Source organism: Aquamicrobium terrae (assembly GCF_052978165.1).
Genome location: NZ_JBRKLZ010000001.1, coordinates 721794 through 836115, shown reverse-complemented (window position 1 = coordinate 836115; position 114322 = coordinate 721794). Strand labels below are relative to the sequence as shown.

Genomic DNA, 114322 nt, shown 5'->3' with positions numbered 1-114322 from the left:
GCGGTCATGGCTCGATGAATCCCGCCTCATCCAATGGGATTACAAAAACATCGTTAAACGAAAGGGAAAGCTGGAACGCCTCAAGTGAGGGCGGCGGCAAGCGGATGGCAGTCCTGGTTGCCCGCACCACAGCTGGTCCCTATGACCGAGTCGGGGCCGGCTACCGTTATTTTGCCGATCGACCACCCGGAATGACTTCTCGCATCCATGCCCTCCCAAAAAACGCCCCGCCGGCGTGGCCGGCGGGGCGCGGGTCCCGCAGGAGCGGGACAGGGCAGGGAACCCTAGCATGGAATCTGGGTAGTCGGCGCCGCAATTCAATGGTTTTGAGTTGCGGCGCCGTTCTTCGCGTCAGTTGGCGCTGGCCACCGGGGCGACAAGCGGGGTGATCCGACGGATCGTCACGCGCCGGTTCTCACGCTCCGGCTTTTCCGTGTTGACCTTCAGATATTGCTCGCCATAGCCCTGCGTGGTCAGGTTCTCCGGCGGGATGCCGAAGGCGCCGGAAAGCGCTTCCGCCACCGCCTCGGCGCGGCGGTCGGACAGGGCGAGGTTGGCCTGGTCGGAGCCCACCGCATCGGTGTGGCCTTCGATCAGGAAGGTCTCGGCGGGGTTCTTGTCCAGCATCTTCTCGATGGCGCTGGCGACGCCGCTCAGCTTCTCCACCTCGCTGTCGCCGATCGAGGCCGAACCGAACTCGAAGTTGAGCGTATCGAGGTCGATGCGGCGGGCGATGTCGCGCACGCGGGCCGAGCGCTTCACCTCGTCGACCGAATAGAGACGCTGGATGCGCTCCACCGGCGGCTGTTCGAGGAACTCGTAATACACGTCCGGGTCGCTGACCTGGCGCGATTCGAGGATATAGTCCTCGCGCGGGATGGTGAGGCGGATCGGCGGCAGGTCCTCGCCGGGATCGCGCCACTCGCGCACGTCTTCGTAATAGCGCTCGTCGACATAGTTGAGGACGTATTCGCGCCCGTCCGGCGTGATGCGCGAACGCTGGATGACGTCGCCATTGCGGTTGCGGATGGTGACGATCTGGCTGCCGTTCTCGCGCACGATGATCTCGCGGGTGCGGCCGCGCGGCAGGTCCTCGTAATAGACGTCGCGGGCGCCACGGGTCATGCGCGGCCGCTCGTTGCTCTCCACGATGGTCTGGCCGCCAAGCTGGAGGATGACGCGGTCGCCGATTTCGCGCAGCACGTCGACCCCGCTCGGGCGTTCGCGGCGGCGCTCATCGGGTGCCCGTTCGCGGCGGGTGCCCTTTTCCTCGGTCACCGGCAGGATCCTTTCGGGCACGATGGCCTGCTGCGCGGCGCGGTCGTCGGTCGGCGGAGGCCCGGCTTCGGCCGGAGCCGGCTGCTGGGCCGGTGCCTGACCCTCCTGCGCCGGGGCCGGCTGTCCGCCTTCGGCGGGCGCGGGCTGGCCTTCGGGGGCCGGCTGCTGCCCATCGGCGGGTGCAGGCTGCTGTCCTTCGGCAGGCGCAGTCTGGCCATCCTCGGCAGGGGCAGGCTGCGGGGCCTCCTTCTGGCTGTCGAGAATGGGCGCCTCGGTCGGGGCGGCCGGTGCGGTTTCGCCTTCAGCCGGCTGTTCAGCTTGAGGCTGTTCAGCTTGAGGCTGTTCGGGCGTAGCCGGCTGCTCCGGCTCGGCAGGCTGCTGCGGCTGCTCGCCGGCGGGAGCCTGATTCTCCTGCTGTCGCCGCTCGGGCTCCTGCTGTTCGGGAGCGGACTGTTCAGGAGCCGGTTGTTTCGGGGCGGGCTCCTCGGCTGCCGGCTCCTCGGGCGCGGGCTGCCGGGTTTCCGGTTCAGGGGCCGGCTCTGCCTCCGGGGCGGGCTGCTCGGCCTGGGGTTCCTCAGCCTGGGGCTCGGCCTCCTCGGCAGGCGCCGGCTCGGCTTCAGGCTCGGGAGCTGCCTCGGGCTGAGGCGCGGGTTCTTCCTGTTGCGGCTGCTCGGGCTCCGGCTCTGGTGCGGCTTCCGGCTCTGGCGCAGGCTGTTCCGCCTGCGGTTCCGGAGCAGGCTCGGGTTCAGGTTCGGGCTCCGGTGCCGGCTCCGGTTCGGCTTGCGGCTCGGGAGCAGGCTCGGCGGGCGCTGCCTCTGGCTCCGGCGCCGAACGCTCCTCGGCAGGGGCCCGCTGCTGGCGTGCCGCGCAATCCTCCGCCGATTCGCCTTCGGCGCATTCGGCCTGCGCGAGAATCAGCGGGCTGCCGGATGCGCGTGGCGCGAGATTGTCCTGTCCGGTGAGGGGAAACGCTGCCAGCGGGGCCGAGGCCATGAGCAGGCCAAGGGCGGTTCCCGCCAGAATTCGAGGGTGGAGTTTCATCCTGTCGCTCTCCTTGTAGAGTCCCATCCGTGTCGAAACTTGCCGTCCCGCATTTGGTTCCGACGCGAGAGGGTTAAGCGGGGCTCAAGGCCATTGCCGGTCGAAAGCGTGGCAGGAAGGTGTCCATTTTCCGGCCCGCTTGACCTTCCTTGCCGCACGGGCCACATGCGGCCCATGGACAAGCCTTTCTGGAAAACCAAGACGCTCGAGGACATGAGCGCGGCCGAGTGGGAATCGCTGTGCGACGGCTGCGGCAAATGCTGCCTGTCGAAGCTGGAGGACGAGGACACGGGCGATATCTACTGGACCAGCGTGGCCTGCCGCCTGTTCGATGCGGAAAGCTGCCGCTGCGCCGACTACGAGCACCGCCTCGCGCGCGTGCCGGATTGCGTCGGCCTCACGCCGCAGAACGTGCGCACCATTTCATGGCTGCCGAGCACCTGCGCCTACCGGCTGGTGGCCGAGGGCCACGACCTCTACTGGTGGCACCGGCTGGTTTCCGGCAGCCCGGAGACGGTGCATGAGGCCGGCATCTCCGTTCGCGGCCGGGTGCGGGCGAGCGAAAGCGACCTGCAGGAGCCGGAGGACTATTTCGACTATGTGCTCGAGGAAGAGCCCTGATGTGATGAAGGCCGCTGATGTAGTCAGGGATTGAACATCGACCACAGGAAGCGCGCCGACACGACAAGCATGAAGATGCCGAAGGCGACTTCCAGCTTGCGCCTGGGCAGGGCATGGGCAAGGCGCGCGCCCACCGGCGCGGTCAGCATGCTGGCCGGAAACAGCAGCACCAGGCCCAGAAGCGACACGAAGCCCAGCGCGTAAGGCATCTGGAGCAGGGTGACGTCGGGATAGAGGGAGGCCTTGCCCCAGCCGGCGAGGACATAGGAGATGACGCCGGGGATGGCGATGAGCGGCCCGAGCCCCGAGGAGGTGGCCACGGCCTGATGGATCGGCCTGCCATAGAAGGTCATGAACATGCTGGACAGCAGCCCGCCGCCGACGCCCATCAGAGCCGAGAGCAGCCCGATCACCAGGCCGTAGACGAGCATGGCGGCCCTGCCGGGCAGATCGTTGCCGAAGCGCCAGCTTTCGCGCGCCGTCAAAAGCTTCAGGGCGGAGATGCCGGAAACCACGACGAACACCGTCTTGAACAGGTTTTCCGAGGCGAAGCTGGCGATGAAGCCGCCGACGACGACGCCGGCCACCACCGGAACGGCCCATATCTTCAGGATCGTCAGGTCGACGACGCCCTTCTTGTGGTGGGCGCGGAAGGAGCGCACGGAGGTGGGGGCGATGATGGCCAGCGAGGTGCCGATGCACAACGGCATGCGCACCTCGTCCGGCACGCCGAGCAGGCGGAAGAACTCGTAGAGCACCGGCACCATGATGGAGCCGCCGCCGACGCCGAAAACGCCCGCCAGCAGGCCGGTCACCGCACCCGCGCCGAGCATCGCCGCGGCCATCATCACGATCTCATAGCTGGGAATGCCGAACATGATGCTCCGGTCGTCGCTGCTTTATGCCTTTGGGGGCTCTGTGCCTTGCGGGAAGGTGAGGAAGTTGCTTGCGGTGCCGCTCTTAGTCCTTTTCCTGCGCGGGCGCCAGCTTGCCGGCGGCCGATTGCCCCTGTGGCCTTACAGAAAGCCCAGCGTGATGGCGGCAAGCACCAGATAACGGCCCGCCTTGGCAAGGGTGACCAGCAGAAGGAAGCTCCACAGCGGCTCGCGCAGCACGCCGGCGGCGACGGTCAGCGCATCGCCGCCGATCGGCGCCCAGCTCAGCAGCAGCGACCAGCGGCCCCAGCGATGATACCAGCGCGTGGCCCGCTCCAGCGCCTGTTCGCCGACCGGGAACCAGCGTCGATGACGGAAGCGGGCGACACCGCGCCCCAGCGCCCAGTTGACCACAGCGCCCAGCACATTGCCGGCGCTCGCCACCGCGACCAGCAAGAGCGGCGACCATTTGCCGGCGATGAACAGCCCCACCAGCGCGGCCTCGGACTGGGCCGGCAAAATGGTGGCGGCGATGAAGGCGATGCCGAAAAGGCCGCCCAGAGCAGCGATATCCTGCATTGCGTATCCGGCTTCGATGCATGGAGGCATGGCAGCTAGCACGCATCGGGGCATGTGGACAAACGCCAACGGATTTGACATGCACCGGGCAAGCCGCGAAGCAGGTCAAGCAAGGGAAACGGCCGGAGCCCGACCATGACATTCGACAGCATCCCGCTCTATGCGAGACCAGCCGGGTGAGGGTGGTCGTCACCGGAGCGACCGGGTTCGTCGGCCGGCAACTGGTGCCGCTTCTGGCCGATGCCGGGGCGGAACTGCTTCTGGTCGGCCGCCAGCCGCAGCGGATTGCGCAGCTTTTCCCCGGTCTTGCGGTGTGCGGCTATGACGCGATCGAGCGACAGGGCGCGGGTTTCGACCTTCTGGTCCATCTGGCGGTGGTCAACAACGATGCCGACGAGCCGGCCGAGACCTTCTTCGAGGTCAATGTGCGGCAATTGCTGGAGGTGGCCGGCAGCGCGCGGCGCGCGGGCATCGGCCGCTTCGTCAATGTCTCGTCGGTGCATGCCCTCGATCCGGGCAATGCCGGGCCTTACGCGCAAAGCAAGCGCGAGGCGGCGCGGCTGCTGGCCGACATGGAGGGCATCGAGACGCAGACCGTCTACCTGCCGGCGGTCTATGGGGACCGGTGGAGCGGGGCGCTGTCGTTCCTGAACAGGCTGCCGCGATGGCTGGCGCGTCCGGCGTTCCGGCTGCTGGCGGCGCTGAAGCCGACCGTGCATGTTTCGCGCCTTGCCGCTTTCCTGATCGAACCGGCGGTGCAGCGGGAGGAGGAGACCGTCCTGTCGGACGGGCAGGGCCGGAACCTGACCTACCGCGTGTTGCGGCGGGCGGTCGATCTGGGATTCGTCGCTGCGGTGACGGTTCTGCTCGGCTGGGCGATGCTGCTGGTGTGGGTGCTGGTCCGCATCCAGTCGTCCGGCCCGGGCATCTTTGCCCAGAAGCGGGTCGGCCGGAACGGCGAGGTGTTCACCTGCTACAAGTTCCGCACCATGAAAACCGGTACGGTGCAGGCGGGAACCCACGAGGTTTCGGGCGAGGCGATCACCGATATCGGCCGTTTCCTGCGCCGCACGAAGCTCGACGAACTGCCGCAGGTGTGGAACATCCTGCGCAACGAGATGAGCCTTGTCGGCCCGAGGCCCTGCCTTCCGGTGCAGCGGCAACTGGTCGAGGCGCGCCGACGGTGCGGCGTGCTGAAGCTGAAGCCCGGGATCACCGGCCTTGCCCAGGTCAACGACATCGACATGAGCGATCCCGAAAGGCTGGCCCGCTGGGATGCGCGCTACGGCGCCCTGCAATCGCTGCTGCTGGATTTGCGCATCATACTGGCGACTGCCCGGGGGCGCGGTCGCGGCGACCGGACGGCGGGGTAGGCCGTTTCGGGTTCTGCCGGAAACGGACCCTTATCCTTGCCCTCTTCCCGCAGACGGGGAGGTTCCAGCAGGGAATGAGGAACGTTTTTCCGGACCTAAATTGCTCCGGCAAATACTCCATCGTCATCAACTCTGATGGTTTTGATTGTCTCTGAGCCTTGCGTTGAGGGTTATGATGATCTTTCGCATGGTCGCTGCGATTGCGAGGATCGGTGGTTTTCCGTTGGCGATGAGGGGCGCGTAGAAGGCGGCGAACTCGCCTTGTCCGGCAGCGGCGCGCAAGGCCGGCATGAAGAGTGCGGTCCTGACCTGCGGTCTGCCGCCGCGCTGGCGTCGCCGGCCCCTTGCTGTGCCGCTCTCGTTGGGGTGCGGGGCGGTGCCGGCCAGCGCTGCGGCCTGTCGGCGCTGGAGATGGCCGAGCTCGGGCATCAGGGCGAGGATCGTCACGGCGCTGACCGTGCCGATGCCGTTCATGCCGGTGCAGATGGCGACGCGGTGGCGCAGGCCCGCGTTTTGCGCCACCAGCGCGGCGATCGCCCGCTCGAGCGCCGCGATCTGCCGGGTGATTGTTGCGAGCATGGCCCGAAACGAGGCGGCCATCGCCCTGGCACCGGGTGCCCGTGACCGGTTCTGCTCGGCAACCTTGAATGCGACCAGGTCGGCCCTTCGGCGCACGAGGGCCTGCATCTGCGTCTCGTCGGCGTCGGGCGCCTGCCACAAGGGCAGCTTCGTCCAGCGCTCGCGTCCATAGGCGGCCATCTGCGCGGCGTCGATGGCGTCGCTTTTGCCCAGCGTTCCGAAGGAGCGGATGAAGGCCTTGAGCCTGAGCGTGTCGGCGCGGTGGCAGGCGATGCCGGCCCTCAGGCACTCTTCCAGGAGCAGCAACTCGTAGCCGCCCGTCGGTTCGCACACGACGAGATCGGGGCGGCTGGTCCTGAGCAGCGAGCGGATGGCTGCGCGGCTGTTGGCGACAGTCGCAGCCGTGATGCCGTCATCGACGGCCAGCCGGTCCCTGGCGACATCGACACCGAGGCAGCGGACGGGCGCATGGTGCAGGAAGGTCATGACGGTGCTATCCTTTGCAGGCTTCGGATTGTTTGCGGGCGTGGTGGTGTGCCAGAGGCCCGATCAACTCTCCAAGCGGGGGTGCAAAGGCGGCAGAGACCTTGATGACGTCGGGTGTCGGCCCGATCCCGGAACCGGTCGCCTGCCGCCGAGGCTGCGGGTTTGCAGGCCCGCAGCCTCGCTGCTCAACCTACCCCATATCGATCAAACAATCCCGGAAGTCTGCATGAGCGAAGCGAAGGCAGGCTGTCCGGGATCCATTCCGTGACTTTGCAAGGTTCCGGCATGAATCCCGGCTCGCGGTCGCTGACGTTCCCTTGGCCGGGATGACGCCTCTCCTGTAAGGCATCAGATAGTCTGCACTGTCAGGCGCCGTAGAATTCCCGATACCAGCCCACGAAGCGGCGCACGCCTTCCTGCACCGAAACCTGCGGCCGATAGCCGAGGTCGGTGGCGAGGTCGCCGACGTCGGCGAAAGTGTCGGCGACGTCTCCCGGTTGCAGCGGCAGCATTTCCTTGATCGCCTTCCTGCCCACGGCTTCCTCGATGGCCGCGATGTAGTCGCCGAGGCGCACCGGGCTGCTGTTGCCGATATTGTAGATGCGGAACGGGGCGTTGCTGGTGGCGGGGTCGGGCTTGGCGGCATCCCAGTCGGGATTGGGGGCGGCGGGCTTGTCGCTGGCGCGGATGACGCCTTCGACGATGTCGTCGACATAGGTGAAGTCGCGGGTGTGGTTGCCGTTGTTGAAAACCTGAATGGGGCGGCCTTCGATGATGTTGCGCGTGAACCTGGCCAGCGCCATGTCCGGCCGCACCCACGGCCCGTAGACGGTGAAGAAGCGCAGGCCCGTGGTCGGCAGCGAAAACAGATGCGAATAGCTGTGCGCCATCAGTTCGTTGGCGCGCTTGGTGGCGGCATAGAGCTGGAGCGGGTGGTCGACCGGATCGTGCTCGCTATAGGGCATCCTGGTATTGGCGCCGTAGACGCTGGAGGTCGAGGCATAGGTGAGGTGCCCGGCCTTCGCCTGCCGGCTGGCCTCCAGCACGTTGGCGAAGCCGACCAGATTGCTGGCCACGTAGGAATAGGGGTTTTCAAGGCTGTAGCGCACGCCAGGCTGGGCGGCCAGATGGATGACGCGGTCGAAGCCATGGGCGGAAAAACAGCCATCGACGGCGGCGCGGTCGGTCAAATCGGCGCGGATGAAGCGGTAACGACCGCCCTGTCGGCCGGACATGTCGTCGAGCCGCGCCAGCCGGGCTTCCTTGAGCGCGGGATCGTAATAGTCGTTGACGCAGTCGAAGCCGACGACATCGTCGCCCCGCTCGATCAGCCTTTGGGCGACGTGGAAGCCGATGAAGCCGGCATTGCCGGTGACGAGCACCTTCATCCCGGTTGCTCCACCGCCTGCGCTTGCGGAAAGGCCGTTGCCCGGCCGATGCTGAAATAGGTCCAGCCATCGTCGCGCAGCCGCTCGGGCGAGTAGAGGTTGCGGCCGTCGAAGATGACGCGGTTTGCGAGGCGCAGCGCCATTTCCCCGAAATCGGGGGCGCGGAACTGCTGCCATTCCGTGCAGATGGCCAGCGCGTCGGCGCCGTCGAGGGCGGAATATTTGTCCTGCACCAGCTCGAAACCGGGCCGCTCGCCGTAGAGGCGCAGCGTTTCGGCACCCGCGACGGGATCGAAGGCGCGCACGGCGGCGCCGGCGGCCCACAGCGCCTCCATCAGCACCCGGCTCGGCGCCTCGCGCATGTCGTCGGTATTGGGCTTGAAGGCGAGGCCCCAGATGGCGATGGTCTTGCCCTGCAATGCGGCCTCGCCGCCGAAATGCGCGGCGATCTTCTCGAACAGCTTCATCTTCTGGCGGCTGTTGACGGCTTCCACGGCCTCGATGAGGCTGGCGCCGTAGCCGGCTTCGCGCGCCGTGCGCGCCAGGGCCTTGACGTCCTTGGGAAAGCAGCTGCCGCCATAACCGACGCCCGGATAGATGAACTGGTAGCCGATGCGCGGGTCCGAGCCGATGCCGCGCCGCACCTGCTCGATGTCGGCGCCGAGGCGTTCGGCCAGGTTGGCGATCTCGTTGATGAAGGAGATGCGCGTCGCCAGCATGGCGTTGGCGGCGTATTTGGTCAGTTCGGAGGACCGCGGGGCCATGTAGACCATGCGGTCGTGGTTGCGGTTGAACGGTTCGTAGAGTTCGGCCATCACGGCGCGCGCATGTGCCGAATTGGTGCCGACGATGATGCGGTCGGGCCTCTGGAAGTCGCCGACGGCCGCGCCCTCCTTGAGGAATTCCGGGTTGGAGACGACCTCGAAGCCGATATCCGAACCGCGCCCGCCGAGCACGGCGGCCAGACGCCCGGCCACCTTGTCGCAGGTGCCGACCGGGACCGTGGACTTGACCACGACGATCTTGGGGGCGGTCATATGGGCGCCGATGGCTTCGGCCACGGCCTGCACATGCTGCAGGTCGGCGGCGCCGGTTTCGTCGGGTGGCGTGCCGACGGCGACGATCTGGAGTTCCGCATGCGCCACGGCGTCGCGATGGCTGGTGGTAAACTCGAGATAGCCCGATTTTACGTTGCGCTCGACGATGGTGTCGAGCCCGGGCTCATGGATCGGTATCTCGCCGGCCTTGAGCCGTGCGATCTTGCCCTCGTCTATATCCATGCACATGACGCGATGGCCGACATCGGCAAGGCACGCACCCGTTACCAAGCCGACATAGCCAGTCCCGAAGACAGTGACCCGCATGCGTGAAGACCTCGTCTAACTCGAAGGCTGATGTGTGAGCACTCCCGGACAGGGGGTGTCAAGTGAAGCGGCGGCCTCCGAATTCCGCGGCCTGCCCGCAACCCCGGATTCGCCGGACCATATTGATGACATGTTCAGCGAGTGGAACCGCTGCCTGCATGGGGTCAAATCCGGGCAGGGACGGGGCAGGAATGCGACCGAGGTGATAACGAAATGAACCAGGCTGTTAAAATGTGGGATGCAGGGCGGGGGTATGCGCTATGCTACACGCCCTTTGTCTCATGTGTGTAACAGGACCGATTCGATGCAGCGGTCGCTGAAGAAGGACCTCGTCGCCTCGATCGAAGGAGGGCTTCGCCGGGCCTACGATATGCTTCCCGCCGTGGCCCGGACCGCCGTGCCGCGGGCTGCGAAAGATTTTGTCAGGGAGCGGTTCACGTCCCGAACCCAGGTCGCGGAATATGACGGCAAGCTGTGGCGGGGCTTTTCCGACCAGGCACTGGCCGACCTCGCGGCGATGAAGGCGGATGAGCGCCGGCCGGTTCGCGACCGGTCGGAAGCCTGCTACAGCCTTGCGCGCTGGCATGCGGTGGAGGGCGACTTCGCCGCCGCCCTGAAGGAGATGCAGGACCGCCGGGCCATCAATCCGGGCGTTGGACGGGCCGCGCGGCAATATATGCTCGAAGCGCTGTTGCTGTGCAGGCTCGGCCGGGCGGAAGAGGCGCGGGCGCTTGTCGGGCAGGCCGTCAGCGGCCACACCTTCGACATTTCGGCCCGGCTGATGATGGCCAATGGCTGGAACCCTGCCATATCCGGCAAGCAGACTGTCGAGGCCGAGCGTAAGACGCTGGAGCATATCAACGCCGTCTATGCCCACTACAAGCTGCCGGGAATCGTAAAGCGCGACGCGGATACGCAGCTTTCCCTCGACAACATACGGGGCGAGGGGGGCCAGCCCCATGACGATCCCGACGCCAGGGTGACGGTGATCGTGCCGGCCTACAATGCGGCCGAAACCATCGGGACGGCGCTGACCAGCCTCGCGGAACAGAGCTGGCGCAATCTCGAGATCCTGGTGGCGGACGATTGCAGCACCGACGATACTGCCCGGATCGTGGAAGCGTTCTGCCGGAAGGATGAACGGTTCCGGCTCATCCGGCAAAGCGTCAATCGCGGCAGCTACGCCAGCCGGAACCGGGCGCTGGAAGAGGCCGCCGGCCGGTTCGTGACGATCCATGACGCCGACGACTGGGCTCACCCGTTGCGGATCGAGCAGCAGGCGCGCGCATTGCTGAAGTCGCCGGCCGTTCCCTACAATCTGTCACGGCTGGCGCGGGCAACCCCGCAACTCTGCTTTTTCGGCACATGGCGTCCCTCGGCCGAACTGACATCGCTCAACCTGTCATCGCTGATGGTCGCACGATCCGTGTTCGAGAAGGCGGGGAACTGGAACGAGGTGCGCGTTTCAGCCGACCAGGAGTTCGTGAAGCGCCTGGATGTGCTGTTCGGTGCCAATCACAGGAAACAGGTCGTGTCGGAATGCCCTCTGGCGTTCGGCCGCACGGTGTCGACCTCGCTCACCCGGCATGGCAAAACCCATGTAAGGACGTTCCACCACGGCATCCGCCGTACCTATCACGAGGTTACGGAACACTGGCACAGGTCGCTGGCGGATGGCCTCGCACAAGCGGGCCGGCCGGTGGTTCCGCCGGATCTGCCGGTTCCCTCCTCGATCCGGAGCGACAATTCGGTCGCCGGGAAGCTCGATGTCGTCTTCATCGGCGATTTCAACATGAGCGGCGGCACCTATCATTCGGCCATGGGTATGTTGCGCGCGGCAAGGGCAGCGGGGTTGAGCGCCGGTATCCTGCAATATTATCGCTATGATCTGGACGTGACCAAACCGCTCAAGGGCGAGGTCATCGACTATGCCCAAAAGAACGGTGTCCGAATCGTTTGCGCCGGCGAGGAGGTGGATGTCGGTACGGTGGTGGTTACGCATCCGCCGATATTGCAGTATCAACTCGACATGTTCCCGCGGCTGAACCACGAGCGTGTCGTTACCGTCGTCAACCAGATGGCCGAGCGCGACAGGAGCGGACGCGACGTCGCCTACGATCCTGCCGTGGTGCGGCGGCGTCTCATCGACTATTTCGGGCATGAAGGCGACTGGGTGCCGATTTCCGGGACGGTGCGCGCCCTCATGGAGGCGGATGAACGCTACCCCCCTCCACACCGGGATACGTGGATGCCGCTGGTGGATACGGACACGTGGCTTGCGCATCGCCCGCATTGGCGGGGTGGCGAGCGCGACCGCCCGGTGATCGGCCGTCACGGCCGCGATCATTTTCTCAAATGGCCTGGCGCGCGTGCGGCGCTGCTGGATGCCTATTGCGCCGAGCAAGCCTGCGAGGTGCGTTTTCTTGGTGGCGCGGCGCACGCCCGCAAGACGGCCGGGCGCTGGCCGAAAAACTGGGAAGTCCAGCCGTTCGGTTCTCGCGATGTGAAGGACTTCCTGGCGGGGCTGGATTTCTTCCTGCACTATCCGCATGACGACTATATCGAGGAGTTCGGGCGTGCACCTATGGAGGCGATGGCCATCGGTGTGCCCGTCATACTGCCGCCGGTGTTTCGCGCCACCTTCGCGGACGCGGCCCTCTATGCCGAGCCGCACGAAGTGTGGCCGACGATAGAGCGGTTGTGGAAAGACGAGGCTGCGTGGATAGGGCGCGTCGAGGCTGGACGCGCCTTTGTCCGGTCCAACTGTGCCTATGATCTTTTTCCCGCACGTCTGGAAATGCGGCAGAACCACCGGCAGGCGCGCTGATGAACCTGATTGTCGAAACCAGAAGCACGTTCCAATGGGTGCTTCAGATCCTGGGCCGGTTCCTGCGCGTGGTGCCGGGTACGACGCTGGCGCTGGTCGTCTATCTGACGGCCGCGCGCATCACGCGGCTGCTTGCCTTCCTGCTGCCGCTGAAGGTCATCCTGCTCGCCGGCTCGAACGGGGTGCCGCATTATTTCCGGCCGTTCCTTGCCAATGACCAGAAACAGTTGGGTATCGCCATCCTGTCGGCAGCGGCCATCGCCTTCTATGCCATCACCCTGTTTCTTGAGGGCCATACCAAGCGGCTGTCGGACAGAGCCGGTGCCGATCTCATGAGCGCCGCCGGCGTCATGTCCCTGGTCGACAACCAGCGGGCCGAGATGCAGGGCATCTATGCGCGCTTCATGCAGATCGTGTCCGGTACACTGTTCGTGATGGTGTCAATGGGAATGCTGGCGGTGCTCGATCCGCTGCTGGCCGCCTATCTGTCCGCCTTCGGCATGATTTTCTACCTGTTGACGGCCTGGGCGCTCAAAGGCGTCACACCTCTCAAGCGCAATTGGCTGGGCGATTTCATCGATAAGCAGTTGCCCAACTATCTGAGCATCCTGTCGTCGGTCGCGTTCCTTTCTGGCTTTCTTGTCGTTCTGCGCCCTTTTTTGCAAGAGGCAGGCGCCAATGTGCTGGTGGCCATCATCTGCTTCATGCTGCTGCGCCAGATGACGGCGACGGCGACCGGCGCCATCAGGGACATGGTGGCACTCGCGCAGAAGCGGCATCTGGCCGATACGCTGGTGATGCCCGACCGCCAGTTTCACCCGCTGGAGGGCGAGGACCAACGCGCCCTTCGCCAACTGTTCGGGCGGCAGGAACGGGACCAGTTGATAGCCGATGCGCTTGCCGAATTGCGGCAACCGGACCAGACCCTGAGCGTCGGCTGGCTCGACCCGCCGCTGCGCGGCATGGCGGAGTTTTCCATCGTCCTTCAGGGCAGCGGGGGGCAGGTACGTCATTTGCGGCAGCGGGTTTTCCCGCCCCGGCTGCGGCGCATGCTGGAGAATGAGGACCTTTTGTTCCGCCATGTCGCGCGCGAGGCGGTCCGCGCGGCGCCGGTCATGGCGCGCTTCATGCATGGCGAGCACGAATGCATCGTCTACGATGCGGGCACAGGGGTCGCGCCGAAGGGCGCGGCGCTGGCCGAAAGCCACCGCGACTTCATCACCGCGCTGTGGTGCGCGGAACTGCCGCCGGCCCTCCTGCGGATCTATTCGGCTTCCCACAAGCCGATGCATGAGCGCCTGAGCGAGGATCTGGTCGCCCGGATGGATATAGCCGTCGATACGGATGCCGATTCCGAGATGCTTCACCGATTCGGCGATGCCTTGCCATCGATCCGCAAGCTGATCGCGGACTTGCCGCTGCGCCTGAGCAATCCCGGCTTCACCCCGGCCGAAATCGTGCTGGATGCCGATGGCGCCGTGCGCGTTCTGGGGGGGTGGGGACAGTGGTCCCTTCTGCCGCTGGGCGCGGGGCTGCCTGCTTCCCTCACCAATGCTGACAAGCTCGCGGCCCTGCTGGCCGAGGTGCGCCGCCGTCGCCCGGGCATGCTGGCGGATGACATCGGCAGCGGCCATGTGATGCTGGTGGCGAACTGTGTCCATCTCGAACGGACAATCCTGAACGGCAAGATGAAGGCCGGGCTGGCGCTTGCCGCCCGCGTGCTGGAAGGTTTCGAATCCTTGCGGGACGCTTCAACTGCGGGCAAGGCCGTGCCGGAGGCTCGAAAGCAGGGGACCGCTGCGTGATCGATTTGGAACGGCAACTGCGCGATTGCCCGTACCACCTGCCTGGATCATTCTGCCCTCTGAAGTCGTGGAGAAATCCTCTGGGATTGTTCCCTACGGGGTAAAAAACCGTGATGCGGCCGACCGAAAGCCTTGCCTTGGGACAGGTCTGCCGGTTATTCCGCCTTGCGCGGGAGCAAACTAAGGAACCTTAGTATGTTGCAAAATCACTCGGAGCACGGTGTCGGCCCCGATAACGAAGTCTTTGAAAAGCTGCGTCAGGCGATAGAGGCGCGCACCGCGCGCGTCGGTATCATCGGTCTTGGCTATGTCGGCCTGCCGCTGGCGGTGACGGCTGCGAATGCCGGCTTCCCGGTCCTGGGTTTCGACATCGATGCCCGTCGCGTGGAACGGATCAACGCCGGCGAGACGATGATCAAGCATATCGACGGCGCGCTGATCAAAGGCGCCATCGACAAGGGCCTGTTCGAGGCGACCGCCGATTTTTCCCGGCTGAAAGAAGCCGACGCAATCCTGATCTGTGTGCCGACGCCGTTGACACGCCATCGCGAGCCGGACCTCTCCTTCGTGACGGCGACCGCCAAGGTGGTTGCGGAGAATCTGCGGCCGGGGCAACTCGTGGCCCTGGAATCCACCACCTATCCGGGCACCACCGACGAGGTGCTGAGACCTGTCCTGGAGCAGGGCGGCTTGAAGAGCGGCCGCGATTTCTTCCTGGCCTTCTCGCCCGAGCGGGAAGATCCGGGCAACCCCGATTTCGGCACTTCGACCATCCCGAAGGTGGTGGGCGGCGACGGCCCGCTGGCCATGGAACTGGCCGATGCACTCTACGGGGCGCTGGTAACGCGCACGGTGCCGGTTTCGTCCACTGCGACGGCGGAAGCGGTCAAGCTCACGGAAAACATCTTCCGCGCCGTCAACATCGCGCTCGTCAACGAGTTGAAGGTGGTCTACGAGGCGATGGGCATCGATGTCTGGGAGGTGATCGACGCCGCCAAGACCAAGCCCTTCGGCTTCATGCCGTTCTATCCCGGCCCCGGGCTTGGCGGGCACTGCATTCCCATCGACCCCTTCTACCTGACCTGGAAGGCGCGCGAATACGAGATTTCCACCCGCTTCGTCGAACTGGCGGGCGAGATCAACACCGCCATGCCGCGACGGGTGGTCGACAGGCTGGCCCGGGCCATGGACGAGCAGCTCAAGCGCGGGCTGAACGGGGCGCGGGTGCTGGTGCTCGGCATCGCCTACAAGAAGAATGTCGACGACATGCGCGAGAGCCCGTCATTGCGGCTGATCGAGATGATCGAGGAGCGGGGCGCCGAAACGGCCTACCACGATCCGCATATCGCCGAGATTTCGATGACCCGCGAGCACGCGGCGCTCGCCGGCCGCCGGTCGGTGGAGCTGAGCGCAGAGGCTCTGGCCGGATACGATGCCGTGCTGATCGCCACCGACCACGACGCGGTCGACTACAAGCTGGTGGTGGACAATGCGAAGCTGGTGATCGACACCCGCAATGCCTGCGTTCGCCACGCTCTGAAATCCGAAAGGATCGTGAAGGCTTAGGGTCGTCTATATTTCATAGGTACAAGCAAAAAACCGGGCTCCGTAAGGGGCCCGGCTTTTTTATACGGAGGCGGACCGTGCTGCCAGTGCCGGCCGGTGGCGGGAGCGTGTTTCGAGGCGGCCGAACTGCTCGGCCAAACCATGCAAAAGAAGAGCGAATCCGGTGGCGTGGGCCTCCCTTTGCGGATAGCTGCGCATAAAGTATTGATTTTATTTGAAACTGGTGGGCCCGGAGGGACTCGAACCCCCAACCAAGCGGTTATGAGCCGCCGGCTCTAACCATTGAGCTACAGGCCCCACGGGGGCTGATTAGTGTGTTTCGCTGCCGTGCACAAGAGGCACGCGGAAGCGGCAGGTCGGCGAGGCCGGTGCCCTTGTCCGGCAACCGGCAAACTTCAACCATTTGGCGAAGGTCTGGCGCCAATCGCCCAAATCAGTCCATATTCCCCACTTAGTCCATCTCGCGCTGGGACGCATTTCATGGAGCACATGATGAACGGATTCCTTCTTCCTCTGGCACTGGCTGCGGCGATGGCGCTGCCTGCCATCGCGCATGCCGGCGACACCAGGCCGGGGCCGCGCATCTTCGTTACCGGCGAGGGGGAGGCGACGGTTGCCCCCGACATGGCCATCCTGTCGCTGTCGGTGATGCGCGAGGCTAAGACGGCGCGCGCGGCGCTGGATGCCAACAACGACGCCATGGCGGCGGTCATCACCGCCATGAAGGCGGCCGGCATCGAGGATCGCGACCTGCAGACGGCCGGCATCCAGATCAGCCCCCGCTACAACTACACCAACAAGCCCGATGGCACCCAGAATGCCGAACTCATCGCCTATCAGGTGACGAACACGCTGTCGGTGCGCGTCCGCGACATCGACAAGACCGGCGAACTGCTCGACAAGGCGGTGACGCTCGGCGTCAACGAGGGCGGCGGCATCGTCTTCACCAATGCGGACCCGGCTGCCATCGTCACCGAGGCGCGCAAGAAGGCGGTCGCCGACGCCGCCGCCAAGGCCAAAACGCTGGCCGAGGCGGCCGGCACTTCGGTGGGCAGGGTGATCGAGATTTCCGAACAGTTTGCACCGCCGATGCCTATCCGCATGGCTGCGAAGTCCTTCGATGCCATGCCCCAGGCGGGCGGTGCACCTGTGCAGGCGGGCGAAAATGCCTATCGCGTGCAGGTCAACGTGACTTTCGAGATGAAATAGGGCGTTTGCGGCCGGGCTATCGTCCGCTGACCGGGCGACGTCATGCCCCACCCCTAACCCCTCCCCACAAGGGGGAGGAGAATTCTGCAACGGCGGCATCCGGCGCCAAATGTCGAAGATTGCGGCGGCGGCGGCGGGGTAACCTGTCGCTTGCGGGGAGAGGATGACGGTTGGTCCCGATGAGCCCGGTATTGCTCCGACATCATGAAAAGCCCCGGAGGCGATGGCCTCCGGGGCTTTTCATGATGGGGATGCCCTGTTCCGATTAGCGGTAAAGCAGCGGACAGCCGCGCTGGTTGGCGAAGGTGACCATGACGCGCTGGTTGAACTTGCGGCCGGCCACCTTGACCACGCGGCGGTTGGCATCGACGATGCGGGCGCGGCGGACGCCCATGCGCTCGGCCTTGTTCAACGCCCGGTTGGGGGAGCAGGCCTGACGGCGGTCCCAGCCGCGGCGCCAGTTGTTGTGGCGGCCGTGATCGCGATGGTTGACCTGTACGCCGTAGCCGGGGCCGTTGCCGCCGAAATTGAGGTAGAGGCCGTCCGCCTGGGCCGCGGCCGGCATGGCGGCGAGGCCACCGAGGCCGATGAGGGCGGAAAGAACTGCGGTCTTGATCATCTTGAGCATGGTATTCTCCAGGGTCCGTTCGGGGACGGGCTTGCTGCATCGCCCGTCCATGGAAGGCACATTAGGAGCCGGTGGCTGAACGGCGCGCGAACCGCGCATTCATGTGCGGTTCATCCGGCGGCGGTGCTTCCGTTTCAGCAGGAGGCGAAAATGCCGTGGTCGATATCGCTCAGGCGAGGCCGGCCGGTCAGCGCCATCGCCACCTCCAGTTCCGCGCACATGATATTGAGGATATGGGCCAAGCCCACGGCCCCGGCAACCGCAAGCCCGTGCAATATCGGTTGGCCGACCATTACCGCGTTGGCGCCAAGGGCCACGGCCTTGACGATGTCGGTGCCACGGCGCACGCCGCCGTCGAGCAGGATCGGCACCTTCCCGGCGACCTCGTCGGCTATGGCTGGAAGCGCCTCGATGGTGGCTGGCAGCGTGTCGAGCACGCGGCCGCCATGGTTGGACACGACGATGCCGTCGACACCGCTCTGGAGTGCAAGGCGCACGTCATGACAGCTCATGATGCCCTTGAGCAGCAGCGGCAGTTTCGTGCTTGCCCGCAGCCATTCGATGTCGCGCCATGTCGGGGCGGCATCCAGCAATCCCTTGAAGACCGGGCTTTCGCCGGGGCCGACCCGCAGGACGGGGCCGGGCATGTCTCTGAGGTTCACGGCCTCGAGACCGTCGGGCAGGCGAAAGCCTACGCGCTGCTCTTCGTTGCGCACGCCGTTGACGGGGGCGTCCGCCGTTACCAGCAGGGCGCGACAACCGGCTGCCTCGGCACGGCGCACAAGGGCAAGCGTGTCCTCGCGCCGCGCCTGCATGTAGAGCTGGAACCACAACGGCCCTTGCGCGGAGGCGGCGATCTCCTCGATGAGGACGCTCGACTGGGCGCTGATGGTCATCACCGTGCCGGTGGCGGCGGCAGCCAGAGCAGTTTCCAGTTCTCCCCGCGGGTGGGCAAGCTTGTGGAAAGCGACAGGAGCCAGGATGATTGGAGCGCGCAGCCTCTGGCCGAACAGGTCCAGACCCGTGTCGGCGCCGGTCATGTCGGCCAGCACCCGGCCTTCCAGCTTCAGGCGGTCGAAAGCCTCGCGATTCCAGCGCCGGGTGATGCCGTCAGCGCCGGCGCCGGCAATATAGGCCCAGACGGCAGCCGGCAGACGCTCACGCGCGTGGCGCTCATAGTCCGCCAGCGAGACGACATCGGCGGGGACGGGCGAGGCCGTCATGCCGCTACAGTTCCGACCAGTGGCGGATCAGGTTGTGATAATGGGCTGTCAGCCCGACCACGGCCGGATGATCGTCGGGCATGGTCTGGCGCACCTGGATAATCGACATGTCGAGATCGTAGAGCATGTGGCGGCGCCAGTCATCCTTGACCATGGACTGGGTCCAGAAGAAGGACGCCCAGCGGCTGCCGCGCGTGACGGGGGTGACGCTGTGCATCGACGTGGCCGGATAGACGACCATGTGACCGGCCGGCAGCTTTACGGAATGGGTGCCGTAGGTGTCATGCACCACCAATTCGCCGCCGTCATAATCTTCCGGCGGGGTGAGGAAGAGGGTGGACGAGACATCGGTGCGCAGGCGCATGCCCGCGCCCGGCACGACGCGGATCGAGCCGTCGACATGGGCGCCGAAGGTCATGCCCTCGTCGTAGCGGTTGAACATGGGCGGCAGCACATGCAGGGGCAGGGCGGCCGAGGAGAAGGTGGGGTTGCGGCCGAGCGCACGCATGACGATCTGGCTGAGTTCCTGCGCGGCGGGCGCGTCGACCGGCACCTGCAGGTTCTTCTTCACCAGCGCGGCCTGCTCGCCGGCCGTGGTTCGCCCATCCACCCATTGCGTGTTTTCCAGCACCTGCCGGATATAGGCCACCTCTTCCTTGGTGAGCACGTCGGGAATGGTGATGAGCATGATGGGTCTCCCATGGCGGATCGGGCAGGCCGAAGCGTGGCCGGCCCGATCCGGGACGCGGTTACTGGATCAGAACTTCGCGCCGACCGTGAACACGAAGCTCCTGCCCGGCGCCACCACGGCACGGTTGCTCCAACCCGTGGAGTAATTGAGATTATCCGTCAGATTGTAGCCGTTCAAAGCGAATTTCAGGTTCTTGTATTCGTACGCAATGAACGCATCGAGTGAGAAGGACTCCGGAATGCGGCCGGTGTTGCCCGAATTCGTGTAGTAGGCATCGGAATAGACGATGCCGCCGCCGACATCGAGCTTGCCTTCCATATCGAAGTGGCGAGACACCTCGTAGCTGGTCCACAGCGATACGGCATTGTGCGGCACGTAGGCAACTTCGTTGCCGACCGTCGACGGATTCGGTGGCGTGGCCGTCGAGGTAAGGATTTTGCTGTCCAGATAGCTGTAGGAAACACCGACAGTCCAGTTCTCGGTAGGCCGCCCGGAAACGCCGAGCTCGACGCCGCGCACGCGCTGCTTCTCGCCCGTGGCAACGGGATCACCGGTATTGGGATCGGTATAGAAGGCGTTGCTTTTTTCGACCTGGAACACGGCGCCGGTGACGCTCATCAGCCCACCGAGGAAATTGACCTTTCCACCAACCTCGTAAAGATCGCTCTTTTCCGGGTCGAGGTTCGGTTGAGTCGGGCTGATGGTGCTGGACCCGTTGGCGATAAACTGCCCCGCCGGTGTGAAGGAGCGTGCCCACGAAGCGTAGTAAGTCTGATCTGATGTCGGCTCCCAGATAAGCGATACTTTGGGGGAGAACACAGTGGTCTTTTCACGCCCGTCGAAGGGAGTCGGATCGCTATTCGATGTGGTCGCCTGATGGTACTTGGAGTCGAAATAGTCCAAGCGCCCGCCGGCCAGAACGGAAAACTGTTCCGTCAACCAGACCCGATCGCTTCCGAACAGGGCGATATTCGTGCCGGTGCTGTGGCGGTCCCCGTTGGGATTACGCGCGACCGTATAGGGCAGGTTGTAAGTCGCCCCCGGATTGCGGACATCGACGATGCTCGGATCCTTGCCGGTGACGGTGAAGGCGTCACGATCGTTTTCCTGATAGAAGGCATCAAGGCCCAAAACCAGTTCATGCCGTAGCGAGCCGGTCTCGAACCTGGCGACGCCTGTCGTCACGTTCTGGATGCCCCAGGAATTCTGCTCATAGGTTGGGTTGCCGCCGCCGTAACCGGACAGGAAAGCCGGATTGCCGGCGAAGAAGTCGGTAGCGCATGCGCCGCTGCACCCCGGCACGCTGGTGGAAAAGTCGCGGTCGTACACGGACAGCCGCGTATCGTTGTAGATCGTCAGCCAGTCCTCGGCCTGCCATTTCACCTTCGAGGTGACGGCATGGGTGTTGAAGACGTCGTGGTCCTGCTTCTTGCCGTAGAAGACATTACGGCTCACGCCGAACTCGGTGATGGGCAGCGAGGGATTATCCGGGCTTGCCGTTCCATTCACGACCATCGGCACGCCATAGTCGGGCGTACGGTCGCCATGCTGGTACATATAGCTGATGTCCCAGGTGAGGTCGGTGCCAATGCCGAACGAACCGGTGGCGAGGATGCCGGCGCGGTTGGACTCGACGTGGTCGCGGCCGGCAAGATCCTGCCAGTGGCCCATAGCGACGAAGCGCAGTGCGCTGGTTTCGTTCAACTGCTTGTTCACGTCCAGCGTGGCGCGGCCGAGTGGGCCGTTGCCCGCCTGTCCCTCGACATAAATTTCATCGCCGAGATGCGCTTTCTTCTGCTGGGTGTTGATGGCGCCGCCGGTGGTGCCCATGCCGAAGTTCTCGGAAGAGGGACCCTTGAAGACCTGCACGCCTTCATAGGCAAAGCTGTCGCGGACATAGACGCCGAAATCGCGCAGGCCGTCGCTGTAGATGTCGCCCTTGGCTTCGAAGCCGCGAATCTTGAACTGGTCGCCATTCAGGCCGCCACCGCCTTCGCCAATGGCCATGGTGACGCCCGGCACGTTGCGCAGCACCTGTTCGAGCGTCTGCGTCTTCTGTTGCTCCATCACCTCGGGTGTGATGACGTTGACGACCTGCGGAACGTCCTTGACCTTGCCCGGAATGCGGCCGAGGTCTGTTTCCTGCTCGACGGCGTTGGACGGTTCGCCCTTGCCCTGCACGTTGACTTGTTGCAGTCGGACATCACTATTGTTGCCGGCGCTGTTCTGCGCAGGCGCGACCGTCTGGGCGTAGGCCGGGCCGGTTAACGCTGCCGAAATGGCAATGACGGGCAGGAGCCCCAAAGTGTTGCGGATCTGTGCCGATCCTTCGGGTGCGGTCATGAGACCACCATTGCCAGTTTCCATGGATTTCATCCCCAACCTTTCTTGCTGGCCGCGATCCCTCCGGGGCCAGGAAAATGTCTCCAGATTGTTGCCGAGCCAAGAAAGCGGGGTCGCCGGGAAACACCGGCAACCTTCCGCTAGGGAAGCTGATAATAATTGTCAAGTATCATCCGATGAAGGGCCAGCCCGGTTGCGTTTCGGCAGAACGGTTTGCCGCAACCTGTTGCAAATGACGCACTGGGAGGCGCGGGTAGGGGGCGGTCCGTATCCGCACGCTGGCGTCAGGCCACCGGACAGGAGCCCTGGCGACGGAGCCGGGTCAACTCTGCGATACAGCGGGCTTCAGCGCGAATAGCGGATCGGCACCACCAGGCTCATGCGCGACTTGGCGATGTCCGGCGGCGGGGCCGGAACCGGGGAGGCGCGGCGCACCAGGTCGAGGGCGGCGCTGTCGAATGCCGGATCGCCCGAGGAGCCGGCGAGGGACACGCCGACCACGTCGCCGCCCGGATTGATGGTGAAGCGCACGGTGACGGTGCCGATGCCGCGGGCATCGCGCGGATAGCGCTTGTAGCGGTTGAGATGGGCGTTGACGCGCGACTGCCAGCGCGCCGGCGACATGCCGGAGCCGGCGGCCGCCTTGCTGACGCGCGGCGCGGCGGCCTTCGGCGCGTCGTCGGCCGACTTGGTTGCCGCCACCTGCGGCGCCGGCCGCTTCTTCTCGATCTTCTTTTCGACCTTCTTCTTCACCGGCTTTTCGACCGGCTTCGGCTTTTCCGGAACAGGGCGGCGCTGCGGCACCGCCATGGCGACCTCCGGCAGCGGCACTTCCTCCAGTTCCTCGACGACTTCCTCGACCTCTTCCAGAGGCTCGATCTCGGCGACCTCCTCGGTCTCGAGCGGCGTTTCCTCGGCCACCTCTTCCAGCACCGGTTCCTCGACCGGATCGAGTTCCTCGGTGACTTCCTCCACCTGCTCGACGGGGGCGCTGTCGACGACGTCGGCCATGTCGGTCAGCACCGCCTCGGGGGCGACGACCATGGGCGCCAGTTCCATCATGATGGCGGGGGCGGCGTCGAGGGAGGGGGCTTCCATGGCCGGCACGCGCTGCAGATACCAGGCGCCAGCCATATGCGCGGCGAGCACGAAGGCGGCGGCGCCCGACCAGAGCGCCATCTCGCCCTTGCCGAGATTGAGCGACAGGCTGTCTGCCGGATGGTAGGCCGTCTTGCGCATCGCGGGACTCATCACGGGGACCCGGTTCCGGTTTCCGTCGTCGCCGTCGGCACCATTTCAAGGCCGACCAGCGCAATCTTGAGATAGCCGGCCTTGCGCAGCAGGTTCATGACATTCATCAGCTCGCCATAGTCGACCGACTGGTCGGCCCGCAGGAAGACGCGCTGTTCCTTGTTGCCTTCGGTGAACGTGTCGAGCGCCCCGGCGAGGTTGTCGCGGGCCACCTCGTCATTGCCGAGCAGGACCGACAGGTCTTCCTTGACGGTGAGGTAGAGCGGCTTGTCCGGGCGCGGCGCCGGCGTGGCGGCCGCGGCCGGCAGGTCGACATTCACGTCCACGGTGGCGAGCGGCGCCGCCACCATGAAGATGATGAGCAGAACCAGCATGACGTCGATGAAGGGGGTGACGTTGATCTCGTGGGTTTCCTGGAGATCGTCGTCGTCGCCAGTAGTTTCCCTGATGCCTCCGGCCATGACGCCTGCTCCTATTCCGCCGCCAGCCTGTCCCGCGACGCGGCGGGCACCAGGCGGAAGTCGAGGTCGCGGCTGACGAGGCGATCGACGCCGGCGGCGGCATCGGCCAGCGCCTGCCGGTAGCCGGTGATCGAGCGCGAGAACACGTTGTAGATGACCACCGCGGGAATGGCCGCGACGAGGCCGATGGCGGTGGCCAGCAGCGCCTCGGCGATGCCCGGCGCGACGACGGCAAGGTTGGTGGTCTGCGATTCCGAAATGCCGATGAAGGAGTTCATGATGCCCCACACGGTGCCGAACAGGCCGACGAAGGGGGCGGTGGAACCGATGGTCGCCAGCACGCCGGTGCCGCGGCTGAGCCTGCGGCCGGTCTGGATCTGGATGCGTGACAGGCGCGAGAAGACGCGCTCCTTCAGGCCGGAGGGATCGGCATGGTCGAGCGCGCCGATCGACAGCCGGGTCTCTTCCATGGCGGCATTGACGAGCAGGGCGCCGGCGTCACGGCGCTTGTCGAGCTTCTGGGCGGCCTCCTGCAGAGAGGTCGAGCCGAGAATGGCGCGCAGGGCCGAGCGCAGCCGCGCCTTCGATCCGGCGAGCTCAAGCGACTTGGCCAGCCACACCGTCCAGGTGACGAGCGAGGCGAAGGCGAGGCCCAGCATGACGGCCTTGACCACCCAGTCGGCGGCCATGAACATGCCCCACGGCGACAGGTCGTGCGGCAGGGTCATGTCGCGTGCGCCGTCTTCCAGCGGCAGGGCCGCGGCCTCGGCGTCCTGCGCCGGTTCGGTCGCGGCGGGTGCGGGGGCCTGTGCCCCGTCCTGCGCGGTCGCGGGCGTATCGGAGGCGGCCGGCGCAGGGTTTTCAGGGGCCTGAGCGGCCGGTGCGGAAGGCGTGGTTTCGGCCGGCGCGACGGGTGCCGGCGCGGGTTCGGCCGGAACGGTGGCGGCAGGAGCTTCAGGGGCTGCCTGCTCCTGGGCGATGGCCGACTGGGCCAAGGCAAGGCAGATGCCGGCGGAGAGCGCGATGGCGGCCAGGCGTTTCATGGCCGATCCCTTTGCACAGAATTCATGCTTCATCAGATCGACCATACTGCAACCCATCTCAATTGTTTCGCGGCGCTCAAGCGCCATGCTGGTCCCGGCGCCAGTGGCGCACTTCATCGAAGGCCGTCCGGGGACGCCTTTCGATCAAACTGGATGGCGGTTACCATTGTTGACTAAATCATTCAAGATTATACGACAACTTTCGTCAGAAACTATGTCGAATTCCGGCGCCGGCAAGCCGGGCGGCGCCTTTTGCAGCCGCTCAGGCATGATCCTGCAGGTTCGCGAAGGCCAGCGCCGGCGCAAGCGAAGCCGGCAGCGTGGCGGCATGGCCGAGCTCGGGAAAGATGCGCAGTTCGACCGCCAGTCCCGCCCGCCGCTTCAGCCTGTCGACCATTTCCAGCGTGTGGGGAGCAGGGCCGTCCCAATGCGGGCCGGCCGGGTTCGAGCGTCGCTCGGCATCGCCCAGCATCACCAGCACGTCGGCTTCGCTGCCCGATAGCGGGGTCTGGGCTTCCAGGCCGAGCATCCACTGGTCGTTCCACCAGATCGACGGGCTGACCGGAGCGTAGCGCCGGAAGGCGCCGGGCCGGCTCAACAGCGAATAGAGGGTGCACAGGCCCGCCAGAGAATGGCCCCACAGGGCGCGGCGGGCCGGATCGACGGGAAGGCCGGCCTCGACCTCGTCGCGCAGTTGCCCGGCCAGAAGGTCGACAAAGGCGGCGGCGCCACCGGTCCTGCGGCCGTTGGGGGCAGGCAGGATCTCGACCGGCGTAAAGTCGAAGCTGCGTGCCACCACGTCGAAGCGCAGGTCCGTGTCGTAGCCGATTCCGGCGAGCGCCAGGGTGGGAACGGCCTTCAGATGCGCGGGCGTGAGCGCGTCGAAAGCGGCATTGCCGTCCAGCATGTAAAGCAGCGGATGGCCGGCGACGGGGGGCGCCGCATGCGGTATGGCGAGGAAGATCTGGAACGTCCGGCCGCCCTGCGTGGAAACCAGCCGGCGTTCCAGCCGGTGGGTGGAAACGCCGGTGTCGAAAATGGCAAGCGCCGCCGGTTGCGGCTGCTTGGGCTGGACGGGGGCAGGGGCGGCAGACTGCATCCTCAAGCTGTGGCAGGTCGGGTGAAACGCCGTCAAGAGCGGCCGGCGCTAACTTGACGATTTTTATCATGTACCCCATAAGCGGCCGGCCCTGAACTGACCGGGCCACTGCTTCAGGATGCATCTCTTGGCCGATAGCGTGCAGGCTTCTTCCGTGATCGAGGACTATGACCGGCTGGTGCGCAGGCGGCTGGCCATCCTCGCCGGCCTCTGCGTCGTCCTGCTGGCCGGCTTCGTTGCCGACCTGGTGACCGGCCCGTCGCAGCTTTCGGTGGCCGAGGCGGTGCGGGGCCTGATCTTCCCGGGCGAATTGTCGCCGCCGGTGCGCGTCATCATCTGGGATGTGCGGCTGCCGCAGGCGCTGCTGGCCGTCATGGTGGGCGCGGCGCTGTCGCTGGCCGGCGCGGAGATGCAGACCATCCTCAACAACCCGCTGGCCAGTCCGTTCACGCTCGGCGTGTCGTCGGCCGCCTCGCTGGGTGCCGCGCTGGCCATCGTGCTCGGCATCGGCCTGCCCGGCATCGCCAATAGCTGGATCGTGTCGGGCAACGCCTTCCTGTTCGCCTTCGGCTCCGTGCTTCTGTTGCAGGCGCTGTCGCGCCTGCGCGGGACGGGACCGGAAACGCTGGTGCTGTTCGGCATCGCCATGGTCTTCACCTTCAACGCGCTGGTGGCGCTGATCCAGTTCGTGGCGACGCAGGAGGCGCTGCAACAGCTCGTGTTCTGGAGCATGGGCAGCCTGACGCGCGGCAACTGGGAAAAGCTGGCGGTGCTGTTCGTCGTGCTGGTGCTGGTCACGCCCACCGCCATGTGGTCGGCGTGGAAGATGACGGCGCTGCGGCTCGGCGAGGACCGGGCGCGCAGCTTCGGCGTGGACGTGACACGGCTGCGCTTCGTGTCGCTGCTCAGGGTCTCGCTGCTCGCCGCCACCTCGGTGGCCTTCGTCGGCACCATCGGCTTCATCGGGCTGGTCGGGCCGCATATCGCCCGGCTGCTGGTGGGCGAGGACCACCGCTTCTTCCTGCCCGCCTCGATGGCGGCGGGCGCGGCGGTCATGTCGCTCTCTTCCGTGGCCAGCAAGGTGATCGTGCCCGGCGCGGTGATGCCGGTCGGCATCGTGACGGCGCTGATCGGCGTGCCCTTCTTCGTGGCGCTGATCTTCCTGAGGCGGGAGCGCACATGAGCGGCGCGGCGGCTTTGCTGGAGGTGGAGGGCCTGTCGGTCGGTTATCCGGGCCGCAAGGTCATCGACAATCTTTCGCTGGCGCCCATTCGCGGCGGCGGGCTGACGGCGCTGGTCGGGCCCAACGCGGCAGGCAAGACGACTCTTCTGCGCGGACTGGCGGGCCTCAACCGGGCGAGCGGCTCGATCCGCTTCGGCGGGCGCGAACTGGTGGGCGCCAGCGCCGCCGAGCATGCCGCCCATGTCACCTACATGCCGCAATCGCTGCCGCAGCGCGTCGGGCTTACCGTGTTCGAGGCGCTGCTGGGTGCGTTGAAGGCCTCGCCGCACGGTCGCGCGTCGAGTGCCGACCGGGAACTGGCGCTGGAGACGCTGGCGCGCCTCGGCATCGAGCAACTGGCCATGCGGCCTCTGGACGAGCTTTCGGGCGGCCAGCGGCAGATGGCAAGCCTGGCCCAGGCGATCGCGCGGCGGCCCTCGGTGCTTCTGCTGGACGAGCCGACCAGCGCGCTCGACCTCAACCACCAGCTTCGCGTGATGAAGGTGGTGCAGGCGATCGCCCGCGAGCGCGGCATCGCCACGGTGCTCGTCCTGCACGACATCGCGCTGGCCTGCCGCTGGTGCGAGCGCATCCTCGTGCTGTCGGGCGGCAAGGTGTTCGCCGACGGGACGCCCGACGAGGCGGTGACGCCGGAAATGTTCGCCGGCGTCTATGGCGTGCAGGCGCGGGTGGAGCGCTGCTCGCGCGGCTATCTCCAGGTCATGGTCGACGACGCGGCCTAGTTTAGATCGGCCCAGTAGGTGCCCTCGATCGGCACGGCGAGGAAGCGCTCGTTGATCTCCTGTCGGGTCTTTTCCGGGTCGAGGTCCGGGAACAGGTCGGGGCGGATCCACTTCGCCAGCGCCTCGACGGTGAGGATATCCAGTGGCGAGTTGAGAAGCTGGTGGGACAGGCCGTGGACGCGGTGTTCGCGCGCCGCGGCGAGGCCGGAAATGCCGTTGCGGGCGGCGACGCGGGCCAGTGTCTCCCTTATGCGCTTTTCGTCATAGCCGGGGCCGATCAGCAGGCCGGCGGTGCCTTCCATATGCGGGCCGCCGGTGGCGATATAGACCTGCGGGTCGGCCGAGATCACATATTCGAGGTTCAGCGTGCCGGTCACGCCCTGCAACACGTTGCCGATGTTCTCGCCGCCGGCGAACTCGATGTAGTTGCCGATATTGCCGCGCCCCGGCGAGGCGCAGCACTCGTCGGTCCGGGCCGCATGCGGCTCCAGGAAGACGCGCGGACGCGGCCCGGACGCCGCCGCCACCCTGGCCGCGATGGCGTCCATATGCGCGCGGCGGAAGGCGAGGAAGGCGTCGGCCTCGGCGCGGCGGCCGGTGACGTCGCCCAGCAGGCGCAGGCTGGGTTCGAGGTTTTCCAGAGGCTGGTCGAAGAAATCGATGATGGCGACCGGCACGCCGGCGGCTTCCAGCCGGGCGATGTCATCGGCGCCGGGCTGCGACTGGAGCGAGAAGATGGCAAGGTCCGGCTGGGCACCCAGCACCTGTTCGACCGAGAAGGTGCCGGCCGAACTGGCGGTCAACGCCAGCTTCTCGATGGCCGGGAACTTTTCCGCATATTGCCGGTAGGTCTCCGCCCCGAGGCGGTTGATGTCGCGCGGCCAGGCCGAAAGCAGGCTGACCGGGTCCGGATGGATCAGCGACAGCGCCACCAGATAGCGGCTGTCGTCGATGAGGATGCGGTGGGCGGGTTCGGCCAGAACGATCCTGCGGCCGGTGAGATCGGTCGTCTCGATTTCGGCCTGTGCGGGAGCGGCCGTCAGAAACGCAAGCGCCGTGAACAGGGCGCAGGCAAGAAGCTGGATGCGATTTCTCATGTAAGGCGGACCTATGTGCGGACGGCGAGGCGGGACGGCAGCATGCGCGACAGAAGCCCGTCCCTGCGGATGAACTGGTGCCAGACCACCGCCGCGACATGCAGCATGACGATGGCGAGGATAAGCTTCGCGCCGAGATTATGGAGGTCGCGCGGCCAGCGGCCAAGCGTCTTGCCGAAGGCGGAAATGGCCAGCAGGCCGAGCGCCGGCTGGGCCAGTATGGCCAGATAAAGCAGGCCGTGCCCGGCATGCGCCGCGATCCGCTGCAGGCGCGACATGCCTTGCGGCAGCGGTGGCGCCCGATGGGTGAGGCGCCAGCCTATGCGGGCCAGCGCCAGCGCCAGTATGGCCGAGCCGAGGGTGATGTGGGTGCGGAACAGGTAGAAGCGCGGCTCCGAGCCGCGCTCGAAAAAGCCCCAGATCCAGCCGGTTGCGAACTGGGCGAGCACCAGAACCGCCACCAGCCAGTGCAACCAGATGGCGACCGGATCGTATCGGTGCCGCTCGTTCATATCCGGTTTCGCTCCTTGCATGCCCTCGTCAACTGTCTGCGCTGGCATCATGGATTCACGTCCACAATGCAAGTTTTTAAGTTGACATTGCAATTCATATTTTTATTGGTGCCGGTAAATCCATGACGGGTTCCCTTGTCGGAATCCTTTCCGGTTTCGCGCGCAAACCGCATGTGCGGCCGGAAAACTGAAACTCAGGTGCGTATCTTGTCGTCAGGAAACGAGGTTGCGGGAACCGGCAGACAGGCGGAAGAGGTCTTCCGGCTGTGCGGTAGCGAAAAGACCCTGATCGGACAAGGGCTGCGCGCGGAAGTCGCGCGCGGGGCGATCGACAGCCTCGCGGAGCGCGTACGCGGCTTTTTTTCTGATCGCCAAGGCGGCCCGCGACTCGTCATGGGCAGCCTGCCGTTCGATCGCTCCCGGGCCGACTACCTGTTCCAGCCCGAGGCGGTAGCCATGGGCAGCCGGAGCGAGGCCGGCAAGGCTGCCACCTTGCCCGATGCGGTGCATTGCACCATCCGGCCGGTGCCGGCCCCTTCGGCCTATCGCGACGCGGTCGCCGCCTGCCTGGAGATGATCGCGGCTTCGGCCGGCGATGCCGAGCCGCTGACCAAGGTCGTGCTGTCGCGCAGCCTCGAACTGGCCTCGTCGCATGCATTCGATGCCGGGAACCTGATTCGAGCGCTGGGCAGGGATCCCAGCGTCACCGTGTTCTCCACGCTTCTGCCGGCCGAGGCCGATGCGCCGCACCCGCTGCTGGTGGGCGCGACACCGGAGCTTCTGGTGTCGAGGAAGGGTGCCGAAGTGGTCTCGTATCCACTGGCGGGTTCGGCCCGGCGCTACGGCGATCCGGGCGCCGACCGCCGTTCGGCCGCTGTGCTGGAGGGTTCGGAGAAGGACCGGCGCGAGCACCAGGCCGTGGTCGATGCGGTGTTCGATGCGCTGTCGCCTTATTGCAGTGAGTTGACGGCGCCGGACGGCACGACGCTGCGGCCCACCGCCTCCATGTGGCATCTGGGCACGCGCATCGTCGGCAGGCTGAAGGACACCGAAACGCCGGTGGCTGAGCTGGCTGGCGCGCTGCATCCGACGCCGGCCGTGTGCGGCCTGCCGCGCGAGCGCGCCGCCGGGGTGATCGGCCAGCTGGAAGGCTACGATCGCGGCTTCTATGCCGGCGCTGTCGGTTGGGCCGACGAGAAGGGCGACGGCGAATGGTATGTCTCGATCCGCTCCGCGCGGCTGGCTGGCAGGCACGCGACGCTCTATGCGGGGGCAGGCATCGTCGCGGGCTCCGATCCCGCCGGCGAGACCGACGAGACCTCGGCCAAGTTCGTGGCGCTGCTTTCCGCACTCGGTATTGACGAGCACGGCCGACCCCTGCGAGAGCATGCGGCATGAGTGAAGTCAGCCAGACATGGCCGGAGGAATTCGCCCGGCGCTACCGCGACAAGGGCTATTGGCGCGGCGAAACTTTTCCCAAGATGCTGCGCGAGCGCGCCGCCGCCTTTCCCGACCGCATCGCCGTGGTGGGCGGCGATCAGCGCTGGAGTTATGGCGAGCTGCATGCCCGCGCTGAAACGGCGGCTGCCGGTTTCCTCAAGCTCGGGCTGAAGCCCGGCGAGCGGGTGATCGTGCAGATCGGCAACCGGCCGGAGTTTCTGTCCGTGGTGTTCGGCCTGTTTTATGCCGGGCTGATCCCGGTCTACGCGCTGCCGGCGCACCGCCGCACCGAGATCGTGCATTTCGCCGGGAAGGCCGAAGCCGCCGGCTATGTGGTGGCCGACAGGGGCGACGGTTTCGACTATCGCGCCCTTGCGCGCGAGGTGAAGGCGCAGGCGCCGAGGCTTCGCCATGTCGTGGTGCTGGGCGAGGCGGAGGAATTCGCGCGCTTCGAGGATTTTGCCGCCGATCCGTCGCTGCTGCCGGGCGATCCTTCCCCCTCAGATGTTGCCTTCCTGCAGATTTCGGGCGGCAGCACCGGGCTGTCGAAGCTCATTCCGCGCACCCATGACGACTATATCTATTCGTTCCGGGCGAGCGCCGAGATCTGCGGGCTCGATGAGAACAGCGTCTACATGGCGGCGCTGCCGGTGGCGCATAATTTCCCGATGAGTTCGCCGGGCGTGATGGGCGCGCTTCATGCCGGCAGCCGCATCGTCATGTGCCCTTCGCCCGACGCGCAGATGGCGTTCGCGCTGATCGCGCAGGAGAAGGTGACGATCACCGGGCTGGTGCCGCCGCTGGCGCTGTTGTGGATGCAGGCGGCGGCCAGTGCGAAGCACGACCTTTCCAGCCTGAAGGTGTTGCAGGTGGGGGGGGCGAAGTTCATGCCGGAAGCCGCGCGCCGGGTGCGTGCTGCGCTGGGCTGCCAGCTCCAGCAGGTGTTCGGCATGGCCGAAGGGCTGGTGAACTACACGCGGCTCGACGACCCGGACGAGATCGTGGTGGAAACGCAAGGGCGGCCGATCAGCCCTGACGACGAGGTGCTGATCGTCGACGATGCGGGCAATCCCGTGCCCGAAGGCGAGGCCGGCAACCTCCTGACGCGCGGGCCCTATACGATCCGCGCCTATCACAACGAGCCGGGCGCGAATGCGCGTTCCTTCACCGGGGACGGTTTCTACCGCACCGGCGACGTTGTGAAGCGCACGCCCGAGGGCTACCTCGTGGTGCAGGGGCGGGCGACCGACCACATCAACCGCGCCGGCGAGAAGGTTTCGGCGGAAGAGATCGAGGACCATCTTCTGGCACACCCGAACGTGTTCGACGCGGCGGTGGTGTCGATCCCGGACGAGTTCCTCGGCGAGCGGAGTTGCGCCTTCATCATCCCGCAGGGCGAGAAGCCGAAGGGCGCGGCCATCAAGGCGTGGATGCGCACCCGCAACGTGGCCGAGTTCAAGGTGCCGGACCAGATCCTGTTCGTGGATGCGTTCGAGACCACGGCGGTCGGCAAGATCAGCCGCAAGGAGCTGCGCGCGCGGCTGCGGCAGGCATTCCTCGACGCCGAAGCGGAAAAGGGGTGAACGCCATGGGCCTGCCGACGATCCCGCCCTACGACCTGCCGTCAGCGGCGGAACTGCCCGCTTCGCGCGGGCCGTGGAAGGTGGAAGCCGCTCGCGCGGCGCTGCTGATCCACGACATGCAAAACTATTTCGTGCGGCCCTTCGTGACGGATGCTTCGCCGCTTGCGCCGGCCATCGCCAATATCGCGCGGCTGGCGGCACATTGCCGGCAGAAGGGCATTCCGGTGTTCTATACCGCCCAGCACGGCGACCAGGACCGGTGCGACCGTGGCTTGCAGGCCGACATCTGGGGGCCGGGGATGAGTTCGGCCGAGGCGGATCAGGCGATCATCGCGCCGCTTGTGCCTGAGAAGGGCGATTTCGTGCTGGTCAAGCATCGTTACAGCGCCTTCCAGCGCTCCAATCTGGAGGTGCTGATGCGGGCGCGCGGGCGCGACCAGCTCATCGTCACCGGCATCTATGCCCATATCGGCTGCATGATGACGGCGGCGGAGGCCTTCCAGCGCGACATCGAGGCGTTCTTCGCCGCCGACGCGCTGGCCGATTTTTCCCGGGCGAAGCACGACCTGGCGCTGGACTGGGTGGCGGGGCGCTGCGGCGTCGTCGCCGGCACCGACCAGTTCATCGCCGCCCTTGTTTGACGGAGGCTGACATGGCCATCACGCTGGAGCGCATGCGCGCCGACATCGCAGGCATGATCCACGAGGACCCGGAGGAAATCGGGCTGGAGGACAACCTAATGGACCTCGGCATCGATTCCATGCGCCTGCTCAACCTCATCCTGAAATGGCAGGAAGACGGGCTCGACCTCGAATTCGCCGAACTGGCCGACCGCTTCACGCTGGCCGGCTGGTGGGAGGCGATCCAGGCGAAGCAGGCGGGCGCGGGCGGCGGGGCCTAGACATGGATGCCAAGCCGCCTGCCGCCGCTTCAGGGACAGGCGCGCCGCTGACCGAGGCGCAGACGGGCCTCTGGTACACGCAGCGCATCGACCCGGCCAATCCGATCCTCAACACCGGGCAGTATCTCGATATTGTCGGGCCGCTCGATGTGGACGCCTTCCGCAAGGCGGTGGATGAGACCGTGCTGGAGGCCGAGGCGCTGTCGCTGCGCTTCGAGGACGGACCTGACGGACCCGTGCAAATGGTCGATCCGTCGCGGCGGCCGTTCCTCGAAATCGTGGATGTTTCAGGCGCGGACGATCCCGTAGCCGAGGCGCTGGCGCTGATCGAGGCCGATACGAACACGCCGGTGGACCTCGCCCGCGACCGGATCGCGGCGTTCCGGCTCTACCGGCTGTCGCACGAGCGGCATTTCTTCTACGAGCGCATCCACCATCTGGCCATCGACGGTTTCGGCATGGTGCTGGTGACCAACCGGGTGGCCGAGCGCTATGGCTGCCTGATGAAGGGCACGGAGCCGGCGGCGAATTTTCCGCCGTTGCAGGTGGCGCTGGATGACGACCGCGCCTATGCGCAATCGGAAAAGCGCGAGGCGGACCGCGCTTTCTGGCACGAGGCGATGGCGGGGCTGGAGCCGGTGACCGGCATGGCCCCGGGGCGCGCTGTCTCCGGCCCGAACTTCCACCGGGAAAGCTGCTACCTGCCGCAAAGATTCATGGAACGGCTGCAAGCCTTTGCTTCAGAAGCGAAAGTGACGTGGCCGGATGCGCTGACGGCGCTGGTCGCGGCCTATTGCCGGCGCTTCGCCGGAACGGAAGAGATTGTCGTCGGCGTGCCCTATATGGGGCGGTTGGGCAGCGTGGCGGCGCGCGTGCCCTGCATGCTGATGAACGTGTTGCCGCTGCGCGTCGCGCCAGACGAGACGCAGGGCGTGGGCGATTTTCTCGTTGGCGTGTCGAAGCAGATGATGCGGGCGCGAAGGCACGGGCGCTACCGCTCCGAGCAACTGCGTCGCGATCTGGGATTGGTCGGCGGGCAGCGCCGGCTCTATGGGCCGCTGGTCAACATGCAGCCCTTCGACCTGCCGCCGACCATGCCGGGACTGGATGTTAAGCTGAACATCCTCGGCGCGGGCGCGGTGGACGACATCACTTTCACCTTCCGGGGGGATGCGCGCAGCGCGTTGCTGATGGAGGTGGATTCCAATCCCGTGCTCTATTCGGTGGAAGCCACAAGAGCGCATTCGCGGCGGCTGGCGGCTTTCCTCGAAAAAGCCATGGAGGCGGCGACGCTGGCGGATGTGCCGACCGCCTGCGAGGCTGATGTGCAGCGCTATGTGGTGGAAGCGAACCGCACCGAACATGAGGTGCCGGACACGACGCTGACGGCGCTGATCGAGGCTAAGATGCGCGCGACGCCGGATGCGCCGGCGTTGGTGTTCGGCGACACGGTGCTGAGCTATGCCGAGCTTGACCGGCACACGGCGTCGCTAGCCGGCGAACTGGTGAAGCTTGGGGCGGGGCGCGACAGGATCGTGGCGGTGGCGCTGCCGCGCTCGCTGGAACTGGTGATCGCCCTGATCGCGACACTGCGGGCGGGCGCGGCTTATCTGCCGCTCGACCTCGACAATCCGCCGCAACGGCTGGCCCGCATCGTGGCATCCGCCGAGCCCGTCTGTGTGCTGGCCGAACCGGGCAATGAAGCTTTTGCGTACGCGCAAGTGCTGGCTCCAGCGTGCTGGCCGACGGAGCCGGGTGGCGCGGCATTGCCGCAGGTCGAACCCCGTGACATGGCCTATGTCATCTACACATCCGGTTCCACGGGCGAGCCGAAAGGCGTGGTGATCGAGCATCGCGCCATCGTCAACCGGCTGGAGTGGATGCGCACGCACTACGGCTTTTCGGCCAAAGACCGCTTCCTGCAAAAGACGCCCGCCACGTTCGACGTCTCGGTTTGGGAATTCTTCCTGCCCTTCCTGTGCGGGGCGCGGCTGGTGGTGGCGCCGCCCGGCGCGCATCGCGACCCGGCGGCAATTGCGGCGCTGGTGCGCCGGCACGGCATCACCACGCTGCATTTCGTGCCTTCCATGCTCTCGGCCTTCCTGGCTTCGCCGGCCTCGCAGGGCCTGAGCGTCGCGCGCACATTCTGCAGCGGCGAGGAACTGACCGCCGACCACCGCGACCGCTTCCATCAGCGCATTACGGGCGAGTTGCACAATCTCTACGGGCCGACCGAGGCGGCGGTCGATGTCAGCTACTGGCCGGCGGGGCCGGACGATACGTCTTCGCCGGTGCCGATCGGTTTTCCGGTGTGGAACACGCGGCTCTATGTGCTGGATGCACGGCTGCGGCCGCTGCCGCCGGGCGTCGCCGGCCATCTCTACCTTGCCGGCGTGCAGCTTGCCCGCTGCTATCTGGGTCGGCCGGATCTCACGAAAGAACGCTTCGTGGCCGATCCGTTCCGGCCGGGCGAGCGCATGTACATGACCGGCGATCTGGCCCGGCTGCGCGAGGATGGCGCGGTTGTCTATCTCGGGCGCTCCGACCATCAGGTGAAGATCAGGGGCCTGCGCATCGAGCTTGGCGAGATCGAGGCGGCGATTGCCGGCTCCGGTCTGGTGAGCGATGCGGCGGTGATCGTGCGCGAGGACCGTCCGGGCGACAAGCGCATCGTCGCCTATGTGGTGGCGGGCGAGGGGTATGACGTGGAGCAATTGCGCCGGCATATGGCGGCGCGGCTGGCGGATTACATGGTGCCGTCGGCCGTGGTCGAGATGCAGGCGATGCCGGTCAACGCCAACGGCAAGCTGGACCGCAAGGCGCTGCCGGCACCGAGCTTCGAGGCGACAGCCGCGCGCGCGCCGATGACGCCGACCGAGGCCGCGCTCTGCCAACTCGTGGCCGATGTGCTGGGACTGGAAGCGCTGCCCGACCCGGATGCGGATTTCTTCAATCTGGGCGGCGATTCGCTGCTGGCCGTGCATCTTTTGTTGCGGGTTCAGGAGCGGTTCGGCTTCGATCCGGGGCTGGGCGTCCTGTTCGAGCATCCGACCATCGCCACGCTGGCCGCAGCAATCGATGCCGACCGGGTGCATGACAGCGGGCTTGAGCCGGTCATAAGGCTGCACGGTGGCGATGGAGGCAGGCCGCCTTTGTTCATCGTCCATCCGGCGGGCGGGCTTTCATGGGGCTATCGCACGCTGGCGCGGTCGCTGGTGGCGGGGCGCGCGGTGTATGGGCTGCAATCGCCGGCCATCGATCCCGGCCATCCGCTGCCCGACAGTCTCGATGCGTTGGCCGCCGATTATGCGGCGCGGATCGTGGAGCTTTGCCCGGAGGGTCCTTACCATCTGGCCGGCTGGTCGGTGGGCGGCATCATCGCGCATGCCATGGCTGTGCATCTTCAGGCGCTTGGGAAGAAGGCCGGCGTGGTGGCGATGCTCGATTCCTATCCGGCGGAGTGCTGGCGGGCCGAGCCGGAGCCGGACGAGGCGGCGGCGCTGCGCGCGCTGCTGGCGATTGCCGGCTACGATCCCAACGCGCATCCCGAACTGACGACGCGCGCGGCCATCATCGCCTTCCTGCGCGCCGGCGACAGCCCGCTCGGCAATTTGCCGGGAACGGCGCTGGACGGGGTGGTGCGGGTGGTGCTCGACACCAACCGGCTGGTGCGCACCCACTATCACGACCGCTATGACGGCACGGTCACGCATGTGCGGGCCGGGCTCGACCACAAGGAGCGCCCCGATCTGGTGCCGGAGCTGTGGTTGGCGCACGCGGCGGCGCTCGACTGCATCGAGGTGCCGTTCCTGCATCCGCAACTGACCGCGCCGGCGGCCTCGGCGCTGATCGCGCCGGAGCTGGACCGCCGGCTTGCCCAATACGACTGAAGGAGTTTTTTCATGCGCCCGACCGGACTTGAGGGAAAGACCGCGCTGGTGACCGGTGCCGGGGGCGGTATCGGGCAGGTGGTGGCGCGGCTTCTGGTGGAGGAGGGCGCCAACGTTCTGGCGACCGACTTCGACGTGGAAGGGCTTGCCGCTTTGGCCGACCTGCCGGCGGACAGGGTGACGACGGCTGCGCTCGACGTGCGCGATTCTTCTGCCGTCGAGGCGCTGGTCGAGGCCCATGAGCGCGACGCGGGGCCGATCGACCTCGGTGTCAGCGTGGCCGGCATCCTGTCGACCGATCTCGTCACCGAAACGTCGGACGCGACATGGCGCAACGTGTTCGCTGTCAACAGCGACGGCGTGTTCCATGTGATGCGGGCATTGGCAAAGCGCATGAAGGAAAGGCGGCGCGGCGCGCTGGTGACGGTAAGCTCCAACGCGGCCGGCATTCCGCGCCACGCCATGGCCGCCTATGCGGCGTCCAAGGCGGCGGCCACCATGTTCACCCGCTGCCTCGGACTGGAACTGGCCCCCTTCGGCATACGCTGCAACATCGTCGCGCCCGGCTCGACGCTGACGCCGATGCAGACCGGGATGTGGGCCGACGAGACCGGCGCGGAAAAGGTGATCGCCGGCTCGCTGGAGACGTTCAAGAGCGGCATTCCGCTCGGCAAGCTGGCGACGCCGCAGGACATCGCCGAAGCCGTGGTGTTCCTGCTCTCCGACCGCGCCGGACACATCACCATGAGCGACCTTTATGTGGACGGTGGCGCCACCTTGCGCGGTTGAGCAAATATAACTTGAGCATCATTATCATGTTATGTAGAACGGAGCCGTTCTCCCAAAAGACCGCTGCTTGCAGGGGTCGCAACTGACAGGAAAGCTTTCCATGCACGGCATTTCATCCTCCGTTTCCCGAAACCGGTCCGCTGCGGGATTGCGCTTCATCATTGCGGCGGGCGCATTGGCGCTCAGCCTCGGCACGGCGCTGGCGCAGGTCGCCTTCGATGCGCCCGACGCCGATTTCCAGGGCCGCGTGCGCGCCACGGCGGCCGAACAGGGCAAGCCCGTCTATTCGGGCTCGGAGATCAAGATTTCCGGCCAGGACTTCAAGCCCGGCCAGTCCGTGACCATCCAGCGCGGCACGCAGACGCTGGGCGACGGGGCCATTACCACCGACCAGGAAGGCAAGTTCGAGGCGACCTTCAAGCTGCCCGAGGATGCCGCCGTCGGCACCCATCCGCTGGTGCTGACCACGGCCGCGCCCTACCATGCCGAGATCGTGGAACTGAAGGTCTCGCCGCAGGTGCCGCTGTCGGGCGAGGACAAGTTCGAGGTCAAGGACAACAAACTGGTCCCCGGCCTCTACCAGAGCGCCTACAGCGCCAAGAACGATGCCGTGTTCGTGACCTCGGCCGTCGGCCGCCCGCCGGTGAAGGCGTCGGAACTGGTCAAGGTGAACCCCGAGACGCTGGAGATCGCCGCACAGGTGACGCCGGCGGAAGCGCCCGCGCGCGACGAAGGCAAGGAAGGCGGCGTGTTCGCCGTCTATGGCGTCGCCGTGGACGACAGCAACGATACGGTGTGGGTGACCAACACCCGCCAGAACACGGTGGCCGTCTACAAGCAGTCCGACCTTTCGCTGGTCAAGCAGTTCGAGCCGGGCGTCGCCCCGCATGCCCGCGACGTGGTCCTGGACGAGAAGAACGGCAAGGCCTATGTCACCGCCACCGGCACGCCGAACGTGGTTGTGTTCGACACCAAGACGCTGGAGCAGGCCGCCACCATCGAGATCAAGAGCGACAAGCGGGGCGAGAACTTCTCGGTCGGCAGCCTGAAGCTCGATGCCGATAGCGGCAAGCTGTTCACGGTCAGCCTGTCCACCGACGAGGTGGCGATCGTCGATGTCGCCAGCGGCGAGGTGGACAAGGTGATCCCGATCAAAGGATCGCGCGGTTCCATCGGCGTTGCCTATGACGGCGAGACCAAGCGCATCTTCGTTGCCTCGCAGGGCAGCGACAATCTTCTCATCGTTGACGCCGACAGCGGCGAGACGCTGCACAACGTGCCGGTCGGTGCAGGGGCGCTCAACGTCGCCTTCGATCCGGTCAACGACCTTGCCTATGTCAGCAGCCGCGGCGCCGGAACGGTCACCGTTGTCGATCCGGATGGCAACATCGTTGCCAATCTCGAGAACGCGCCGTTCGCCAATCATGTCGCCATCGACGGCAAGGGTGACGTTTTCGCCATCAACAAGTCGACCGGTCCGGAAGACGCGGCAGGCGACCGCATTTCCAAGCTCACTCCCAAGCAGTGATCGCGGGGCACCGGCCGGGCCTGCATCCGGCCGGTGCCTGAAAGCGGGGGAGCGCTCCGCTCCCTTTTGGCAAAATTCGTCGAAGAAATGTCAGAGCGCCGTGCATCCGTCGGGATGCGCGGCGTTTTCATGTTCCGGGACGACACGGCGCGCTCACGGCCTGACGCGCGGCAATTCACCGCTTCCCGTCGTCATCCACAGGACGCTGCCGCAAAGCTGCGGTGAATGGGTGCTATTATCAACTTCATGAACATTCGACTTGATTGAGAGACACATGTTCACTATTGATGGATCAACCACTGGAGGACGCACGACATGAGCATCAACATCGCCCCGACCGGTCTGGCGCGGGATCTTCAGGAACGTGCCGCAACGGGCAAGCCGATCCGCATCGGCCTCATCGGCTCGGGCGAGATGGGCACCGATATCGTCACCCGCGTGGCGCATATGTCGGGCATTGAGATCGGCGCGATCTCCGAGCTGAGGGTTCCGAATGCCCACAAGGCGGTCGACATCGCCTATCAGGAAGAAGGCCATTCGCGCGAGGTTTCCAACGCTTCCGACATGACGGCGGCGATGGAGGCCGGCAAGGTCGCGGTGACCGCCGATGCCGACCTCATCATCAACAACGACCTGATCGACGTGGTCATCGACGCCACCGGGGTTCCGGCCGTGGGCGCCGAGATCGGCCTGCGCGCCATGGAGCACGGCAAGCATCTGGTGATGATGAATGTCGAGGCCGACGTGACCATCGGCGCTTACCTCAAGAGCGAAGCGGACCGCCTCGGCGTCACCTATTCGCTGGGCGCGGGCGACGAGCCGTCGTCGTGCATGGAACTGATCGAGTTCGTCTCGGCCATGGGCCATCCGATCGTCGCCGCCGGCAAGGGCAAGAACAACCCGCTCAACATCGACGCCACGCCGCCCGACTACGAGGAAGAGGCGAAGCGCCGCAACATGAACGTGCGCATGCTGGTCGAGTTCGTCGACGGCTCCAAGACCATGGTCGAGATGGCGGCCATCGCCAACGCCACCGGCCTGGTGCCCGACAAGCCCGGCATGCACGGCCCCGCCGCCACGCTCGACCAGCTCTCCAGCGTGCTGATCCCGGAAAAGGACGGCGGCGTGCTCTCCAAGGTCGGCGTGGTCGACTACTCCATCGGCAAGGGCGTGGCGCCGGGCGTGTTCGTGGTCGCGGACATGTCGCATCCGCGCATTTCGGAGCGCATGGAAGACCTGAAGATGGGCAAGGGCCCGTATTTCACCTTCCATCGCCCCTATCACCTAACCTCGCTGGAAGTGCCGCTGACCTGCGCCCGCGTCGTGCTCTACGGCAAGGCCGACATGGTGCCGCTGGCCAAGCCGGTCGCCGAGGTCTGCGCCGTCGCCAAGAAGGACATGCAGCCGGGCGAGAAGCTCGATGCCATCGGCGAATACTGCTACCGCGCCTGGATCATGACGGCGCCGGAAGCGCACGCCGCCAAGGCCATTCCCTGCGGCCTGCTGCAGGGCGGCTCGGTGACCGCGCCGATCAAGAAGGGTGAGCTGATCACCTATGCCAACGCCGCGCCCGCGCCGGGATCGAAGATCGCCGAACTGCGCGCCCGGCAGGACAAGCTCGTCTACGGTTGAGGAACCTGAACATGGCCACAGCGAAAAAGGCGGCGGAACAGTCGAACCTGCCCTTCGCCTACACCCAGTACAGCCACGAGCAGCTCAGGGACGTGCTGCGCAAGATGTATCTGATCCGCCGCTTCGAAGAGGGCGCGGAAGACAGCTACATGCGCGGCCTGATCCACGGCACCATGCACCTGTCCATCGGGCAGGAGGCGAGCGCCATGGGCATCTGCATGCCGCTCACCGACGACGACCAGATCACCTCCACGCATCGCGGCCACGGCCATTCGATCGCCAAGGGCGCGGACGTGAAGAAGATGTTCGCGGAATTCTTCGGCAAGACGACCGGCTACTGCAAGGGCCGTGGCGGCTCCATGCACATCGCCGACGTCAGCAAGGGCAATCTCGGCGCCAACGGCATCGTCGCCGGCGGCATTCCGATCGCCGTGGGTGCGGCGCTGTCGGCCAAGCGCCTTGGCAACGGCAAGGTCGTCGTCTCCTTCTTCGGCGACGGCGCCAACAATGAGGGCGCGTTCCACGAATCGCTCAACATGGCTTCGATCTGGAAGCTGCCGGTGATCTTCGTGTGCGAGAACAACGGCTACGGCATGTCCACCTCGACGGCGCGCTCGACCGCAGTGCCGAACATCGCCGACCGCGCCGCCGCCTATTCGATGCCGGGCGTGATCGTCGACGGCAACAATTTCTCGGAAGTGGCGGAAGCCTCCCATGCCGCCGTCGAGCGGGCGCGGGCCGGCGAGGGGCCGACGCTGATCGAATCCAAGACCTACCGCTATCGCGGCCATTCCAAGAGCGACCGCAACCGCTATCGCACCAAGGAAGAGATCGAGGACTGGATGACCAACCGCGATCCGATCACCCTGTTCGAGACCGAGCTGAAGGAATTCGGCGTGGTCGACGACAAGGGCATCGAGGCGATCCGCGAGGACGTGGCGCGCGAGATCGCGGCAGGCATCGAGTACGCCAAGGAAGGCCCCATGCCCGAAATCTCCGACCTTGCCAGATTTGTCTATACGGAAGAGGTGGCGTGATGGATGCCGCTGTGCGTGAACTGAGCTACTCGCAGGCCATTCAGGAAGCCATGGCGATTGCCATGGAGGCCGACGAGCGCGTCATCCTCATGGGCGAGGACATCGGCGTCTATGGCGGCGCCTTCCAGGTGACCGGCGATCTGGTCGAGCGCTTCGGCACCGACCGGGTGATGGACACGCCGATCTCCGAACTCGGCGGCGCCGGCGTCGCCGTCGGTGCGGCCGTGACTGGCCTGCGTCCGATCTTCGAATTCCAGTTCTCCGATTTCGCCACGCTCGGCATGGAGCAGATCGTCAACCAGGCCGCCAAGATGCGCTTCATGCTGGGCGGCGAGGTCTCCGTTCCCGTCGTCATGCGCTTTCCGGCCGGTTCGGGCACGGGTGCTGCCGCCCAGCACAGCCAGAGCCTCGAGGCATGGCTGGCGCATGTGCCGGGCCTCAAGGTGATTCAGCCGGCCACCCCGCATGACGTGAAGGGCATGCTGCTGGCGGCCGTCGCCGATCCCGACCCGGTGATGATCTTCGAGCACAAGCTGCTCTACAAGATGAAGGGCCCGGTGCCGGAAGGCCATTACACGGTGCCGATCGGCAAGGCCGAGGTGCGCCGCGGGGGCAAGGACCTGACCATCGTCGCCACCTCGATCATGGTGCACAAGGCGTTGGAAGCGGCCGAAACTCTGGCCGGCGAGGGCATCGACATCGAGGTCATCGACCTCAGGACCATCCGCCCCATCGACCGCGAGACGGTGATCGAGAGCGTCAAGAAGACCTCGCGCCTGCTGTGCGTCTACGAGGCGGTGAAGACGCTCGGCATCGGCGCCGAGATCAGCGCCATGATCGCCGAGAGCGAGGCGTTCGACTATCTCGACGCGCCGATCGTGCGTCTTGGTGGCGCCGAGACGCCGATCCCCTACAATCCGGAGCTGGAAAAGGCCGCCGTGCCGCAGGTGCCCGGCATCATCGCTGCTGCCCGCGACCTGGCGAAGGGAGTGCGCTGAGACATGGCCGTCGAAGTCATCCTCCCCAAGGTCGACATGGACATGGCGACCGGACAGATCTCGCGCTGGTTCTTCAAGGAAGGCGACACCGTCAAGCAGGGCGACGTGCTGTTCGAGATCGAGACCGACAAGGCGGCGATGGAGATCGACGCCCCGGCCAGCGGCGTCCTGCGCAACATCACCGGCAAGGAAGGCGTGGACATTCCCGTCGGCCATGCGGTGGCGTGGATCTATGCCGAGGGCGAGGATGCAAGTGCTGCTCCGGCGGCTGCGTCTGCCGCGACCCCGGCCGCCGAAGTGAAAATTGAAAAGCCCGAATCGTCCTCCCAGGACAGGTCCGCGCAGACTGCGCCCGCGGTACAGGATACGCCTGTACAGGCGGGTGCGGTCCGCGCCACGCCGCTGGCGCGGCGTCTGGCCCGCGAGGCCGGCCTCGACCTTTCCGGGATTTCGGGCTCGGGTCCGCAGGGGCGGGTGGTGAAGGCCGATGTCGAGGCGGCGATTGCCGGCGGCGGGGCCAAGGCGGCCGCTCCGGCTGCGGAAGCCGGCGCGCCTGCCGCAGCCGCGCCGGCGGTCAAGCCGATGTCGGACGAGGCGGTGCTCAAGCTGTTCGAGGAAGGCTCCTACGAGTTGATCCCGCACGACAATATGCGCAGGACCATAGCAAGGCGTCTGGTCGAGGCGAAGTCGACCGTGCCGCACTTCTACCTCACCTTGGACTGCGAGCTGGATGCTTTGTTTGCGCTGCGCAAGCAGCTCAACGACGCCGCCCCGGTGAAGAAGACCGAAAAGGGCGAGGAGCCGGCCTACAAGCTCTCCGTCAACGACCTGATCATCAAGGCGCTGGCGCTGGCGCTCAAGGAGGTGCCCGACGCCAACGTGTCGTGGACCGAGGGCGCGATGGTCAAGCACCGGCATGCCGATGTCGGCGTGGCCGTCTCCATCCCCGGCGGGCTGATCACGCCGATCGTGCGCAAGGCGGAGGAAAAGAGCCTGTCGTCGATCTCCAACGAGATGAAGGACCTGGCGGCGCGGGCGCGGACCCGCAAGCTGAAGCCGGAAGAGTATCAGGGCGGCACCACGGCGGTGTCGAACCTGGGCATGTTCGGCATCAAGGACTTCGCCGCCGTCATCAACCCGCCGCATGCGACGATCCTGGCGATCGGCGCGGGCGAGCAGCGGGCGGTGGTGAAGGGTGGCGAGGTCAAGGTCGCGACGGTGATGTCGGTGACCTTGTCGACCGACCACCGGGCGGTGGACGGGGCGCTCGGCGCCGAACTCGTCGGCGCCTTCAAGCGCCTCATCGAAAACCCGATGGGTCTCGTTGTCTGAACCGCGTTGGCGCTGGCCGGCAATGCCCCTATATTCGGGCTGAAAATTCCTCGCCCTTGTGGGCGGGGAACGCCAAGGCAGCAGGGAACCTCGCCATGCCCCCGTTCGGTCCATCCGACGTCCGCAACATTGTCTCGAAGGTGATGAGCGCCTCGCCGGCCGACATCAAGCTGGTGGCGCAGCGCCTGCACGACCATGCCTTCGAGGAACGGCTTTCGGGCGAGGACACCGCCCGGCTGGTGCAGCAACTGGGCTATGAAAGCCTCGAAGCCTTCTGCACCGACTTGCAGCTTCCCGCCCACATCGCCGAGCGCTGGGCGCGATTCGGCATTTCCGTCGAGATGCGGCAGGTGCTGACCCTGCTCGTCACCCACCGCCGCCGCATGAACGAGGCGGTGCGCGAGTTCGAGGACATGACCAATGCCGGCCTCGACGATTTCCTGCGCGAGCGCGGGCTGATCTAGGAAACGCCCCATCGTCATCCCGGCCAACGGCAAGCAGATTGCTCTGGCACGGCATGGACTCCCGGACAGCCTTCGCTTCGCTGCGGCAGACTTCCGGGATTGTTTGATCGATATCGGGTAGGTTGAGCAGCGAGGCTGCGGGCCTGCAAACCCGCAGCCTCGGCGGCAGGCGACCGGTTCCGGGATCGGGCCGACACCCGACGTCATCAAGGTCTCTGCCGCCTTTGCACCCCCGCTTGGAGAGTTGATCGGGCCTCTGGCACACCACCACGCCCGCAAACAATCCGAAGCCTGCAAAGGATAGCACCGTCATGACCTTCCTGCACCATGCGCCCGTCCGCTGCCTCGGTGTCGATGTCGCCAGGGACCGGCTGGCCGTCGATGACGGCATCACGGCTGCGACTGTCGCCAACAGCCGCGCAGCCATCCGCTCGCTGCTCAGGACCAGCCGCCCCGATCTCGTCGTGTGCGAACCGACGGGCGGCTACGAGTTGCTGCTCCTGGAAGAGTGCCTGAGGGCCGGCATCGCCTGCCACCGCGCCGACACGCTCAGGCTCAAGGCCTTCATCCGCTCCTTCGGAACGCTGGGCAAAAGCGACGCCATCGACGCCGCGCAGATGGCCGCCTATGGACGCGAGCGCTGGACGAAGCTGCCCTTGTGGCAGGCGCCCGACGCCGACGAGAAGCAGATGCAGGCCCTCGTGCGCCGAAGGGCCGACCTGGTCGCATTCAAGGTTGCCGAGCAGAACCGGTCACGGGCACCCGGTGCCAGGGCGATGGCCGCCTCGTTTCGGGCCATGCTCGCAACAATCACCCGGCAGATCGCGGCGCTCGAGCGGGCGATCGCCGCGCTGGTGGCGCAAAACGCGGGCCTGCGCCACCGCGTCGCCATCTGCACCGGCATGAACGGCATCGGCACGGTCAGCGCCGTGACGATCCTCGCCCTGATGCCCGAGCTCGGCCATCTCCAGCGCCGACAGGCCGCAGCGCTGGCCGGCACCGCCCCGCACCCCAACGAGAGCGGCACAGCAAGGGGCCGGCGACGCCAGCGCGGCGGCAGACCGCAGGTCAGGACCGCACTCTTCATGCCGGCCTTGCGCGCCGCTGCCGGACAAGGCGAGTTCGCCGCCTTCTACGCGCGCCTCATCGCCAACGGAAAACCACCGATCCTCGCAATCGCAGCGACCATGCGAAAGATCATCATAACCCTCAACGCAAGGCTCAGAGACAATCAAAACCATCAGAGTTGATGACGAGGGAATGTAGGCGCGGGACCGGGAAGGGGTCAGTCGGTTCCCGCCAGCGCTTCCGCCGTTTCGCTGTCGGTGATCAGCACATTGGTCTCGAAGGCATTGAGGGCGGCGCGGATGGCGGCGATCTTGTGGCGGCCGCCGGCGGCCAGCACCACGTTGGGGATCGCGCCGACCACGTCGAGATCGATGGCCATCACCCGGTCGTTGACCTCGTGATCGACCAGCCGGCCCTGCGCATCGATGAAATAGGAGAGCACATTGGCCGTCGCGCCCTTCGCGCGCAGCGAGGGGATGAGTGTCGGCGGCACCAGCCCGTGGCGGAAGATGGTGGCCTCGCGCGCGATCTCGCCGACCGTCAGCAGGGCGATGTCGGCGCTGGCGGCGCGGGCCTTCACGTCCATTAGCTCGGGCTGCGCCCACAGGAGATCGCGCAGCGCCGGGTCGTGCAGCATGACCGGGGCGGTGATCTGGTAGCTGTCGATGCCGAAGATGTCGGCCACCTTGGCGGCGACGATGGACGGATTGATCCATTGCGAATGGGGCAGCGCGCCGACGAGGCCGATCACGGTCGCGTCCTGCAACTGCCGGCGGGCGAGGAAGCCGAGGCTGGCGTGCAGCGTCGCGCCGCCGCCGATGGCCAGCGTCATGCCGTCCTGCATGTGCTCGCCCAGATAGAGCGCCACCGCATGGCCGATGGCCTTCTCCAGATGGCCGGCATCCTCGGGCGTCGGCACCACCACCGCCGAATCGAGGCTCCAGCGCTTCTCCAGGGCACGCTCCAGCGCCACCTGCTTGGCCGCCTGCGCGTTGATGGTGGTGACGACGACGCCCTCGGCGGTGCAGGCGGCCAGCGTGCGCATGACCTTGACGCGGCTGACGTTCAGCCTCTCGGCGATCTGCTCCTGCGTCAGCCCCTCTACATAATAGAGCCAGGCCGTCTTGACGTTGATGTCGGAGGAAACCAGCGGCACGTCCCGGCCGGCAATCTTGCGCTTCTTCTTCGCTGTTGGCTGCATGTTCCTCTCTCCCGGGCCGATGCGCCATTGTGGATAACGCTTATGTCGACAATGCCACACTAGACATGTTCATTTGTGTTTGACAACGAACAAATGAACATATCATATGGATGCAGGCGTTTTGTCATCGACGGGTCATATACGCCGTGCAGGGAGGAGCGGGCTTGGCCGGCAAAGAAGCCGGAGGCCATGCGCAAAGGATCAGGAGGTCTTATGAAAACGCGTTTCGTCACATTGCTTGCGAGCAAGGTCGCGCTCGCTGCAATGCTCATCTCGGGAGCAGCCAGCGCCGACACGCTGACGCTGTACACCTCGCAGCCGGAAGCGGATGCGGCCAAGACGGTGGAGGCCTTCAAGAAGGCCAATCCGGACACCGATGTGAACATCTACCGCTCCGGCACGAGCGACATTCTGGCCAAGCTCGCGGCCGAGTTCGCCGCCGGCAGCCCGCAGCCGGACGTGCTGCTGATCGCCGATGCGGTGAGCATGGAACTGCTCAAGGCGGAAGACCGCCTGATGGCCTATCCGGAAGCCAAGACCGACGGCATCGAGCCCGATGCGGTCGACAAGGACAAGACCTATTTCGGCTCCAAGCTGATCACCACCGGCATCGCCTACAACACCGCCGCGGCCGAAAAGCCCGAGCACTGGGCCGATCTCGCCAAGCCTGAGTACAAGGACGGGCTGGTGATGCCGAGCCCACTCTATTCGGGCGCCGCAGCCTATCTGCTTTCCGGCTTCGTGGCCGATTCCGAATATGGCTGGGACTTCTTCCAGAAGCTGAAGGAAAACAACACCATCTCCGTGCGCGGCAATGGCGCGGTGCTGAAGTCGGTGGCCAGCGGCGAGAAGCCCTACGGCATCCTCGTCGACTTCATGGCCATGAACGCCAAGGCCAAGGGCTCGCCGGTCGAGTTCGTGTTCCCCACGGAAGGCGTGCCGGCGGTGACCGAGCCCGTCGCCATCATGAAGACGGCCAGGAATGTCGAGGGCGCCAAGGCGTTCGTCGACTTCATCCTCTCCGACGACGGCCAGAAGCTGGCGCTCGACATGGGCTACCTGCCGGCCAAGGCGTCGGTCGGCCGGCCCGAATGGATGCCGGAAGGCACCGAGGTGAAGGTGATGTCGTTCGACATGCCCGCCATCATCAAGAACACCGAAGCCGACAAGTCGAAATTCTCCGAACTGTTCGGCGGCTGAAGCCGGGCGAGGGGCCGGCAGCTATGCCGCCGGTCCCTGCCCATCGCATGTCGTGCCCGGGCCGCAGCGCCTGACACGAAGGAAAAGGCGACGAATATCGAGGCGGCCCGGAGCCGACCGACATAAACGAAACCTATTGACCGGCCCCCTGGGGCATCTCGGGAAACAATTATGTCCGCACCTGTCAAGGAAAGCCGGGGCCAGGAAATGGCCCTGACGGTGGCCGTTGCCGTCGTCATCGTGCTGCTTTCGCTGCTGCCGATGCTGCGCCTCATCAAGGAGATCGTGGCGCCGGGCGGCACCATTTCCGATACGGCGATCCGCCTCGGCCTCGCCAGTCCGGCCACCTGGACCGCCACGGTGAACACGCTGGTCGTCGGCTTCGGCGGCACGGTGCTGGCCGTGGTGCTCGGCACCTTCGTGGCGCTTCTGGTAACGCTGACCGATATTCGCGGCCGCTCCACGCTGGTGCTGGCCTATGTCATGCCGCTGATGATCGCGCCGCAGGTGACGGCGCTGGCCTGGCTGCAACTGTTCGGGCCGGCCAGCCCCTTCCTCAAGATGATCGGCATGGCGCCGCCGCTGGGCAGCCGTAACCCGCTCTATTCCACGGAAGGCATCATCCTCCTGCTCGGCGTGCAATATGGGCCGCTGGTGTTCCTGCTGGTGCGCGCCGGCCTGCGCAAGCTGCCGCGCGAGCTGATCGAGGCGGCGCGCTCGGGCGGGGCGGGCTGGTTCACCGTGCTGCGCACCATCGTGCTGCCGCTGATGACGCCCTCCATCGTGGCGGCGGCCGCACTTGCCTTCGTTTCCTGCGTCGGCAATTTCGGCATTCCCGCCTTCCTCGGCATTCCCGCCAACTATCTCGTGCTGCCGACGCTGATCTACCAGAAGCTGGCGGGCGGCGGCCCGGCGGTGCTGGGCGAGGCGGCGTTCCTGTCGGTGCTGATCGGCATCATCGCCATGGCCGGCATTCTGGCGCAGGAGGTGATGAGCCGGCGGCGCGACTACCGCATCTCGTCCACCTCGCTGCCGGCCGACCCCTATGAACTCGGCAAATGGCGGCTGCCGGTCGAGGTCGGCATGTGGCTGTTCATCGTGCTCATCCTCGTCCTGCCGCTGTTCGGCCTGCTGCTCACCTCCCTGGTGCCGGGCTACGGCATCCCGCTCGGCTGGGCGACGGCCACGCTCGACAATTACCGCTTCGTGCTGTTCGAGCATGCGGCGGCGCGGCGTTCCTTCTTCAACTCGTTCGCGCTGTCGATCGCGGCGGCGGCCTTCGCCGTGCTGGTCGCGGTGCCGGTCGGCTATCTGGTGGCCTGGGGCCGCCACAAGTGGATCCGCTATGTGAACCTGTCCATCGAGCTGCCCTATGCGCTGCCGGGCGTGGTGCTGGCGATTGCCGCGCTTCTGATGTTCCTGCGCCCGATCCCGTTCACCGGCATCCAGCTCTACAACACGGTCTGGATCATCCTCTATGCCTATCTCGCCCGCTTTCTCGTGCTGGCGCTGAGGCCGACGGTGAGCGGCTATCACCAGATCGACCGGGCGCTGGAGGAGGCCGCACAGGTGGCGGGCGCGGGACTGTTCACGCGGCTGCGCACCATCGTCTTCCCGCTGGTGGCGCCGGCCGCCCTTGCCGGCGGGCTTCTCATCTTCATGACCGCGCTCAGCGAACTGACGGTTTCGGCCCTGCTGTGGTCCTCCGGCTCGGAGACCATCGGCGTGGTGATGTTCTCGTTCGAGCAGGGCGGCGATTCCAGCTATGCGGCGGCGATGTCGGCCATCACGGTCTCCATCACCTTCGTGCTGATGCTCGCCACCAATCTGCTCGCCCCCTACCTTCCCAACGGAGTTCTGCCATGGCGGGATTGACGCTCTCCAACGTAACCAAGACCTTTGGCGATTTCGATGCCGTGAAGGACGTCTCGATCGACGTGCGCGACGGCGAGTTCCTTGCCGTGCTGGGCCCCTCGGGCTGCGGCAAGACCACGATGCTGCGGCTGGTGGCGGGCTTCGAGCGGGTGAGCGACGGGCAGATCCGTATCGGCGGCCAGACCGTGTCGGACGCCGGCGGCAGCGTGCCGCCCGAGAAGCGGCGCGTCGGCATCGTCTTCCAGAACTATGCGCTGTGGCCGCACATGACGGTGGCCGAGAATGTCGGCTATTCGCTGAAAGTCGCCAAGGTGGACAAGGCCGAGGCGAAGCGCAAGGTGGACGAGGCGCTGGCGCTGGTGGACCTGAAGGGCCTTGCCGACCGCCGCCCGGCCAATCTTTCGGGCGGGCAGCGGCAGCGCGTGGCGCTGGCGCGCTGCCTTGTGGCCGCACCTTCGCTGGTGCTGTTCGACGAGCCGCTGGCCAATCTGGACGTGCATCTGCGCGCCTCGATGGAGGACGAGTTCGCCGCCTTCCACAAGCGCACCGGCACGACCATCGTCTACATCACCCATGACCAGTCCGAGGCCATGGCGCTGGCCGACCGCATCGCGGTGATGGACCATGGCCGGCTGGCGCAGCTCGCCACGCCGCGCGAGCTTTACAGCGAGCCGGCCAACGAAATGGTCGCCTCCTTCATCGCACAGGGCATCGTGCTGCCGGCCAGGGTGCTTTCGGCGGAAGGCGGGAAGGCGCGGGTGGAGGTTCTGGGCCAGGAGGTCACGGTGCGCTGCCGCCCGGGCGACGGCCCGCGCGCTGCCGCCAGCATCTGCGTGCGCACCCCCGATCTGGAGATCGCCGGTGAGGGCGAGCCGGGCATCGACGGCACGGTGACGCGCGCCGTCTACAAGGGCGGCGCGCTGCGCATCGATTTTCAGCCGACGGTCGATCCGGACCGGCACATCAGCTTCGAATATCCCGGCCATGCAGGTTTCGAGGAAGGAGCGCGGCTGCGGCTGCGCATCGTTTCGGGCTGGCTCATTCCCGGCGGGCAGGGCGCATGACCCTGGACGTGGAACTCGCCGGCGGCTTTGGCGAGAAGGGCCGCACCAGCGTCGTCGTGGGGCGCGAAGGCCAGCGCGTGATGCTGGATGCGGGCATCAAGGTGGGCGCGACCGGCCGCGACTACTATCCGCGGCCGCTGGCACCCGTGGACCAGCTCGACGCGGTGCTGATCTCGCATGCCCATGAGGATCATGTCGGGGCGCTCAACTGGCTGCTGTCGGAAGGCTTTCGCGGGCGCATCCTGATGACGCGCGAAACGCTCGAGGAGGCGCCGGCCACGCTGGCCGCCTATGGCGAGAAGGCGCTTGTCGAGGCATATCCGTTCCCGGCCGACAGGATCGAGCTGTTCAGGCCGGGCGACGTGCTCGACGTCGCCGGCTTCCGCATCGCCACCGGGCGCTCCGGCCATGTGGTGGGCGGCGTGTGGTTTTCGCTGGAAGATGAAGGCACCCGCGTCGTCTACTGCGCCGACGTGGTGCCGGACAGCGCCGTCTTCGTCATGGACCGCATGCCCGAATGCGATTTGCTGCTGCTCGACGCTTCCTATGGGGCGGACCCTGTATCGGGCGGCGAGCGGGCGCAGCGCATTGCCGCGTGGATCGCGGAGCGCGCGGGCGGTTGCCTTTTGCCGACGCCGCTTTCGGGACGGTCGCTGGAGCTGGTGGCGGCGATGTCCGGCCGCTTCGCCGTCCATGCCTCGATGCGCGAACATCTGCTGGCCCAGATCGAGGCGTGCGATGCGCTGAAGCCCGGCATGCCTGAATTGCTGCGCGCCCGCATCGATGCGGCGCTCGACTGGACGGACGGTGAGCCGCTGCCGGATTGTCCGCTGCTGGCCGATGACGGCATGGGCAAGGCGGGGCCATCGTCGCGCCTGATCCCGCTGGCCGATGCGCAGGGCTTTCCGATCCTGCTCTCCGGCCATCTGCCGGCCGGCACGCCCGGTTTCGAGCTGCACGCGAAGGGACGCGCCGACTGGATCAGGATGCCGACGCATCCGACGCTCGCCGGCAATGTCGAGATCTGGGAGAAATCCGGCCGTCCGGCGGTGCTCGGTCATTCCTGCGGAGCGGACGAGATCGCGCGGCTGGGCGAGCATATTCCGGCGCTGCAAAGCGCAAGGCGCACCGGCGAGCGGCTGGTGGTTGGACAAAAGGCAAGTGCATGAGAATTCTGGTTTCCAATGACGACGGTATCGACGCACCGGGCATTGCCCGCCTGGCAGAGGCCGCGCGCCGGCTGAGCGACGACGTATGGGTGGTCGCGCCGGAGAAGAAGCATACGGCGGCGGGGCCTTCGCTCACCATCGCCCAGCCGATCACCATGGAAAAGCGTGGCGACAGGCGCTTCTCCTGTTCCGGCCGCCCAGCCGATTGCGTGGTTGCGGCCATGGCGTGGCTGTTCGAGAACGACCGCAAGCCGGACCTCGTCGTGTCCGGCATCAATGACGGGCGCAACGTGGCCGAGGATCTTGCCTATTCGGGCACGCTCGGCATCGCCCGCGAGGCGACCTTCTGGGGCGTGCCTTCCATCGGATTCTCGCGAGTGAAGAACCCTGAGATCACCGACGCGGACGAGGTCTGGCTCGCCGGCTTCATCGGCAGGCTGTGGGAGAAGCGGGCCGAATGGGCGGCGCAGGGCCACTGGCTGAGTGTCAACCTGCCGATGCGGCTGCCGGCCGAGGTGCGCCAGCCGGTGATCGGCCGCGACAAGATCGCCTCCAAGGCGGAAGTCGTGGAAAGCGACGGCGACCGCACCGTGATCGTCGTGCCGCGCGGGCGCCCGCACACCTCCATCCAGGGCGACGAGAACAGCATGATCGACGCCGGTTTCGTCACCGTCAACCGGCTCAACTGGTTCGGCGGCTCGCGGCTGGACGACGGGTTCGTGGCGGGGCTCTGACGTTCTGCGTTCGCGAACTGATCATCCCGGAACGTTTGTGGCGTAGCGGAATGGATCCCGGCTCGCGGTCGCTATCGTTCCGTTGGCCGGGATGACGGTGGAAGTGCTGCTTCAGGAAGGCAATAAGGCTCAGCTCAGCCGGAAGCCGAGCTTTTCCAGTTCGGTCGCGACGCCTGTCCAGCTTGAGCTGATCACGGTGGCGCCGCTGGAAAGCAGGCGTTCGCCATGGCCGTCATAGCTGTGGCTGCCGCCGGTGAAGCCGATGGCCGTCATGCCGGCTGCGACCGCGCCTTCCACGCCGAAAGGCGAATCCTCGATCACCACGCAGTCGGCCGGATCGGCGCCCATCTTTTCCGCCGCGAACAGGAAGATGTCGGGTGCCGGCTTGCCATGCCTGACCATTGACGACGAGAAGATCGCATCGCCGAAATGTGAAGCGATGCGGGTGACGTCGAGACTGTGGTGAATGCGTTCCAGCGAGGACGAGGAGGCGACACAGCGGTCGATCTTCAAGCCGGACAGGAAATCGGGCAGGCCGGCAGTCGGCTCCAGCCGCTCGGTGAACAGCGCCTTCGTCTCGGTCCACAGGTCGTCCGGCGCATGGTCGGGATACTGATGGCCGGTCAGTTCCTTGATGCGGGCGATGATGTCGGCCTGCTTCATGCCGAAGCACTGGCTGATGATGTCGATGCCGACGCCGGGCATGCCATGGCGCTCATAGACGCGCTCATAGGCAAGCACCGCCAGCGGCTCGCTGTCGACCAGAACGCCGTCGCAATCGAAAATGATGAGCTGTGATCCTGTCACGGATTTCCTCTTTGTCGGGGAGATAGGGATTGAACTAGGCGGCGGGAACGCCGAGCGGCGGGGCGCCGTCCAGCGCCGGCTTCATGCGCTGCATGGCATGGCGTGCTGCCGGATGGTCCGGCGCGATCCAGTTCGGCTCACCGCCCAGGAAGCGGTCGAGGAAGGCCACGGCATAGGCCGGAACCTCCGCCACGTTCTCGCGATAGGACCACCATGTGCGCAGGTCGTCGGCGCATTTGTCGATGGCCGGCACCGTGCCGAATTCCTGCTCGTGGACCGCCGCCACCGCCGACACGCAATAATTGGTGTAGAGGAAGCCTTCGGGCCAGAAGTGGACGATCTCCCGCGTGGCCGTCGACACATCGGCCTCACCCGCTGGCGCGGCCGCTTCCGAAACCGCCCGAGCCGGGTTCTGGCGAATCAGCTCGCGCAGCACCACGCCGGCGGCGAAGACGATGAAATCGGCGCGGTTCACTTCGGCGAAGGCCTTCTGCCGCTCCGCGATCTCGATCCAGTCGAGGAAGGCGCGGGTGAGGCGGGCGTCGTCGATCTCGAAGCGCACGCCATAGGCCCGGGTGACGGCCTTGGCACTGGCCCGGAAGGTGGCGCGGAACCAGCGCAGGCGCCTGAGCCTGTGGCGCAGGTCCGGCATCGCGGCCAGTTCGTCCTTGAACCGAAGGTCCATCATCCATCCTCTTCGCGCGCAACTTTAGCATGGGCGCGGCGTCGGCTATAGTTAATAGCTGAAATCATACATATTGACACTCAAGAAAACAAATGTTCTCTAGGATCGAGATTGCGCCAACGGCGTGCGTCCGCCTGGGCATGGGAGGAAAAAGCTGATGGCGATCTGGCAATGGGCCTTGCTGCTGCTGGCCGTCGTGTGGGCTTTGCAGGCCTTCGGCGTGTGGCTGCAGATGAGGCACTACACCGATGTCTTCAAGGGCATCACGAACAAGTACAAGGATGGTTTTGTCGGCGCTGGCAATTTCAGGGGTCGGTTCAGGAAGGGCACCATCGTGCTCATCGTGGTCACTCCCGATCTGGTCGTGCGCCGGCTGTTGGTCATGAGCGGGCGCTCCGTGTTCACGAAGTTCAAGCGTCATGAGAAATTCGAGGGCGTGCCCCTCGACGATATCCGGTCCGACCCTGCAATTCTGGGGGAGGGGGAACCCGGTGTGGCCGAGGCTGTGAAGCGGGCGATCGAGCAGATCGACCGGGCGCGGTCGGAGCCAGACAGGAAGCCGGGCTTGTCCGGCTTGAGTGCAGCAAGGGCTTAGAAACGGCGCCGCCGTCGCCCGATTGAGGGCGGCTGGCGCGGCGCAAGGAGGGAACATGTCTGTCATATCATTGTTGGCGCCGCACGCCGACATGGCCATGCAGAACCTGCATGTCGCAGGCGCCATGGTTCACGATGCGGCACTGCACGGCAAGCTTGCCGTGGAACATGCCTCGGATCAGCTCGTCATCCTCGCGCAGGCGACGGATGGCGGCAACATCACCGTCGACGAGTTCCGCGAACGGCTGAACGAGGTCCAGCAGGAAGAGCAGCTCGGCTGGCTGACCGCCGCCGGCAAATATTTCATCGGCATCTTTCAGAAGGGCGGCGAGGTCTTCGCCGGTTTCGTCACCGGCATCATTCCCACGCTGGTCGTGCTGATGACGGCCTTCTACGCCATCACCGAACTGGTCGGCGAGGAGCGCGTGCACGGCATAGCCCGCGGCGCCGGGCGCATCGCGCTGACCCGCTACACGGTGCTGCCGGTGCTCGCCGTCTTCTTCCTGACCAACCCGATGGCCTACACCTTCGGCTCGTTCCTGGAAGAGAAGCACAAGCCGGCCTTCTACGACGCCGCCGTGTCCTATGTGCATCCGCCGCTCGGCCTGTTCCCGCACGTCAACCCGGGCGAATATTTCGTCTGGGGCGGCATATTGGTGGCGCTGCTGGAGCTGGAGCGCAACGGCTCCGTGGCCAGCGGCTACCATATCCAGGTGGCGATCTGGTACGCGATCGTCGGCCTCGTCGTGATCCTGCTCAAGGGCATGCTCACCGAACGCATCACTGCCCTCATGGCGCGCCGCCAGGGCGTCGAGCTCTAGGCGCGGGGAGGGACACATGGCCAAGAAGTACAAGGCAGTCAAGATTTCCAAGGGCTCCGGCGGCTGGGGCGGCCCGCTCGTCATCGAGCCGACCGAGCAGCGCAACAAGATCGTGTCGGTCACCGGCGGCGGCATCCATCCGGTCGCCCAGCAGATCGCCGACCTGACCGGCGGCGAAGCGGTCGACGGCTTCAAGTCGCCGCCGATCGAGAGCGAGATGGCGGTGGTGGTGGTCGACTGCGGCGGCACCGCCCGCTGCGGCGTCTATCCGCGCAAGCGCATCCCGACCGTCAACCTGACGCCGGTGGGGCAGGCGGGGCCGCTGGCCCAGTTCATCACCGAGGACATCTACGTGTCCGGCGTGAAGCCCGCCAACATCGCCCTGGCCGACGGCAGCGAAACCGTGACCGGCACGGGCGCGGCTGCGCCAGACGCGGCGAGCGCGGCTGCTCCGGCCCCGGCCGCCGCGGCCGTGGCACAGGAAAGCGAGGGCGGCATCGTCGGGCTGATCAGCTCGGTCGGCCGCGTTATGGGCAGGGTCGTCGGCATCTTCTTCAACGCCGGCCGCCGCACCATCGACCAGGTGATCCGCAACGTCCTGCCGTTCATGGCGTTCGTGACCATGCTGATCGGCCTGATCCTCTACACCGGCATCGGCGACGTGCTCGCCCAGCCCATGGGTCCGCTGGCCAACAACATCATCGGCCTGCTGATCATCTCGGCCATCTGCGGCCTGCCGTTCCTGTCGCCCATCCTCGGGCCGGGCGCGGTGATCGCGCAGGTGATCGGCGTCGCCATCATCGGCCCGCAGATCGCCAACGGCACGATCTCGCCCGCAATGGCCCTGCCGGCGCTGTTCGCCTACAACACCCAGGTGGGCTGCGACTTCGTGCCGGTCGGCCTGGCGCTCGGCGAAGCCAAGCCCAAGACCATCGAGATCGGTGTGCCGGCGGTGCTCATCAGCCGCCAGATCATGGGTCCCGTCTCCGTGCTGATCGCCTGGGTGGTCAGCCTGTTCGTACTGTAAGCAGAAAATAAAGCGAGGTTCGCCAGATGACAGTTCTTCTCAGGACACGGGTTACAGAGATTGGACCCGAGGTGGCGGACCTCGCGGAAGGCGGCGTGCTGATCCTGTTCGCGGATGGTTCGCCGCCGGAGCTGGCCGAGGTCTCCGTGCTGCACAAGACGGAAGAAGGCCCGAGCGCGGATGCGCCGCAGGTCGGCGCATCCATCGCCATCGGCCCGGTCAGCGCGACCATCACCGCCATCGGCCCGACAGCCTGGGCCAAGGTGCGCGAGATCGGCCATGTCGTCATCACCTTCAACGGTGCCGGCAGCGCCGAGCGTCCCGGTGAAATCTGCGCCTCCGTGGTGGAGACCGACCAGCTCGTGGCGGCGCTGAAGCCCGACGCCACGATCACGATCGCGGCATAGAGCGCCCCGCGTCCCGGCGGACGCGCGAGGGAGGCTCCGATATTGTAGTCAGGCATCGGAACGTCCGGAGACCGGATGCCGTTTCCGGACCGATGCCCCCGGCAATCGCGCAAGCGGCGGCCGAAATGAACAAGGCAGAGTCATGGTCATGGAACGCTCGACAATCGTCAGAGTGCACGAAGGGCTGCATGCCCGGCCGGCCACGCGGTTCGTCAAGCTCGCCAAGAGCTTCGAGTCCGAGGTCGAGATCGTCCGCGACGGCAAGGCGGTCAGCGCCAAGAGTTCGGTCAAGCTGATGCTGCTGGGGGTCAAGGAAGGCCAGGAGGTCACCGTGCGGGCCGAGGGCGCGGATGCCGCCGAGGCGGTCGAGGCACTGATCGGGTTCCTCGAAAATCCCAAGGCCGGGCTGGACGAGGAGGCGGCGTCGCCCGCCGAGCCGAAGCCGGCTGCCGCGCCCGAGCCGGCGGCCGCGCGGTCGGCCGCGGTTGCGGCGCAGGCTGCGGCGCCCGGCAGCGGGCTTGCCGGTGTCGCCGCCAGCGAGGGCGTTCATCTCGGCCCGGCATTCGCGCATTTCCCGCCGCAGATCAAGGCCGAGGACCGCAAGCTGGGAGCGGCCGAGATCGAGCCGGAACTGGAGCGTTTTCGCGCGGCGGTCGAGGCGGTGCGGGCACGCATGGACAAGGCGCTGGCCGACGACAGGCTGGCCGAGGGCGACCGCGGCATCGTGGCGGCGCTGCGCGATATCGCCGGCGACGAGACGCTGGTGGGCGACACGACCGAAACGATCCGGGGCGGCCTCGACGCCGTTTCGGCGACCATCGCCACCACGGCGCGGCTGGCCCAGGAGTTCGGCGCGGTCGACGATCCCTATCTCAACGCCCGCGCCGACGACATGCAGGCGGTGGGCCGCCAGATCTGCCTGGCGCTTCTGGGGCAGGACGATGCCAGCCTCGACCACATTCCCGAAGGGGCGGTGCTGATCGCCGAGGACATCGGCGCATGGGATTTTGCGCGCGCCCCGCTGGAGCGCATCGGCGCAGTGGTCTGCGGCCATGGCGGCGCGACCTCCCACATCGCCATCATCGCCCGCTCGCACGGCATTCCCGCCGTGCTGGGGCTCGGCGCCCGCATCCACGACCTGCGCGCGGCGAAGGACGTGGCCGTCGACGGCAACAGCGGCGCTGTGATCCCCGATCCCGATGCGCAGACGCGCGAGGCCTATCGCAAGCGCATCGACGAGGCGGCAGCGGAGCGCACGGCGCTGGAAGCCTACAAGGACGTGGTGCCGAAGCTGGCCAACGGCACCGTCATCGAGGTCGCGGCCAATCTCGGCTCGCTGGAGGAGATCGACGCGGCCAGGGAGGCAGGCGCAATGGGCGTCGGCTTGTTCCGCACCGAGCTTCTGTTCATGCGGCACATGCACCTGCCGTCCGAGGACATGCAGGCCGAAATCTACGGCACGCTGGCCAAGGCCTTTGCGCCGGCGCCGGTCATCGTGCGCACGCTGGACATCGGCGGCGACAAGCCGATTGCCGGCATCGAGTTCCCGGCCGAGGAAAACCCGTTCCTCGGCTGGCGCGGCATCCGCATGTGCCTCGACCGGCCGGACATCTTCAAGCAGCAGTTGCGCGCCCTGATGCGCGCCGCCGTGCACGGCAACGTCAAGGTGATGCTGCCGATGGTCTCGCAACTGTCCGAGGTCGCCCGCACGCGCGAGCTGATCGCGGAATGCGGGGCGGAGCTGAAGGAACGCGGCGTGCCCTTCGGCCAGTTCGAGCTTGGCGTGATGATCGAGACGCCGGCCGCCGTGCTGATCGCGCGCGAACTGGCGAAGGAGGTGGCGTTCTTCTCCATCGGCACCAACGACCTCACCCAGTATGTGATGGCGGCGGACCGGCTCAACCCGACCGTGGCCGGGCTGAACGACGTCTCCAACCCGGCGGTGATGGCGGCCATCGAGATGACGGCCAGGGCCGGCACGGAAGCCGGCATCATGGTCGGCATGTGCGGCGAGGCGGCCGGCCGGCCCGACCTGATCCCGGAATTCCTGCGCATGGGGCTGACCGAGCTTTCCATGAGCCCGGCTTCCATTCCACGCGCCAAGAAGGTGATCGTGGAACTGGCCGAAGCGGCTAAATGACATGAAGGCGCCCGTTGAAGCCGATTCAACGGGCGCCTGCATCTCGTTGATTTGCGAAGGAAATCGGTGTGGGGACGCCGGAGTGCTATCCGGGCCCTGTTCTGTGCGGCTTCAAGGTTCCGGCATGGATTCCCGACACTCTCCATTCCATGCCGTTACAGTTCAGGCCAGAAACGACCCCCGCTCGCGCTCAGCGCAGGTGGAAGATCAGCATGGCGAAGATCGGGGTCAGTTCCGCGACCGGATCGGCGGCGCGGCAGGCGGGCATGATCCGGTCCACGCGCGCTTCCACGGCCATGGCGGCCATGTCGAGCAGGTCGGAGCCGGGTTCGGTCTCCACGCCGGCGCTGGCCAGCGCCACGGCCAGCGCCATGGGCACCAGAACGGAAACGGCGAGCATCGCTTCCGCTTCCAGCACATTCGCCGCCGCGCCTTCCGGCAGGCGGGGCCGCACCGGTCGCGCCCGCAGCAGTTCGACCGAAAGCGCCGCGCACAATTCGGCGATGCGGGCCGTGCGCTGCGTGTCGCCGGCCTCGCCGCCGGCGGGATGCAGGAGGCCGCCATGCTGGCGCAGCATCGCTGCGTGGACGGCGGCAAAGCCGGCTTCGTGCACGGGATCGGCCAGCGCCTTCTTGCGCGCCAGCATCGCCCCGGCCAGATAATACATGTCGCGCCGGAAGGCCCGCTCGCCCTCGATCGCGCCTCTGCCGGAGCGGAAATAGGTCTCGAACGGACGTGCCTGCGCATTGCCCCCGCCATCGTGCGGGACCAGTGTCGTGGCCATGGTCATGGCGTCGTCGAAGGCGCTGACGGCGCGGCCGAGCAGCCCTTCGATCTCGGGCAACGGAAACGGCGTATGGCCACCGGGCGGCGGGGGCAGGAGGCTGGCCTGCCTGCTGTCGTGGCGACGGCGGCGGATGGCCTGGCGCATGTCGCGCAGCCTGTCCTTGAGGTTGATGCGCACTTCCTCGGAGATTTCACGCAGCATTCTGGCGCCCCGGTTTGGTGGTGGACCAAGAGTTTTAGAAAAGATAGCCGGAAAACAGGATTGTTCCCATCGTGCCTTCGCGGTCAATAGACCATATTGTGCAGCCGCGCTGAATCGTTACACGTGCAGCGTGCATCGTCCGGGGAGCAGGAATTTGGCAAGGAAGCCCAAGGGAGAGAGCGGCTCGATGGTGAACGGCGATCCCGTCGTCGCCAATGGCGGCGCGGAGAGCCGCAGCGACCGGCTGCGCATTCGCGCGGCGTGGATGTATTTCGTCGAGCAGATGACCCAGAACGAGATTGCCGACGTGCTGGGTGTCGGCCGTGTCACCGTGGTGCGCATGCTTGCCGATGCGCGGGCCCGCGGCGAGGTGAAGATCACAATCGAAAGCGAGCTGGTCGAGATCGTGCGGCTGGAGCGCGAACTGGAGCGCGCCTTCGGGCTGGAGCAGGCGATCGTGGCGCCGCTTTCGAGGCCGGATGCCGATCCGATCCCGGCCATCGCGGCCAAGACGGGCGGCTACGTCTCGGAAATCATGAAGGCCGGCATGCGGGTCGGCGTCGGCTGGGGCAACACGCTGTTTTCGTCCCTTCAGTTCCTGAGCGCCCGCTCGCTGGCGGATTTCAAGGTGATCTCGCTGCTCGGCGGCGTCGGCGTCGCCCGGCGCTTCAACCCGGCCGAATTCGCCTGGCGCTTCGCGCAGGCCTTCCAGGGCGACGGCTACCTGATCCCGACACCGGCCGTGGTCGACAGCATCGAGACCAAGGTCGCGCTGGTCGAGCGCTGCGGCTTGCAGGAAATCTTCCAGCTTGCCGATTCGCTGGATGCCGTGCTGGTGAGTGTGGGCGGCATCGCCTCGGCCACCACCTTCTATCGCGGCGGCTTCCTCAAGGAGGCCGATCGCGAGGAACTAGTGGCGCGCGGGGCGGTGGGCGACCTTCTGTTCCATTTCTTCAACCGCAATGGCGATCTGGTCGATCACCCGGTCAACCAGCTGGTGATGTCGGTGGAGGTCGACCGGCTGCGCCGCGCCCCGGTGCGTATCCTCACCTCGGGCGGCGAGGAAAAGATCGGCGCGCTGATGGGCGCCATGCACCTCATCCAGCCCACGGTGCTGATCACCGACGAGGAAAGCGCCCGCCGCATGCTGGCGGAACGGGCAGGGGCCCCCGGTAAATAGCTTAAAGCGCGCCGCGATCTTTCAGATTCGTTCCTTGCGGTTTAAGCCTTTGTTTTTACGCATGTCGTGGTCCCGAAACCGGTTCCCACTTTGGGGCGGCATGCTTTAGATATTAAGCGCCAGATCGGCCGGGAAGTCGTCGTTGGCGGCATCGCGCATGGCGGCGAGGCTGCGGCCGTCCAGCACATGGGCGATGGCCTCGCGCACCTCCAGCATCATGTGCCGGACCTCGCAAGCCGCTTCGTCCCGGCAATCCTCGCACCGCACATATTGCGTGCGGCTGGCGCAGGCCAGGGGGGCCAGCGGCCCGTCCAGCACGCGGATGACATGGCCGATGCGGATTTCCGAGGCGGGCCGGGCGAGCCGGTAGCCACCGTCCTTGCCCTTGCGGCTTTCGACGAAGCCGGCATTGCGCAGCTCGACCAGAATGGCGTCGAGGAACTTCTTGGGAATCTTGTTGGCGACGGCGATGTCGTTGACGAAGGCAAGCTGCCCGGCAGGCAACCGTGACAGATGCACGAGGGCCTTCAGACCATATTTGCCTTTTTTGGTGAGCATGGCCGTCGATGATCTAGCGAAAGGCCGGACCGGCGCTGGTTTGCCGGTCGCGGTTTGGAGGGTTTTTCAGATCGGAGCCGACCTTTTGCCGAGGATAGGACCGCCGGCAGATTTCCACAAGGCCACACCTGCGGGCAGGGCTGCCGGAGATCGACCGCAACGGTGAAGGTATCGGAAGTGCATGCAAGAAAAGCCGGCGTGGGCCGGCCTTTCTCCAATGCCGTTACCGCAGATCAGCGGTTGCCGTAGGCCTGATCGAGCAGGGCGCCCTCGGCGAAGTGCTCGGCCTGGACCTTTTCCCAGCCGCCGAACACGTCCTCGACCGTCACCAGACGCACATCCGGGAACTTGTCCTTGAACTCGGTGGCGATCGCCTCGTCGCGAACGCGCAAGCCGTTTTCCGCCTCGATCTTCTGGCCGGCAGGCGAATAGAGGAATTCGAGATAGGACTTGGCCAGATCGCGGCTGCCATTCTGGTCCACCACCTTGTCGACGATGGCGACCGGGAATTCCGCCAGCAGGCTGACCGAGGGCACGACCTGCTCGTACTTGTCGGTGCCGTATTCGTTGGCGATTCCCTGGGTTTCGGACTCGAAGGTGATCAGCACGTCACCGATGCCGCGCTCGGCGAAGGTGGTGGTGGCGGCGCGCCCTCCGGTGTCGAACACCGGCACGTTGTTGAAGATCTTGGTGACGAACTCCTTCACCTTGGCCTCGTCGCCGTTGAACTTTTCGCGGGCGTAGGCGGTGGCGGCCAGATAGGTGTAGCGCGCATTGCCCGAGGTCTTGGGATTGGGGAAGATGATTTGCACGTCGTCGCGCACCAGATCGTCCCAGTCCTTGATGTTCTTGGGGTTGCCGGCCCGCACCAGGAAGGAAGGCAGTGAGTAGAAGGGCGAGGCGTTGTCCGGGAATTCCTTCTGCCAGTCGTCCGACACCAGACCCTGCTTGACGAGGAAGTCGATGTCGGTGACCTGATTGAAGGTGACGACATCGGCAGCGAGGCCATCGGCGATGGCGCGCGCCTGCTTGGAGGTGCCGGCATGTGACTGGTCGACGCTGACGCCCGGATGCTCGGCCACGAAAGCCTGGTTGATCTGGACGAACAGCTCGCGCGCCACGTCATAGGAGGCATTGAGCAGCTTGTCGGCCGAGAAGGCCGAGGCGGAGGAAAACAGCAGACCGGCGGCGGCCGTTGCGGCGAGCAGAAGGCGTTTCATGACAGGCTCCAGATGAGAATGCCCAGTCTATAGCCCGGGGCGCCTGTCCGTCGCGAGGCATGGCGCTGCTGTTCCAGCCCCGCTTTGAGAAAATAATTCCATCTTTCTCCAGGCATGATGGAATTGTCCTCCTCGTCTTTTGGTTCAGGCGTCGCTCTGCGGAAAAACCTTCCACTTTCGCGGCCGGAAGGCCACCCGGCTCTTCTGCGCCGCAGGATGGTCCACCGGCAGCTCGATCTCGACCCGCTCGCGCTGGCCGCCGATCTCCAGCTCCACCCGCCTCGTGCCGGCGACGCGCCGGCTGGCGGCGACGGTGCCGGCGATGCAGCCCGAGCAGCCGTCCAGCAACTCGACGTCGTGCGGGCGGAAGAACAGCGTGCCGGGACCGGGCGGAAGGTCGGGCGCGGAAAGGCCGATCGGGCGCTCCGCCAGCCACACCTGCCCGTCCTCGACCTTGACCGGCAGGGAACTGGAATCGCCGATGAAGCCGTAGACGAAGGGCGAATTCGGTGTGTCGTAGACCTCGTCGGCGCTGCCGACCTGCTCGATGCTGCCCTGGCTCATCACCACGACACGGTCGGCCAGTTCCAGCGCTTCCTCCTGATCGTGGGTGACGAAGACGGTGGTGTGGCCGGTGGCGTCGTGGATTTCGCGCAGCCAGCGGCGCAGGCCGCGACGCACCTGCGCGTCGAGGGCGCCGAAGGGCTCGTCGAGCAGCAGCACCTTCGGCTCGATGGCGAGTGCACGGGCGAGCGCCACGCGCTGGCGCTGGCCGCCCGACAGTTGCGCCGGATAGCGCTTTTCCAGCCCCGAAAGCTGGACCAGATCGAGCAAATCGGTGGCACGCTTGCGGATTTCGGCGGAAGCGGGCCGGGTTTCGGCCGGGCGCACCTTGAGACCGAAGCCGATATTGTCGGCCACCGTCATGTGCCGGAACAGGGCATAGTGCTGGAAGACGAACCCGACATTGCGCTCGCGGATGCTTTTTTCCGAGGCGTCCTCCTCGCCGAAGAAGATGCGGCCGGCGGTCGGCTGCTCCAGCCCGGCGATGAGGCGCAGCAGCGTGGTCTTGCCGGAGCCGGAGGGGCCCAGCAGCGCGATGAGTTCGCCGGACCGGATCTCCAGCGATACGTCATGAAGCGCGGGGAAAGTATCGAATTCCTTGCGGACGTTTGCGACGCGAACTTGCATGGTGAATCCTGTCAGTGCCCGCGGGTCGCGGCGATTTCGGCGCCGTAGCGCATTTCAAGGAGGGTTTTCAGCGCCAGCGTCACCAGCGCCAGGCCGGCCAGCAGCGAGGCGACGGCGAAGGCGCCCGAGGCGTTGTAGTCGTTGTAGAGGATCTCGACATGCAGCGGCATGGTGTTGGTCTGGCCCCTGATGTGGCCGGACACCACCGACACCGCGCCGAACTCGCCCATGGCGCGGGCGTTGCACAGCAGCACGCCGTAGAGCAGGCCCCATTTGACGTTGGGCAGCGTCACATACCAGAAGGTCTGCCAGCCGCTGGCGCCCAGCGAGATGGCGGCTTCCTCGTCCTTGGTGCCCTGTTCCTGCATCAAGGGGATCAGTTCGCGCGCCACAAAGGGGAAGGTGACGAAGATCGTTGCCAGGACGATGCCGGGCACGGCGAACAGGATCTCGATGCCGTGCGACTTCAGCCACGGTCCGAGCACGCTCTGCGCGCCGAACAGGAGCACGTAGACGAGGCCGGAAATGACCGGCGAGACGGAGAAGGGCAGGTCGACCAGCGTGGTGAGGAACGCCTTGCCCTTGAATTCGTATTTGGCGATGGCCCAGGCCATGGCGACGCCGAAGACGAGGTTGAGCGGCACCGAGATGGCCGCCACCAGAAGGGTGAGGCGGATGGCCGAAAGCGTGTCGCGCTCGCCCAGCGTCGAGATGTAGAAGCCGATGCCCCTCTTGAAGGCTTCCATGAACACCAGCACCAGCGGCAGGAACAGGAAGACACCGAGGAAGACCATGGCGATCGCCATCAGCACCCAGCGCGCCGGGCGCGATTCCGTGATGCCGGCGCCGGCCGAGGGAGCCGCTTCGGCGGCGAACACGACGGGATCAGCCATAGCGCTTGCGGCTCCAGGATTGCAGCATGTTGATGACGAGAAGCATGGCGAAGGAGATGATGAGCATCACCGCGGCGATGGCCGTGGCGGCCGGGTAATTGTATTCCTCGAGTCGGATGATGATGAGCAGCGGGGCGATCTCGGAGACATTCGGCAGGTTGCCGGCGATGAAGATCACCGAGCCGTATTCGCCGACGCCACGTGCGAAGGCGAGCGCGAAACCGGTGACGATGGCCGGCGCCAGCCCCGGAAACAGCACGCGGGTGATGGTCTGGAACCGGCTGGCGCCGAGCGTCGCGGCGGCTTCCTCGACCTCGCGATCGATCTCTTCCATCACCGGCTGTACGGTGCGCACCACGAAGGGCAGGCCGATGAAGACCAAGGCGATGACGATGCCGAGCGGCGTGTACGCGACTTTGATGCCAAGGGGGCCGAGCAGGGCGCCGATCCAGCCGTTGGGGGCGTAGAGCGTGGTCAGCGCGATGCCGGCCACGGCGGTCGGCAGCGCGAAGGGCAGGTCGACCATGGCGTCGACGATGCGCCTTCCGGGAAACCGGTAGCGCACCAGCACCCAGGCGACCACGGTGCCGAACACGACATTGACCGCCGCCGCCGCCAGCGCCGTGCCGAAGCTGATCTTGAGGGCGTTGACGGTGCGCGGATCGGTGACGAGAGCCCAGAATTGCGGCCAGCCGAGAGAAGCCGAGCGCCAGGCGAGACCCGAGAGCGGGATGAGGATGATGAGGGTGAGGTAGGCAAGTGAAAGGCCGAGCGTCAGTCCGAAACCCGGAATGACGCTCGGCTGCCTGAATCGCCACCCCGCATTGGCGGGTACTGCGGTCATGTCGCCCCTTGTCTGTTAAAGCGCGCCGCGATCTGGCCGCGCCTTCTTCGTATCTGATCGCATGTCTGCCTCCCGAAACCGGCTTCCCGCTTCGGGAGGCATGCCGTGGCGCTTATTGCGCCGGTTTGTAGATCTGGTCGAATATCCCGCCATCGGCGAAATGGTAAGGTTGTGCTTTCTTCCAGCCGCCGAAAATGGGGTCATCTATTCCAATCAGCTCGACTTTCGGGAAAATATTTCTTTCTTCCTCCGGTACGAGGTCCGGTTTCGAAGGCCTGTAGAAGTTCTTTGTCGCGATCCGCTGGCCTTCCTCGGAGTACAGATATTGCAGATAGGCCTCGGCGACCTTGCGGGTGCCCTTGGCGTCGACATTGGCGTCGACGATCGCCACCGGCGGTTCCGCCAGGATGGATTGCGAGGGGATGACCGTCTCGAAGGCGTCTTCGCCATATTCCTTCTTGGCGAGGAAGGCCTCGTTCTCCCAGGACAGGAAGACGTCGCCGATCTTGCGTTCAGTGAAGGTCAGGAGCGAGCCGCGCGCGCCGGTGTCGAGAATGGGAACGCGGCGGAAAAGCTCGCTGATATATTCCTTGATCTTCTCCTCGTCGCCGCCGAACTGGTGATGCGCCCAGCCCCAGGCGGCGAGATAGTTCCAGCGCGCGCCGCCGGAGGTCTTGGGGTTGGGGGTGATGACCTGGACGTCGCCCTTGACGAGATCGCCCCAGTCCTTGATGCCCTTCGGATTGCCCTTGCGCACCAGAAGCACGATGGTCGAGGTATAGGGGGCGGAATTGTTGTCGAAATGCTGGCGCCAGTCGGGCTTGATCTTCTTGGACGTTTCGGCGATGGCGTCGATATCGCTTTCGAGCGCCAGCGTCACCACGTCGGCATCGATGCCGTCGATCACCGAGCGGGCCTGCTTGCCGGAGCCGCCATGCGATTGCTGGATGGTCACCGTCTCGCCGGTTTCGGCCTTCCAGTGCCTGGCGAAGGCGTCGTTGAACTCCTTGTACAGCTCACGGGTCGGGTCGTAGGAAACATTGAGGATCGTCGTATCCGCCAGCGCGAAGCCCAAAGTGCCGAATTGCACGGAGCCCGCGATGAGTATGCCGAGCAGGGTAGTTTTACGGAATTGGCTCATGTCAGCCTCCTGTTCACACCACTTTACTCTACTGAATTGGTAGAAATTGGATGCGCAGGCCGTTGCCTTTTTCGGGCCTCTACAGAAAACTCCTGCCCGATCGAAGGCGCAATCGGAAAATTCTTCTCTTTTCGAGGTGAGTGCGCTCGAGGGGCGTCCTATTCGACGAACACGCTGACGCTGGCCGCGCGGCCGGCCGCGTCGATGACGGTCAAGGTGGAGGTTCCGGCCCCGTCCGGTTGCCAGGTGGCGGTGCGGCGGCGGTCCTGACCTTCCAGCGGCCTGCCGTTGGCGAGCCAGCGGAAGGGCGCACGGCCGCCCTGAAGTTTCAGCACCAGCGGGGTGGCGGCGCTGGACGAGGTGCCGAGATCGACGCGGGCCCCATCCGGCGGAAAGACGATGCGCGGTGCGGGTTCCACCGGGCCGGCGGCGGCAAGGGTGTCCGTGCCGAAGCGGGCCAGCGTCACGGGCAGGTCCTCGCGCCGCATATGGCGGGTGCCGGGCGGCGCGGATGGAAACGGCACGGCGGCAAGGCCGGAGCGGGCGAAGCCTTCGAAGACGATGGGCGCGGCCGACACATAGCCGGACAGGCCCGGAATGGCCGCCGCGTCGGCGCGGCCGACCCAGACGCCCAGCACGTAACGGCCGTCATAGCCGACCGTCCATGCATCGCGGTAACCGTAGGAGGTGCCGGTCTTGTAGGCGATGCCGCGCCGGGATGCCCCCTGCGGCGGGCGGACGCCGGAGAGAATGTCGGTGACCTGCCAGTTGGCCTGCGGATCGAGCAGCGTCGCGCCGGAGGGCGTGGCGGAAGCGGGTTCGGTGCCGTCCCGCAGGCGGTGGACCTTGCCGCCATTGGCGAGCCCGGCATAGAGCTGGACGAGATCGCGCAGCGTGATGCCGGCGCCGCCGAGGCCGATGGCGAGGCCGGGCGGCTCGTTCGGCGGCAGCACCAGCGACACCCCGGCGTTGCGCAGCCGCGCGGCGAGCCTTGCCGGGCCGACCGCATCGAGGACGCGCACGGCCGGCACATTGAGCGACAGTTGCAGGGCGGTGCGGATGCTGACATCGCCCTGATAGCCCATGTCGAAATTCTTCGGCCGGTAGCCGGAGAAATCGGCGGGGCTGTCCGAGATCAGCATTTCCTGCGCCACCAGCCCCTGCTCGAAGGCGAGGCCGTAGATGAAGGGCTTCAGCGTCGAGCCCGGCGAGCGCAGCACGCGGGTCATGTCGATCCAGCCGGAGCGGGCGGAATCGGTGAAGCCGGCCGATCCGACCTCGCCCAGTATCTCGCCGGTGCGGGAATCGGCCATGACCATGGCGACCGAGAGCTTCGGCCCGAGTCGTGCCGCCGCCTCGCGGGCAACCGCTTCCAGCCCCTGCTGCACGCGGCGGCTGATGGTGAGGCGAGGGGGCTCGTCGCCGGTGCGCAGGGCGCGCAGCGTGGCGTGGGCGGCGAAGGAGGGCATGGCGCGGCGATAGGAGGGGACGTCCTCCAGTGCCGCGCGGGCGGCTTCGCGTTCGCCGAGCAGGCCGGCGCTGACCATGCGCTCCAGCACCCGGTCGCGCGCGACGCGGGCGGCTTGCGCGTTGCGGTCGGGCCGGCGCTTCTCGGGCAGTTGCGGCAGGGCGACCAGCAGCGCGCTTTCGGAGACGGTCAGGCGCGAAGGCTCCTTGCCGAACCAGGCGAGCGATGCGGCGCGCAGCCCTTCCAGATTACCGCCATAGGGGGCGAGGGTGAGATAATGTTGAAGGATCTCGCGCTTCGACAGCCGCCGCTCGATCTGCGCGGCGCGGGCGATCTGGCGCAGCTTGGCGGCGATGCTGCGGCTGGTGCGGGGCTCGATGAGGCGGGCGAGCTGCATGGACAGCGTTGAGCCGCCCGAGACGATACGGCCGCTGCCGGCGAATTGCAGGGCGGCGCGTCCGAGCGCCAGAAGATCGATGCCGCTGTGGTCCCAGAAGCGCTTGTCCTCGTAGGCGACCAGCATGTCGAGGAAGGCCGGGTCGATGCGGTCGAGCGACGCGCCGAAGCGCCAGTATCCGTCCGGCGTGGCGAAGGCGCGCAGCATTTGCCCGTCGCGGTCGAGCACTTCGGCGGAGAGCACCGGCTTTTCCGGTAGGGGCGGCGGGTAGGCGCGGTCGAGGGCGAACAGGGAAGCGGCGCCGATGGCGGCGAGCGCTGCGGCCGCGATGGCTGATCTGCGCAGGGACATTGATTGCCAACGCATCGCCGCCCCTCATCCCCCTGCCGGGACCTTCTCCCCGTGCACGGGGAAAAGGCGGCTGGCCGCGACGTCAACGCCCCCTCTCCCCGCGAGCGGGGAGAGGGTAAGGGTGAGGGGCAGTGCGATCGTCACGTCGGGAACTCCTACGGTGCCTTCACCTCCATCATGCCCGTAGCGGTGCGGGCCGAATATTGGGGCCGGTACATATCCTCGACGCTGGCGGCCGGATGGGCGTAGACGCCGGGGGTGACCGCCCGCACGACATAGGCCAGCGTGACTTCCCGGCTGCTGTTGCCGCCCGGATCGAAGGCGGCGACGAAGCGGTCGTCGCGGAATTCGAGATGCGCGGCGCTGGTGTCCGGCAGCCAGCCGAAATTGGCAAGCTGGGCGCTGGAGACGAGGCCCGGATTGTCGATCTCGAAGCCGGCCGGCAGGAGATCGGTGACCAGCATGCGGGTCGGCCAGTCGTTCTGCTGGTTGACCCGCAGCACCACCACATAGCGCTCGTTCTGCCCGGCCTCGGTCACGTTCGCCTCTTCCCCGTCGAGCGTGTAGTAGGTGCGCTCGATGGCGAAGCCGTCGCCGCCGGCCGGCAACGGCTGGGCGGGCGCGGCAATGGTGGTGACCACGGCATCGACCGCCTCCTTGCCGGCATTGGCGATGGTGAGCGGGCTGCGGACCAGGTCGGAGCCGTCGATCTCGCGGGCGAACGGGCCGTCATGGGCGGCGCCATCCACGGTGAGGGAGATGGCTTCGTTGCCCTCCTTCAAGCCGCGCGCGGCAAGCAGCATCCAGGCATTGTCCTGCGTGCTGGTCCAGGTGGCGGCGGCGCGCTCGCGGTTCACCAGGCTGACCAGTTCCGGCACCACGGACGGCGACGGCTTGCTGTCGGCGGCAAGCGCCAGCATGGCCGCCGCGTCGCGCAGCGGCGAGGCGTAGTCGGCGCGGTACTGGTTGAAGCCGGTGCTGTTGCGGGCAAGCTGGAAGGCGGCCTGGAAGGTCGCTTCCGAGCGCTGCGCGTCCCCATAAAGGGCGAGCGCGGCGGCAAGCTGCGCCACTGCCATCGGGCTGGAGAAGTCTTCCAGCTTGGTGTCGGCATAGTAGCGCAGGTCGCCCACCGAGGCCTTCTTGTTGCGGGCCAGCACATAGAGCGCATAGGCCATCTCGTTGCCGCGCTCCTGAACGTCCTGATCGTAGCCGAGGCTGTTTTGCAGGTTGGAGAGGGCTTGCGCGGCGGCGCGTTCGGGCACGTCGTAGCCCTGTTCGCGGGCGCGGGTCAGGAAGTCGGTGGCATAGGCGTCGAGCCACAGATCGCCCGATCCCGGCCCCCACAGGCCGAAGCCGCCGGTGGAGGACTGGTGGGCGATGACCCGGTAGATCGCCTCCTGCACACGCTCGCGCAGGCCGTCATCGACGGGGATGCCGAAACTCTGCGACAGGTCGTTGACGTAGAGCAGGGGCAGGGCGCGGCTGGTGGTCTGCTCGGTGCAGCCATAGGGATAGCGATCGAGCGCCAGAAGCAGCGACGGCACGTCGAGCGCGGCCGTGTGCAGGACGCCGACGCTGACGGAAGCGCCGGGCAGCAGGCTTGCCGCCAGCAATTCCTGATCGACGCGCAGCGATGCGCCGGGCTTGAGGTTCACCACCATGCGCGTGGTGACCGGAAGCTGCGCCGGGCGCACCGGCAGGAAAAGCACCTGCTCGGCCGAAGTGCCGTCGGCATGGGCAAGGCGCACGGTCAGCGAGGCGTCGCCCGGCTCGACCGCCATCAGCGGCACCTCGAAGCCGCGCCGTTCGCCGGCGCCGAGGGTGACGCTTGCCGGCACGCGGTCGTCGCCGATAGCGATGCCGCCGGCGGTCTCGATGGTCACGGCATAGTCGCCGGCCGGACCGTCCGTGTTGGCCACGTCGAGGCGCAGCGTGGAGGCGTCGCCCGGCGCGAGGAAGCGGGGCAGGCCGGCGGTGATGACGACCGGATCGCGCACGATCACGTCCTTCACGGCGTGGCCGACGGCTTCCTTGGTCCACGCGACGGCCATGACGCGCACCGTGCCGTTGAACTGCGGCAGGTCGAACGCGACCGCCGCCTTGCCCTCCGCATCGACCTCGACGATGCCGGAGAAGAAGGCGACCAGCTTTTCCTTGGGCGGGTTGCCCTGCGACTGCATAGCGGCGCCGTCGCCGCCGGTGCGCAGACGGCCGGCGGCTCCCAGCGAGCCGTCGATGAGGCGGCCGTAGAGGTCGCGCAGTTCAAGACCCATCATGCGCTGGCCGAAGAACCAGTCCTCGGGGTCGGGCGCCTTGTAGCTGGTGAGGTTGAGGATGCCGACATCGACGGCTGCGACCGTGACATAGGCCTTTTCGCCGGCGGCCATGCCGGAAACGCTAACGGGAATGGTGAGCGGCTGGCGCGGCTCGGTCTTTTCCGGCGGGGCGAGTGCGACGGCAAGCTTGCGCTCGGCCGGATCGACCTTCAGCCATTTGACGCCGATGGCGCGGGCGGGCATGCGCGATTGCTGCGCATCTCCGGGGCGGTAGAGCGTTGCGGTGACATAGGCACCGGCGCCCCAGTCCTCCCCGACCGGAATGTCGACGGTGCCCCCTTCGGCGGGGATGGAGGCCGAGACGGTTTTCAGCAGCCGGTCGGCGCCGACGGCGACCAGAAGCTCGCCGGCGAATTGCGGCGAGACCTTCAGCTTCGCCACCTCGCCGGGCGCATAGGTGTCCTTGTCGAGGGCGATTTCCAGTCCGTCCGGCGTTTCGGTGGAGGCGGCCTCGACATACCAGCCGGCATCGAATTCATAGCTGGTGGCGGGGCCGTCTGCGGCCGTGCTGGCCACTTCGAGGCGGTAGCGGCCCCACTCGACGGGCTGCGAGATGGCGACCTCGGCTCCGGCCTCGATGTCCACCGTGCCGTTGGCGACGGCGTGGGTGAAGGTCACCGGCTCGTAGTTCCACGAGCCGCCGTTGCGATACCACTGATAGTTCCGCTCGACCTTGACCAGAGACCAGCTCGCGCCCTGCAAGGCGGTGCGTTCGCCCTGGCTGTCGACGGCGATGAGGCTGAATTTCGCGGTGCCGCCTTGCGGCACTTCCGTGAAGTCGGGGCGGATGCCGATCATGTCGCCCTGCGGGCGCACGTGCAGGTCGAGCGCGCGTTCGACGGCGCGCCCGCCGGTTTCGCGCATGCGCACCGTCACCTTGGCGTTGACGAGCTGGGTGGTGGCGGGAAGCTGGTCGATGGCGACGGGGAAGGTGGCCTTGCCGTCCGTGCCGACCAGCGGCAGGTCGGTCAGCGGCGTGACGGAAGGCTCGCCGGCCTCCTCGTCGGCAAGGCCGAAGAAGAAGCCCTTGAAGCGGTCCCATTGCCGGGTCAGGACCAGCGTGCGCTCGCCCTCCAGCGCCAGCCCGGCGGCCGGGGCGCCGTACAGGAAGCGGCCGTCGACGGTGATCGTCGCGGTCTCGCCGGGCGCGATTTCGGTCTTGTCGGCGCTCAGGTCGAACTCGATGCGGTCCGGCACGAAATCCTCAACCAGGAACATCTGGCTGGCGACGGCCGGCTGTTTGGGATCGGTGTGGATGGCGACCGACCAGGTGCCGCGCATGGAGTTTGGCTCCAGCGGCAGGTCCACGGCATGGCCGCCGGCCGAAGCGCCCTCGGAGACGATGCGGCGATCCTCGACGCCGTCGGGGCGCGAGAAGACGAAGGTGAGCGGCAAATTGTCCACGGCGGTGGCGCTGCCGTCGCGGGCAAGGGCGGAGACGTGGACGGTCTCGCCGGCGCGGTAGATGCCGCGCTCGGTCCAGGCATAGACGTCGAGCGCGCCGGGTGCCGCGCGGCCTTCGACGCCGCGGTCGGACAGGTCGAAGCCGGCGCGGGCCATGTCGAGGAAGACGAAATCGCTGTCGCCCTGCTTGGCTGTCAGCACGGCCGGTACCAGGCCGCCTTCGCCGCGCGTGAGGCCGGGATTGAAGATGACGCGGCCTTCGTCATTGGTCCTGGCGGTGCCCAGCACTTCGTTGTTGCGGGCGAGCAGGGTGAGTTCCACGTCGGCAAGCGGCTTGGCGCTGGCCAGCGAGCGGGCGAAGACGGTGAGGCCGTCCTCGCCCGTATAGGTGGAAAGGCCGATGTCGGAGACGACGAACCATTGCGTGGCGCGCGAATTCCACGTCTCGCTGCGGTCGTCCACGGGCTGGGCGGTCAGCACATAGACACCGGGCTTGCGCTCGGGCAGCGCCTCGTCCACCGGGAAGGAGGTGGTCACTTCCTTGTTGAGCTGGTCCTCGATCTCCAGTCTGCCTTCCCAGACCGGCTCGCCCATCTGGTCGGCGATGTTGGAAATGTCGTAGCCGTCGAGCTGGCGCAGGAACTGGTAGCCGGACAGCAACTGGGTCAGGGCCCGGTCGCCGATGCGGTAGAGCTTCATGTCGGCCGCCGCCATGTTGACGGTGACGACCGGGATGCCGCGCCGCATGCCGGCGGGCAGGACGAAGCTGTCGCCGGTGAAGCGGGCGGAGGCGGCGCGGTCCTGAACGTAGATGGACAGCGTGACGGGCGCGGCGAGCACCTCGCCGATGGCTGCCGGCAGGCCGGCGCGGAAGGTGACCTCGTAGGAGCGGCCATGGGCAAGGCCCTCGACGCAGATCTGCTTTTCCGTGGCCTCGATGCCGGCGGGCGCGGCCCCGTCGACCCGCACGAACTGGGCATAATCGACGCCGGTGCGTACGAGATCCTCGGAGAATTGGGCGCAGATGCGCGGCGCGGCGGTGTCGGCGTCGATGGAATGATCGACGATGCGGAAGCCCTTGCGCGCCTTGAGATCCTCGTAGGTGGCGCGCACCGAAGCCGAATTGACCAGCGCCAGGCTGGCCTCATAGGCCTGCAGGGCAGGGCGATAGAGCTCGCGCGCGTCGAGTGCCGCGCCGAGCTGGGCCAGCACGTCGGCGCGGGTGGCGGCGGTGCGCGAAAGATCGTAGGCGTTGAGCGCCGCCGAGGTGGCGCTGGTGCGCAGCGTCGTGGTTTCCGTGCGGTCGTTGGGGCTGGCGGCGAGCGTGGCGCGGGCAAGCTCCAGCCACAGCGCCCCGTCCTGCGGCATGGCGGAAACCGCCGCCTCGTATTTCTGCATGGCGGAGCGCTGGTCGCCGTTCCGGGCGGCAGCGGCGGCGTCCTCAATCAGGCCGCCGAGGCCCTGCGTGGGCTTCGGGTAGTTCGGGCCGGTCAGCGTGTTGCGGTATTGCGCGGCCTGGTCCTTCACCCAGGCCGGTACATAGGCGAGTTCCGGCGGCGCGCCGATGTCGGGATCGGCGTCGAGCGTCACGACCTTGCCGGCGGTGGCCCCCGCAAAGGGCTTCAGCTCATTGAAATCCGACTTGAGGAAGCACCATTTCGCCTTGTTGTTGTAGGTGAAGGCGCGGCAGGCCGAATCGCCGAGGCAGGCGGACGAGCACTGGTCGAGCGTCACGTTCTGCTCGGACCGCAGGTCGAAGCCGAAATAGTCGGCGTTTTCCGTCGTGGCGATGCGGCGCGCCTCCTGCGCATGGGCGGCTATTCCCAGCGTCGTCACCAATATGAGAACGGCTGCCGCAAGGGTCTGGAACGCGCGCATTGTCATGATACCTCTCCGAAGGTCGGGGCACTCAGCTTTCGGCGATCGGCAGGGCTTGTCAATCTGGTGAACGCCTCGTGATCGACGTAACGGTTTCATTTCGGGCCATTCGCCGCTATTCAGCCTAAATGCATGATCACGCATTCTTGCCGAAGGAGGAAAGGATTGAATTTCAACCTGACGCTCTTCTGGCACAAGCGGGCGTTGTGTAATTCAGCGAAAGGTTCGGAATTTCAGTCGAATTTTAACTTTGTTCGTTAAGTTGGCAGGATGCGGCGTGATATAGGGCACAGCTTGGACAGGCCGGCGGCGGGGCTTTCCCTGCCGCGTGCGCTGTTGCTCGCGCTGCTCGTCACCTCCGCCATGACCGCCGCGCCGCAGCCGGCGGCGGCATTCGAACTGTTCGGAATCAAGCTTTGGGGCTCGTCCGACGACGAGGACGCCGACATCGTCGACCCGATGACCTATACGGTCACCATCAACGTTCCGGACGACTATCCCGATCTGAAGGACAGGCTGGAGGCGGCTTCCGCGCTCAAGACCGACGAGGACCGTCCGGTTTCCGGCTCGCTCGGCCTGATGGCCAAGGCGCGCGGCGACCGCGAGCAGCTTGTGGCCGCGCTCTATACCGATGCCCGCTACGAGGGCGTCGTCAATGTGTCGATCGACGGCCGTTCCATCGACGACCTGCCGCCCGATGCCGAATTCACCGGTCCGCAGCCGGTGCCGGTGGTGATCGACGTCACGCCGGGGCCGAAGTTCACGCTTGGCGATATCCGCCTGGCGGGCGACGCGGCCGGGCTTGCCAGCGCCGATTTCGGCCTGATCTCGGGCGGCGACGCCGGCTCGGGCGCCATCCTCAAGGCCGAGGCGCTGATCGTGCGCGCGCTGAAGGAGGATGGGCGGCCGCTGGCCGAGATCACCGACCGCGAGATCGTCGCCGACCACAACACCACCACGCTCGACGTGACGCTGACCGTGAAGGCCGGGCCGGTGGCCGGCTATGGCGCGACGACGGTGGAAGGCACCGAGCAGGTGGACCGCGAGTTCACCGAATACATGACCGGCCTGAAGCGCGGCGCGCGCTATTCGCCCAAGGACATCGACGACGCCCGCGACAGGCTGCTGGGCCTCGAGGTGTTCAACAGCGTGACGGTGCGCGAGGCCGGCGCGCTGGACGGCGAGGGCAATATCCCGATCGAGGTGCAGGTGACCGAGCGCAAACCGCGTTATTTCGGCATCGGCGGCACGGTCTCCAACACCGAGGGGCTGGGCCTCGAAGGCTATTGGGGCCATCGCAACCTGTTCGGCCGGGCTGAAAAGCTGCGGTTCGACGGCTCGATCAGCGGCATCGGCTCCAACGATATCTCGAAGCTGAACTACAATGCGGGCGTGATGTTCGAGAAGCCGGGCGTTGTCGGCCCCGCCTCGAAGTTCTTCGCCAACCTCAGGACGGTCTACGAGCATCCGGATGCCTATGACCGCTTCTCGGTCAAGGGCGGAGTGGGCCTGTCCTACCAGCTCGACAAGCAGCAGACCGTTTCGGCCGAACTGTCGCTCGACTATTCGAAGATCACCGACAGCTTCGGCAAGAACGAATATCTGATCGCCTCGGTGCCGCTGCAATATGTCTTCGACAACCGCGACGATCGGCTCAACCCGACCAGCGGCTTCCGGGTCCTCGCCTTCGTCGAGCCGAGCTACGACACGCTCAACAACAAGGCCTTCATCAAGCTCCGGGGCGAAGGCTCGGCCTATTACGCGCCAGCGGAGAGCAACCGCTTCGTGCTGGCAGGCCGCGTCGCCGCGGGTTCCATCCTGGGGGCCGGCCTCACCAACGTACCTGCCGACCGCCGCTTCTATGCGGGCGGGGGCGGTTCGGTGCGCGGCTATTCCTATCAGGGCATCGGGCCGAAGGATGCAGACGGCAAGCCGATCGGCGGGCTTTCCTACTTCGAGACGTCGGCGGAACTGCGCGTCGCGGTCACCGAAACCATCGGCATCGTGCCCTTTGTCGATGCCGGCACGGTTTCGACGAAACAGTTCCCGGAATTTTCCGATCTGAAGGTGGGCGCGGGCGTGGGCCTGCGCTATCTAACGCCTTTCGGGCCGCTTCGGGTCGATGCCGCGGTGCCGCTCAACCGCGACCCGGGCGATCCGCGATTCGGCATCTATGCCGGAATCGGGCAATCATTCTGACGCGGCAGGACGGCAGGCGAAGGGCATGAAGATTGCAAAGCGGATCATGCGCGTTCTGTTCTATGCGGTGCTCGTCGCCGTGGCAGGGCTCGCCGGCGCGGCGGTGGTGCTGACCACCACCGAGCGCGGCCGCGACAATCTCGCCGGCCTGATCTCCAGCATGGCCTCTTCCGACGACGCCAAGGTTACCGTCCGCGGCATCGACGGCATCTGGTCGGGCAATCTCAGGGTCGACCATGTGGTGCTGGAGGACCGCGAGGGGCCGTGGCTGGTGCTGCGTGAGGTGGCGGTCGACTGGTCGCCTTTCGCCCTGCTTTCGCGCACCTTCCTGGCCGACCGGGTCGCGGTGGGGCGCATCGAGGCGGCCCGCGCGCCGGTGTCCGACCCGCAGGAGAAGCCGCGCACCGGCGGCGGGTTCTCGCTGCCCGTGTCCGTGGACATCCGCGACATCGACTTGCCGCAGATCGCGCTCGGTGAAGCGCTGGCGGGTGCCGGCGTCGCCGAGCTTGCCGCCGAAGGCCAGGTGCGGGCGGAGCGCGCGCCGCTGGCCATCGAGGCCGAGCTGTCGATGGAACGGCGCGACGGCCATGACGGCACGGTTTCGGCACTGGTGCATTTCCTGCCCGAGGACAACCGCCTGGATCTCGATGTGCAGGCCGCCGAGCCGGCAGGCGGCATCATCGCCAACCTGCTCCAGCTTCCCGACGCCCCGCCGGTCAACGTCTCGATTTCCGGCAACGGGCCGCTGGCCGACTGGACCGGGCGCGGCACCTTCCATGTCGGCGGCCAGCTGATCGCCGAAGTTTCCGGCCACCACGCCTTCATCGACGGGGGCAGCCGGGTGGAATTGCGCGGCGACGGCGATTTTGCCCGCTTCGTGCCGGCGCGGCTGCAATCCCTGCTCGCCGGCCGCACCCGGTTCGAGCTGGCGGGCAGCCGCCATGCCGAGCGCGGCATCACCGTCGAGACCGCGACGGTCGACACTTCCGTGCTGCGCGGCGTGGCCAAAGGCAGCATCAATCCGGCCGGCGCGACGGACTTTTCGCTCGAATTCAGCTCCGCCGGGCCGACGGTTCCGCTCGGCCTCGGCAGCGAGGAAAGCCCCATCGACCTCGAACTGAAGTCGGCCTCGCTGCGCGCCTTCGGCGAGGGCAAGGCGCCGGCGGTCGATATCGCGGCGAATCTGGCGAGCGTGGCCACAAGGGACATGCGCGTCGACAATATCGCGCTGGCGCTGCATTCCGACGGCTTCGACATCGAGAACCGCAGCGGCCCGATTTCCGGCACGGCCAGCGCCGACAAGATCGGGCTCGACAACCCCACCATCGCCCCGCTGATCGCCGGCCGCATTACCGCGCTGATCGAGGGCGACATCACCAAAGACACCATCACCATAGGCAAGGGCGAGATCGCCAGCGAGGCGCTGAAAGGCGGCTTCGACGGCCAGGTTTCGCTGGCCGACGGTTCGATCGAGCTGAACGTGAAGGCGGATGCCGCTTCGGCGGCTCTTCCGGCTTCGGCGCGCCCGGCGCTCGGTGAGCGGACGACGCTTTCGGTGGCCGTGCGCCGCGACAGCAACGGCAATGTCACCGCCGACAGGCTGGAGCTCCTGTCCGGCCCGCTGTCGGCCCAGGGCAAGGCGAGCCTGACGGATGGCACCGTCGCGGCCGAACTGAACGGCGCGCTGGCCGAGATCGCGCCCTTCGCCAAGGACGCCAGCGGCGCCATCGCGCTTGCCCTCAAGGCCAGCGGGCCACTGCTCGGCCCCGATGTCGCGGTGACCGTCACCAGCGACAAGCTCGTGGTGGCCGACCGCGAGATCACCGGGTTGAAGCTCGACGCGACCGCCAAGGCCGATGTCGCCAACCCCGCCGCCGACGTGACGCTGGCCGGCAATGTCGCCGGCGAGGCCCTGCAAGGCAAGGCGACGCTCAAGACGGAGGGCGGGCAGAAACGCATCGACGGGCTGACGCTGTCGCTGGGCGAGAACCGCATCGCCGGCGATCTGGTGCTCGACGAGAAATTCCTGCCCGAAGGGCGGATCGGCTTTGAATTGCCCGATCTCGGCCCTCTGGCGGCTCTCGCGCTGGAAAAGATCGAGGGCGCGCTGAACGGCAGCGTCGTCTTCTCCAAGCAGGATGGCGTGCCGCACATGGCGGTGAAGGCGGCCACGCAAAGCCTGACACGCGGCGACCTCAACGCCCGCAATGTGAACGTCGATGCGCAGATCGCCAATTACGCCGAGACGCCGGCCATCTCGGGCACCGTCAAGGCCGAGGGAGTGACCTCCGGCGGCACGGCCGTCACCGGCATCGACATCGACCTGAAGCAGGACGGCGAGTGGACGGCCTTCTCGGGCGGGGCGACCGTGAAGGACATCCCCGCCAGCGCGGCTGGCCGCGTCAAGGTTGCCGGCGGCGCCACGACGGTGGAGCTGAACTCCGGGCAGGCGACGTTCCAGGGCGCGCGGGCGACCATAGCCGAACCCTCGACCATCGTCATCAAGGATGGGCGCACGGCGCTGGAGCGGCTGGTGATCGGCATCGGCAGCGGACGGGCCATCGTGTCCGGTTCGGTGGCCGACGCGCTCGACATCAAGGCCGATCTGGCTTCCGTGCCGATCTCGGTGGCCAACAATTTCGCCGCCGGGCTCGACGCGGCGGGCAGCATTTCGGGCACGGTGAACGTCACCGGCCCGACCTCCGCGCCCGCGGTGAAGTACGACATCAAGGCAAGCGGCGTGGAACTGGCGCAGACCCGCAGCGCGGGCCTTGGTGGCATCGGTATCGATTCTTCCGGCACCTTCGCCGCCAACCGCCTCAACTTCACCTCGACCATCACAGAGGGCTCGGGCCTGCGGCTTCAGGGCGGCGGCGCGGTGACCACGCAGGGCACGCCGAACCTGTCGCTGGATTTCAACGGCAACGTGCCGTTCGCCTTCCTCAACCGCAAGATCGCCGAGCAGGGCCTGTCGCTCACCGGCACGGCCGCCGTCGCGGTGCAGGTGCGCGGCCCGGCATCCGCGCCGGTCATCAGCGGCACGGTGCGGTCGAGCGGCGCGCGCTTCGTGGCCGCGCAGGCTGGCCTCGCCGTCAACGACATCGCGCTCGACGTTTCGATGGGCAACGGCGTCGCCACCATCAACAGGTTGTCCGGCACGCTCTCCTCCGGCGGCACGCTGACGGTGGGCGGCACGGTGGGCATCGACCCCAATTCAGGCTTCCCGGCCGACATCAGCATCAGGCTGGCCGACGGACGCTATACCGACGGGCGCATCGTCACCGCCAATCTGAGCGGCGACCTGGCGGTGAAGGGACAGCTCACTGCCTCGCCGGTGCTTTCGGGCACCATCAACCTGGCGCGCACGGTCATCACCGTGCCGACCAAGCTGCCCAGCTCGCTTTCCGAACTCAATGTGCAGCACAAAAATGCGCCCAGCGCGGTGCGCCAGCAGGACCGGGCGCTGAACCCGCCGTCCAGCGGCGACGGCGGTGCGGGCGGGGGCATGAACCTCGACCTTACCGTCAACGCGCCCAATTCCATCTTCGTGCAGGGCAGGGGCGTCGATGCCGAGCTTGGCGGCAATATCCGCCTCACCGGTTCGGCCGCCTCGCCGCAGGCGGTGGGCAGCTTCACGCTGCGGCGCGGGCGGCTGGAAATCCTGGGCAAGCGGCTGAATTTCACCGAAGGCACGCTGACCTTCTCCGGATCGACCATCCCCTATCTGAACCTCGTCGCCGAATCGACGGCCTCCGACGCCACGGTGACGATCACCGTGAGCGGCGAGGCCACCAATCCGCGCTTCGTCTTCGCCTCGGTGCCGGCCCTGCCGGAAGACGAGGTGCTGGCCCGCCTGATCTTCGGCCGCTCCATGTCGAACCTGTCGCCATTGCAGATCGCCCAGCTTGCGGAAGCGGCGGCCCAGCTTGCCGGTGTCGGCGGCTCGACCTCGCTGCTGCAGAACCTGCGCAACGCCATCGGCGTCGACGATCTCGACGTCGTCACCGACGACAAGGGCGGCACCTCCGTGCAGGCCGGCAAATATCTGAACGACCGCACCTATGTGACGATCCAGAAGGGCGAGAAGCCGGGATCCGGCAAGGCGCGCATCGACCTCAATGTCGGGCGCGGCGTGAAGCTGCGCGGCGAGGCGAGCGATGCCGGCGAGGCCAAGGGCGGCATTTTCTACGAAAAGGAATATTAGGCGCAGGTTCTAACCGCCGCGCCATCCTGGACTATCCGGCAGAGTGACCGGGACGGTTCCGGCATGGATTCCCGAGACTTTGCGCTCCCTGCGGTCGCTGCAAAGTCGGGAATCCATGCAGCGGCGTTACTGGGTAGCCGCCAACCGGCCGGAATGGAACCCCGGCTCCCGCTGCGGGATGGCGAAGCGGGGCAAAAAGCCCTACAGGCGACCGCAGCTTTGCATCTGCTGGGCGTAGCGGCGAGCCATGGTGTCGGTCTCGCGGGCATAGTTGCGGATGCCGGCATTGCTCTTGTAGGCGCCGCGCCTGTAGCCGTTCCAGCCGGAATAATAGGCGAGATAGAGATTGTAGGTGTCGTTGCGGGCGATGCCCAGCGTGCTGGCGCTCTTGGCGTGATACCAGCCGACGAAGTCGATGGCGTCTGCGAAGCTGGTCCGTCGCGCGGTAAAATTGCCGGTTTCGGCGCGGTATTGCGCCCAGGTGCCGTTCAGCGCCTGCGAATAGCCGGCGGCGGTGGACGGGCGTTTCCACGGGATGAAGCCGAGCAGCTTGGCGCGCGGCGGCTTGGCGTTGGCCTTGAAGCCGGATTCCTTGCGCACCGTCGCCATCAGCACCGGCACCGGGATGCCGTGCTTCGCCTCGGCGCGCTTGGCGGCGGAATGCCAGTTGTCGATCCAGCCGTCGCGCTGGTCGAAGACAGCGCAGACATTGTTGATCTGGCTCGGCGGCGTGGCACAGGCCGAAAGGCCGAGCAGCGCCACAACCGGTAAAACTCGACTAAAATTGTACCCGGACATGGGCCGAGCTTTAGGCGCAAATGATAAAGGGAGTCTTGACGGGATTTTAACGATTGCGGCGAGGCTGCGGCAGTTCCCGTCCTGATTCCGGAACCGGCTGTAAGGCGATGAAAACAAAGGCTGCTCCGCTGTTGCAGGAACAGCGGAGCGGCGACCGGCGATCTGTCAGCGGGCAGGGGCGACGAGGCCGAAATGGGCACCCTGAGGGTCGGTGCAGGTGACGACCCACTGGCCGCCGGGCACCTGTTCCGGCCCGAACGTCACCGTGCCGCCATTGTCGGTAACGCGCCTGGTGGCTGCGTCGATGGCCGGCACGTTGAAATAGAACTGCCAGAAGGCCACCGGCACCTGGGGCGGGCGGTTCATCATGCCGCCGTTCTGTTCGCCATTGACGGCGAAAAGCTGGTAGGTGCCCATTTCTCCCATGTCTATGCCGGCATCTCTGGTCCAGCCGAACTGGCCGGAATAGAACTCCAGCGCACTTTCCCAGTCATCGGTGTAGAGTTCGCGCCAGCCGATGTGGCCGGGCGCGTCCATGGGCACCGGCGGCAGTTCCGGTCCGTCCGCGTGCAGCAGCATGAAGACCGCGCCTTGGGGATCGGCAACCACGGAAAAGCGCCCGACATCGGGAATGTCCGACGGCTCGCGATGCACGGATCCGCCTGCCGCCTTCACCGAGGCGGTGGCGGCGTCGACGTCGTCGGCCTCGATATAGCCCATCCATGCCGGCGGCATGCCGCTTTCACGAATCTCCTCGGGAAAGGCCATGAGGCCGCCGACGCCGCGGTCTCCGACCTTGACGACGATGTAGGGCGGAATGCCGGGCGCATCGAAGGGCTCCGCCATCCAGCCGACAACCCTGGTGTAGAACGCCTCGGCGGCTTCGAGGTCATTGGTCATCAGTTCGTACCAGAAGAAGGATTTCGCGCGATCCGGCATGAGATTTCTCCCTGTTTGGCGGCTATCTCGCACAGCCGTACCTATAGGACGGCCGATACCGGCCGTTTCCGACATGGCAAAACGAGGTAGGCGTTCCGCGGTTGCAGCAGGATGCTTTCAATAAAACATGATAAAATAATTCATGTTTATTGTGGATTTTCAGCGGCTTGAGTGAAAATTGACCAATTGATAAAAATTTTGGATGTGCTAGCTTTTCCCCAACGATAAAAAAGGGGAATGTGAAATGGCGACAGGTCATTTCAAGGAAGGCATCGCCGCCGGACGGCTGCCGGCCGACGCTTACGCGGACAATTTTGCCGATCTTCACCCGCCGCTCGATCATCACGAGGCGCTGGTCGAGGCCGATCGCTGCTATTTCTGCTACGACGCGCCCTGCATGCAGGCGTGTCCGACATCGATCGACATCCCGATGTTCATCCGCCAGATCGCCACCGGCAACGCGCTGGGGGCGGCCAAGACTATCTTCGACCAGAACATATTGGGCGGCATGTGCGCCCGGGTGTGTCCCACCGAGACCTTGTGCGAGGAAGCCTGCGTGCGCGAGGCGGCCGAGGGGAAGCCGGTGCAGATCGGCCGCTTGCAGCGCTATGCGACCGATGTGGCCATGGAGGAACAGCGCCAGTTCTACCACCGGCCGGACCGCAGCGGCAAAAAGGTGGCGGTGGTCGGCGCCGGGCCGGCCGGGCTCGCTTGCGCTCACCGCCTTGCCCTTCACGGCCATGACGTCACCATATTCGAGGCGCGGCCCAAGGCCGGCGGCCTCAACGAGTACGGCATCGCCGCCTACAAGAGCACCGATGATTTCGCCCAGGCCGAGGTCGACTACGTCACCGGGATCGGCGGCATCGAGATCAGGAACGGCATGGCGCTGGGGCGCGACGTCCAGCTTGCCGATCTGGCCGGTGCCCATGATGCCGTGTTCCTCGGCATGGGGCTTGGCGGCATCAACGCGCTGCGCGCCGAGGGCGAGGACGTGGCGGGCGTCGAGAACGCCGTCGATTTCATCTCCATCCTGCGCCAGACGTCCGACCTGGCGGCATTGCCGGTCGGCCGGCGTGTCATCGTCATCGGCGGCGGCATGACGGCGATCGATGCGGCCGTGCAGTCGAAGCTGCTCGGCGCGGAGGAGGTCACCATCTGCTACCGGCGCGGCAAGGAGGACATGAACGCCTCGCTCTTCGAGCAGGACCTTGCCGCCGCCAACGGCGTCGTCATCCGCCATTGGCTGCAGCCGAAACGGGTGATCTCGCACAATGGCAGGGCGACCGCGCTGGAACTGGAATACACGACCATGGAAGGCGACCGGCTGACCGGCACCGGCGAGTTGCTGACGCTGCCGGCCGACCAGATCTTCAAGGCCATCGGCCAGACTTTCGTCGCCGCCGGCCTCAACGGCGCGGGCGCCGGCATCGAGCTGGAGGGCGGCCGCATCAAGGTGGACGCGGAAGGGCGCACGACCATGGCGCGGGTGTGGGCCGGCGGCGACTGCATCCATGCCGGCGAGGACCTGACCGTGACCTCGGTGGCGCAAGGCCGCGATGCCGCCGAAAGCATCCATCGCGCACTTGCTTCCGACCCTGTGACCGCGAACGGGAGGGCATGAGCATGGCAGACATCCGCAGCACATTCGTCGGCATCAAGTCGCCCAATCCGTTCTGGCTGGCGTCCGCGCCGCCGACCGACAAGGCCTACAATGTCGAGCGCGCCTTCAAGGCGGGCTGGGGCGGCGTGGTCTGGAAGACGCTCGGCTCCGAAGGCCCGCCGGTGGTCAATGTCAACGGCCCGCGCTACGGCGCCATCTGGGGCGCTGACCGGCGCCTGCTCGGCCTCAACAATATCGAGCTGATCACCGACCGCGACCTGCAGACCAACCTGCGCGAGATGAAGCAGGTGAAGATGAACTGGCCAGACCGGGCGCTGGTCGCCTCGATCATGGTGCCGTGCGTGGAAGAGGAGTGGAAGGCGATCCTGCCGCTGGTCGAGGAGACCGGGGCGGACGGCATCGAGCTGAATTTCGGCTGCCCGCACGGCATGAGCGAGCGCGGCATGGGGTCGGCCGTCGGCCAGGTGCCGGAATATATCGAGATGGTGGTGCGCTGGTGCAAGCAATATTCGCGCATGCCCGTCATCACCAAGCTGACGCCCAACATCACCGATATCCGCAAGCCGGCGCGTGCGGCGCATGCGGGCGGAACCGACGCGGTGTCGCTGATCAACACCATCAACTCGATCACCTCGGTCAACCTCGACAGCTTTGCGCCGGAGCCGACCATCGACGGCAAGGGCAGCCATGGCGGCTATTGCGGACCGGCGGTGAAGCCGATCGCGCTCAACATGGTGGCCGAGATCGCCCGCGATCCCGAGACGCAGGGGTTGCCTATCTCCGGCATCGGCGGCGTGACGACCTGGCGCGACGCGGCCGAGTTCCTGGCGCTGGGGGCTGGCAACGTGCAGGTGTGCACGGCGGCCATGACCTACGGCTTCAAGGTCGTGCAGGAGATGATCGCCGGCCTCGAGAGCTGGATGGACGAGAAGGGCCATCGCTCGCTCGACGACATCATCGGGCGGGCGACGCCGAACGTCACCGACTGGAAGTATCTCAACCTGAACTATATCGCCAAGGCGCATATCGACCAGGAACTCTGCATCAAGTGCGGCCGGTGCCACATCGCCTGCGAGGATACCTCGCACCAGGCGATCACCTCCATGGTCGACGGCGTGCGCCATTTCGAGGTGATGGACGACGAGTGCGTCGGCTGCAATCTGTGCGTCAATGTCTGCCCGGTCGAGGGTTGCATCACCATGCAGCCGCTGGCCGTCGGCGAGATCGACCAGCGCACCGGCCAGCCGGTATCGCCGGTCTATGCCAACTGGACCACGCACCCGAACAACCCCATGGCGCGAACGGCGGCCGAGTAGTTCCTCCCGGGCCGGGCGGAGCCGCGACCGGGGGGAAGCGGCTCCGCCTGCGCTTCGCTTCATGAAAAAGGCCCGCGCCGGTGTCTCCGGCGCGGGCCTTTCGGCTTTGGGTGCCGGGTCTTATGCCGGCTGCATTTTCTGGCTGCGCAGGCTGGCAAGGTGGCGCAGCAGAACCGGTATCACCAGCACGACGCCGAGCAGCGTCGAATAGATCTCCGGCGCGATCATCAGGAAGGCCGCAACCACCAGCAGGACGTTTTCCCAGGCCTTTGTCGGCACCAGCATGAAGCGCGACAGGGCGGCGCCCAGGCAGACGATGCCGAACGAGCAGCCGAAGAAGGCGAGCAGGAAGTCCGGAACGGTGAAGTCCCTGGTGACCAGCAGCAGCGAGGGCGAAAACACGAAGACGAAAGGCACCAGTGCCTTGCCGAGCCCCAGCCGGAAAGCGGTGTTGCCGGTCCTGAACGGATCGGCGCCCGCCATGCCCGCCGCCGCATAGGCGGCGAGCGCCACCGGCGGCGTGATGTCGGCCAGCAGCCCGTAATAGAAGACGAAGAAGTGGGCGACGATGGGTTCGACGCCGAGCAGCACGAGGGCAGGGGCGGCGATGGTGACCATGATGATGTAGTTGGCGGTGGTGGGGATGCCGCAACCCATGAGGATGCACACCACGCCGGTCATGATCAGGGTGAACAGCAGCGTCAGCGTGGTCGGCGAGAAGATCATCTCGGGAATGATCGAGCCCGACATGGTGGCCAGTTGGGCGGCCGTCGAGGTGACGATGTAGGACAGCTTGAAGCCGACGCCAGTGAGCGTGACCACGCCGACGACGATGCCGACCGTGGCGGCCGCGGCGCCGACGGCCAGCGCGTATTTGGCGCCGTCGCGCAGGCCGATGACGATGTCGGCGAGGGACATGCGCCGGCGCGGATTGAGCAGGCCGACGACGACGCACAGCGTGATGCCCCAGAACGCCGCCAGATAGGGCGTGTAGCCGGAAAGCAGGACGCCGATGAGCACGATGAGCGGGATGATGGTGGGCCAGTCGCGCTTCAGCGCTTCCTTCACGTCCGGCATCTCATCGGGGCGCAGGCCGCGCAGGCCGGTGCGCTTGGCCTCGAAATGGACCTGCATGAGCACGCCGAAGAAGTGCATGAAGGCCGGCACGATGGCGGCGAGGATGATGGTCGTATAGGGCAGTTGCAGGAACTCGATCATCAGGAAGGCGGCCGCACCCATGATCGGCGGCGTCACCTGGCCGCCGGTCGAGGAGGCGGCTTCGACGGCGGCGGCGAAATTGCGCTTGTAGCCGAGCTTGATCATGGCCGGGATGGTGAGCGAGCCGACGGTGACGGTGTTGGCAACCGACGAGCCGGAGATCATGCCGAACAGGGCCGAGCCGAAGATCGAGACCTTGGCCGGGCCGCCGGCGAACCGCCCCGCCACCCAGGCCGCGCAATCGAGGAAGAGCTGGCCGAGCCCGATGCGCGTGGCGAAGACGCCGAACAGCACGAAGTGGAAGACGTAGGTCGCCACCACGCCCAGCGCGATGCCGTAGATGCCCTGCGTGGTGAGATACAGGTGGTTGACGAGCTGCGCGACGGAATTGCCGGGATGGACGAGGATGCTCGGCATGTACTGGCCGAACAGCGCATAGGCCATGAACAGCATGGAGATGATCGACAGCGGCCAGCCGACGGAACGGCGCGTGGCGTCGAGCAGCAGCACGATGAGCAGCACGCCGAGGATGACGTCGGTCTGGGTCGGGTTGCCGACGCGGAAGGCCAGGTCGTCGAGCGGAATGAGCGGAACATGGGCGACGGCGACGACGGCGCCGATGGCCAGCAGCCAGTCATAGAGCGGAATGCCCAGCGGCCGCAGCCAGGTGGAATCGGACGGCTTGTCGTAGCCGCGCTTGGTGATGGGGAACACCAGGAACACCAGCGCCAGCACCAGCGAGAGGTGGATGCCGCGATGGGTCATTTCCTGCAGCAGGCCGAAGCCGGCGGTGTAGTAGTGGAATATGGACAGCACCACCAGCAGGAAGCCGACCAGATAGCCGGCGGCCGGCCCCAGCGTGCGGAAGCGGATTTCGGAATCGAACTTCTCTTCCAGTTCGCGCGCCTTTTCCTCGTCCAGTTCGACGCCTGCGAGGCTGATCTTCTGATCGTCCTTGTCGCTCATCGGGGCTGTTTCCTCTTGTGTTCACGGCCCCTGAATTTTCGGGCCGATACGAAATCGACCAGGGGAAGGGCGATGCCTCCACCTGGCCGATCGCGAAGTTGTGCCGTGCGCCCTTATTTGAGGACGCCGGCTTCCTTGTAGAATCGCTCCGCACCGGGGTGGAACGGGATGCCCGCGCTCTTCACCGCGTTGTCGAGCGTGATCATCTTGCCCTTGGCGTGGCCGGCCTGAAGCGCCTTCTGGCTGGCCTCGCTGTAGAGCGACTTGACGATGTTGTAGATGAGGTCGTCGGGCTGCTTGGCGCTCGACACCATCTGGGCGGCCACGGAGATGGTCTGCGTCTCACCGACGTTCTTGTAGGTGTCGGCCGGCACCGTGTCAGTCTGGAAGAAGCCCTGTTCCGCGAGCAGCTTGTCCGCTTCCGGCCCGTGGATCGGGACAAGGGTGATGTTGTTGGTGGCAGCCAGCTCGACGATGGCGCCGGTCGGATAGCCGCCGACGAAGAAGTAGGCGTCCAGCGAATTGTCCTGCACCTTCTCGCCGGAGGGGCCGGGCTTCAGGTATTCGGCGTGCAGGTCCTTCTCGGAGAGGCCATAGGCGGCCAGGACGAGGCGGGCGTCGACGATGGTGCCGGAGCCCGGCTCGTCGAGCGAGACGCGCTTGCCCTTGAGGTCGGCGACCGACTTGATGCCGGCATCGGCCCGCGCGACGAGGTGGATCGTCTCGGGATAGAGGGTGGCGACGAGGCGCAGGTCCTCGACCTTCGGCTTGCCTTCGTAGAGGCCGGTGCCGCTGTAGGCCCAGTAGGCCACGTCCGACTGGGTGAAGCCGGCCTCACCGGCGCCCGACTGGATGGCGCTGATGTTGGCCACGGAGCCGTTGGAGGCGACGGCCGTCGCCACGAGACCTTCCACCCCGGCCTCGCCGGTGGCCGAGATCGCGTTGGCGATCAGGCCGCCGATCGGGTAGTAGGTGCCGGAGGTGCCGCCCGTGCCGATGCGGAAGAATGCCTGCTGCGCGAACGACATGCCCGTGCCGGCGAGAACCGCGGCTGCGCCCACGCCTGCGGAAAATGCGCGCCGTGTGATTGAAAAAGCCATTTTGAACTCCCGTCCTCAATCTAAAGGCGCAAACATGGGCGAGCCTTTAAAAGCTTGTCAATACTGTGGCCAGCGCGTTTTCCCGGCTGCCCCAACGTCATGCTTCATCATCCTGTGGATTGTGCAGGGTCGAATTCATTTCTCTTTATTGTAGATAAAAAATATCCATGATAAAAGGTATCCAGATTGAAGGAGTCGGCGATGAAACTCGGCGAAGGCGTGGAAGCGGCCATCCACTGCGCAGCCCTGCTGGCGGGGCTGGACGACGATGCCACCATTCCCGGCTCTGCGATGGCGGCCCAGTTCGGCCTTTCGCCGAGCTATCTGCTCAAGCACCTGAAGGCGCTGACGGCGGCCGGCCTGCTGGAATCGGTGCCGGGCCCCGCCGGGGGCTACCGGCTGGCGCGGCCGGCCGACAGCATCTCGCTGCTCGATATCGTGCTGGCGGTGGAGGGGCCGCAACCGGCGTTCCGCTGCTGCGAGATTCGCCAGCGCGGTCCGGTCAGGCTGCCGGCATCGGCCTACGCCAGGCCGTGCGGCATCAATGCCGCCATGTTGCGGGCCGAGCGGGCCTATCGCGCCGCGCTCGCCGCGGAGCGGCTGTCCGATATCGTGTCGGAATTTCTGGCCGAGGCCGACCCGCGTTCGGTCGCCGCCAGCCGCGCCTTCGTCGCGGAAAACCGGCGGCCGCAAAAACACACTGTCGATCCACAAGGCTGAAAGGCCACAGGCTGAAAGGAAAGAACATGGAACAGAGACTGGATTTCTTTGCCGCCGCACCGGAGCTGATGAAGAGCGTGATCGCCCTGAACCAGGCGGTGGAGAAATGCGGGCTGGAAAGGAGCCTGCTGCATCTCATCAAGCTGAGGGCCTCCCAGATCAACGGCTGCTCCTTCTGCGTCGACATGCACAGCCGCGAGGCGCGGCAGGACGGCGAGAGCGAGCAGCGGCTCTATCTGGTGGCGGCCTGGAAGGAATCGCCGCTGTTCACTGCGCGTGAGCGTGCGGCGCTGGCCTGGGTGGAAACCGTGACGCAGGTTGCCGATGCAGGCGTTCCCGACGACCTCTATGCCGCGACGCTCGAGCATTTCTCCGAGCAGGAACTGGTCAAGCTCACCGTCGCCACCGGCATGATCAACACCTGGAACCGGCTGTGCGTCTCGTTCCACGCGTTGCATCCGGTCGAGGTGGCCAAGGCGGCGTAGGCTCGCCGCCTCGTTCAGGGGCGTAGGCTGCCGATGAAAAGTTGTTCGAGGAGGCGTGCCGCGTCCTCGAACCGGCCTTCCCCGCTGCGGTCGGGGCCGAGCACGGCGCGCACCTGAACGTCGAAATCGGCATAGTGCTGGGTGGTGGCCCAGATGGCGAAGATGAGGTGGTAGGGGTCGGTCTTTGCGATCTTTCCGGCGCGCATCCAGCTTTCGATGATGCGCGCCTTCTCGTCCACCAACTCCTTCAGCTCGCCTTCCAGCATGGGCATGATGCGCGGCGCGCCTTGCAAGATCTCGTTGGCGAACAGCCGACTTTCGCGCGGATAGTCGCGCGCCATCTCCAGCTTGCGGCGGATATAGCTGCGGATCTCGACGACCGGATCGTCGGCATCGTCGAATTCGCGCAGCGGCGCCAGCCATGTGTGCAGCAGGCGCTGCATCAGCGTGGCGTGGATGTCTTCCTTGCTGCGGAAATAGTAGAGCAGGTTGGGCTTCGACATGCCCGCCGCCTCGGCCACCTGGTCGATGGTCGAGCCGCGGAAACCGTGGACCGAGAACACGTCGAGCGCGGCTTCCAGGATAAGCTCGCGCTTTTCCTGCTGGATGCGGGTGAGCGGCCGTGCGGCGGATTCCATGATCGCTCTTTCCCTCCCGACTTCATTCCTTCTGGACCAAGAGTCTGGACCAGTGGTTCCCGACCCTGTGGAGCGCTCGGCCCGCGGGGCTTTTCGTCTAGTAATGGCTTGACCGCTCATTTGGCGGTGCTAACGTTTGTCCAATCGGTCAAAAATTGCGTAGCATGAATTGACGCAAGGGACCAAGCGTTGGCCGCGAGACATCAACCATCAGGAGGCTTGGTCATGTCCAACAGGCTCAAGGTAACGCCCAACGATCTTTCCGCATTCTGGATGCCGTTCACGGCAAACCGGCAGTTCAAGCAGGCGCCGCGCATGCTGGTGTCGGCCAAGGACATGCACTACACCGCCGCCGACGGCCGCAAGATCCTGGACGGCACCGCCGGCCTGTGGTGCGTGAACGCCGGCCACTGCCGTCCCAAGATCACCGAGGCGATCCAGAATCAGGCGGCCGAACTCGATTACGCACCCGCCTTCCAGATGGGCCACCCGATCGTGTTCGAACTGGCCAACCGGCTGGTCGACATCGCGCCGAAGGGCATGGAGCATGTGTTCTTCACCAATTCCGGTTCGGAATCGGTCGACACCGCGCTCAAGATGGCTATCGCCTACCATCGCGCCAAGGGCGACGGCGCGCGTTTCCGCCTGATCGGCCGCGAGCGCGGCTATCACGGCGTCAATTTCGGCGGCATTTCGGTCGGCGGCATCGTTTCCAACCGCAAGATGTTCGGTACGCTGCTGACCGGCGTCGATCACCTGCCGCACACCCATCTGCCGGGCAAGAACACCTTCACCAAGGGCGAGCCGGAGCACGGCGCGGACCTGGCCGACGAGCTGGAGCGCATCGTGGCGCTGCACGACGCCTCGACCGTCGCGGCGGTGATCGTGGAGCCGGTGGCCGGCTCGACCGGCGTGCTTATCCCGCCGAAGGGCTATCTCAAGCGTCTGCGCGAAATCTGCACCAAGCACGGCATCCTTCTGATCTTCGACGAGGTCATCACCGGATTCGGCCGTCTCGGCACGCCGTTCGCGGCCGATTATTTCGACGTGGTGCCGGACATCATCACCACGGCCAAGGGCGTGTCCAACGGCGTGATCCCGATGGGCGCGGTGTTCGTGACCAAGGAGGTGCACGACGCCTTCATGAACGGCCCCGAGCACATGATCGAGTTCTTCCACGGCTACACCTATTCGGGCAACCCGATCGCCTCGGCGGCGGCGCTGGCCACGCTGGAGACCTACAAGGACGAGGGCCTGCTGACGCGCGGCGCCGAACTCGCGCCCTATTGGGAAGAGGCGCTGCATTCGCTCAAGGGCGAGCCGCATGTCATCGACATCCGCAATATCGGCCTGATCGGCGCCATCGAACTGGAGCCGATCGCCGGCGCACCGACCAAGCGCGCCTTCCAGGCCTTCGTCACGGCATTCGAGCGTGGAGCGCTGATCCGCACCACGGGCGACATTATCGCGCTGTCGCCGCCGCTCATCATCAGCAAGGGCCAGATCGACGAGTTGATCGACCATGTGCGCGAGGTTCTGAGGATGGTCGACTGATCATCCGCAACCGTCATGGGCGAGGGGCGGCGACGGGAGAACCGCCGCCCCCGCCCTGAAAAATGAGAGGGAACGGAATGGCCGCGCCAGGCGAAAATCTGCGAATCAATCCAGACCGTTTGTGGGATTCGCTGATGGAAATGGCGAAGATCGGACCCGGCGTCGCCGGCGGCAACAACCGCCAGACGCTGACCGATGCGGACAATGAAGGCCGCCATCTTTTCAAGCGCTGGTGCGACGAGGCCGGCCTTGCCATGGGCGTCGACCGGATGGGCACCATGTTCGCCCGCCGCGAGGGCACCGACCCCGACGCGCTGCCGGTCTATGTCGGCTCGCATCTCGACACCCAGCCCACGGGCGGCAAGTTCGACGGGGTGCTCGGCGTCCTCTCCGGGCTGGAGGTGGTGCGCACCCTCAACGATCTCGGCATCAGGACGAAGCACCCGATCGTCGTCACCAACTGGACCAACGAGGAGGGCGCGCGGTTCGCGCCCGCCATGCTGGCCTCGGGCGTCTTTGCCGGGGCGCACACGCTCGACTACGCCTATGCAAGGCAGGACGGCGAGGGCAAGAGCTTCGGCGACGAGTTGGAGCGCATCGGCTGGGTGGGTGACGAGGAGGTCGGCGCGCGCAAGATGCACGCCTATTTCGAATATCACATCGAGCAGGGGCCGATCTTAGAGGCCGAGGACAAGCAGATCGGCGTCGTCACCCATTGCCAGGGCCTGTGGTGGCTGGAGTTCACGCTGACCGGCAAGGAGGCGCATACCGGCTCGACGCCTATGACCATGCGCGTCAATGCCGGGCTCGCCATGGCCCGCATCCTCGAAATGGTGCAGAAGGTCGCCATGGAGAACCAGCCGGGCGCGGTGGGCGGCGTCGGCCAGATGCGGTTCTCGCCGAATTCGCGCAACGTGCTGCCGGGGCAGGTGGTGTTCACCGTCGATATCCGCTCGCCCGACCAGGCCAAACTCGACGCCATGCGCACCCGCATCGAAGCCGAAGCAGCCAGGATCGCCGCCGAGCTCGGCGTTGGCTGCGCGGTCGATCCGGTCGGCCATTTCGATCCCATCACCTTCGATCCCGTTCTGGTCGGGCGCGTGCGGGCGGCGGCCGAGAAGCTCGGGCTTTCGAACATGAACATCATTTCGGGTGCCGGGCATGACGCCTGCTGGGCCGCCAAGGTCGCGCCCGCGACCATGGTCATGTGCCCGTGCGTGGACGGTCTGTCGCACAACGAGGCCGAGGACATTTCCAGGGAATGGGCGGCGGCGGGCGCCGACGTGCTGTTCCATGCCGTGGTGGAGACGGCGGAGATTATAGAGTGAAGATTTTTTGCAAAAAAACAGGGCGTTCTGCAGAGCTAATACAAGGCCCGCTTGATCCTGTTCCGGTATTTAAATGTTTTAAGAAAGGGCGGCCGAGTAATTCCGATGCTTACGCACATAAGTTCGAGAGGATAGAAGATGCAGCAAAATTTCTAATCGATAATCCAGGTTCTGGAATACGCGTGGCTGCCATGGGGCGAGGCAAGGGCAACGCTATTCTTAATCAAACTATAATAATAGAGCTGGGTATCTAGAATTTTTGATGGCTAGGGTAGAGACGGCCGAGATCGTGGAGTGATCGGAATCACTTGAACCGGAAAGCTCAAGCCGCTCGCGAAGAAGCGGCAGCGCAAGGGGAATGACAGATGACCAGAGTAATCCGCAACGGCACCGTCGTCACAGCCGACCGCACGTGGAAGGCGGACGTGCTGTTTCAGCACGGCAAGATCGTGGCGATCGGGCCGGACCTGCATGGCGACCATGAGTTCGACGCCACCGGCTGCTATGTGATGCCGGGCGGCATCGATCCGCATACCCATCTGGAAATGCCCTTCATGGGCACCTATTCCTCCGACGATTTCGAGAGCGGCACGCGCGCGGCCCTTGCCGGCGGCACCACCATGGTGGTCGATTTCTGCCTGCCGGCGCCGCAGCAATCGCTGCTTGAAGCCTTGCAGATGTGGGACAACAAGACGTCGAAAGCGGCTTGCGACTATTCCTTCCACATGGCCATCACCTGGTGGGGCAAGCAGGTGTTCGACGAGATGGCCACGGTGGTGGAGAAGGGCATCCCGACCTTCAAGCACTTCATGGCCTACAAGGGCGCGCTGATGGTGGACGACGACGAGATGTATGCCTCGTTCCAGCGCTGCGCCGAGCTGGGCGCGCTGCCGCTCGTCCATGCCGAGAACGGCGACGTGGTGGCCGCGCTTTCGCAGAAGCTGCTGGCCGAGGGCAACAACGGACCGGAAGGCCACGCCTATTCTCGCCCTCCGGAAGTGGAGGGCGAGGCCACCAACCGCGCCATCATGATCGCCGACATGGCGGGCGTGCCGCTCTATGTCGTGCATGTCTCGTGCGAGCAGAGCCACGAGGCGATCCGGCGGGCGCGCCAGAAGGGCATGCGCGTCTATGGCGAGCCGCTGATCCAGCACCTGACGCTGGACGAGAGCGAGTATTTCGACAAGGACTGGGACCATGCCGCGCGCCGGGTGATGAGCCCGCCCTTCCGCAACAGGCTGCATCAGGATTCGCTGTGGGCCGGCCTGCAGGCGGGGTCGCTGCAGGTGGTGGCCACCGACCACTGCGCCTTCACCACCGAGCAGAAGCGCTTCGGCGTCGGCGACTTCACCAAGATTCCCAACGGCACCGGCGGCCTGGAAGACCGCATGCCGGTGCTGTGGACGAAGGGCGTCAACACCGGCCGCCTGACCATGAACGAGTTCGTGGCGGTGACCTCCACCAACATTGCCAAGATCCTCAACATGTATCCGCGGAAGGGCGCCATCGTGGAGGGGGCCGACGCCGACATCGTCGTGTGGGACCCTAAGCGCAAGAAGACGATCAGCGCCGGGCGCCAGCAATCCGTGATCGACTACAATGTGTTCGAGGGCGTCGAGGTGACGGGCCTGCCGCGCTTCGTCTTCTCGCGCGGCGAACTGGTGATCCAGGAGACGGAGGTGAAGACCAGGCCGGGCCACGGCGAGTTCGTGGCGCGCGAGCCGAATTCGGCGCCCAACCGGGCGCTGTCGACCTGGAAGGAGATCACCGCGCCGCGCAAGGTGGAGCGCAGCGGCATTCCGGCCACGGGGGTGTAAGCTTGGCACAAACCCCTGTGGAACGGCCCGATGTGAGCGGCCCGATGCGAACGGCAAGCTGAAAGACCTGCAATCATGAATGCGATCGCCAGCCACCAGCCAGCCACCGCAACCCCTACCGCCTCGCCCGGCACCGCGAATGTTGTTGCGGCCAACAGGCTCGGCCTCACCTTCCAGACCAATGACGGGCCGGTGCAGGCGCTCAGCAATGTCGACCTTACCATCGGCAAGGGCGAGTTCGTGTCCTTCATCGGCCCTTCCGGCTGTGGCAAGACCACGTTGCTCAGGGTCATCGCCGATCTGGAGAAGCCCACGTCCGGCACCATTTCGGTGAACGGCATGACGCCGGAACAGGCCCGCCAGCACCGTGCCTACGGCTATGTCTTCCAGGCGGCAGCGCTGTTTCCGTGGCGCACCATCGCCGATAATGTGGCGCTGCCGCTGGAAATCATGGGCGTGGCGAAGGCCGAGCGGGCCGAACGCATCCGCCGCACGCTCGAACTGGTCAACCTCACCGGCTTCGAGAAGAAATATCCCTGGCAACTGTCCGGCGGCATGCAGCAGCGCGCCTCCATCGCCCGGGCGCTGGCCTTCGACGCCGACCTTTTGTTGATGGACGAGCCGTTCGGCGCACTGGACGAGATCGTGCGCGACCACCTCAACCAGCAATTGCTGGAACTGTGGGCAAGGACGCAAAAAACGATCTGCTTCGTCACGCATTCCATTCCCGAAGCCGTCTATCTCTCGACCCGCATCGTGGTGATGTCGCCGCGGCCCGGCCGCGTCACCGATGTCATCGACACCAACCTGCCGAGGGAGCGCCCGCTCGATATCCGCGAAACGCCGGAATTCCTCGCCATCGCCGCGCGCGTGCGCGAGGGCCTGAGGGCAGGGCACAGCTATGAGGACTGAGGTGGGAAGGGTGATCTGGCCTGTCGCCGAGGGGCTGGCCCCCACCCCTAACCCCTCCCCACAAGGGGGAGGGGGATTGCGTCGTGCTGACCTTTTCCCTGCCGGAGCCAGGCAGGAAAGCCTTGCAAAGGGAGGCGGATGCGGTGGTGCTAGCATTCCCCTCTCCCTTGTGGGGAGGGGTTAGGGGTGGGGGTGCTCATGCCGACGGAAATCGATCCGGCCGCCATCTCCCGCGCGCGGAAACTACGGCATGCAATGACCGATGGCGAACGGAAGCTGTGGGCGGAACTGCGTCAGTTCCGGCGCTGGTATGGCGTTCATGTTCGCAGGCGAGCGCCTATCGGAGCCTATGTCGTCGACTTCATGATCCATGCGCACCGTCTGGCCATCGAAGTGGATGGCCAACATCATTTCGAACCGGAGAGGCTTTGTCGGGACAAGAAGCGCGATGACTGGCTTGCGAGCCAGGGATACCGGGTGCTCCGCTCCAACACCGGCGAGATTTTCGAAAGCTTTGATGGATGCATTGAGGAGATCCTGTGCGAACTCGATGTGACGGCCGTCCGCCCCGCTCCCCCCACCCTTGACCCCTCCCCACAAGGGGGAGAGGAAGAAGGCAGGTGCTGATGGACTCCTTCCGCTCCAAGATCGTTCCCGTCACCACGCTGCTGGCCTTGCTGGTGGTGGCCTGGTACGGGTTCGCGGTGGTGCTGAACGGCCCGTTCCAGCGCGATCTGGACCGCCGCGCGGGCGAGGCGCCGGGCACGGTCGAGTTTCTCATGCGCACATGGTCGCAGCCCAAGCCGACGCTGCCGGCGCCGCACCAGGTGGCGCAGAACTTCTATAAATCCACCTTCACGGTGAAGCCGTGGAGCAACCGCAGCCTGATCTACCATTCGTGGGTGACGCTGTCCTCGACCTTCGTCGGCTTCGTGTTCGGGGCGGGGCTGGGCATCTTGATCGGCGTCGGCATCGTGCATTTCGCCTCGCTCGACCGCAGCCTGATGCCGTGGATCATCACCTCGCAGACCATTCCCATCCTTGCCATTGCGCCGATGGTGGTGGTGGTGTTCGCCGCGGTGGGCATCACGGGCCTGTTTCCCAAGGCGCTGATCTCGACCTACCTGTCGTTCTTTCCCGTCGCAGTCGGCATGGTGAAGGGGCTGCGCTCGCCCGAAACCATGCATCTCGACCTGATGCGCACCTATAACGCCACCCGGCCGCAGGTATTCTGGAAGCTTCGGGTGCCGGCCTCGCTGCCCTTCCTGTTCGCCTCGATGAAGGTGGCGGTGGCTGCGAGCCTCGTCGGCGCCATCGTCGCCGAACTGCCGACAGGCGCAGTTGCCGGCATCGGCGCCAGGCTGCTCAACGGCTCCTATTACAGCCAGACCATCGAGATCTGGGCGGCGCTGGTGGCCGGCTCGCTGGTCGCGGTCATGCTGGTGGCGCTGGTGGGCGCGGCCGCCCGCATCACCGAGCGCGCCATGGGCGGGAGGCCGGCATGAGCGCATCCCCCGCCATCTCGCCTTCTACCTTGCCCCGTTCTTTGCTCCCCTGGCAGATCGCGCTGGCCTTGCTGGCCGTCGTGGCCGGCCTTGCCTTGCAATCGGGGGGCGTGGCCGGCGAGGGGCCCGCCAACATCTGGGCGGCGCTCGGGCTCGTCGCGCTGGCGGCGGCAGGCGCATGGGCGCTGGCCGGCAGGCCGCTGCCCGAGGCCGCCATCCTGTTTCTCGGCGCGCATGGGGCGGCCTGGCTCCTGCTCTCCGGCATCGCCGGCCATGAAGGGCAAGCGCGAGCGTCCTTCTACCTGGCGCTTGGCGGCGCGTGGCTGCTCGCCTGGCGCTGCGTGACGGTGCTGTCGCTGGAAAAACCGGCCTCGCTGTCCGGGCGCCGGATGCTCGGCCTGCTCATCCCGGTCATCTTCGGGGCCTGGGTGCTGATCCTGTGGGAAGCGGTGGTTCGCGGCGCCGGCATTCCCTTCCTGCTGTTGCCGCCGCCCAGCGCCATCGCGGCGCGGATCGCGGCGTCGAGCGCCGTGCTGGCCGCCGATGTGCGCCAGACCGTGTTCAAGGCGGTGGTGGCCGGCTATATCATCGGCTGCGCGGCGGGCTTCGTCGCGGCGATCGCGGCCGACCGCTTCGTGTTCCTGCGGCGCGGGCTGCTGCCCATCGGCAACATGGCGGCGGCCTTGCCGATCATCGGCGTAGCGCCGATCATGGTCATGTGGTTCGGCTTCGACTGGCCGTCCAAGGCGGCTGTGGTGGTCATCATGACCTTCTTTCCCATGCTGGTGAACACGGTGGTGGGCCTTTCCGCCTCCGGGCATATGGAGCGCGACCTGATGCGCACCTATGCCTCCGGCTACTGGCCGACGCTGTTCAAGCTGCGCCTGCCGGCGGCCATGCCTTTCATCTTCAACGCGCTGAAGATCAATTCCACGCTGGCGCTGATCGGGGCTATCGTGGCCGAGTTCTTCGGCACGCCGGTGGTGGGCATGGGCTTCCGCATCTCCACCGAGGTCGGGCGCATGAACATCGACATGGTGTGGGCCGAGATCGCGGTGGCGGCGCTGGCCGGCACGCTGTTCTACGGGGCGGTGGCGCTGGCCGAGCGGGCCGTCACATTTTGGCATCCGTCTATCCGTGGTGGCTAGGCGGCTCTTCAGAGGGTGAGAACAATGAGAAAAATGCTCGTATCATTGCTTGCCGGGGCGATGTCGCTGGCGGCCGCGCAGGCCATGGCCGCCGACAAGGTGGTGCTCCAGCTCAAATGGGTGGCGCAGGGCCAATTCGCCGGCTACTTCGTGGCCAAGGAGCAGGGCTTCTACGAGGAGGAAGGGCTCGACGTCGAGATCAAGAACGGCGGGCCGGACATCGCGCCCGAGCAGGTGATCGCCGGCGGCGGCGCCGATGTGATCGTGACGTGGATGGCGGCGGGCCTCGCCGCGCGCGACAAGGGCGTCAATCTCGTCAACATCGCCCAGCCTTTCGCCAAATCGGGCCTCCAACTGATCTGCCCGAAGGACGGGCCGGTGCAGACCGAAGCCGATTTCAAGGGTCATACGCTGGGCGTGTGGTTCTTCGGCAACGAATATCCGTTCTATGCCTGGATGAACAAGCTCGGCATCCCCACGGAAGGCGGGCCGGATGGCGTGACGGTGCTGAAGCAGAGCTTCGACGTGCAGCCGCTGATCCAGAAGCAGGCGGATTGCATTTCGGTGATGACCTACAATGAATATTGGCAGGCCATCGATGCCGGCTTCAAGCCGGAGGACCTCGTGGTCTTCAACTATACGGAACTCGGCAACGACCTGCTCGAGGACGGGCTCTATGTGCTTGAGGACAATCTCAAGGACCCAGCCTTCGAGGACAAGATGGTGCGCTTCGTGCGCGCCTCGATGAAGGGCTGGAAATATGCGGTCGAGAACCCGGACGAGGCGGCCGAGGCGGTGATGGAGGCCGGCGGGCAGGACGAGAACCACCAGAAGCGCATGGTGGGCGAGGTGGCCAAGCTGATCGGTGACGGCAAGCTCGATCCGGTCGTCTATGAGCGCACGGCCAAGGCGCTGCTCGACCAGAAGATCGTCTCCAAGGAGCCCGAGGGCGCCTTTACGACCGCGATTACCGACAAGGCGTTGCAGTAGGCGCGGACTTGCAGCTTCTGCTTGGGAAAGAGGCGGGTGGCCGCCCCTTTCTCGCAAGACAAGCCGCGCTTAGATGCGCCGCTCCTTGATCGTGCTCATGATGAAGCTGGTTTCGATCGAGGCGACGCATTTGAGGCGCGCGATCTTCTCCTTGATGAAGCGCTCATAGTTGCCGAGGTCCGAGGCGGCGACTTTCAGCAGATAGTCGCGCGAGCCGGTGACGAGATGGCATTCCAGAACCTCGTCCCATTCCCGCACCGCCTGTTCGAACATGATGATGTCGTCTTCGTTCTGGTGGCCGAGGCGGATGGTGGCGATGGCCGTCATGGTCCAGCCGAAGGCGGCGAGGTCGACCAGCGTCGTATAACCGCGAATGACGCCGCTTTCCTCCAGCCGCCGCACGCGGCGCAGGCAGGGCGAGGGCGACAGCCCGATCCGCTCGGCCAGTTCGATGTTCGGCAGGCGGGCGTCGGCCTGCAACTCGCTCAGGATCCTGCGGTCGAATTCATCGGCAATTTTCTGCGTCATTATCCGCCTTTCGTGGGCTGGAATTGCGTGACTCCAGCCATGATCGGTCGGAAATAGCAAGGACTGCACCGCAATCTTTGGCTAGATTGCGCAGAGGCACCGGCCGAAGGGAAAAAATCGTTTTCCGGCGGAACCCGGTGCGAGAACATCGACACGTCAGGCCGCAAGGCCGCCGGGGGATCGCCATGACCGCGCCAAAACCTTCCAGAACCCATATCGGCAATCACAAGCTGCATCCCGAAACGATGATGCTGAGCTACGGTTACGATCCGCTGCTTTCGGAAGGCTCGGTGAAGCCGCCGGTGTTCCTCACCTCGACCTTCGTGTTCCACTCGGCCGAGGAGGGGCGCGACTTCTTCGACTACACCTCCGGGCGCAAGGAGCCGCCGCAGGGGGCCGCGGCGGGACTGGTCTATTCGCGCTTCAACCATCCCAACAGCGAGATCGTCGAGGACCGGCTGGCGGTGTACGAGAACGCGCAAAGCTGCGTGCTGTTCTCCTCCGGCATGTCGGCCATCGCCACCGCCGTGCTGGCCTATGCGCGGCCGGGCGACGTGATCCTGCATTCGCAGCCGCTCTATGGCGGCACGGAGACGCTTCTGTCGCGCACGCTGGCCGGGCTCGACATCGGCGCGGTCGGCTTCTCCGACGGCGTCGACGGCGAGGCGGTGCGCAGGGCGGCGAAGGAAGCGGCGGCCAAGGGCAAGGTGTCGATCATCCTGGTGGAAACGCCGTCCAACCCGATCAACAGCGTCATCGACCTGGCGCTGATGAAGGCGGTGGCCGACGAACTGGGGCAATCGCAGGGCCACCGGCCGATAGTGATGTGCGACAACACGATGCTCGGGCCGGTCTTCCAGCGCCCGGTGGAACTGGGCGCGGACGTGTCGCTCTACTCGCTCACCAAATATGTCGGCGGCCATTCCGACCTGATTGCCGGTGCGGCGATGGGCGCGAAGGAGGTCATCAAGCCGATCAAGGCGCTGCGCGGCGCCATCGGCACGCAGCTCGATCCGCATTCCTGCTGGATGCTCGGCCGCTCGCTGGAAACGCTGGCGCTGCGCATGGAGAAGGCCGACGCCAATGCGCATGTCGTGGCGCAGTTCCTGCGCGACCATGCCAAGGTGGACAAGGTGCATTATCTGCCGTTCCTCGACCCCGAGACGCCGGCCGCAAGGGTGTTCAAGGCCCAGTGCAGTGGCGCCGGCTCGACCTTTTCCTTCGACATTCGCGGCGGCGAGAAGGCGGCTTTCGCGTTCCTCAATGCATTGCAGGTGTTCAAGCTGGCCGTCAGCCTCGGCGGCACGGAGTCGCTTGCCAGCCATCCGGCGGCGATGACCCATTCGGGGGTGCCGGTGGAGGTTCGCCAGCGCATCGGCGTGCTCGACACCACCATCCGCCTGTCGATCGGCGTGGAGCATCCCGACGATCTGGTCGCCGATCTGGCGCAGGCGCTGGCGGTGGTCTGATCCCCTTTTCCCTTCTCCCCTTGTGGGAGAAGGTAGATCGGCGCGAAGCGCCGAGACGGATGAGGGGTGGCTTCGACCGGATGCCGGCAAGAAACCCCTCATCCGCCTTCGCTGCGCTCAGGCACTTTCCCACAAGGGAAGAAGGAGGGTCGGCTACCGCTTCTCGCGAATGTCGGTCAGCGTACGGGCCGGCGTGATCGCCTCGGGGTCGAGCTTGACCTCGATGATTGCCGGTTTGCCGCTTGCCCGTGCCCGCTCGAAGGCGGCGGCGAAGTCTTCGGTCTTCTCCACCGTCTCGCCGTGGCCGCCAAAGGCGCGCGCATAGGCGGCGAAATCCGGGTTTTTCAGGCTGGTGCCGGAAACGCGGCCGGGATATTCGCGCTCCTGATGCATGCGGATGGTACCGTATATGCCGTTGTTCAGGATGACGACGATCACCGGCAGATCATACTGGACGGCCGTCGCAAATTCCTGCCCGTGCATCAGGAAATCACCGTCGCCGGCCCATACGATCACTTCGCGTTCTGGAAACACGCTTTTCGCGCCGACGCCGGCCGGAACGCCATAGCCCATCGAGCCGGAGGTGGGGGCCGCCTGCGTGTTGAAGCGGCGGAAGCGGTGGAAGCGGTGCATCCATGTGGCGAAGTTGCCGGCACCGTTGCAGATGATAGCATCTTCCGGCAGCACGCCTTCGAGATAATCCATGATCGGGCCTATCCGCACCGCGCCGGGGCCGGTCGTCGGAGGGGTGGACCAGGCGAGGTAGTCGGCATGGGCCTGCTCCGTTTCGCCGGCCCAGCCGGGCGATGCCGGTCCCTTTCGCTTCGAAAATGCTTCGACGAAGGCGGCGGGCGAGGCGTTGATCGCCAATGTCGGGCGGTAGACGCGGCCAAGCTCGTTGGCGTCGACATGGACATGCACCAGCTTCTGGTCCGGGTAGGGGCTTTTCATCAGCGTGTAGTCGGATGACGGCATTTCGCCGAAGCGCCCGCCGATCAGCAGGATCAGGTCTGCCTCCTTCACGCGCGCGGCAAGCTTCGGGTTGAGCCCGATGCCGACATCGCCGGCATAGTTCCCGTGCAGATGATCGAACAGCATCTGGCGGCGGAAGGAGACGCCGACCGGCAGCGCCCAGCTTTCCGAGATTTCCTGCATATGGCCGACTGCGTCTTCGCTCCAGCGCGTGCCGCCGAGAATGACGAAGGGGCGCCTGGCTTCGCCGAGCAGCTTTTCCAGTTCGTCCAGCTCTGCTTCGCCCGGCCGGGTCTCGACCGGCGTGAACGGCCGCGCAGCCGGGGCTTCGACCTCGCTCGCCAGCATGTCTTCCGGCAGCGAGACGATGACCGGGCCGGGGCGTCCCGAGGTGGCGACGGCGAAGGCGCGGGTGACCAGTTCGGGAATGCGCGCGGCATCGTCGATCTCGACCACCCATTTGGCGATGTCGCCGAAGAAGGCGTGATAGTCGACTTCCTGGAATGCCTCGCGATATTTGGCGTGGCCGGCGATCTGGCCGATGAACAGGATCATGGGAATGGAATCCTGCATGGCGATGTGCACGCCGGCAGAGGCGTTTGTGGCGCCGGGACCGCGCGTGACGAAGCAGATGCCGGGCCGGCCGGTCAGACGGCCCTGACAGTCGGCCATCATGGCGGCGCCGCCTTCCTGACGGCACACGAAGGTGCGGATGCTGGAATCGTGCAGCGCATCGAGCACGGCGAGATAGCTCTCGCCCGGCACGCAGAATATACGGTCGGCGCCATTGGCCTCCAGCGCCTCGACGATCAGTTGTCCACCCGTCTTCATCGCGTCTTCCGCTCCAGTTCGGCCAGGATTTCCTGTGTATGCTCGCCAAGGCGCGGCGAGGAACGCTCATAGGCGAGCGGCGTGGCCGACATCACCATCGGCGCCCGCACAGACGGCAGGCTGTTGCCGTGGCCGTCGTCGAGGTCGAGGCGCATGCCGCGTGCCACCACCTGCGGATCGGCGAAGGTCTGGCCGATGTCGTTGATGGGGCTGGCGGGAACGCCGGCCTTTTCCAGCGCCGCGAGGATATCGGCGCGTGCGAAGGCGGCCAGCGCCGGAACCATATGTTCCCGCAGGTCCTTGCGATTGGCCACGCGCGCCGCGTTGGTGGCGAAGGCCGGGTCGGCGGCCAGTTCGGCGCGGCCGATCACGGCGCAGAACTTGGCGAACTGGCTGTCATTGCCGACGGCGAGGATAAAATGCCCGTCCTTGACCGGCAGCACCTCGTAGGGGGCGATGTTGGGATGGGCATTGCCCATGCGGTTCGGCGCGTTGCCGGATACCAGATAGTTGAGGTTCTGGTTCGCCAGCACCGACACCTGCGTGTCGAGCAAGGCCATGTCGATATGCTGGCCTTCGCCGGTCCTTTCGGCATGGCGAAGGGCGGCCTGGATGGCGATGACCGAATAGAGGCCGGTGAAGATGTCGGTGACGGCGACGCCCACCTTCTGCGGTTCGCGATCCGGCTCGCCGGTGATCGACATCAGGCCCGACATGCCCTGCACGATGAAGTCGTAGCCGGCGCGCGGCGCGTAGGGGCCGTCCTGGCCGAAGCCGGTGATCGAGCAATAGATCAGCTTCGGGTTGACGGTCTTCAGGCTCTCGTAGTCGAGGCCGTATTTCTTCAGGCCGCCGAGCTTGAAATTCTCGATGAGGACGTCCGCGTCGGCCACCAGCCTGCACACCGTCTCCGCGCCTTCCGGCGTGGAGAAATCGATCGTCACGGAGCGCTTGCCGCGATTGCAGGAATGGTAGTAGGCGGCCGAAAGGTTCTCGCCGTCCGCGCCCATGACGAAGGGCGGTCCCCATTTGCGGGTATCGTCGCCCTGCGGGCTTTCCACCTTGATGACGTCGGCACCGAGATCGGCCAGCACCTGCCCGGCCCACGGTCCGGCCAGGATGCGGGCCAGTTCGATGACGCGGACGCCTTTCAGCGGAGGAGGGGCCATGGACTACTCACTGCATCGGGAGGGTTTGCGCATGTCATTGTCCCGAAACCGGTTCCCGCCTTCGGGTGCCATGCTCTAGCAAGCCTTGCCGATCCTGTCACGTGCCATGCAATGGGCCAGCCTGACGGGCGCGCGGGCCTGCCGAGCCGGCTTCGTCGCGGGGGCAAACCCGGTCGAGCCAGGAGGCGAAGTCGTTCATGACCAACTCGCGGTTGACCTCGTTGAGGCTCTCATGGCGGGTGTCGGGATAGATGGTCGCGGCCACGTCGGAGAAGCCCATGCGCCGCAGGCGGCCGGCAAGGCGGTTGACGCTCCTGCCGCCATCGGTGGCTGGGTCGTGCGCGCCGCCGACCAGATGGAAGGGCAGGTCCTTGCGCACGTCGCCGAAATTCGCGTCGGCCGCCCCGTTGCCGGCAAGGCGGAACAGGTCCAGCCACAGCGAGACCGAGCCGTTCCAGCCGCAGAGCGGGTCGGCGATATAGGCATCCACCTGTTTCGGGTCGCGCGACAGCCAGTCGAAGAAGGTGCGATGCCCGGGGACGGCCTTGCCCCACGCCTCGAAGGTGAGCTTCGGCAACAGGCGCGAGGGCACGTCGGAGCCGAGGCGGAAGCGTTCCCATGCCAGAATCGCCCTTGCGGCCAGTGCCGGCAGGCCGGCCTGGAAATTGGAGTTCCACACGGCCGCCGCATCGATGCGGCGCGAATGGCGCAGCACATAGTTGAGCGCGATCATGCCGCCCATGGAATGGCCGAAGACGACAACGGGCAGGCCGGCATGGTCCTGGGCGATGAGGTCGTGAACGGCATTGACGTCGGCCACCAGCGCTTCGACCCCATCCTGTCCGGCGAAGCGGCCGGGCGGTGCATCGGGCGCGCGGGTGAAGCCGTGGCCGCGATGGTCATGCGCATAGACATGATAGCCGCGCTGGCTGAGGAAATCGGCGAACGGCGCATAGCGCGCGGCATGTTCGGCAAGACCGTGATTGATCTGCACGACGCCACGGGCAGGCGCCGTTGCGTGCTCGACATAAAGGTTCAGCGCCGCTCCCGTCGGGGAGGTGAGGGTGCGTCTTCCGTCGAAGGTCATATCCTGTTTCCGCCTTTTCCACTGGCGCTTTCTTGCCGATGCGGAGCAGTCGCCCGCCTTTCGCCGGCGACAGCGGCAGGTGGCGAATTCCGCATGATGGGTTTAACATGCAAATAACATGATATATCGATGTATCGTTCAGAGGAGGAAATCGGGATGAAATTCAAGATCGGTGCGGTGCTCGTCATGGCAATCCTGTCCGCTATCGCTGTCGTCGGCCATGCTGGCGCGGCGGAAAAATACGGCAAGCAGAAAGTGGTCTACCATATCAATGGCGATGGCGGGCCGGAGAGCAAGGCCTACAAGGCGGCGCTGGTCAATGTACAGAACCATGTCAATGCGGTGGGCAACGACAATATCGACGTGAAGGTCGTGCTGCATGGCGACGGCGTGAAGCTTTTGATGGCGGCGCAGGACGATTTGTCCCTGCAATCGGCCGTCACCAGCCTCAAGACGCAGAACGTGTCGTTTCTGGTGTGCAACAACACGCTCACCAGCCGCAAGATCGACTATGAAAACGACCTGTTCGAGGTGTTCGAGGACGATATCGTGCCTTCCGGCGTGGCCGAGCTCAGCTATCTGGAACAGCAGGGCTATACCTACATAAAACCCTGACGCGGCGGCCGGCATCTGCCGCAGCAAGGGTCGCGGGACGAGCTTGGGCATTGCCCCGCGGCGGTCTTTCGCCTACATAGCGCGCGACCCCCAATCACCCTTATTCAAGGAATAGCGCGCGTGGCACGCCAGTTCATCTATCACATGGCCGGCCTCAACAAGGCCTACGGCACCAAGAAGGTGCTGGAGAACATCCATCTTTCCTTCTACCCGGATGCCAAGATCGGCATCCTGGGCCCGAACGGCGCCGGCAAGTCGACCATCCTCAAGATCATGGCCGGGCTCGACAAGGAGTACACCGGCGAGGCCTGGCTGGCCGAGGGCGCGACCGTCGGCTACCTCGCGCAGGAGCCGCAGCTCGATCCGTCCAAGACTGTGTTCGAGAACGTCATGTACGGTGTTGCGAAGAAGACGGCCATCATCGAGCGCTACAACGAGCTGATGATGAACTATTCCGACGAGACGGCGGAAGAATCGGCCAGGCTTCAGGACGAGATGGACCGCCTGAACCTGTGGGACCTCGAGCAGCAGGTCGAGATGGCGATGGACGCGCTGGCCTGTCCGCCCAAGGACGCCGACGTGACCAAGCTTTCGGGCGGCGAGCGCCGCCGCGTGGCGCTGTGCCGCCTGCTGCTGGAAGAGCCGGACCTGCTGCTGCTCGACGAACCGACCAACCACCTCGACGCCGAGACCACGGCGTGGCTGGAAAAGCACCTGCGCGCCTACAAGGGCTCGGTGCTGCTCATCACCCACGACCGCTACTTCCTCGACAACGTCACCGGCTGGATTCTTGAGCTCGACCGTGGCCGCGGCATCCCCTATGAGGGCAACTACACCAAATATCTGGAAGCCAAGGCCAAGCGCCTCAAGCAGGAGGGCCGCGAGGACGACGCGCGCCAGCGCGCCATCGGCCGCGAGCGCGAGTGGATCCAGTCGAGCCCCAAGGCCCGCCAGACCAAGTCCAAGGCGCGTATCAAGGCGTTCGAGGAACTTCTGGAACAGGCCAACAACCGCCGTCCGAGCGACACCCAGATCGTCATCCCCTATGGCGAGCGGCTGGGCAATGTCGTCATCGAGGTCGAGGGCCTGTCGAAGGGCTTCGGCGACGAGCTTCTGATCGAGGACCTGTCGTTCAAGCTGCCGCCCGGCGGCATCGTCGGCGTCATCGGCCCCAACGGTGCCGGCAAGACCACGCTGTTCAAGATGATCACCGGACAGGAAAAGCCGGATGCCGGCACGGTCCGTATCGGCGAGACGGTCAAGCTCGGCTATGTCGACCAGAGCCGCGATGCGCTCGACCCCAACAAGACCGTGTGGGAAGAGATTTCCGGCGGCGCCGAAGTGGTCAAGCTCGGCAAGTTCGACGCCAACACCCGCGCCTACTGCTCGTCCTTCAACTTCCGGGGGCAGGACCAGCAGCAGAAGGTGGGCAACCTGTCGGGCGGCCAGCGCAACCGTGTGCACCTGGCCAAGATGCTGCGCAACGGCGGCAACGTCCTGCTGCTCGACGAGCCGACCAACGACCTCGACACCGAGACGCTGGCGGCGCTGGAGGACGCGCTGGAGAACTATGCCGGCTGCGCCGTCATCATCTCGCACGACCGCATGTTCCTCGACCGTCTGGCGACGCACATCCTCGCCTTCGAGGGCGACAGCCATGTCGAATGGTTCGAGGGTAACTTCGAGGACTACGAACAGGACAAGATCCGCAGGCTCGGCCCCGAGGCGGTCAACCCGCATCGCATGACCTACAAGCGCCTGACGCGCTGATCTTTGCTCCGAACGCCCCGCCAGAAGCGGGGCGTTTTTGCTTTTGCCGGGAGGGAAACCATGCAGGACTGGTCGGCGACGCAATATCTGAAGTTCGAGGACGAGCGCACCCGCCCCTCTCGCGACCTGGTGGCGCAGGTGCCGGCGGTCGAGCCCGGGCGTGTGGTCGACATAGGCTGCGGGCCGGGCAATTCCACGGAGCTGCTGGTCGAGCGCTGGCCGCAGGCCGAGGTTTCCGGCATCGACACCTCGCCGGACATGCTGGAAAAGGCCCGCAAGCGCTTGCCGGGTGTCAGCTTCGAGCTGGCGGATGCCGAAAGCTGGACGCCGGCGGAAAAGGTGGACGTGCTGTTCGCCAATGCCGTGTTCCAGTGGCTGCCCAACCATCCGCAGGTTCTGGTGCGGCTGATGGACCAGCTTGCGCCCGGCGGCACGCTGGCCGTGCAGATGCCGGACAATCTGGGCGAGCCCTCGCACCGGCTGATGCGCGAGACGGCCGCCGAAATGCCGTTTGCCGCCAAGATGGCCGGCGCCGGTCGGGCGCCCCTGTCGCCGGTCGGCTATTACTACGATCTGCTGAAGCCGCTGTGCGGCCGGCTGGATATCTGGCACACCCACTACAACCATCCGCTTGCCGGGCCGGAAGCGATCATGGAATGGGTGAAGTCGACCGGGCTGAAGCCCTATCTGGATGTGCTCGACGAGGGCGAGCGGCAGGCGTTCCTGGCGCGCTATCTGGAACGGGTAAGCGAAGCTTATGCCGTGCAGGCCGACGGCAAGGTGCTGCTCGGGTTCAAGCGGCTGTTCATCGTGGCCGTGCGCAAGGGCTGACGCGGGAATTCAAACCTCGTCGTCGTCCGGGTCGAGCAGCCGCGTGGCGCGCCACTTCGTCAGCCATGAATTGATTTCGTCGACGACGAAGAAGCGGGCCGAATCGCGGTCGTAGCCTTCGGCCAGAAGCTTCTCGTAGTCGGTGTGGGCATGGCGGATATGGGCGACCGTCGCCAGCCATACGGCGATCGAAGCGGGCAGGGCCTTGAGATGCGGAGCGCCCGCTTCCGCGCGGATCTTCTCGATATCGGCATAGGGCGCCGTCGGCAGCAGCGCGGTCAGCGCCTTGGCGATGGTTTTTTGCCGCCCGGTGGCGCGATTCATGCAGGGTCCCTGCTGGGGATTGCCGCTTCGGCGATGGCATCGACGGAGGGGAAATAGGGCTTGATATCGAGCACCGGCGTGCCGTCCAACGCGTCGATGGCGTCGAGTTCCACCGTGCCTGTCCCGGCATCGATATGGACGATCCTGGCCGTATGCAGTCCGATGGGGTTCGGCCGCGCCGGCGAGCGCAGCGCGAAAACACCTTTGGCATCAGGCGCATGGCGCGGTTTCTGGACAATCAGATTCCGCGGCGCATGGTGCAGCCAGGTCAGGATATGGACGTGGCTGTAGCCTTCGAGCCCGGCAAGGCCTTCCCGATAGGCGGGGTCCAGCACAAGAGTCGCCGTCGCATTGCGCTCGCGCGCCTGGCGCATGTTCTTCGGGCAGTCCGCGCGCTCCGTCCACGGGGAGGCAATGCGGCCGATGAAGACGACATGGCCGTCTGGCTCCATCCGCGCGGGATCGTCAGCCAGGGTCCGTTCGTCCGTGCGTGGCTCGAACATGGCTAGCGCCTCCCGCCCATCCACAGGGCAGAGCAAATCACCCATTGCGCTTTTGCCGAAAATGACATAAACATATCTTTATATCTTTCTTGAGTGGCTTTCCGGATGGGCAAGGACATGAACGTCGCGCTCGATACGATGGTAGATACATTGAAGGCGGCTGCCGAATCCAGCCGGCTGCGCATCCTCGTGCTGCTGGCGCAGGGCGACCTCACCGTCTCCGACCTTACCGAAATCCTCAGCCAGTCGCAGCCGCGCGTCTCGCGCCATCTCAAGCTGCTCATGGAAGCGGGACTGATCGGCCGCTACCAGGAGGGCTCGTGGGCGTTCTTCCGCCTTTCCGACCAGGATATGGCGCGCGCCTTCGTGCTACGGCTGATCGCCGGCATCGATACCGCCGATCCGCAGGTCGAGCGCGACATGGAGCGGCTCGCCACGGTGAAGCGCCGGCGGCAGGAGAGGGCGACGGAGTATTTTTCGCAGAACGCCGCGAGCTGGGATGAGATCCGCTCCCTGCATGTGCCCGACAGGGCCGTGGAGGCGGCGCTGCTGGAGCTGGTCGGGAAGCGACCGTTCCAGTCCATGCTCGACCTCGGCACCGGCACCGGGCGGCTGCTCGAGATTCTCGCCCCGCTCTACCGGCGCGGCGTCGGCATCGACATGTCGCGCGAGATGCTGGCCGTGGCGCGCGCCAATCTGGACCACGCCGGCATCACCAATGCGCAGGTGCGGCAGGGCGATATCTTCGCGCCGCCGGTCGAGCGCGATGCCTATGACCTCGTCACCATCCACCAGGTGCTGCACTATCTCGACGATCCCGCCCGCGCCATCGCCGAGGCGGCGCGGCTGCTGCGTCCGTCCGGCCGGCTGATCATCGTCGATTTCGCGCCGCACACGCTGGAATTCCTGCGTGAGGAGCACGCCCACCAGCGGCTCGGCTTCTCGGACAAGCAGATCGAGGAATGGTTCGCTGAAGCGGGGCTCGACCTTGAAAGCAGCCAGGAGTTCGAGCCGCGCGGCAACAACGGCGCCAAGCTCACCGTCAAGCTGTGGCTCGGCCGCGATCGGCGCCTGCTGATCGCCGATCCCGCACAAACCCTACATGCAGCCCAGATCGGGGAAGTTGCCTGATGAGTCAGTTCCGTTTCTCGCGTCGCCCCGATCTCGGCGACAGCATCCGCGTTTCCTTCGAATTCTTCCCGCCGAAGACGGACGAGATGGAAACGCGCCTGTGGGAGACCGTCACCCGCCTGAAGCCGCTGCACCCGGATTTCGTGTCGGTGACCTATGGCGCCGGCGGCTCGACGCGCGAGCGCACGGCGCGCACCGTCGCCCGCATCCTGCATCAGACGCATCTTGCGCCCGCCGCGCACCTGACCTGCATCGACGCGTCGCGCGACGAGGTCGATGCGGTGATCCGCCAGTTCGCGGAACTCGGCGTGAAGCGCTTCGTGGCGTTGCGCGGCGACCCGGCCTCCGGCGTCGGCACCGGCTACCAGCCGCATCCGCAAGGCTATGCCAACGGCGCGGAAATGGTGGCGGCGCTGCGCCGCCAGGGCGATTTCGACATTTCCGTTTCCGCCTATCCGGAAAAGCATCCCGAGAGCCCGGATTTCGCCACCGACATCGACATGCTCAAGCGCAAGGTCGACAATGGCGCCACGCGGGCGATCACCCAGTTCTTCTTCGACAACGACATCTATGAGCGGTATGTCGAGCGGGTACGCCGGGCGGGCATCTATATCCCCATCGTGCCGGGCATATTGCCGGTGCACAACATCGTGCAGGTCGCCAATTTCTCGGCGCGGGCCGGCGCGCACGTGCCGGCGTGGCTGCGCGAGCGCTTCGACGGGCTGGAGGCCGACCCGCAGACCCACGCGCTCGTCGCCGCCGCCGTGGCCGCCGAGCAGGTGCAGGACCTGATCGAGCGCGGGGTGGGGGATTTCCACTTCTACACCATGAACCGGGCCGACCTCGCCTATGCCGTGTGCCATATGATCGGCATCCGCCCGCGCCCGAACGAGGGTACCAGTGCGAAGTCCGCCGCGGCCTGAAAGGTCGTTTCGAACCTTTGATAAGGCAGAATCAAGAAAGGCCGGGGGTGGAGCCCGGCCTTTCGCTTGATCCATGTTTTCAGGTACTGGGTCTTTTTAACTGGCCTACCGGCTTATGCGGGTCAAGGAAGAACGCCTATGATCAGAGCGCCGACGAAAGCGAAAGCGGCGCAAACTATCAATGCGTTTAGCGGCCTTGTAAGTCCCATGGATAGCCTCCTTCTGAAAAGCTATTCATGGAATCTAGAAATATTCGGCCAACAGACAAGCGAAAATTTTGCTGCATTGCGGCGGATTTGTGGATCGTTTTCCGTACGTGCGTTGAAATTGCTGGCGAAAATGCCCTTAAGCTTTGTGCATAAATTGTGACAGGGTGCGGTTGGAATCCGTAAATCCGGCATTTCGCCGCCCGGTTGCCCGCTACCGCTTTCGGCGGATGCGGCCTGGGGCGGCAACCCGGATTCGGTCCCGGCGGCCGGCCTACAGCTTCATCAGAAGGTCGGGGGTCGGCCATCCGTCGACGGCGAAGCCGAGGCGCATCTGCTCCTGGCGCACCGCATCGCGGGTGTTGGTGCCGAGGATGCCGTCCACGGTTCCGACATCGTGGCCCCTGGCCTCCAGCTTGCGCTGCAATTCCTTCATCTGCTCCATGCTGAGGCCCGGCTCCGGCGAACGCGGATCGTAGGGCGGCGCACCGTCGAGGCGCGTGGCAAGCACGGCCGCCGTCAGCGCGTAGGTGAAGGACTGGTTCCACTTCAGGTAGACTTCGAAATTATCATAGGTGAAGAAGGCGGGACCCTTGCGGCCCATGGGCAGGGCGAGGCCGGCGGTCAGGCCGTTGTCCTCCAGCGGGCTGCCGTCGCGATAGGTCACGCCCCATTCGTTCCAGCGCGAAATGGGCAGCTTGTTGGTGCGGCTGGTCTCTTCCCAGGGCAGGTCGTCGGGGAGGCGAACCTCCTCGATCCACGGCTGGCCGGGGACCCAGCCGCGCGACTGGATCTTCTTGGCCGTCGTCATGATGGCGTCGGGGGCGCTGTTGCGCAGGTCGACGATGCCGTCATTGTCGCCATCGACACCGTTGTTGAGATAATCCGCCGGAAGGATCTGGGTCTGGCCGATCTCGCCGGCCCAGGCGCCCTTGACGTCGGCGGGCAGCACGCCCCGGTCAA

General features: G+C 66.0%; 95 protein-coding genes and 1 tRNA gene (2 of these 96 only partly in view). 55 read left to right on the top strand and 41 right to left on the bottom strand.

Going from position 1 to position 114322, the window contains the following annotated elements:
* Nucleotides 1-88: the 3' end of a DUF1801 domain-containing protein gene (locus tag ACVCNR_RS04185; RefSeq protein ID WP_447073912.1), read on the top strand. Its footprint begins 305 nt before the window's first position; the window shows 88 of its 393 coding nt (coding positions 306-393); its start codon lies off the left edge, out of view; the stop codon is at nt 86-88.
* 263 nt (nt 89-351) lie between these two features.
* Here the strand turns inward: ACVCNR_RS04185 and ACVCNR_RS04180 are convergent, their stop codons facing one another.
* Nucleotides 352-2319, bottom strand: coding sequence for an OmpA family protein (locus tag ACVCNR_RS04180; RefSeq protein WP_354199805.1), 1968 nt, complete (start codon nt 2317-2319; stop codon nt 352-354).
* A gap of 174 nt (nt 2320-2493) precedes the next feature.
* On the opposite strand from ACVCNR_RS04180, the gene ACVCNR_RS04175 reads away from it, so the two are divergent.
* Nucleotides 2494-2940 carry a YcgN family cysteine cluster protein gene (locus ACVCNR_RS04175; protein ID WP_447073911.1) on the top strand — a complete coding sequence of 149 codons (447 nt, stop codon included), beginning with the start codon at nt 2494-2496 and terminating at the stop codon, nt 2938-2940.
* Nucleotides 2941-2963: 23 nt separating this feature from the next.
* Here the strand turns inward: ACVCNR_RS04175 and ACVCNR_RS04170 are convergent, their stop codons facing one another.
* Both ACVCNR_RS04170 and ACVCNR_RS04165 read right to left on the bottom strand, forming a co-directional pair.
* A complete protein-coding gene (locus tag ACVCNR_RS04170) occupies nt 2964-3818 on the bottom strand; it encodes a sulfite exporter TauE/SafE family protein (protein WP_447073910.1) in 855 nt (284 codons plus the stop codon).
* Nucleotides 3819-3956: 138 nt separating this feature from the next.
* On the bottom strand, nt 3957-4394 hold the full coding sequence (locus ACVCNR_RS04165) for a YqaA family protein (protein ID WP_447073909.1): 438 nt from the start codon (nt 4392-4394) through the stop codon (nt 3957-3959).
* A gap of 176 nt (nt 4395-4570) precedes the next feature.
* Here ACVCNR_RS04165 and ACVCNR_RS04160 point away from each other — a divergent pair, with 176 nt between their 5' ends.
* Nucleotides 4571-5767 carry a sugar transferase gene (locus ACVCNR_RS04160; RefSeq protein WP_447073908.1) on the top strand — a complete coding sequence of 399 codons (1197 nt, stop codon included), beginning with the start codon at nt 4571-4573 and terminating at the stop codon, nt 5765-5767.
* Between the two features lie 126 nt (nt 5768-5893).
* Here ACVCNR_RS04160 and ACVCNR_RS04155 read toward each other — a convergent pair whose 3' ends face one another.
* The 3 genes from ACVCNR_RS04155 to ACVCNR_RS04145 all read right to left on the bottom strand — a co-directional run bounded on the left by ACVCNR_RS04155 (nt 5894) and on the right by ACVCNR_RS04145 (nt 9584).
* Complete coding sequence (locus ACVCNR_RS04155; protein ID WP_447073907.1) at nt 5894-6832, bottom strand: transposase; 939 nt, start codon at nt 6830-6832, stop codon at nt 5894-5896.
* Between the two features lie 365 nt (nt 6833-7197).
* Nucleotides 7198-8220: an NAD-dependent epimerase gene (locus tag ACVCNR_RS04150; RefSeq protein ID WP_447073906.1), complete on the bottom strand. Its 1023-nt coding sequence runs from the start codon at nt 8218-8220 to the stop codon at nt 7198-7200.
* Nucleotides 8217-9584, bottom strand: a complete 1368-nt coding sequence (locus ACVCNR_RS04145) for a UDP-glucose dehydrogenase family protein (protein WP_354191881.1) — start codon at nt 9582-9584, stop codon at nt 8217-8219. The genes ACVCNR_RS04150 and ACVCNR_RS04145 overlap by 4 nt, the downstream gene beginning before the upstream one ends.
* A gap of 304 nt (nt 9585-9888) precedes the next feature.
* Here ACVCNR_RS04145 and ACVCNR_RS04140 point away from each other — a divergent pair, with 304 nt between their 5' ends.
* The 3 genes from ACVCNR_RS04140 to ACVCNR_RS04130 all read left to right on the top strand — a co-directional run bounded on the left by ACVCNR_RS04140 (nt 9889) and on the right by ACVCNR_RS04130 (nt 15782).
* Nucleotides 9889-12411, top strand: a complete 2523-nt coding sequence (locus tag ACVCNR_RS04140) for a glycosyltransferase (protein ID WP_354191882.1) — start codon at nt 9889-9891, stop codon at nt 12409-12411.
* Entirely contained in the window at nt 12411-14216 is a 1806-nt protein-coding gene (locus ACVCNR_RS04135; RefSeq protein WP_447073905.1) for a hypothetical protein, read from the top strand. The genes ACVCNR_RS04140 and ACVCNR_RS04135 overlap by 1 nt, the downstream gene beginning before the upstream one ends.
* 195 nt (nt 14217-14411) lie before the next feature.
* On the top strand, nt 14412-15782 hold the full coding sequence (locus ACVCNR_RS04130; RefSeq protein ID WP_354191884.1) for a nucleotide sugar dehydrogenase: 1371 nt from the start codon (nt 14412-14414) through the stop codon (nt 15780-15782).
* A 221-nt stretch (nt 15783-16003) separates the two neighbouring features.
* On the opposite strand, the gene ACVCNR_RS04125 is transcribed toward ACVCNR_RS04130, so the two are convergent.
* A tRNA-Ile gene (locus ACVCNR_RS04125) sits at nt 16004-16079 on the bottom strand.
* A 195-nt stretch (nt 16080-16274) separates the two neighbouring features.
* On the opposite strand from ACVCNR_RS04125, the gene ACVCNR_RS04120 reads away from it, so the two are divergent.
* Nucleotides 16275-16991, top strand: a complete 717-nt coding sequence (locus ACVCNR_RS04120; protein WP_447073904.1) for an SIMPL domain-containing protein — start codon at nt 16275-16277, stop codon at nt 16989-16991.
* A gap of 265 nt (nt 16992-17256) precedes the next feature.
* On the opposite strand, the gene ACVCNR_RS04115 is transcribed toward ACVCNR_RS04120, so the two are convergent.
* The 8 genes from ACVCNR_RS04115 to ACVCNR_RS04080 form a co-directional block, all read right to left on the bottom strand.
* Nucleotides 17257-17619, bottom strand: a complete 363-nt coding sequence (locus ACVCNR_RS04115; protein ID WP_354191904.1) for a hypothetical protein — start codon at nt 17617-17619, stop codon at nt 17257-17259.
* A 134-nt stretch (nt 17620-17753) separates the two neighbouring features.
* Nucleotides 17754-18842 (bottom strand): alpha-hydroxy acid oxidase, encoded by a 1089-nt coding sequence (locus ACVCNR_RS04110; protein ID WP_354191905.1) that lies wholly within the window; start codon nt 18840-18842, stop codon nt 17754-17756.
* Nucleotides 18843-18846: 4 nt separating this feature from the next.
* Nucleotides 18847-19530 (bottom strand): Fe2+-dependent dioxygenase, encoded by a 684-nt coding sequence (locus ACVCNR_RS04105; RefSeq protein ID WP_447073903.1) that lies wholly within the window; start codon nt 19528-19530, stop codon nt 18847-18849.
* Nucleotides 19531-19599: 69 nt separating this feature from the next.
* On the bottom strand, nt 19600-21909 hold the full coding sequence (locus ACVCNR_RS04100) for a TonB-dependent receptor (protein ID WP_447073902.1): 2310 nt from the start codon (nt 21907-21909) through the stop codon (nt 19600-19602).
* Nucleotides 21910-22221: 312 nt separating this feature from the next.
* Entirely contained in the window at nt 22222-23115 is an 894-nt protein-coding gene (locus tag ACVCNR_RS04095) for an energy transducer TonB family protein (protein WP_354191908.1), read from the bottom strand.
* An 11-nt stretch (nt 23116-23126) separates the two neighbouring features.
* A complete protein-coding gene (gene exbD, locus ACVCNR_RS04090; RefSeq protein WP_447073901.1) occupies nt 23127-23588 on the bottom strand; it encodes a TonB system transport protein ExbD in 462 nt (153 codons plus the stop codon).
* An 11-nt stretch (nt 23589-23599) separates the two neighbouring features.
* Nucleotides 23600-24631: a tonB-system energizer ExbB gene (exbB, locus tag ACVCNR_RS04085; protein WP_447073900.1), complete on the bottom strand. Its 1032-nt coding sequence runs from the start codon at nt 24629-24631 to the stop codon at nt 23600-23602.
* A 262-nt stretch (nt 24632-24893) separates the two neighbouring features.
* A complete protein-coding gene (locus ACVCNR_RS04080) occupies nt 24894-25730 on the bottom strand; it encodes an alpha/beta hydrolase (RefSeq protein WP_447073899.1) in 837 nt (278 codons plus the stop codon).
* 118 nt (nt 25731-25848) lie between these two features.
* On the opposite strand from ACVCNR_RS04080, the gene ACVCNR_RS04075 reads away from it, so the two are divergent.
* The gene (locus ACVCNR_RS04075; protein WP_354191913.1) at nt 25849-26913 is read left to right on the top strand and encodes a FecCD family ABC transporter permease; all 1065 of its coding nucleotides are present in this window, start codon (nt 25849-25851) and stop codon (nt 26911-26913) included.
* Nucleotides 26910-27695, top strand: coding sequence for an ABC transporter ATP-binding protein (locus ACVCNR_RS04070; RefSeq protein WP_354191914.1), 786 nt, complete (start codon nt 26910-26912; stop codon nt 27693-27695). The genes ACVCNR_RS04075 and ACVCNR_RS04070 overlap by 4 nt, the downstream gene beginning before the upstream one ends.
* Here the strand turns inward: ACVCNR_RS04070 and ACVCNR_RS04065 are convergent.
* The gene (locus ACVCNR_RS04065; protein WP_354191915.1) at nt 27692-28792 is read right to left on the bottom strand and encodes an ABC transporter substrate-binding protein; all 1101 of its coding nucleotides are present in this window, start codon (nt 28790-28792) and stop codon (nt 27692-27694) included. The two genes, ACVCNR_RS04070 and ACVCNR_RS04065, sit on opposite strands and share 4 nt — an antisense overlap.
* 11 nt (nt 28793-28803) lie before the next feature.
* Entirely contained in the window at nt 28804-29304 is a 501-nt protein-coding gene (locus ACVCNR_RS04060; protein WP_354191916.1) for a cytochrome b, read from the bottom strand.
* Between the two features lie 198 nt (nt 29305-29502).
* Between ACVCNR_RS04060 and ACVCNR_RS04055 the strand changes: the two genes are divergently transcribed.
* The 13 genes from ACVCNR_RS04055 (at nt 29503) to ACVCNR_RS03995 (ending at nt 46148) form a co-directional block, all read left to right on the top strand.
* Nucleotides 29503-30702 (top strand): isochorismate synthase, encoded by a 1200-nt coding sequence (locus ACVCNR_RS04055; protein WP_435521511.1) that lies wholly within the window; start codon nt 29503-29505, stop codon nt 30700-30702.
* Nucleotides 30699-32327 carry a (2,3-dihydroxybenzoyl)adenylate synthase gene (locus ACVCNR_RS04050; RefSeq protein WP_447073898.1) on the top strand — a complete coding sequence of 543 codons (1629 nt, stop codon included), beginning with the start codon at nt 30699-30701 and terminating at the stop codon, nt 32325-32327. Before ACVCNR_RS04055 ends, ACVCNR_RS04050 begins: the two co-directional genes overlap by 4 nt.
* A 5-nt stretch (nt 32328-32332) precedes the next feature.
* Nucleotides 32333-32968 carry an isochorismatase family protein gene (locus ACVCNR_RS04045; protein ID WP_447075635.1) on the top strand — a complete coding sequence of 212 codons (636 nt, stop codon included), beginning with the start codon at nt 32333-32335 and terminating at the stop codon, nt 32966-32968.
* Between the two features lie 11 nt (nt 32969-32979).
* The gene (locus ACVCNR_RS04040) at nt 32980-33228 is read left to right on the top strand and encodes a phosphopantetheine-binding protein (RefSeq protein WP_354191920.1); all 249 of its coding nucleotides are present in this window, start codon (nt 32980-32982) and stop codon (nt 33226-33228) included.
* Between the two features lie 2 nt (nt 33229-33230).
* A complete protein-coding gene (locus ACVCNR_RS04035; RefSeq protein WP_447073897.1) occupies nt 33231-37118 on the top strand; it encodes a non-ribosomal peptide synthetase in 3888 nt (1295 codons plus the stop codon).
* 12 nt (nt 37119-37130) lie between these two features.
* Nucleotides 37131-37907 (top strand): 2,3-dihydro-2,3-dihydroxybenzoate dehydrogenase, encoded by a 777-nt coding sequence (locus ACVCNR_RS04030; RefSeq protein WP_447073896.1) that lies wholly within the window; start codon nt 37131-37133, stop codon nt 37905-37907.
* A 100-nt stretch (nt 37908-38007) separates the two neighbouring features.
* Nucleotides 38008-39435, top strand: a complete 1428-nt coding sequence (locus ACVCNR_RS04025; protein ID WP_354191923.1) for a glutaminyl-peptide cyclotransferase — start codon at nt 38008-38010, stop codon at nt 39433-39435.
* A gap of 315 nt (nt 39436-39750) precedes the next feature.
* The gene (locus ACVCNR_RS04020) at nt 39751-41067 is read left to right on the top strand and encodes an NAD(P)H-dependent oxidoreductase (RefSeq protein WP_354191924.1); all 1317 of its coding nucleotides are present in this window, start codon (nt 39751-39753) and stop codon (nt 41065-41067) included.
* An 11-nt stretch (nt 41068-41078) separates the two neighbouring features.
* The gene (locus tag ACVCNR_RS04015; protein WP_354191925.1) at nt 41079-42104 is read left to right on the top strand and encodes a thiamine pyrophosphate-dependent dehydrogenase E1 component subunit alpha; all 1026 of its coding nucleotides are present in this window, start codon (nt 41079-41081) and stop codon (nt 42102-42104) included.
* The gene (locus tag ACVCNR_RS04010; RefSeq protein WP_447075634.1) at nt 42104-43102 is read left to right on the top strand and encodes an alpha-ketoacid dehydrogenase subunit beta; all 999 of its coding nucleotides are present in this window, start codon (nt 42104-42106) and stop codon (nt 43100-43102) included. Before ACVCNR_RS04015 ends, ACVCNR_RS04010 begins: the two co-directional genes overlap by 1 nt.
* 3 nt (nt 43103-43105) lie before the next feature.
* Nucleotides 43106-44434 (top strand): pyruvate dehydrogenase complex dihydrolipoamide acetyltransferase, encoded by a 1329-nt coding sequence (locus ACVCNR_RS04005; protein ID WP_354191926.1) that lies wholly within the window; start codon nt 43106-43108, stop codon nt 44432-44434.
* A gap of 95 nt (nt 44435-44529) precedes the next feature.
* The gene (locus ACVCNR_RS04000) at nt 44530-44898 is read left to right on the top strand and encodes a hypothetical protein (protein WP_354191928.1); all 369 of its coding nucleotides are present in this window, start codon (nt 44530-44532) and stop codon (nt 44896-44898) included.
* 311 nt (nt 44899-45209) lie between these two features.
* Nucleotides 45210-46148: a transposase gene (locus ACVCNR_RS03995; RefSeq protein WP_447073895.1), complete on the top strand. Its 939-nt coding sequence runs from the start codon at nt 45210-45212 to the stop codon at nt 46146-46148.
* A gap of 35 nt (nt 46149-46183) precedes the next feature.
* Here ACVCNR_RS03995 and ACVCNR_RS03990 read toward each other — a convergent pair whose 3' ends face one another.
* Entirely contained in the window at nt 46184-47167 is a 984-nt protein-coding gene (locus ACVCNR_RS03990; RefSeq protein ID WP_447073894.1) for a sugar-binding transcriptional regulator, read from the bottom strand.
* Nucleotides 47168-47380: 213 nt separating this feature from the next.
* Between ACVCNR_RS03990 and ACVCNR_RS03985 the strand changes: the two genes are divergently transcribed.
* The 5 genes from ACVCNR_RS03985 (at nt 47381) to surE (ending at nt 53209) form a co-directional block, all read left to right on the top strand.
* A complete protein-coding gene (locus tag ACVCNR_RS03985) occupies nt 47381-48367 on the top strand; it encodes an ABC transporter substrate-binding protein (protein ID WP_447073893.1) in 987 nt (328 codons plus the stop codon).
* 171 nt (nt 48368-48538) lie between these two features.
* Nucleotides 48539-50242: an ABC transporter permease gene (locus ACVCNR_RS03980; protein ID WP_447073892.1), complete on the top strand. Its 1704-nt coding sequence runs from the start codon at nt 48539-48541 to the stop codon at nt 50240-50242.
* On the top strand, nt 50230-51306 hold the full coding sequence (locus tag ACVCNR_RS03975; RefSeq protein ID WP_447073891.1) for an ABC transporter ATP-binding protein: 1077 nt from the start codon (nt 50230-50232) through the stop codon (nt 51304-51306). Before ACVCNR_RS03980 ends, ACVCNR_RS03975 begins: the two co-directional genes overlap by 13 nt.
* A complete protein-coding gene (locus ACVCNR_RS03970; protein WP_447073890.1) occupies nt 51303-52475 on the top strand; it encodes an MBL fold metallo-hydrolase in 1173 nt (390 codons plus the stop codon). Before ACVCNR_RS03975 ends, ACVCNR_RS03970 begins: the two co-directional genes overlap by 4 nt.
* Nucleotides 52472-53209 carry a 5'/3'-nucleotidase SurE gene (gene surE, locus ACVCNR_RS03965; RefSeq protein ID WP_447073889.1) on the top strand — a complete coding sequence of 246 codons (738 nt, stop codon included), beginning with the start codon at nt 52472-52474 and terminating at the stop codon, nt 53207-53209. Before ACVCNR_RS03970 ends, surE begins: the two co-directional genes overlap by 4 nt.
* Before the next feature lie 129 nt (nt 53210-53338).
* Here the strand turns inward: surE and ACVCNR_RS03960 are convergent, their stop codons facing one another.
* Together ACVCNR_RS03960 and ACVCNR_RS03955 are read right to left on the bottom strand one after the other, a co-directional pair.
* The gene (locus tag ACVCNR_RS03960) at nt 53339-54016 is read right to left on the bottom strand and encodes an HAD family hydrolase (protein ID WP_447073888.1); all 678 of its coding nucleotides are present in this window, start codon (nt 54014-54016) and stop codon (nt 53339-53341) included.
* A gap of 34 nt (nt 54017-54050) precedes the next feature.
* Complete coding sequence (locus tag ACVCNR_RS03955; protein WP_447073887.1) at nt 54051-54701, bottom strand: hypothetical protein; 651 nt, start codon at nt 54699-54701, stop codon at nt 54051-54053.
* A 157-nt stretch (nt 54702-54858) separates the two neighbouring features.
* Between ACVCNR_RS03955 and ACVCNR_RS03950 the strand changes: the two genes are divergently transcribed.
* From ACVCNR_RS03950 to ptsP, 5 genes are all read left to right on the top strand, one after another.
* A complete protein-coding gene (locus ACVCNR_RS03950; RefSeq protein ID WP_354191937.1) occupies nt 54859-55296 on the top strand; it encodes a transcriptional regulator GutM in 438 nt (145 codons plus the stop codon).
* 55 nt (nt 55297-55351) lie between these two features.
* The gene (gene srlA, locus ACVCNR_RS03945; protein ID WP_354191938.1) at nt 55352-56116 is read left to right on the top strand and encodes a PTS glucitol/sorbitol transporter subunit IIC; all 765 of its coding nucleotides are present in this window, start codon (nt 55352-55354) and stop codon (nt 56114-56116) included.
* 16 nt (nt 56117-56132) lie between these two features.
* On the top strand, nt 56133-57143 hold the full coding sequence (gene srlE / locus ACVCNR_RS03940; protein WP_447073886.1) for a PTS glucitol/sorbitol transporter subunit IIB: 1011 nt from the start codon (nt 56133-56135) through the stop codon (nt 57141-57143).
* A gap of 26 nt (nt 57144-57169) precedes the next feature.
* Nucleotides 57170-57550, top strand: coding sequence for a PTS glucitol/sorbitol transporter subunit IIA (locus tag ACVCNR_RS03935; protein WP_354191940.1), 381 nt, complete (start codon nt 57170-57172; stop codon nt 57548-57550).
* A 148-nt stretch (nt 57551-57698) separates the two neighbouring features.
* The gene (gene ptsP / locus ACVCNR_RS03930) at nt 57699-59690 is read left to right on the top strand and encodes a phosphoenolpyruvate--protein phosphotransferase (protein WP_447073885.1); all 1992 of its coding nucleotides are present in this window, start codon (nt 57699-57701) and stop codon (nt 59688-59690) included.
* Between the two features lie 190 nt (nt 59691-59880).
* Here ptsP and ACVCNR_RS03925 read toward each other — a convergent pair whose 3' ends face one another.
* On the bottom strand, nt 59881-60678 hold the full coding sequence (locus ACVCNR_RS03925; RefSeq protein ID WP_447073884.1) for a hypothetical protein: 798 nt from the start codon (nt 60676-60678) through the stop codon (nt 59881-59883).
* 187 nt (nt 60679-60865) lie between these two features.
* Here ACVCNR_RS03925 and ACVCNR_RS03920 point away from each other — a divergent pair, with 187 nt between their 5' ends.
* Nucleotides 60866-61858: a sugar-binding transcriptional regulator gene (locus ACVCNR_RS03920; protein ID WP_447075633.1), complete on the top strand. Its 993-nt coding sequence runs from the start codon at nt 60866-60868 to the stop codon at nt 61856-61858.
* 105 nt (nt 61859-61963) lie between these two features.
* Here the strand turns inward: ACVCNR_RS03920 and ACVCNR_RS03915 are convergent, their stop codons facing one another.
* The 8 genes from ACVCNR_RS03915 to ACVCNR_RS03880 all read right to left on the bottom strand — a co-directional run bounded on the left by ACVCNR_RS03915 (nt 61964) and on the right by ACVCNR_RS03880 (nt 75545).
* Nucleotides 61964-62416, bottom strand: coding sequence for an RrF2 family transcriptional regulator (locus ACVCNR_RS03915; protein WP_354191943.1), 453 nt, complete (start codon nt 62414-62416; stop codon nt 61964-61966).
* Between the two features lie 233 nt (nt 62417-62649).
* Nucleotides 62650-63636 carry a sulfate ABC transporter substrate-binding protein gene (locus tag ACVCNR_RS03910; RefSeq protein WP_447073883.1) on the bottom strand — a complete coding sequence of 329 codons (987 nt, stop codon included), beginning with the start codon at nt 63634-63636 and terminating at the stop codon, nt 62650-62652.
* Nucleotides 63637-63780: 144 nt separating this feature from the next.
* Nucleotides 63781-64827 (bottom strand): sulfate/molybdate ABC transporter ATP-binding protein, encoded by a 1047-nt coding sequence (locus ACVCNR_RS03905; RefSeq protein WP_447073882.1) that lies wholly within the window; start codon nt 64825-64827, stop codon nt 63781-63783.
* 11 nt (nt 64828-64838) lie between these two features.
* Nucleotides 64839-65720 carry a sulfate ABC transporter permease subunit CysW gene (gene cysW / locus ACVCNR_RS03900; RefSeq protein WP_354191948.1) on the bottom strand — a complete coding sequence of 294 codons (882 nt, stop codon included), beginning with the start codon at nt 65718-65720 and terminating at the stop codon, nt 64839-64841.
* Nucleotides 65713-66564, bottom strand: a complete 852-nt coding sequence (gene cysT / locus ACVCNR_RS03895; RefSeq protein ID WP_354191949.1) for a sulfate ABC transporter permease subunit CysT — start codon at nt 66562-66564, stop codon at nt 65713-65715. Before cysT ends, cysW begins: the two co-directional genes overlap by 8 nt.
* A 112-nt stretch (nt 66565-66676) precedes the next feature.
* On the bottom strand, nt 66677-67705 hold the full coding sequence (locus ACVCNR_RS03890; RefSeq protein ID WP_354191950.1) for a sulfate ABC transporter substrate-binding protein: 1029 nt from the start codon (nt 67703-67705) through the stop codon (nt 66677-66679).
* A gap of 158 nt (nt 67706-67863) precedes the next feature.
* Complete coding sequence (pbpC, locus tag ACVCNR_RS03885; RefSeq protein ID WP_447073881.1) at nt 67864-69921, bottom strand: penicillin-binding protein 1C; 2058 nt, start codon at nt 69919-69921, stop codon at nt 67864-67866.
* A 155-nt stretch (nt 69922-70076) separates the two neighbouring features.
* Entirely contained in the window at nt 70077-75545 is a 5469-nt protein-coding gene (locus ACVCNR_RS03880) for an alpha-2-macroglobulin family protein (protein WP_447073880.1), read from the bottom strand.
* Between the two features lie 288 nt (nt 75546-75833).
* Between ACVCNR_RS03880 and ACVCNR_RS03875 the strand changes: the two genes are divergently transcribed.
* Together ACVCNR_RS03875 and ACVCNR_RS03870 are read left to right on the top strand one after the other, a co-directional pair.
* Nucleotides 75834-77738, top strand: a complete 1905-nt coding sequence (locus tag ACVCNR_RS03875) for an autotransporter assembly complex protein TamA (protein ID WP_447073879.1) — start codon at nt 75834-75836, stop codon at nt 77736-77738.
* A 25-nt stretch (nt 77739-77763) separates the two neighbouring features.
* Nucleotides 77764-81942, top strand: coding sequence for a translocation/assembly module TamB domain-containing protein (locus tag ACVCNR_RS03870; RefSeq protein ID WP_447073878.1), 4179 nt, complete (start codon nt 77764-77766; stop codon nt 81940-81942).
* A gap of 201 nt (nt 81943-82143) precedes the next feature.
* Here the strand turns inward: ACVCNR_RS03870 and ACVCNR_RS03865 are convergent, their stop codons facing one another.
* Both ACVCNR_RS03865 and ACVCNR_RS03860 read right to left on the bottom strand, forming a co-directional pair.
* Nucleotides 82144-82740: a transglycosylase SLT domain-containing protein gene (locus tag ACVCNR_RS03865; protein ID WP_447073877.1), complete on the bottom strand. Its 597-nt coding sequence runs from the start codon at nt 82738-82740 to the stop codon at nt 82144-82146.
* A 165-nt stretch (nt 82741-82905) separates the two neighbouring features.
* Nucleotides 82906-83679, bottom strand: a complete 774-nt coding sequence (locus ACVCNR_RS03860; RefSeq protein WP_447073876.1) for a VOC family protein — start codon at nt 83677-83679, stop codon at nt 82906-82908.
* Nucleotides 83680-83923: 244 nt separating this feature from the next.
* On the opposite strand from ACVCNR_RS03860, the gene ACVCNR_RS03855 reads away from it, so the two are divergent.
* Together ACVCNR_RS03855 and preA are read left to right on the top strand one after the other, a co-directional pair.
* Nucleotides 83924-85303: an NAD(P)-dependent oxidoreductase gene (locus tag ACVCNR_RS03855; RefSeq protein WP_447073875.1), complete on the top strand. Its 1380-nt coding sequence runs from the start codon at nt 83924-83926 to the stop codon at nt 85301-85303.
* Nucleotides 85304-85305: 2 nt separating this feature from the next.
* Complete coding sequence (gene preA, locus ACVCNR_RS03850) at nt 85306-86619, top strand: NAD-dependent dihydropyrimidine dehydrogenase subunit PreA (protein WP_447073874.1); 1314 nt, start codon at nt 85306-85308, stop codon at nt 86617-86619.
* Nucleotides 86620-86739: 120 nt separating this feature from the next.
* Here preA and ACVCNR_RS03845 read toward each other — a convergent pair whose 3' ends face one another.
* Together ACVCNR_RS03845 and ACVCNR_RS03840 are read right to left on the bottom strand one after the other, a co-directional pair.
* Entirely contained in the window at nt 86740-88803 is a 2064-nt protein-coding gene (locus tag ACVCNR_RS03845) for a TRAP transporter permease (RefSeq protein ID WP_354191960.1), read from the bottom strand.
* 113 nt (nt 88804-88916) lie between these two features.
* Nucleotides 88917-89903, bottom strand: a complete 987-nt coding sequence (locus tag ACVCNR_RS03840; protein ID WP_354191961.1) for a TAXI family TRAP transporter solute-binding subunit — start codon at nt 89901-89903, stop codon at nt 88917-88919.
* A gap of 201 nt (nt 89904-90104) precedes the next feature.
* Between ACVCNR_RS03840 and ACVCNR_RS03835 the strand changes: the two genes are divergently transcribed.
* Nucleotides 90105-90623 (top strand): RrF2 family transcriptional regulator, encoded by a 519-nt coding sequence (locus ACVCNR_RS03835; RefSeq protein ID WP_354191962.1) that lies wholly within the window; start codon nt 90105-90107, stop codon nt 90621-90623.
* A 26-nt stretch (nt 90624-90649) separates the two neighbouring features.
* Nucleotides 90650-91108 carry a carboxymuconolactone decarboxylase family protein gene (locus ACVCNR_RS03830; RefSeq protein ID WP_447073873.1) on the top strand — a complete coding sequence of 153 codons (459 nt, stop codon included), beginning with the start codon at nt 90650-90652 and terminating at the stop codon, nt 91106-91108.
* A 14-nt stretch (nt 91109-91122) separates the two neighbouring features.
* Here the strand turns inward: ACVCNR_RS03830 and ACVCNR_RS03825 are convergent, their stop codons facing one another.
* Nucleotides 91123-91746: a TetR family transcriptional regulator C-terminal domain-containing protein gene (locus ACVCNR_RS03825; RefSeq protein WP_354191964.1), complete on the bottom strand. Its 624-nt coding sequence runs from the start codon at nt 91744-91746 to the stop codon at nt 91123-91125.
* A 225-nt stretch (nt 91747-91971) separates the two neighbouring features.
* Here ACVCNR_RS03825 and aptA point away from each other — a divergent pair, with 225 nt between their 5' ends.
* The 9 genes from aptA to ACVCNR_RS03780 all read left to right on the top strand — a co-directional run bounded on the left by aptA (nt 91972) and on the right by ACVCNR_RS03780 (nt 101000).
* On the top strand, nt 91972-93300 hold the full coding sequence (gene aptA / locus ACVCNR_RS03820) for an omega-aminotransferase AptA (RefSeq protein ID WP_447073872.1): 1329 nt from the start codon (nt 91972-91974) through the stop codon (nt 93298-93300).
* Between the two features lie 77 nt (nt 93301-93377).
* Nucleotides 93378-94628: a Zn-dependent hydrolase gene (locus tag ACVCNR_RS03815; protein ID WP_354191967.1), complete on the top strand. Its 1251-nt coding sequence runs from the start codon at nt 93378-93380 to the stop codon at nt 94626-94628.
* Complete coding sequence (locus ACVCNR_RS03810) at nt 94625-94882, top strand: hypothetical protein (RefSeq protein ID WP_354191969.1); 258 nt, start codon at nt 94625-94627, stop codon at nt 94880-94882. The genes ACVCNR_RS03815 and ACVCNR_RS03810 overlap by 4 nt, the downstream gene beginning before the upstream one ends.
* A 111-nt stretch (nt 94883-94993) precedes the next feature.
* A complete protein-coding gene (gene hydA, locus ACVCNR_RS03805; protein WP_354191970.1) occupies nt 94994-96445 on the top strand; it encodes a dihydropyrimidinase in 1452 nt (483 codons plus the stop codon).
* Between the two features lie 75 nt (nt 96446-96520).
* Nucleotides 96521-97357 (top strand): ABC transporter ATP-binding protein, encoded by an 837-nt coding sequence (locus ACVCNR_RS03800; RefSeq protein WP_447073871.1) that lies wholly within the window; start codon nt 96521-96523, stop codon nt 97355-97357.
* A 198-nt stretch (nt 97358-97555) separates the two neighbouring features.
* Nucleotides 97556-97984 carry an endonuclease domain-containing protein gene (locus ACVCNR_RS03795; protein ID WP_447073870.1) on the top strand — a complete coding sequence of 143 codons (429 nt, stop codon included), beginning with the start codon at nt 97556-97558 and terminating at the stop codon, nt 97982-97984.
* On the top strand, nt 97984-98862 hold the full coding sequence (locus ACVCNR_RS03790) for an ABC transporter permease (RefSeq protein ID WP_447075632.1): 879 nt from the start codon (nt 97984-97986) through the stop codon (nt 98860-98862). Before ACVCNR_RS03795 ends, ACVCNR_RS03790 begins: the two co-directional genes overlap by 1 nt.
* Nucleotides 98859-100010: an ABC transporter permease gene (locus tag ACVCNR_RS03785; protein WP_447073869.1), complete on the top strand. Its 1152-nt coding sequence runs from the start codon at nt 98859-98861 to the stop codon at nt 100008-100010. Before ACVCNR_RS03790 ends, ACVCNR_RS03785 begins: the two co-directional genes overlap by 4 nt.
* A gap of 24 nt (nt 100011-100034) precedes the next feature.
* Entirely contained in the window at nt 100035-101000 is a 966-nt protein-coding gene (locus ACVCNR_RS03780; protein ID WP_354191975.1) for an ABC transporter substrate-binding protein, read from the top strand.
* 69 nt (nt 101001-101069) lie between these two features.
* Here ACVCNR_RS03780 and ACVCNR_RS03775 read toward each other — a convergent pair whose 3' ends face one another.
* Complete coding sequence (locus ACVCNR_RS03775; protein ID WP_354191976.1) at nt 101070-101528, bottom strand: Lrp/AsnC family transcriptional regulator; 459 nt, start codon at nt 101526-101528, stop codon at nt 101070-101072.
* 185 nt (nt 101529-101713) lie between these two features.
* On the opposite strand from ACVCNR_RS03775, the gene ACVCNR_RS03770 reads away from it, so the two are divergent.
* Complete coding sequence (locus ACVCNR_RS03770; RefSeq protein ID WP_447073868.1) at nt 101714-102997, top strand: cystathionine gamma-synthase family protein; 1284 nt, start codon at nt 101714-101716, stop codon at nt 102995-102997.
* 153 nt (nt 102998-103150) lie between these two features.
* Here ACVCNR_RS03770 and ACVCNR_RS03765 read toward each other — a convergent pair whose 3' ends face one another.
* From ACVCNR_RS03765 to ACVCNR_RS03755, 3 genes are all read right to left on the bottom strand, one after another.
* On the bottom strand, nt 103151-104800 hold the full coding sequence (locus tag ACVCNR_RS03765) for a thiamine pyrophosphate-binding protein (RefSeq protein WP_447073867.1): 1650 nt from the start codon (nt 104798-104800) through the stop codon (nt 103151-103153).
* Complete coding sequence (locus ACVCNR_RS03760; RefSeq protein WP_447073866.1) at nt 104797-105969, bottom strand: CaiB/BaiF CoA transferase family protein; 1173 nt, start codon at nt 105967-105969, stop codon at nt 104797-104799. The genes ACVCNR_RS03765 and ACVCNR_RS03760 overlap by 4 nt, the downstream gene beginning before the upstream one ends.
* Nucleotides 105970-106066: 97 nt before the next feature.
* Nucleotides 106067-107056, bottom strand: a complete 990-nt coding sequence (locus ACVCNR_RS03755) for an alpha/beta hydrolase (RefSeq protein ID WP_447073865.1) — start codon at nt 107054-107056, stop codon at nt 106067-106069.
* A gap of 156 nt (nt 107057-107212) precedes the next feature.
* Here ACVCNR_RS03755 and ACVCNR_RS03750 point away from each other — a divergent pair, with 156 nt between their 5' ends.
* From ACVCNR_RS03750 to tam, 3 genes are all read left to right on the top strand, one after another.
* The gene (locus ACVCNR_RS03750; RefSeq protein WP_447073864.1) at nt 107213-107671 is read left to right on the top strand and encodes a DsrE family protein; all 459 of its coding nucleotides are present in this window, start codon (nt 107213-107215) and stop codon (nt 107669-107671) included.
* Between the two features lie 120 nt (nt 107672-107791).
* The gene (ettA, locus tag ACVCNR_RS03745; RefSeq protein WP_447073863.1) at nt 107792-109441 is read left to right on the top strand and encodes an energy-dependent translational throttle protein EttA; all 1650 of its coding nucleotides are present in this window, start codon (nt 107792-107794) and stop codon (nt 109439-109441) included.
* A 60-nt stretch (nt 109442-109501) separates the two neighbouring features.
* The gene (gene tam / locus ACVCNR_RS03740) at nt 109502-110272 is read left to right on the top strand and encodes a trans-aconitate 2-methyltransferase (protein ID WP_447073862.1); all 771 of its coding nucleotides are present in this window, start codon (nt 109502-109504) and stop codon (nt 110270-110272) included.
* A 9-nt stretch (nt 110273-110281) separates the two neighbouring features.
* Here tam and ACVCNR_RS03735 read toward each other — a convergent pair whose 3' ends face one another.
* Both ACVCNR_RS03735 and tsaA read right to left on the bottom strand, forming a co-directional pair.
* Entirely contained in the window at nt 110282-110596 is a 315-nt protein-coding gene (locus ACVCNR_RS03735; RefSeq protein WP_447073861.1) for a DUF2293 domain-containing protein, read from the bottom strand.
* A complete protein-coding gene (gene tsaA / locus ACVCNR_RS03730) occupies nt 110593-111099 on the bottom strand; it encodes a tRNA (N6-threonylcarbamoyladenosine(37)-N6)-methyltransferase TrmO (RefSeq protein WP_354191985.1) in 507 nt (168 codons plus the stop codon). Before tsaA ends, ACVCNR_RS03735 begins: the two co-directional genes overlap by 4 nt.
* A 117-nt stretch (nt 111100-111216) precedes the next feature.
* Between tsaA and ACVCNR_RS03725 the strand changes: the two genes are divergently transcribed.
* From ACVCNR_RS03725 to ACVCNR_RS03715, 3 genes are all read left to right on the top strand, one after another.
* The gene (locus ACVCNR_RS03725) at nt 111217-112230 is read left to right on the top strand and encodes an ArsR/SmtB family transcription factor (RefSeq protein ID WP_447073860.1); all 1014 of its coding nucleotides are present in this window, start codon (nt 111217-111219) and stop codon (nt 112228-112230) included.
* Nucleotides 112230-113153: a methylenetetrahydrofolate reductase [NAD(P)H] gene (metF, locus tag ACVCNR_RS03720; RefSeq protein WP_447073859.1), complete on the top strand. Its 924-nt coding sequence runs from the start codon at nt 112230-112232 to the stop codon at nt 113151-113153. The genes ACVCNR_RS03725 and metF overlap by 1 nt, the downstream gene beginning before the upstream one ends.
* Before the next feature lie 138 nt (nt 113154-113291).
* Nucleotides 113292-113522, top strand: a complete 231-nt coding sequence (locus ACVCNR_RS03715) for a hypothetical protein (protein ID WP_447073858.1) — start codon at nt 113292-113294, stop codon at nt 113520-113522.
* A gap of 111 nt (nt 113523-113633) precedes the next feature.
* Here ACVCNR_RS03715 and ACVCNR_RS03710 read toward each other — a convergent pair whose 3' ends face one another.
* Nucleotides 113634-114322, bottom strand: partial view of a lytic murein transglycosylase gene (locus ACVCNR_RS03710; protein WP_447073857.1) — the 3' portion only. The gene runs 487 nt beyond the window's last position; the window shows 689 of its 1176 coding nt (coding positions 488-1176); the start codon falls outside the window, past its right edge — the gene reads right to left on this strand; it ends in the stop codon at nt 113634-113636.

Bases quoted from the DNA above. Each gene is read 5' to 3' on its own strand.
- aptA (WP_447073872.1), top strand. From the start codon at position 91,972: ATGTCCAACAGGCTCAAGGTAACGCCCAACGATCTTTCCGCATTCTGG.
- ACVCNR_RS04045 (WP_447075635.1), top strand. From the start codon at position 32,333: ATGGGCCTGCCGACGATCCCGCCCTACGACCTGCCGTCAGCGGCGGAA.
- ACVCNR_RS04105 (WP_447073903.1), bottom strand. From the start codon at position 19,530: ATGCTCATCACCATTCCCGACGTGCTCACCAAGGAAGAGGTGGCCTAT.
- ACVCNR_RS04015 (WP_354191925.1), top strand. From the start codon at position 41,079: ATGGCCACAGCGAAAAAGGCGGCGGAACAGTCGAACCTGCCCTTCGCC.
- ACVCNR_RS03975 (WP_447073891.1), top strand. From the start codon at position 50,230: ATGGCGGGATTGACGCTCTCCAACGTAACCAAGACCTTTGGCGATTTC.
- ACVCNR_RS04135 (WP_447073905.1), top strand. From the start codon at position 12,411: ATGAACCTGATTGTCGAAACCAGAAGCACGTTCCAATGGGTGCTTCAG.
- ACVCNR_RS03790 (WP_447075632.1), top strand. From the start codon at position 97,984: ATGGACTCCTTCCGCTCCAAGATCGTTCCCGTCACCACGCTGCTGGCC.
- metF (WP_447073859.1), top strand. From the start codon at position 112,230: ATGAGTCAGTTCCGTTTCTCGCGTCGCCCCGATCTCGGCGACAGCATC.
- ACVCNR_RS04145 (WP_354191881.1), bottom strand. From the start codon at position 9,584: ATGCGGGTCACTGTCTTCGGGACTGGCTATGTCGGCTTGGTAACGGGT.
- ACVCNR_RS03835 (WP_354191962.1), top strand. From the start codon at position 90,105: ATGAAACTCGGCGAAGGCGTGGAAGCGGCCATCCACTGCGCAGCCCTG.
- ACVCNR_RS04010 (WP_447075634.1), top strand. From the start codon at position 42,104: ATGGATGCCGCTGTGCGTGAACTGAGCTACTCGCAGGCCATTCAGGAA.
- ACVCNR_RS03995 (WP_447073895.1), top strand. From the start codon at position 45,210: ATGACCTTCCTGCACCATGCGCCCGTCCGCTGCCTCGGTGTCGATGTC.
- ACVCNR_RS04150 (WP_447073906.1), bottom strand. From the start codon at position 8,220: ATGAAGGTGCTCGTCACCGGCAATGCCGGCTTCATCGGCTTCCACGTC.
- pbpC (WP_447073881.1), bottom strand. From the start codon at position 69,921: ATGTCCCTGCGCAGATCAGCCATCGCGGCCGCAGCGCTCGCCGCCATC.
- ACVCNR_RS04175 (WP_447073911.1), top strand. From the start codon at position 2,494: ATGGACAAGCCTTTCTGGAAAACCAAGACGCTCGAGGACATGAGCGCG.
- ACVCNR_RS03880 (WP_447073880.1), bottom strand. From the start codon at position 75,545: ATGACAATGCGCGCGTTCCAGACCCTTGCGGCAGCCGTTCTCATATTG.
- ACVCNR_RS03990 (WP_447073894.1), bottom strand. From the start codon at position 47,167: ATGCAGCCAACAGCGAAGAAGAAGCGCAAGATTGCCGGCCGGGACGTG.
- srlE (WP_447073886.1), top strand. From the start codon at position 56,133: ATGGCCAAGAAGTACAAGGCAGTCAAGATTTCCAAGGGCTCCGGCGGC.
- ACVCNR_RS03955 (WP_447073887.1), bottom strand. From the start codon at position 54,701: ATGGACCTTCGGTTCAAGGACGAACTGGCCGCGATGCCGGACCTGCGC.
- ACVCNR_RS03840 (WP_354191961.1), bottom strand. From the start codon at position 89,903: ATGGCTTTTTCAATCACACGGCGCGCATTTTCCGCAGGCGTGGGCGCA.
- ACVCNR_RS03870 (WP_447073878.1), top strand. From the start codon at position 77,764: ATGAAGATTGCAAAGCGGATCATGCGCGTTCTGTTCTATGCGGTGCTC.
- ACVCNR_RS03750 (WP_447073864.1), top strand. From the start codon at position 107,213: ATGAAATTCAAGATCGGTGCGGTGCTCGTCATGGCAATCCTGTCCGCT.
- ACVCNR_RS04140 (WP_354191882.1), top strand. From the start codon at position 9,889: ATGCAGCGGTCGCTGAAGAAGGACCTCGTCGCCTCGATCGAAGGAGGG.
- ACVCNR_RS03815 (WP_354191967.1), top strand. From the start codon at position 93,378: ATGGCCGCGCCAGGCGAAAATCTGCGAATCAATCCAGACCGTTTGTGG.
- ACVCNR_RS03795 (WP_447073870.1), top strand. From the start codon at position 97,556: ATGCCGACGGAAATCGATCCGGCCGCCATCTCCCGCGCGCGGAAACTA.
- ACVCNR_RS03980 (WP_447073892.1), top strand. From the start codon at position 48,539: ATGTCCGCACCTGTCAAGGAAAGCCGGGGCCAGGAAATGGCCCTGACG.
- ACVCNR_RS03780 (WP_354191975.1), top strand. From the start codon at position 100,035: ATGAGAAAAATGCTCGTATCATTGCTTGCCGGGGCGATGTCGCTGGCG.
- ACVCNR_RS03905 (WP_447073882.1), bottom strand. From the start codon at position 64,827: ATGCAAGTTCGCGTCGCAAACGTCCGCAAGGAATTCGATACTTTCCCC.
- cysT (WP_354191949.1), bottom strand. From the start codon at position 66,564: ATGACCGCAGTACCCGCCAATGCGGGGTGGCGATTCAGGCAGCCGAGC.
- ACVCNR_RS03800 (WP_447073871.1), top strand. From the start codon at position 96,521: ATGAATGCGATCGCCAGCCACCAGCCAGCCACCGCAACCCCTACCGCC.
- ACVCNR_RS03860 (WP_447073876.1), bottom strand. From the start codon at position 83,679: ATGCCGGATCGCGCGAAATCCTTCTTCTGGTACGAACTGATGACCAAT.
- ACVCNR_RS04100 (WP_447073902.1), bottom strand. From the start codon at position 21,909: ATGAAATCCATGGAAACTGGCAATGGTGGTCTCATGACCGCACCCGAA.
- ACVCNR_RS04120 (WP_447073904.1), top strand. From the start codon at position 16,275: ATGAACGGATTCCTTCTTCCTCTGGCACTGGCTGCGGCGATGGCGCTG.
- ACVCNR_RS04165 (WP_447073909.1), bottom strand. From the start codon at position 4,394: ATGCAGGATATCGCTGCTCTGGGCGGCCTTTTCGGCATCGCCTTCATC.
- ACVCNR_RS04080 (WP_447073899.1), bottom strand. From the start codon at position 25,730: ATGCAGTCTGCCGCCCCTGCCCCCGTCCAGCCCAAGCAGCCGCAACCG.
- ACVCNR_RS03865 (WP_447073877.1), bottom strand. From the start codon at position 82,740: ATGTCCGGGTACAATTTTAGTCGAGTTTTACCGGTTGTGGCGCTGCTC.
- ACVCNR_RS03915 (WP_354191943.1), bottom strand. From the start codon at position 62,416: ATGCTCACCAAAAAAGGCAAATATGGTCTGAAGGCCCTCGTGCATCTG.
- ACVCNR_RS03950 (WP_354191937.1), top strand. From the start codon at position 54,859: ATGGCGATCTGGCAATGGGCCTTGCTGCTGCTGGCCGTCGTGTGGGCT.
- ACVCNR_RS03925 (WP_447073884.1), bottom strand. From the start codon at position 60,678: ATGCTGCGTGAAATCTCCGAGGAAGTGCGCATCAACCTCAAGGACAGG.
- ACVCNR_RS03985 (WP_447073893.1), top strand. From the start codon at position 47,381: ATGAAAACGCGTTTCGTCACATTGCTTGCGAGCAAGGTCGCGCTCGCT.
- ACVCNR_RS04155 (WP_447073907.1), bottom strand. From the start codon at position 6,832: ATGACCTTCCTGCACCATGCGCCCGTCCGCTGCCTCGGTGTCGATGTC.
- ACVCNR_RS04030 (WP_447073896.1), top strand. From the start codon at position 37,131: ATGCGCCCGACCGGACTTGAGGGAAAGACCGCGCTGGTGACCGGTGCC.
- ACVCNR_RS03715 (WP_447073858.1), top strand. From the start codon at position 113,292: ATGATCAGAGCGCCGACGAAAGCGAAAGCGGCGCAAACTATCAATGCG.
- ACVCNR_RS04060 (WP_354191916.1), bottom strand. From the start codon at position 29,304: ATGAACGAGCGGCACCGATACGATCCGGTCGCCATCTGGTTGCACTGG.
- ACVCNR_RS03830 (WP_447073873.1), top strand. From the start codon at position 90,650: ATGGAACAGAGACTGGATTTCTTTGCCGCCGCACCGGAGCTGATGAAG.
- ACVCNR_RS04005 (WP_354191926.1), top strand. From the start codon at position 43,106: ATGGCCGTCGAAGTCATCCTCCCCAAGGTCGACATGGACATGGCGACC.
- srlA (WP_354191938.1), top strand. From the start codon at position 55,352: ATGTCTGTCATATCATTGTTGGCGCCGCACGCCGACATGGCCATGCAG.
- ACVCNR_RS04035 (WP_447073897.1), top strand. From the start codon at position 33,231: ATGGATGCCAAGCCGCCTGCCGCCGCTTCAGGGACAGGCGCGCCGCTG.
- tsaA (WP_354191985.1), bottom strand. From the start codon at position 111,099: ATGTTCGAGCCACGCACGGACGAACGGACCCTGGCTGACGATCCCGCG.
- ACVCNR_RS04000 (WP_354191928.1), top strand. From the start codon at position 44,530: ATGCCCCCGTTCGGTCCATCCGACGTCCGCAACATTGTCTCGAAGGTG.
- surE (WP_447073889.1), top strand. From the start codon at position 52,472: ATGAGAATTCTGGTTTCCAATGACGACGGTATCGACGCACCGGGCATT.
- ACVCNR_RS03855 (WP_447073875.1), top strand. From the start codon at position 83,924: ATGGCGACAGGTCATTTCAAGGAAGGCATCGCCGCCGGACGGCTGCCG.
- ACVCNR_RS03755 (WP_447073865.1), bottom strand. From the start codon at position 107,056: ATGACCTTCGACGGAAGACGCACCCTCACCTCCCCGACGGGAGCGGCG.
- ACVCNR_RS04025 (WP_354191923.1), top strand. From the start codon at position 38,008: ATGCACGGCATTTCATCCTCCGTTTCCCGAAACCGGTCCGCTGCGGGA.
- ACVCNR_RS03785 (WP_447073869.1), top strand. From the start codon at position 98,859: ATGAGCGCATCCCCCGCCATCTCGCCTTCTACCTTGCCCCGTTCTTTG.
- ACVCNR_RS04075 (WP_354191913.1), top strand. From the start codon at position 25,849: ATGCATCTCTTGGCCGATAGCGTGCAGGCTTCTTCCGTGATCGAGGAC.
- ACVCNR_RS03770 (WP_447073868.1), top strand. From the start codon at position 101,714: ATGACCGCGCCAAAACCTTCCAGAACCCATATCGGCAATCACAAGCTG.
- ACVCNR_RS03735 (WP_447073861.1), bottom strand. From the start codon at position 110,596: ATGAATCGCGCCACCGGGCGGCAAAAAACCATCGCCAAGGCGCTGACC.
- ACVCNR_RS03935 (WP_354191940.1), top strand. From the start codon at position 57,170: ATGACAGTTCTTCTCAGGACACGGGTTACAGAGATTGGACCCGAGGTG.
- ACVCNR_RS04180 (WP_354199805.1), bottom strand. From the start codon at position 2,319: ATGAAACTCCACCCTCGAATTCTGGCGGGAACCGCCCTTGGCCTGCTC.
- exbB (WP_447073900.1), bottom strand. From the start codon at position 24,631: ATGAAACGCCTGGCCGCCATCGCGCTCTCCGCCGGCATCTGCCTTGCC.
- ACVCNR_RS03765 (WP_447073867.1), bottom strand. From the start codon at position 104,800: ATGAAGACGGGTGGACAACTGATCGTCGAGGCGCTGGAGGCCAATGGC.
- tam (WP_447073862.1), top strand. From the start codon at position 109,502: ATGCAGGACTGGTCGGCGACGCAATATCTGAAGTTCGAGGACGAGCGC.
- ACVCNR_RS03725 (WP_447073860.1), top strand. From the start codon at position 111,217: ATGAACGTCGCGCTCGATACGATGGTAGATACATTGAAGGCGGCTGCC.
- ACVCNR_RS04170 (WP_447073910.1), bottom strand. From the start codon at position 3,818: ATGTTCGGCATTCCCAGCTATGAGATCGTGATGATGGCCGCGGCGATG.
- ACVCNR_RS04070 (WP_354191914.1), top strand. From the start codon at position 26,910: ATGAGCGGCGCGGCGGCTTTGCTGGAGGTGGAGGGCCTGTCGGTCGGT.
- ACVCNR_RS04130 (WP_354191884.1), top strand. From the start codon at position 14,412: ATGTTGCAAAATCACTCGGAGCACGGTGTCGGCCCCGATAACGAAGTC.
- ACVCNR_RS04040 (WP_354191920.1), top strand. From the start codon at position 32,980: ATGGCCATCACGCTGGAGCGCATGCGCGCCGACATCGCAGGCATGATC.
- ACVCNR_RS04020 (WP_354191924.1), top strand. From the start codon at position 39,751: ATGAGCATCAACATCGCCCCGACCGGTCTGGCGCGGGATCTTCAGGAA.
- ACVCNR_RS03760 (WP_447073866.1), bottom strand. From the start codon at position 105,969: ATGGCCCCTCCTCCGCTGAAAGGCGTCCGCGTCATCGAACTGGCCCGC.
- ACVCNR_RS03920 (WP_447075633.1), top strand. From the start codon at position 60,866: ATGGTGAACGGCGATCCCGTCGTCGCCAATGGCGGCGCGGAGAGCCGC.
- ACVCNR_RS03845 (WP_354191960.1), bottom strand. From the start codon at position 88,803: ATGAGCGACAAGGACGATCAGAAGATCAGCCTCGCAGGCGTCGAACTG.
- ACVCNR_RS04065 (WP_354191915.1), bottom strand. From the start codon at position 28,792: ATGAGAAATCGCATCCAGCTTCTTGCCTGCGCCCTGTTCACGGCGCTT.
- ACVCNR_RS03970 (WP_447073890.1), top strand. From the start codon at position 51,303: ATGACCCTGGACGTGGAACTCGCCGGCGGCTTTGGCGAGAAGGGCCGC.
- exbD (WP_447073901.1), bottom strand. From the start codon at position 23,588: ATGGCCGGAGGCATCAGGGAAACTACTGGCGACGACGACGATCTCCAG.
- ACVCNR_RS04110 (WP_354191905.1), bottom strand. From the start codon at position 18,842: ATGACGGCCTCGCCCGTCCCCGCCGATGTCGTCTCGCTGGCGGACTAT.
- preA (WP_447073874.1), top strand. From the start codon at position 85,306: ATGGCAGACATCCGCAGCACATTCGTCGGCATCAAGTCGCCCAATCCG.
- ACVCNR_RS03825 (WP_354191964.1), bottom strand. From the start codon at position 91,746: ATGGAATCCGCCGCACGGCCGCTCACCCGCATCCAGCAGGAAAAGCGC.
- ACVCNR_RS03890 (WP_354191950.1), bottom strand. From the start codon at position 67,705: ATGAGCCAATTCCGTAAAACTACCCTGCTCGGCATACTCATCGCGGGC.
- ACVCNR_RS03910 (WP_447073883.1), bottom strand. From the start codon at position 63,636: ATGAAACGCCTTCTGCTCGCCGCAACGGCCGCCGCCGGTCTGCTGTTT.
- hydA (WP_354191970.1), top strand. From the start codon at position 94,994: ATGACCAGAGTAATCCGCAACGGCACCGTCGTCACAGCCGACCGCACG.
- ACVCNR_RS04050 (WP_447073898.1), top strand. From the start codon at position 30,699: ATGAGTGAAGTCAGCCAGACATGGCCGGAGGAATTCGCCCGGCGCTAC.
- ACVCNR_RS03775 (WP_354191976.1), bottom strand. From the start codon at position 101,528: ATGACGCAGAAAATTGCCGATGAATTCGACCGCAGGATCCTGAGCGAG.
- ACVCNR_RS04115 (WP_354191904.1), bottom strand. From the start codon at position 17,619: ATGCTCAAGATGATCAAGACCGCAGTTCTTTCCGCCCTCATCGGCCTC.
- ptsP (WP_447073885.1), top strand. From the start codon at position 57,699: ATGGAACGCTCGACAATCGTCAGAGTGCACGAAGGGCTGCATGCCCGG.
- ACVCNR_RS04095 (WP_354191908.1), bottom strand. From the start codon at position 23,115: ATGCGCAAGACGGCCTACCATCCGGCAGACAGCCTGTCGCTCAATCTC.
- cysW (WP_354191948.1), bottom strand. From the start codon at position 65,720: ATGGCTGATCCCGTCGTGTTCGCCGCCGAAGCGGCTCCCTCGGCCGGC.